105 protein-coding genes and 1 pseudogene (2 of these 106 running past the window's edge) are annotated in these 113322 nt (G+C 72.7%); 66 read left to right on the forward strand and 40 right to left on the reverse strand.

Features of this window, described 5'->3' with window-relative positions; genetic code table 11:
- From ABZ172_RS01605 to ABZ172_RS01620, 4 genes are all read right to left on the reverse strand, one after another.
- Positions 1-379 carry the 5' portion of a GNAT family N-acetyltransferase gene (locus ABZ172_RS01605; protein WP_356879000.1) on the reverse strand. The gene continues 125 nt to the left of window position 1, outside the view, so the window shows 379 of its 504 coding nt (coding positions 1-379); the start codon lies at positions 377-379; its stop codon lies beyond the left edge, outside the window.
- 204 nt (positions 380-583) lie between these two features.
- Complete coding sequence (locus ABZ172_RS01610; protein WP_356879001.1) at positions 584-1237, reverse strand: YceI family protein; 654 nt, start codon at positions 1235-1237, stop codon at positions 584-586.
- Between the two features lie 231 nt (positions 1238-1468).
- A complete protein-coding gene (locus ABZ172_RS01615; RefSeq protein ID WP_356879003.1) occupies positions 1469-1798 on the reverse strand; it encodes a hypothetical protein in 330 nt (109 codons plus the stop codon).
- 343 nt (positions 1799-2141) lie between these two features.
- Complete coding sequence (locus ABZ172_RS01620; protein ID WP_356879005.1) at positions 2142-2609, reverse strand: ATP-binding protein; 468 nt, start codon at positions 2607-2609, stop codon at positions 2142-2144.
- Between the two features lie 330 nt (positions 2610-2939).
- On the opposite strand from ABZ172_RS01620, the gene ABZ172_RS01625 reads away from it, so the two are divergent.
- On the forward strand, positions 2940-3320 hold the full coding sequence (locus tag ABZ172_RS01625) for a hypothetical protein (protein ID WP_356879007.1): 381 nt from the start codon (positions 2940-2942) through the stop codon (positions 3318-3320).
- Positions 3321-3927: 607 nt separating this feature from the next.
- Here the strand turns inward: ABZ172_RS01625 and arsM are convergent.
- Entirely contained in the window at positions 3928-4746 is an 819-nt protein-coding gene (gene arsM, locus ABZ172_RS01630) for an arsenite methyltransferase (RefSeq protein WP_356879009.1), read from the reverse strand.
- Positions 4747-4842: 96 nt separating this feature from the next.
- Here arsM and ABZ172_RS01635 point away from each other — a divergent pair, with 96 nt between their 5' ends.
- From ABZ172_RS01635 to ABZ172_RS01660, 6 genes are all read left to right on the forward strand, one after another.
- Complete coding sequence (locus ABZ172_RS01635) at positions 4843-5229, forward strand: metalloregulator ArsR/SmtB family transcription factor (protein ID WP_356879011.1); 387 nt, start codon at positions 4843-4845, stop codon at positions 5227-5229.
- Positions 5226-6335, forward strand: coding sequence for an ACR3 family arsenite efflux transporter (arsB, locus tag ABZ172_RS01640; RefSeq protein WP_356879013.1), 1110 nt, complete (start codon positions 5226-5228; stop codon positions 6333-6335). Before ABZ172_RS01635 ends, arsB begins: the two co-directional genes overlap by 4 nt.
- Before the next feature lie 55 nt (positions 6336-6390).
- Positions 6391-6744 (forward strand): arsenate reductase ArsC, encoded by a 354-nt coding sequence (locus ABZ172_RS01645; protein ID WP_356879373.1) that lies wholly within the window; start codon positions 6391-6393, stop codon positions 6742-6744.
- 347 nt (positions 6745-7091) lie between these two features.
- Positions 7092-7238 (forward strand): hypothetical protein, encoded by a 147-nt coding sequence (locus tag ABZ172_RS01650; RefSeq protein ID WP_356879015.1) that lies wholly within the window; start codon positions 7092-7094, stop codon positions 7236-7238.
- Between the two features lie 538 nt (positions 7239-7776).
- Positions 7777-8661 (forward strand): helix-turn-helix transcriptional regulator, encoded by an 885-nt coding sequence (locus ABZ172_RS01655; RefSeq protein WP_356879017.1) that lies wholly within the window; start codon positions 7777-7779, stop codon positions 8659-8661.
- Entirely contained in the window at positions 8658-8855 is a 198-nt protein-coding gene (locus ABZ172_RS01660) for a DUF397 domain-containing protein (RefSeq protein ID WP_356879019.1), read from the forward strand. The genes ABZ172_RS01655 and ABZ172_RS01660 overlap by 4 nt, the downstream gene beginning before the upstream one ends.
- Before the next feature lie 288 nt (positions 8856-9143).
- On the opposite strand, the gene ABZ172_RS01665 is transcribed toward ABZ172_RS01660, so the two are convergent.
- The 4 genes from ABZ172_RS01665 to ABZ172_RS01680 form a co-directional block, all read right to left on the reverse strand.
- A complete protein-coding gene (locus tag ABZ172_RS01665) occupies positions 9144-10046 on the reverse strand; it encodes a hypothetical protein (RefSeq protein WP_356879021.1) in 903 nt (300 codons plus the stop codon).
- A 120-nt stretch (positions 10047-10166) separates the two neighbouring features.
- Entirely contained in the window at positions 10167-10433 is a 267-nt protein-coding gene (locus ABZ172_RS01670) for a hypothetical protein (RefSeq protein ID WP_356879023.1), read from the reverse strand.
- 187 nt (positions 10434-10620) lie between these two features.
- Positions 10621-11904 (reverse strand): hypothetical protein, encoded by a 1284-nt coding sequence (locus ABZ172_RS01675; protein ID WP_356879025.1) that lies wholly within the window; start codon positions 11902-11904, stop codon positions 10621-10623.
- A 222-nt stretch (positions 11905-12126) separates the two neighbouring features.
- On the reverse strand, positions 12127-12624 hold the full coding sequence (locus tag ABZ172_RS01680; protein ID WP_356879027.1) for a hypothetical protein: 498 nt from the start codon (positions 12622-12624) through the stop codon (positions 12127-12129).
- Positions 12625-12977: 353 nt separating this feature from the next.
- On the opposite strand from ABZ172_RS01680, the pseudogene ABZ172_RS01685 reads away from it, so the two are divergent.
- From ABZ172_RS01685 to ABZ172_RS01745, 13 genes and pseudogenes are all read left to right on the forward strand, one after another.
- Positions 12978-13940, forward strand: a pseudogene (locus tag ABZ172_RS01685) (pectinesterase family protein); the annotation flags it as partial.
- Positions 13941-14132: 192 nt separating this feature from the next.
- A complete protein-coding gene (locus ABZ172_RS01690) occupies positions 14133-15140 on the forward strand; it encodes a LacI family DNA-binding transcriptional regulator (RefSeq protein WP_356879029.1) in 1008 nt (335 codons plus the stop codon).
- 883 nt (positions 15141-16023) lie between these two features.
- Positions 16024-17571, forward strand: coding sequence for an aldehyde dehydrogenase family protein (locus ABZ172_RS01695; RefSeq protein WP_356879031.1), 1548 nt, complete (start codon positions 16024-16026; stop codon positions 17569-17571).
- A 76-nt stretch (positions 17572-17647) separates the two neighbouring features.
- Positions 17648-19219 (forward strand): GMC oxidoreductase, encoded by a 1572-nt coding sequence (locus tag ABZ172_RS01700; protein ID WP_356879033.1) that lies wholly within the window; start codon positions 17648-17650, stop codon positions 19217-19219.
- A complete protein-coding gene (locus ABZ172_RS01705) occupies positions 19216-20280 on the forward strand; it encodes a glycine betaine/L-proline ABC transporter ATP-binding protein (RefSeq protein WP_356879035.1) in 1065 nt (354 codons plus the stop codon). Before ABZ172_RS01700 ends, ABZ172_RS01705 begins: the two co-directional genes overlap by 4 nt.
- Positions 20280-22262 (forward strand): ABC transporter permease subunit, encoded by a 1983-nt coding sequence (locus ABZ172_RS01710; RefSeq protein ID WP_356879037.1) that lies wholly within the window; start codon positions 20280-20282, stop codon positions 22260-22262. Before ABZ172_RS01705 ends, ABZ172_RS01710 begins: the two co-directional genes overlap by 1 nt.
- A gap of 1 nt (position 22263) precedes the next feature.
- Entirely contained in the window at positions 22264-23247 is a 984-nt protein-coding gene (locus tag ABZ172_RS01715; RefSeq protein WP_356879039.1) for an ABC transporter substrate-binding protein, read from the forward strand.
- A 180-nt stretch (positions 23248-23427) separates the two neighbouring features.
- Positions 23428-23997 (forward strand): PadR family transcriptional regulator, encoded by a 570-nt coding sequence (locus ABZ172_RS01720; RefSeq protein ID WP_356879041.1) that lies wholly within the window; start codon positions 23428-23430, stop codon positions 23995-23997.
- Entirely contained in the window at positions 23994-24728 is a 735-nt protein-coding gene (locus ABZ172_RS01725) for an ABC transporter ATP-binding protein (protein ID WP_356879043.1), read from the forward strand. Before ABZ172_RS01720 ends, ABZ172_RS01725 begins: the two co-directional genes overlap by 4 nt.
- A complete protein-coding gene (locus ABZ172_RS01730) occupies positions 24718-26049 on the forward strand; it encodes an FtsX-like permease family protein (protein ID WP_356879045.1) in 1332 nt (443 codons plus the stop codon). The genes ABZ172_RS01725 and ABZ172_RS01730 overlap by 11 nt, the downstream gene beginning before the upstream one ends.
- 127 nt (positions 26050-26176) lie before the next feature.
- Positions 26177-26677 carry a helix-turn-helix domain-containing protein gene (locus tag ABZ172_RS01735; protein ID WP_356879047.1) on the forward strand — a complete coding sequence of 167 codons (501 nt, stop codon included), beginning with the start codon at positions 26177-26179 and terminating at the stop codon, positions 26675-26677.
- Between the two features lie 13 nt (positions 26678-26690).
- A complete protein-coding gene (locus ABZ172_RS01740) occupies positions 26691-27041 on the forward strand; it encodes a hypothetical protein (RefSeq protein ID WP_356879049.1) in 351 nt (116 codons plus the stop codon).
- Positions 27042-27055: 14 nt separating this feature from the next.
- Positions 27056-28084 carry an alpha/beta hydrolase gene (locus ABZ172_RS01745; RefSeq protein ID WP_356879051.1) on the forward strand — a complete coding sequence of 343 codons (1029 nt, stop codon included), beginning with the start codon at positions 27056-27058 and terminating at the stop codon, positions 28082-28084.
- Positions 28085-28299: 215 nt separating this feature from the next.
- Here the strand turns inward: ABZ172_RS01745 and ABZ172_RS01750 are convergent, their stop codons facing one another.
- From ABZ172_RS01750 to xylB, 4 genes are all read right to left on the reverse strand, one after another.
- A complete protein-coding gene (locus tag ABZ172_RS01750) occupies positions 28300-30189 on the reverse strand; it encodes an ABC transporter ATP-binding protein (RefSeq protein WP_356879053.1) in 1890 nt (629 codons plus the stop codon).
- 210 nt (positions 30190-30399) lie between these two features.
- Positions 30400-31227: a hypothetical protein gene (locus tag ABZ172_RS01755; protein WP_356879055.1), complete on the reverse strand. Its 828-nt coding sequence runs from the start codon at positions 31225-31227 to the stop codon at positions 30400-30402.
- Positions 31227-32513 carry a VWA domain-containing protein gene (locus ABZ172_RS01760; RefSeq protein WP_356879057.1) on the reverse strand — a complete coding sequence of 429 codons (1287 nt, stop codon included), beginning with the start codon at positions 32511-32513 and terminating at the stop codon, positions 31227-31229. The genes ABZ172_RS01755 and ABZ172_RS01760 overlap by 1 nt, the downstream gene beginning before the upstream one ends.
- A 70-nt stretch (positions 32514-32583) precedes the next feature.
- Entirely contained in the window at positions 32584-34065 is a 1482-nt protein-coding gene (gene xylB, locus ABZ172_RS01765; RefSeq protein WP_356879059.1) for a xylulokinase, read from the reverse strand.
- A 229-nt stretch (positions 34066-34294) separates the two neighbouring features.
- Between xylB and xylA the strand changes: the two genes are divergently transcribed.
- Positions 34295-35464: a xylose isomerase gene (gene xylA / locus ABZ172_RS01770; protein ID WP_356879375.1), complete on the forward strand. Its 1170-nt coding sequence runs from the start codon at positions 34295-34297 to the stop codon at positions 35462-35464.
- A gap of 79 nt (positions 35465-35543) precedes the next feature.
- On the opposite strand, the gene ABZ172_RS01775 is transcribed toward xylA, so the two are convergent.
- From ABZ172_RS01775 to ABZ172_RS01790, 4 genes are all read right to left on the reverse strand, one after another.
- Positions 35544-36800 carry an ROK family protein gene (locus ABZ172_RS01775; RefSeq protein ID WP_356879061.1) on the reverse strand — a complete coding sequence of 419 codons (1257 nt, stop codon included), beginning with the start codon at positions 36798-36800 and terminating at the stop codon, positions 35544-35546.
- Between the two features lie 99 nt (positions 36801-36899).
- On the reverse strand, positions 36900-37538 hold the full coding sequence (locus tag ABZ172_RS01780) for a DUF305 domain-containing protein (RefSeq protein WP_356879063.1): 639 nt from the start codon (positions 37536-37538) through the stop codon (positions 36900-36902).
- Positions 37535-38185: a DUF3105 domain-containing protein gene (locus ABZ172_RS01785; protein ID WP_356879065.1), complete on the reverse strand. Its 651-nt coding sequence runs from the start codon at positions 38183-38185 to the stop codon at positions 37535-37537. The genes ABZ172_RS01780 and ABZ172_RS01785 overlap by 4 nt, the downstream gene beginning before the upstream one ends.
- Before the next feature lie 115 nt (positions 38186-38300).
- Positions 38301-38723: a hypothetical protein gene (locus tag ABZ172_RS01790; protein ID WP_356879067.1), complete on the reverse strand. Its 423-nt coding sequence runs from the start codon at positions 38721-38723 to the stop codon at positions 38301-38303.
- A 72-nt stretch (positions 38724-38795) separates the two neighbouring features.
- On the opposite strand from ABZ172_RS01790, the gene ABZ172_RS01795 reads away from it, so the two are divergent.
- Positions 38796-39641: a phospholipid scramblase-related protein gene (locus ABZ172_RS01795; RefSeq protein WP_356879069.1), complete on the forward strand. Its 846-nt coding sequence runs from the start codon at positions 38796-38798 to the stop codon at positions 39639-39641.
- Positions 39642-39672: 31 nt separating this feature from the next.
- Here the strand turns inward: ABZ172_RS01795 and pcaD are convergent, their stop codons facing one another.
- Genes pcaD through pcaH form a run of 4 tightly spaced genes read right to left on the reverse strand, consistent with a single transcriptional unit; the run spans position 39673 to position 43500 of the window.
- Entirely contained in the window at positions 39673-40863 is a 1191-nt protein-coding gene (gene pcaD, locus ABZ172_RS01800) for a 3-oxoadipate enol-lactonase (protein WP_356879071.1), read from the reverse strand.
- Positions 40860-42215: a 3-carboxy-cis,cis-muconate cycloisomerase gene (gene pcaB, locus ABZ172_RS01805; RefSeq protein ID WP_356879073.1), complete on the reverse strand. Its 1356-nt coding sequence runs from the start codon at positions 42213-42215 to the stop codon at positions 40860-40862. The genes pcaD and pcaB overlap by 4 nt, the downstream gene beginning before the upstream one ends.
- A complete protein-coding gene (pcaG, locus tag ABZ172_RS01810; RefSeq protein WP_356879075.1) occupies positions 42215-42784 on the reverse strand; it encodes a protocatechuate 3,4-dioxygenase subunit alpha in 570 nt (189 codons plus the stop codon). Before pcaG ends, pcaB begins: the two co-directional genes overlap by 1 nt.
- Positions 42784-43500 carry a protocatechuate 3,4-dioxygenase subunit beta gene (gene pcaH, locus ABZ172_RS01815; RefSeq protein WP_356879377.1) on the reverse strand — a complete coding sequence of 239 codons (717 nt, stop codon included), beginning with the start codon at positions 43498-43500 and terminating at the stop codon, positions 42784-42786. The genes pcaG and pcaH overlap by 1 nt, the downstream gene beginning before the upstream one ends.
- A gap of 270 nt (positions 43501-43770) precedes the next feature.
- On the opposite strand from pcaH, the gene ABZ172_RS01820 reads away from it, so the two are divergent.
- The 9 genes from ABZ172_RS01820 to ABZ172_RS01860 all read left to right on the forward strand — a co-directional run bounded on the left by ABZ172_RS01820 (position 43771) and on the right by ABZ172_RS01860 (position 53293).
- Entirely contained in the window at positions 43771-44226 is a 456-nt protein-coding gene (locus ABZ172_RS01820) for a MarR family transcriptional regulator (protein WP_356879077.1), read from the forward strand.
- A gap of 71 nt (positions 44227-44297) precedes the next feature.
- Positions 44298-46001, forward strand: coding sequence for an FUSC family protein (locus ABZ172_RS01825; RefSeq protein WP_356879079.1), 1704 nt, complete (start codon positions 44298-44300; stop codon positions 45999-46001).
- The gene (locus ABZ172_RS01830; RefSeq protein ID WP_356879081.1) at positions 45998-46501 is read left to right on the forward strand and encodes a MarR family transcriptional regulator; all 504 of its coding nucleotides are present in this window, start codon (positions 45998-46000) and stop codon (positions 46499-46501) included. Before ABZ172_RS01825 ends, ABZ172_RS01830 begins: the two co-directional genes overlap by 4 nt.
- A gap of 780 nt (positions 46502-47281) precedes the next feature.
- Positions 47282-48916 carry an ATP-binding protein gene (locus tag ABZ172_RS01835; protein WP_356879083.1) on the forward strand — a complete coding sequence of 545 codons (1635 nt, stop codon included), beginning with the start codon at positions 47282-47284 and terminating at the stop codon, positions 48914-48916.
- Positions 48913-49320 carry a roadblock/LC7 domain-containing protein gene (locus ABZ172_RS01840; protein ID WP_356879085.1) on the forward strand — a complete coding sequence of 136 codons (408 nt, stop codon included), beginning with the start codon at positions 48913-48915 and terminating at the stop codon, positions 49318-49320. Before ABZ172_RS01835 ends, ABZ172_RS01840 begins: the two co-directional genes overlap by 4 nt.
- Positions 49317-49685 carry a DUF742 domain-containing protein gene (locus ABZ172_RS01845; protein WP_356879087.1) on the forward strand — a complete coding sequence of 123 codons (369 nt, stop codon included), beginning with the start codon at positions 49317-49319 and terminating at the stop codon, positions 49683-49685. Before ABZ172_RS01840 ends, ABZ172_RS01845 begins: the two co-directional genes overlap by 4 nt.
- Positions 49666-50280, forward strand: coding sequence for an ATP/GTP-binding protein (locus tag ABZ172_RS01850; protein WP_356879089.1), 615 nt, complete (start codon positions 49666-49668; stop codon positions 50278-50280). Before ABZ172_RS01845 ends, ABZ172_RS01850 begins: the two co-directional genes overlap by 20 nt.
- An 83-nt stretch (positions 50281-50363) precedes the next feature.
- Positions 50364-51878 carry a cytochrome P450 gene (locus ABZ172_RS01855; protein ID WP_356879091.1) on the forward strand — a complete coding sequence of 505 codons (1515 nt, stop codon included), beginning with the start codon at positions 50364-50366 and terminating at the stop codon, positions 51876-51878.
- 68 nt (positions 51879-51946) lie between these two features.
- A complete protein-coding gene (locus ABZ172_RS01860; RefSeq protein ID WP_356879093.1) occupies positions 51947-53293 on the forward strand; it encodes a 6-phospho-beta-glucosidase in 1347 nt (448 codons plus the stop codon).
- A gap of 15 nt (positions 53294-53308) precedes the next feature.
- On the opposite strand, the gene ABZ172_RS01865 is transcribed toward ABZ172_RS01860, so the two are convergent.
- Complete coding sequence (locus ABZ172_RS01865; protein WP_356879379.1) at positions 53309-53749, reverse strand: hypothetical protein; 441 nt, start codon at positions 53747-53749, stop codon at positions 53309-53311.
- Positions 53743-54201 carry an ATP-binding protein gene (locus tag ABZ172_RS01870; RefSeq protein ID WP_356879095.1) on the reverse strand — a complete coding sequence of 153 codons (459 nt, stop codon included), beginning with the start codon at positions 54199-54201 and terminating at the stop codon, positions 53743-53745. Before ABZ172_RS01870 ends, ABZ172_RS01865 begins: the two co-directional genes overlap by 7 nt.
- Positions 54202-54405: 204 nt before the next feature.
- On the opposite strand from ABZ172_RS01870, the gene ABZ172_RS01875 reads away from it, so the two are divergent.
- The 3 genes from ABZ172_RS01875 (at position 54406) to ABZ172_RS01885 (ending at position 56099) form a co-directional block, all read left to right on the forward strand.
- Positions 54406-55266 carry a helix-turn-helix transcriptional regulator gene (locus ABZ172_RS01875; protein WP_356879097.1) on the forward strand — a complete coding sequence of 287 codons (861 nt, stop codon included), beginning with the start codon at positions 54406-54408 and terminating at the stop codon, positions 55264-55266.
- Positions 55266-55502, forward strand: a complete 237-nt coding sequence (locus ABZ172_RS01880) for a DUF397 domain-containing protein (protein WP_356879099.1) — start codon at positions 55266-55268, stop codon at positions 55500-55502. Before ABZ172_RS01875 ends, ABZ172_RS01880 begins: the two co-directional genes overlap by 1 nt.
- A gap of 138 nt (positions 55503-55640) precedes the next feature.
- Positions 55641-56099: a YchJ family metal-binding protein gene (locus ABZ172_RS01885; protein WP_356879101.1), complete on the forward strand. Its 459-nt coding sequence runs from the start codon at positions 55641-55643 to the stop codon at positions 56097-56099.
- A 144-nt stretch (positions 56100-56243) separates the two neighbouring features.
- Here the strand turns inward: ABZ172_RS01885 and ABZ172_RS01890 are convergent, their stop codons facing one another.
- The 6 genes from ABZ172_RS01890 to ABZ172_RS01915 form a co-directional block, all read right to left on the reverse strand.
- Positions 56244-58319 (reverse strand): MDR family MFS transporter, encoded by a 2076-nt coding sequence (locus tag ABZ172_RS01890; RefSeq protein WP_356879103.1) that lies wholly within the window; start codon positions 58317-58319, stop codon positions 56244-56246.
- Positions 58320-58377: 58 nt separating this feature from the next.
- A complete protein-coding gene (locus tag ABZ172_RS01895; protein ID WP_356879105.1) occupies positions 58378-59208 on the reverse strand; it encodes a hypothetical protein in 831 nt (276 codons plus the stop codon).
- A gap of 191 nt (positions 59209-59399) precedes the next feature.
- Positions 59400-60614, reverse strand: coding sequence for an acyl-CoA dehydrogenase family protein (locus ABZ172_RS01900; protein WP_356879107.1), 1215 nt, complete (start codon positions 60612-60614; stop codon positions 59400-59402).
- A gap of 5 nt (positions 60615-60619) precedes the next feature.
- Entirely contained in the window at positions 60620-61093 is a 474-nt protein-coding gene (locus tag ABZ172_RS01905) for an SCP2 sterol-binding domain-containing protein (protein ID WP_356879109.1), read from the reverse strand.
- A gap of 72 nt (positions 61094-61165) precedes the next feature.
- Complete coding sequence (locus ABZ172_RS01910; protein WP_356879111.1) at positions 61166-61429, reverse strand: hypothetical protein; 264 nt, start codon at positions 61427-61429, stop codon at positions 61166-61168.
- A gap of 198 nt (positions 61430-61627) precedes the next feature.
- Complete coding sequence (locus ABZ172_RS01915) at positions 61628-62842, reverse strand: helix-turn-helix domain-containing protein (protein WP_356879113.1); 1215 nt, start codon at positions 62840-62842, stop codon at positions 61628-61630.
- Between the two features lie 723 nt (positions 62843-63565).
- Here ABZ172_RS01915 and ABZ172_RS01920 point away from each other — a divergent pair.
- The 17 genes from ABZ172_RS01920 (at position 63566) to ABZ172_RS02000 (ending at position 80888) form a co-directional block, all read left to right on the forward strand.
- Positions 63566-64201 (forward strand): hypothetical protein, encoded by a 636-nt coding sequence (locus ABZ172_RS01920; protein ID WP_356879115.1) that lies wholly within the window; start codon positions 63566-63568, stop codon positions 64199-64201.
- A 221-nt stretch (positions 64202-64422) separates the two neighbouring features.
- Complete coding sequence (locus ABZ172_RS01925) at positions 64423-65943, forward strand: DUF6801 domain-containing protein (RefSeq protein WP_356879117.1); 1521 nt, start codon at positions 64423-64425, stop codon at positions 65941-65943.
- A gap of 74 nt (positions 65944-66017) precedes the next feature.
- On the forward strand, positions 66018-66971 hold the full coding sequence (locus ABZ172_RS01930) for a hypothetical protein (RefSeq protein ID WP_356879119.1): 954 nt from the start codon (positions 66018-66020) through the stop codon (positions 66969-66971).
- A gap of 707 nt (positions 66972-67678) precedes the next feature.
- The gene (locus ABZ172_RS01935) at positions 67679-68665 is read left to right on the forward strand and encodes an ATP-binding cassette domain-containing protein (protein WP_356879121.1); all 987 of its coding nucleotides are present in this window, start codon (positions 67679-67681) and stop codon (positions 68663-68665) included.
- Entirely contained in the window at positions 68662-69510 is an 849-nt protein-coding gene (locus tag ABZ172_RS01940; protein ID WP_356879123.1) for an ABC transporter permease, read from the forward strand. The genes ABZ172_RS01935 and ABZ172_RS01940 overlap by 4 nt, the downstream gene beginning before the upstream one ends.
- Positions 69511-69513: 3 nt before the next feature.
- Complete coding sequence (locus ABZ172_RS01945; protein WP_356879125.1) at positions 69514-70317, forward strand: ABC transporter permease; 804 nt, start codon at positions 69514-69516, stop codon at positions 70315-70317.
- Positions 70317-71618: an MCE family protein gene (locus ABZ172_RS01950; RefSeq protein ID WP_356879127.1), complete on the forward strand. Its 1302-nt coding sequence runs from the start codon at positions 70317-70319 to the stop codon at positions 71616-71618. Before ABZ172_RS01945 ends, ABZ172_RS01950 begins: the two co-directional genes overlap by 1 nt.
- Positions 71615-72646 carry an MCE family protein gene (locus ABZ172_RS01955; RefSeq protein WP_356879129.1) on the forward strand — a complete coding sequence of 344 codons (1032 nt, stop codon included), beginning with the start codon at positions 71615-71617 and terminating at the stop codon, positions 72644-72646. Before ABZ172_RS01950 ends, ABZ172_RS01955 begins: the two co-directional genes overlap by 4 nt.
- Entirely contained in the window at positions 72643-73659 is a 1017-nt protein-coding gene (locus ABZ172_RS01960; protein WP_356879131.1) for an MCE family protein, read from the forward strand. Before ABZ172_RS01955 ends, ABZ172_RS01960 begins: the two co-directional genes overlap by 4 nt.
- Before the next feature lies 1 nt (position 73660).
- Complete coding sequence (locus tag ABZ172_RS01965) at positions 73661-74797, forward strand: MCE family protein (protein ID WP_356879133.1); 1137 nt, start codon at positions 73661-73663, stop codon at positions 74795-74797.
- Positions 74794-75936, forward strand: a complete 1143-nt coding sequence (locus tag ABZ172_RS01970) for an MCE family protein (RefSeq protein ID WP_356879135.1) — start codon at positions 74794-74796, stop codon at positions 75934-75936. Before ABZ172_RS01965 ends, ABZ172_RS01970 begins: the two co-directional genes overlap by 4 nt.
- Positions 75933-77189 carry an MlaD family protein gene (locus ABZ172_RS01975; protein WP_356879137.1) on the forward strand — a complete coding sequence of 419 codons (1257 nt, stop codon included), beginning with the start codon at positions 75933-75935 and terminating at the stop codon, positions 77187-77189. The genes ABZ172_RS01970 and ABZ172_RS01975 overlap by 4 nt, the downstream gene beginning before the upstream one ends.
- A complete protein-coding gene (locus ABZ172_RS01980) occupies positions 77186-77707 on the forward strand; it encodes a hypothetical protein (protein ID WP_356879139.1) in 522 nt (173 codons plus the stop codon). The genes ABZ172_RS01975 and ABZ172_RS01980 overlap by 4 nt, the downstream gene beginning before the upstream one ends.
- Positions 77704-78306, forward strand: coding sequence for a hypothetical protein (locus ABZ172_RS01985; RefSeq protein WP_356879141.1), 603 nt, complete (start codon positions 77704-77706; stop codon positions 78304-78306). The genes ABZ172_RS01980 and ABZ172_RS01985 overlap by 4 nt, the downstream gene beginning before the upstream one ends.
- Positions 78307-78319: 13 nt before the next feature.
- Complete coding sequence (locus ABZ172_RS01990) at positions 78320-78850, forward strand: hypothetical protein (RefSeq protein WP_356879142.1); 531 nt, start codon at positions 78320-78322, stop codon at positions 78848-78850.
- Positions 78851-78890: 40 nt separating this feature from the next.
- Complete coding sequence (locus ABZ172_RS01995; protein WP_356879144.1) at positions 78891-79670, forward strand: hypothetical protein; 780 nt, start codon at positions 78891-78893, stop codon at positions 79668-79670.
- Between the two features lie 18 nt (positions 79671-79688).
- Positions 79689-80888: a lytic transglycosylase domain-containing protein gene (locus ABZ172_RS02000; RefSeq protein ID WP_356879146.1), complete on the forward strand. Its 1200-nt coding sequence runs from the start codon at positions 79689-79691 to the stop codon at positions 80886-80888.
- A 4-nt stretch (positions 80889-80892) separates the two neighbouring features.
- Here ABZ172_RS02000 and ABZ172_RS02005 read toward each other — a convergent pair whose 3' ends face one another.
- Positions 80893-81954 (reverse strand): ATP-dependent DNA ligase, encoded by a 1062-nt coding sequence (locus tag ABZ172_RS02005; protein WP_356879148.1) that lies wholly within the window; start codon positions 81952-81954, stop codon positions 80893-80895.
- Between the two features lie 94 nt (positions 81955-82048).
- Between ABZ172_RS02005 and ligD the strand changes: the two genes are divergently transcribed.
- Positions 82049-83059: a non-homologous end-joining DNA ligase gene (gene ligD / locus ABZ172_RS02010; protein WP_356879381.1), complete on the forward strand. Its 1011-nt coding sequence runs from the start codon at positions 82049-82051 to the stop codon at positions 83057-83059.
- Complete coding sequence (locus tag ABZ172_RS02015) at positions 83056-84126, forward strand: ABC transporter permease (protein WP_356879150.1); 1071 nt, start codon at positions 83056-83058, stop codon at positions 84124-84126. The genes ligD and ABZ172_RS02015 overlap by 4 nt, the downstream gene beginning before the upstream one ends.
- A gap of 16 nt (positions 84127-84142) precedes the next feature.
- Here the strand turns inward: ABZ172_RS02015 and ABZ172_RS02020 are convergent, their stop codons facing one another.
- Together ABZ172_RS02020 and ABZ172_RS02025 are read right to left on the reverse strand one after the other, a co-directional pair.
- Complete coding sequence (locus tag ABZ172_RS02020) at positions 84143-86383, reverse strand: family 16 glycoside hydrolase (RefSeq protein WP_356879152.1); 2241 nt, start codon at positions 86381-86383, stop codon at positions 84143-84145.
- Positions 86380-88878, reverse strand: a complete 2499-nt coding sequence (locus ABZ172_RS02025; protein ID WP_356879154.1) for a ThuA domain-containing protein — start codon at positions 88876-88878, stop codon at positions 86380-86382. Before ABZ172_RS02025 ends, ABZ172_RS02020 begins: the two co-directional genes overlap by 4 nt.
- A gap of 251 nt (positions 88879-89129) precedes the next feature.
- On the opposite strand from ABZ172_RS02025, the gene ABZ172_RS02030 reads away from it, so the two are divergent.
- Positions 89130-90119, forward strand: a complete 990-nt coding sequence (locus ABZ172_RS02030; protein WP_356879156.1) for a multicopper oxidase domain-containing protein — start codon at positions 89130-89132, stop codon at positions 90117-90119.
- 7 nt (positions 90120-90126) lie between these two features.
- Here the strand turns inward: ABZ172_RS02030 and ABZ172_RS02035 are convergent, their stop codons facing one another.
- Positions 90127-92328, reverse strand: a complete 2202-nt coding sequence (locus ABZ172_RS02035) for a DEAD/DEAH box helicase (RefSeq protein WP_356879158.1) — start codon at positions 92326-92328, stop codon at positions 90127-90129.
- 193 nt (positions 92329-92521) lie between these two features.
- Between ABZ172_RS02035 and ABZ172_RS02040 the strand changes: the two genes are divergently transcribed.
- Together ABZ172_RS02040 and ABZ172_RS02045 are read left to right on the forward strand one after the other, a co-directional pair.
- Entirely contained in the window at positions 92522-93313 is a 792-nt protein-coding gene (locus tag ABZ172_RS02040; protein WP_356879160.1) for a VOC family protein, read from the forward strand.
- Positions 93314-93416: 103 nt separating this feature from the next.
- Positions 93417-93668, forward strand: coding sequence for a WhiB family transcriptional regulator (locus ABZ172_RS02045; RefSeq protein ID WP_356879162.1), 252 nt, complete (start codon positions 93417-93419; stop codon positions 93666-93668).
- A 347-nt stretch (positions 93669-94015) separates the two neighbouring features.
- On the opposite strand, the gene ABZ172_RS02050 is transcribed toward ABZ172_RS02045, so the two are convergent.
- Together ABZ172_RS02050 and ABZ172_RS02055 are read right to left on the reverse strand one after the other, a co-directional pair.
- The gene (locus ABZ172_RS02050) at positions 94016-94993 is read right to left on the reverse strand and encodes an acyl-ACP desaturase (protein WP_356879164.1); all 978 of its coding nucleotides are present in this window, start codon (positions 94991-94993) and stop codon (positions 94016-94018) included.
- Positions 94994-95608: 615 nt separating this feature from the next.
- On the reverse strand, positions 95609-96025 hold the full coding sequence (locus ABZ172_RS02055; protein ID WP_356879166.1) for an SsgA family sporulation/cell division regulator: 417 nt from the start codon (positions 96023-96025) through the stop codon (positions 95609-95611).
- A 273-nt stretch (positions 96026-96298) separates the two neighbouring features.
- Between ABZ172_RS02055 and ABZ172_RS02060 the strand changes: the two genes are divergently transcribed.
- Entirely contained in the window at positions 96299-97012 is a 714-nt protein-coding gene (locus ABZ172_RS02060) for an endonuclease V (RefSeq protein WP_356879168.1), read from the forward strand.
- Positions 97013-97061: 49 nt separating this feature from the next.
- Positions 97062-97208, forward strand: coding sequence for a hypothetical protein (locus ABZ172_RS02065; protein WP_356879170.1), 147 nt, complete (start codon positions 97062-97064; stop codon positions 97206-97208).
- Between the two features lie 113 nt (positions 97209-97321).
- On the opposite strand, the gene ABZ172_RS02070 is transcribed toward ABZ172_RS02065, so the two are convergent.
- The gene (locus tag ABZ172_RS02070; protein WP_356879172.1) at positions 97322-98512 is read right to left on the reverse strand and encodes a saccharopine dehydrogenase NADP-binding domain-containing protein; all 1191 of its coding nucleotides are present in this window, start codon (positions 98510-98512) and stop codon (positions 97322-97324) included.
- Between the two features lie 201 nt (positions 98513-98713).
- On the opposite strand from ABZ172_RS02070, the gene ABZ172_RS02075 reads away from it, so the two are divergent.
- The 5 genes from ABZ172_RS02075 (at position 98714) to ABZ172_RS02095 (ending at position 105555) form a co-directional block, all read left to right on the forward strand.
- A complete protein-coding gene (locus ABZ172_RS02075) occupies positions 98714-99865 on the forward strand; it encodes a CaiB/BaiF CoA-transferase family protein (protein WP_356879174.1) in 1152 nt (383 codons plus the stop codon).
- Positions 99865-100899 (forward strand): LLM class F420-dependent oxidoreductase, encoded by a 1035-nt coding sequence (locus ABZ172_RS02080; protein ID WP_356879176.1) that lies wholly within the window; start codon positions 99865-99867, stop codon positions 100897-100899. Before ABZ172_RS02075 ends, ABZ172_RS02080 begins: the two co-directional genes overlap by 1 nt.
- 1 nt (position 100900) lies before the next feature.
- Complete coding sequence (locus ABZ172_RS02085) at positions 100901-102043, forward strand: acyl-CoA dehydrogenase family protein (RefSeq protein ID WP_356879178.1); 1143 nt, start codon at positions 100901-100903, stop codon at positions 102041-102043.
- An 84-nt stretch (positions 102044-102127) separates the two neighbouring features.
- Positions 102128-103342 carry an acetyl-CoA C-acetyltransferase gene (locus tag ABZ172_RS02090; protein WP_356879180.1) on the forward strand — a complete coding sequence of 405 codons (1215 nt, stop codon included), beginning with the start codon at positions 102128-102130 and terminating at the stop codon, positions 103340-103342.
- 41 nt (positions 103343-103383) lie between these two features.
- Positions 103384-105555: a 3-hydroxyacyl-CoA dehydrogenase NAD-binding domain-containing protein gene (locus tag ABZ172_RS02095; protein WP_356879182.1), complete on the forward strand. Its 2172-nt coding sequence runs from the start codon at positions 103384-103386 to the stop codon at positions 105553-105555.
- A 19-nt stretch (positions 105556-105574) separates the two neighbouring features.
- On the opposite strand, the gene ABZ172_RS02100 is transcribed toward ABZ172_RS02095, so the two are convergent.
- On the reverse strand, positions 105575-106315 hold the full coding sequence (locus ABZ172_RS02100) for a MerR family transcriptional regulator (RefSeq protein WP_356879184.1): 741 nt from the start codon (positions 106313-106315) through the stop codon (positions 105575-105577).
- A gap of 220 nt (positions 106316-106535) precedes the next feature.
- Between ABZ172_RS02100 and ABZ172_RS02105 the strand changes: the two genes are divergently transcribed.
- The gene (locus ABZ172_RS02105) at positions 106536-108365 is read left to right on the forward strand and encodes an AMP-dependent synthetase/ligase (protein ID WP_356879186.1); all 1830 of its coding nucleotides are present in this window, start codon (positions 106536-106538) and stop codon (positions 108363-108365) included.
- A gap of 63 nt (positions 108366-108428) precedes the next feature.
- On the opposite strand, the gene ABZ172_RS02110 is transcribed toward ABZ172_RS02105, so the two are convergent.
- Positions 108429-109592, reverse strand: a complete 1164-nt coding sequence (locus tag ABZ172_RS02110; RefSeq protein ID WP_356879188.1) for an acyl-CoA dehydrogenase family protein — start codon at positions 109590-109592, stop codon at positions 108429-108431.
- A 98-nt stretch (positions 109593-109690) separates the two neighbouring features.
- Here ABZ172_RS02110 and ABZ172_RS02115 point away from each other — a divergent pair, with 98 nt between their 5' ends.
- Positions 109691-110323, forward strand: a complete 633-nt coding sequence (locus ABZ172_RS02115; protein WP_356879383.1) for a TetR/AcrR family transcriptional regulator — start codon at positions 109691-109693, stop codon at positions 110321-110323.
- A 51-nt stretch (positions 110324-110374) separates the two neighbouring features.
- On the opposite strand, the gene ABZ172_RS02120 is transcribed toward ABZ172_RS02115, so the two are convergent.
- Positions 110375-111814 (reverse strand): aldehyde dehydrogenase family protein, encoded by a 1440-nt coding sequence (locus ABZ172_RS02120; protein WP_356879190.1) that lies wholly within the window; start codon positions 111812-111814, stop codon positions 110375-110377.
- Positions 111811-112689 carry an oxygenase MpaB family protein gene (locus tag ABZ172_RS02125; RefSeq protein WP_356879192.1) on the reverse strand — a complete coding sequence of 293 codons (879 nt, stop codon included), beginning with the start codon at positions 112687-112689 and terminating at the stop codon, positions 111811-111813. Before ABZ172_RS02125 ends, ABZ172_RS02120 begins: the two co-directional genes overlap by 4 nt.
- A gap of 400 nt (positions 112690-113089) precedes the next feature.
- Between ABZ172_RS02125 and ABZ172_RS02130 the strand changes: the two genes are divergently transcribed.
- Positions 113090-113322, forward strand: the start of a protein-coding gene (locus ABZ172_RS02130; protein WP_356879194.1) for an oxygenase MpaB family protein. 625 nt of this gene lie beyond the right edge of the window; only the first 233 of its 858 coding nucleotides appear in the window; it begins with the start codon at positions 113090-113092; its stop codon lies off the right edge, out of view.

Raw genomic sequence — 113322 nt, forward strand, 5'->3', positions numbered from 1 at the left:
AGAGCCGCTTCCGCCCGGTCGCCGCGGCGGCGTCGAGCACTGCGGCGGCGGCCTCGGTGGCGTAGCCGCGGCCGTGCACGCGCTGGAACAACTCGTAGGCGATCTCGGGCTCCTCCAGCGTGGAGCGCCCGATGATCAACCCGCAGTATCCGATGAAGTCGCCTTCCTCCTGGCGCTGGATGGGCAGCAGGGCGATCCCCGTGGTCTCCGTCGCGGTGAGCAGACCTCCGATGGACGCCCGGATCCGCCGGACCGAGGGAGTGCCGTCCCCGCGTTCGCCCAGCAGAGCGGAGAACTCGGCGGCGTCCGACGCGGCCCAGGGCCGCAGGATGAGCCGCTCGGTCCGGAGGTGGAAGGGCATCGTCTCGTACGTCGACATGCCTCCACTCTGCCCCGTACACACGGCGACGGTGGCCGGGGGATCTCTTTCCGGCCGACGCGCTCCTCGGCATCTGCATTTCCCCGGCCGCCGCGCCACTGCTGCGACGGGCTCGGGCCGCCTCACCGTCCCGGCGGGCTCGGACCGGTCGCCACAGTGGCGCGGCGTACGACGGCAGAGCCCACCACCGAGGCCGGCGGAGTGTCAGGCGGGTACGGGCGTGCGGATCGCGGCGATGTCGAACTGGAGGCGCAGCCGCTCGCTCACCATGGCGCCCCCCTCGGCGAGCCGGGCGTTGTAGGTGAGGCCCCAGTCGGAACGGTTGATGGTGGTGGTCCCGTCGAAGCCGACCCGCTCATAACCGAACGGGTCGGTGACGTGCCCGATGTAGGTGAGGTCCAGGTCCACGGGCCCCGTGATGCCCCGGATGGTGAGGTCACCGGTCATGCGGTAGACGTCCTTGTCGACGATCTGTACGGCGGTGCTCACGAAGCTCAGTCGCGGGTACCTCCCCGCGTCCAGGAAGTCACGGCCGATCAGATGTGCGTCGCGCTGCTCCACGCCCGTGTCGACACTCGCGGTGGCCAGCGATATCTCCGCCCGGGAGCGGGAGGGGTCGCGCCCGTCGAAGTAGAGCCGGCTCTCGTACTCCAGGAACGCGCCGCGTACGGTCGTCACCATGGCGTGCCGGACCGAGAAACCGATCCTGCTGTGCGCGGGGTCGATCATCCACTCTCCGGTGAGAGCCGCAAGACCGGGATCGGGCAGGACCGGGGCACCGGTGGACCCGGTTCCCGCGGGGTCCTCCGCGGCGGACCCCGGGCGGCGGAGCAGGGAGCTGCGGCTGAAGAGGTTCATGGAACAGACAGTTACCCTCAGGCAAGAGATGTCCGCAAGAGATGATCCGGAACCCCAACATTTATGGTCGGAACTTCACAAGGTGATGTCCCGGCGGTGGCGATGGTGTAAAAGCCCCTTTCCTGAGCCCGGTTCGCCCGGAACCTGCGATGCCGGAATCGCTGCGGGCCTCGGTGGACGCACTTGCGTCCACCGAGGCCCGCAGCGACGTGACGAGAGGACCGGGTGGGGTCAGGGGAGCAGCACGCAGTGGTTCTCGATGACGCGGCCACCACGGTCGAGTCCACCGCAGACGGCCGGCTTCGGGTAGGCCCTGAACTCCCGGTTGATGACGAACCGCCACCGCGAGACGTTCGGCTTGCTCCCCCGGTGGTCACCGACGAACGCGCGCAGTGTGCCGGGCAGGCCGTCCCTCGTGGTGACGGTGATGTCCTGGACGTAGTCGCGACCCTGATACGCGGTGGCGACACAGATGTAGGTGCCGCAGGTCGACTTCACCTCGGCACTCGCGGGCGCCGCGGTCACCAGCAGCAGGCCGCTCGCGGCCAAGAGGGCGGTCATGACCGTGGCGAACCGCGAGCGTTTTCCTGACGGGGATCCCGAGGGGACCACGGCGGTGGAGGTGGTGGGACGGAGGACGGCAAGGGCGGCGGCGGTCAGGCCGCGCAGGGCAGCTTTCGGCGTGAACTCTTGATAACAGCCCCTGGAGGGGCGTTCTCCGGCGTTCGGCGAGTGCGCCGCCCGTGTGGGTGAGGCGGAGATGCCGACGCAGGGGCGATCCGTCCCGCAGCCGGTCGGCGCACCGGACCGGAACCGCGTCCCCCGCCGCGCGGCTCGCAACGGGCCGCCGCCGAAGCCCGGCGGTGCCGGCCGCGGTGACGACTTCACGGACGGGCGGTACCGGTCACAGGGAGACGTCCAGCACCGCCCACACCGTCTTGCCCGGACCGTCCGCGCGGGGATGCCAGCCCCAGTGGTCCGCGACCGCGGCGACCAGGAGCAGGCCGCGGCCTCCCTCCTCGTCCGTCGAGCCCGCTTCGGCGGGAATCTGGAGGTCTTCGCCTCGGGTGTCGGTGACCTCGACGCGGACGGCTGTGCCCGCGGCGCTCAGACGCAGGCGGAAGTCCCGCCCCGGCACCTGGCCGTGGCGCACGGCGTTGCTGCTCAGCTCGGCCACGATCAGCGTCAGCGCGTCGTGCCTCTCGCTCCCGTACGGGACGCCCCACGCGTCGATCCGTTCGCCGGTCAGACGCCGGGCGAGACGGGCGCCCCGGGGCGTGGAACTGAACCGCATCGTGAAGTCGTGCCAGAGGAAGCCGGATCGTGCGGCAGGCGCGGAACGCACGGGCAGGGAAGGGCGCTTACTGGTCATGACCCCACCCTGAGGTGCTGTGGCCGAGCGTGACCAGGGGTGACGCACGGTCATGGGGTGGGTGTACGTGACGAGCGCCGTCCTGTACGCGGCAGGAGCCGCCGGAGGCCGACCGTCCGGGCCGGCCGCTCCAGGCCGCAGGGACGACCGCTGCCGGTGCGCGCCCCACTCCCGTCCGGGCGGCCCGCCTCCCGTGCCCGACTCCTCGGCCAGGGCGCGGTTCGCGCCTCGGCCCGCCACCTGCCGGCTCCGGGGATCCCGGCCCGGGGCTGCGATCGACCGGGAACGCCGACCGGGAGCTCTGTCGGACCCGGCCCGTACGCTCGGGCCATGAGCGTCTCCCTCTATCACTCCGCGAGCCGCGCGATGCCACTGACGGACGCCGAGACGGCCGCCGTCGGACGCATCGCCGCCGCCCACCGGTCCTCGTTCCCGTACCAGGACGAGGAAAGCCTCTGCCTGTACGACCACGACGACAGCCGGCCGGACCTGATCGTGGCCGGGTCCACCAAAATGCCGTTCGACCCCGGCCACCTGCTTCCGGTCCTGGATCACGTGCTCGGCTCCGTGACCGAGCTGCGCCGTGCGCTGCCGGGGGCTGAGTGGCACGTACACATGGACGATCTCGACGTCCCCTGGGACGAGACCGAGGGCTACGCCTTCCCCGGCATGCGCGACGCGGACCTCGCGGCCGAACTGGACAGCCTCTGAGAGGGCGGTCCCAGCGCTTCCTGGCCGACGGCGTGGTCACTCGGCGCTGCACGGCCGGGTCGCCTTGTCGGTGTCGCTGGACAGGTTGCACCCGACGATCACCTGCTCATGGGAAGGAACGAGGCGTGCGCGACGGGATTCGGTGGCTGGTCGATCCGGAGCTCTGGATGTCCGGCGTGGTGTCCGCACGCGGGACAGCCGCGCAGGAGCTGGCGACTCCCGGGTAAATCCGTTCAACGGGCGTTGCGTTCGAGGTCGTGCGGTTGTTGTGCGGCTTCCATTCGAGAGCCTTCCTGCGGGGCGCGGAGTGGTGGCCTGCCGTCGTCGCGGAGCGTCGTGCATCGGATGCACGATTCACGCGGCGGACGGAGGCGGTGGGAAACGCCGCGCTCATGGACCTCGCCGCCGAACTTCCCGCGATCATTTTCAGCCGTCTGCTCGGCTTCAGCGAGCAGACGGCCGCGAACTGGATGGCCGAGAGCGGCGGCCGCCTCCTGCGGGGCCCACCGGGCCCGCACCGCAGGCGGCGCGAAACCGGCGAGCCGCGGCGATCCGGTCTCGACGCCGCACGTGCCGAGACCGCATGCGTCACAGGGGGACTGTCGGTTCAGCTGCAGCAGCCGGAGCTGTCCTGCGCCAGCGGCAGTGCCGCACCGGATCCCATGCTCATGGACCCGGTCGCGGGCTTGACCGCTCGGACGATTGCGGAGTGCATGCCGTCAGCGACCGCGTGGGTCGGATTGAGCTCGATGTCCGTGAACCCGGCCGCCGCCAGGCCCTGGCGGTACTCGGCGAAGGACAGCGCGCCGGCGATGCAGCCGACATAGTCCCCGCGCCCAGCACGCTGGGCCGGGGTCAGATCGTCGTCGGCGACAACGTCCGAGATGCCGATCCGGCCGCCCGGCGCCAGGACACGGAACATCTCGGCGAAGACGGCGGGCTTGTCGGTGGACAGGTTGATCACGCAGTTGGAGATCACCACGTCGATCGTGTTCGCCGGGAGCGGGATCGCCTCGATGGCGCCCTTGAGGAATTCGACGTTGGTGGCGCCGGCCTTCTTCTGGTTGGCCAGCGCGAGGGCGAGCATCTCCTCGGTCATGTCCAGGCCGTACGCCTTGCCGGTCGCCCCGACGCGGCGGGCGGAGAGCAGGACGTCGATGCCACCGCCGGAGCCGAGGTCCAGGACGCGCTCGCCTTCGTGGAGGTCGGCGACGGCGGTGGGGTTGCCACAGCCGAGCGAGGCGGCGACCGCCTCGGCGGGCAGGGACTCGCGCTCATCGGCCGCGTACAGGGTGGAGCCGAAGTTGTCGTCGACCTCGATGGCCTGCGGGCCGCAGCACGCGGTGCCGCCCTCGGTGACCTGGACGGCTGCGGCGGCGTAGCGCTCGCGGACGGTTTCGCGCACCTCAGTGGACTGATCACTCATGGCATGCCTCCAGGACGGGCAAGGATGACAACGGGTTGATTCGAAGTTTCTCGATACAAGCTTGCATCTTGCTTCGAAGTTCGTCAACATAGGCGTATGTCGAAACAAGAGCTGGTGGTGCTCGGTCAGAGCGGCGTCGACGGGTGCTGCCCGGGGCTGCTGACCACGCCGTTGGGCGAGGAGCAGGCGGTCGAGCTGGCCAAGGTGTTCAAGGCACTCGGTGACCCGGTCCGCCTGCGGCTGCTGTCGATGATCGCGTCGCGCGAGGGCGGGGAGATCTGCGTCTGCGATCTCACCCCGGCGTTCGACCTGTCCCAGCCGACGATCTCCCACCACCTGAAGTTGCTGCGGCAGGCGGGGTTGATCGAATGCGAGCGGCGCGGGACCTGGGTCTACTACTGGCTGCTGCCGGAGACGACCGACAAGCTCGCCGGCCTCCTCACCCGCCCCGGACAGCCCTCTGACACGGAGGCGTCCTCGTGAGCGACCTCACCACCGTGCCGGTCGCCGGGCGGCTGTCCTTCGTGGACCGCTACCTCGCGGTGTGGATCGTCGTCGCGATGGCCGCCGGGCTCGGCCTGGGCCGTCTCGTGCCCGGCCTCGGCGACGCACTGGCCAAGGTCACCGTCACCGGCGTCTCACTGCCGATCGCGCTCGGTCTGCTGGTGATGATGTATCCGGTGCTGGCCAAGGTGCGATACGACCGGCTCGACACCGTCACCCGCAACCGCCGCCTGCTGCTGCCGTCGCTGCTGCTGAACTGGGTGCTCGGACCGGCGCTGATGTTCGCGCTCGCCTGGGTCTTCCTGCCGGACCTGCCCGAGTACCGCACCGGCCTGATCATCGTCGGCCTCGCCCGCTGCATCGCCATGGTCATCATCTGGAACGACCTCGCCTGCGGCGACCGCGAAGCCGCCGCCGTCCTCGTCGCCCTCAACTCCGTCTTCCAGGTCCTCGCCTTCAGCCTTCTGGGCTGGTTCTACCTGTCGGTGCTGCCCGGCTGGCTCGGCCTGGAGCAGACCGCACTGGACGTCTCGGTGTGGGAGATCGCCCGCAGCGTCCTGATCTTCCTCGGCATCCCGCTCGCCGCCGGGTTCCTGACCCGACGGTTCGGCGAGAAGGCCAAGGGTCGCACCTGGTACGAGACGAAGCTGATCCCGCGCATCGGGCCGTTCGCCCTGTACGGGCTGCTGTTCACCATCGTGGTGCTGTTCGCGCTTCAGGGCGACGCGATCACCTCGAAGCCTCTCGACGTGGCCCGGATCGCACTGCCGCTGCTCGTGTACTTCGCGCTCATGTGGGCCGGGTCGATGGCTCTGGGCAGGGCAGTCGGGCTCGGCTACCCGAAGGCGACGACGCTCGCCTTCACCGCTGCGGGCAACAACTTCGAGCTGGCGATCGCGGTCGCCATCGCGACCTTCGGCGCCACCAGCGGCCAAGCCCTCGCCGGAGTCGTCGGCCCCCTCATCGAGGTCCCCGTCCTGATCGGCCTCGTGTACGTGGCACTCGCCGCCCGCCGCTACTTCCCCAACTCCCCAGCCACGGCTGCCGCATCGGCCGTCGAACCGGAGGGCTCCTCCCGTGTCTGACGCCGCCAAGCCCTCGGTCCTGTTCGTCTGCGTCCACAACGCCGGACGCTCGCAGATGGCCGCCGGCTTTCTCACCCACCTTGCCTGCGGCCACATCGAAGTCCGTTCCGCGGGCTCCCTGCCCGCCGACCAGGTCAACCCGGCCGCCGTCGAGGCCATGGCCGAAGTCGGCATCGACATCACCACCGCGACGCCCAGGGTTCTGACCACCGAAGCCGTCCAGGCATCTGACTACGTCATCACCATGGGCTGCGGCGACGCCTGCCCGATCTTCCCCGGCAAGACCTACCTCGACTGGCAACTCGACGACCCCGCAGGGCAGGGCATCGAAGCCGTGCGCCCGATCCGCGACGAGATCCGGAAACGAGTGCAGAGACTGATCGACGAAATTCGCGCCCCGCGCACCTGAATGACGTCCCGCGGCGCAGCACCGTCCGAGGCGGTGCATTCGTCGCGTTGGAACATCCCGCTGTACCAACAGCGAGGTCGAGTGTGCCGGGCTGGTCGGTGAGACAGGGCCGCCGTCCTTGCATCGTGATGTCGCTGGTGCCGACGGAGTCGTTGAAGAGACCGTTTGGCAGAGATCTCCCACAAGGGCATCGACGCTGTCCACTACACCCCGATGCGCGACCATCCGCCGGCCATGGTTTTCCATGGTCGGGACGGCGTGAAACTATGTGGCTTCGGGCTGTGTGAAGAAGTACTGCGCTGGGGTCGGGGGCCTGACCTGCTGCTTCCCGACCCATCAGCGGGCGCGTGCTGCACCCCGACGGGAAGTCGCTCATCGCCCCCCGAACCCAGGATTACGCGGCTGCCCGCCGGCGCACCCTCGGTGTCATCGAGCAGCGGTTCGGGCCCTCGCTCTCCCCGGCCTACCCGAAGGAAGCCCCCCTGCCGGCGTAGGCGGTTCGCGGCACACCAGACATGCGTGTCTGAACGATCGCGGCGGTTGCCGAATCATCCGCTCACTCGCCGACCGAAGCCAGGGTGCCGGGCGTATTGCCCGGTCGGCCACCCGCTTCGTAGTGAAGCTGCCGGCGCCGGGCTTCGGTGAGGACGTCGAAACCCTGCCTCACGCGTCCACCAGGCCGTCGCGGACGGTGTGGGTGCGGCGTTGTGCGGTCTTGGCCATGAGGGGTGTCCTCGCGCAGGTCGAATCGGTGCGCCACTGCATCGGCTGAGTGATCCACGAGCGGCGGGGTCGGGCGGGCGCCGGCCTGCTTGTACCCACTCTTTGGAGGGACCTGCCGGTGAACGCTGTGCAGGCGTGCGAGCAGCTGATTACGGTGCCCGAGCGGGACGCAGCAAGGCGGGCGCGGTGGTTCGGGCGCCGCAGACGTGGGTGATCTCGTCCTGTTGGTTGAGCTGTGAAGTGCTGTCTGTTGTGTGACGGTTGGGCGCGACGGACGTGGGATGTGCGCACGGGGACGGGTGGTGGCGGATGACGCAGGACGAGACGGACGCGGGCGCGGGTACGGAGGAGGGCGCGGAGCGCTCGTCCAGCGCCTCCGCCCAGTCGGAGGGCAAGGCGGAGAACGGGGTCGCGGTCGCGTTCGGGCGGCAGTTGAAGCTGCTGCGGACGAAGGCGGGCCTTGACCGGGTGGAGTTCGGCAGGCGGGTGGGGTACGCGGCACAGTCCGTCGCGTCGTTCGAGCAGGGGCGGCGGATTCCTCAGCCGGAGTTCATCGACAAGGCGGACCGGGTGCTGGACGCCGGGGGACTGCTGGTGGCGTTGAAGGAGGAACTGGCCCGGTCGCAGTATCCGGCGTTCTTCCGGGACATGGCACGTCTGGAAGTTGAAGCGGTCGAGCTGTGCGCGTACGACACACACATCGTCAATGGCCTGCTACAGACCGAGGAGTACATGCGTGCAGTGCTCGGGATGCGTCGACCGCTCCTCGGTGAGGAGACGATCGAGGAGCGCGTGGCTGCCCGCCTTGCACGACAGGAGGTACTCAACGGGTGGCCCGCGCCACTGCTCAGCTTCGTGGTGGAGGAGGGAGCCCTACGGAAGCGGCTCGGCGGCAAAGCGGTCATGCGTGGCCAACTTCAGCAACTTCTTCTGTTTGGCTCTCTGCGCAACGTTGAGCTACAGCTGATGCCACTGGATCGTGAGGACAACGCGGGAGTCGATGGCCCGTTCACGGTGATCACGCGTAAAGGCGGCGAGCAGTTCGTCTATATGGAGGTTCAGGGGCGCAGTAACCTGCTGACAAAACGAGACGAGACTCAACTTGCCGCAGCACGCTATGGAATCATCCGGAGTCAGGCTCTCACTCCGCGAGAGACCCTGGGTTTTGTCGAGAAGTTGCTGGGAGAACTATGAAGACCGCGATGGCCCCCGAGCCGGCACTCCTCTGGTCGAAGAGCAGCTACAGCGGCGCCGAAGGCGGGCAGTGTGTTGAGGTGGCTGAGTCACCTGGTGCGGTGCATGTACGTGACTCGAAGCAGCTCGACGGCCCCTTGCTGACCGTTGGAACTCGGGCGTGGGCAGGATTCCTGAGGCTTGCCACCAACTGAGTTGGCCATACGAAGGGCCCCGCGCGCCGGCACAGGGTCCGGGGCCCTTCTTCTGTACGGGAACCTACTCGTCCACGTCCTTCTCGCGGCGGATCATCCGCCACGCCGCCCGTCGAGTGCTGCGGTCCGGGTTGGACCGAAAACGCTCGGGGCCAAAACACTGGCGCCCTACGCCGGCGGCCGTCTCGATGTGGTCGGCCATGTTGTCGACGAAGCTCGGTGTGAGACCGCAAGCATCGGCCTGCCGGCACCTTCGTGGACACCGGGGGTGTGAGCCGGCTCCGTGCCTCAGTTCGCGGCGGCCGTCCACAGTTCGGTGTCCGTGACGACCAGCCGGCCCGGACGCTGGGTGGCCGTGTCCGGGACGACGGCCCGGACCACGGGGTGGTCGCCCTTCTCCACGGTGACCTCGGTGCCGTCGAACGTCGGTGCCTCGCCGCTGACCACCGTGCGCAGCTTCTTCTCCAGCTTCGTGGCCGTGGCCTCGTCCTTGACCACGAAGCAGATGACCTCGGTGTTCTTGGCTGCGGTCTCCGCCTGCTGGCCGAGGGCGGACAGACGGACCGGGCCGCCCGATCCCGAGGGGTTGAAGTCCGCGCGGTACACGTCGCCCAAGCAGTCGGCGGCGCGCCGGACATCGTCCTTGTCGGCCAGGGAGGAGCCCTCGTCCGGGGTGACGGCCGACAGCGGGTCGGCGGTCCGGGACGAGTAGGAGATCTCGTCGTCCGTGACCGTGAGGACGATCTTCTGCTCGGGGTGCGTCCAGACCTCCCGGCCGTCCTCCTCGCTCCGGGTGAAGCCGCCGGACTTCAGCGAGGTGGTGATCGCGGAGGCGTCGAACGACCCCTCCCAATGACCGGCCTCGGGGGTGTCGACCGCGGTGTCGATCTGGTCCGGCGTGAACTTCGCTCCCAGCGGGCTCGGTTGCCAGGAACTCAGCAGCTGGGGGGCCGGCTGCGAGATCCAGCTGAACCGCTTCGCGTCGCCCTTGCTCAGCTTCCGGACCTCAGCCGTGTCGAGGAAGACCACCTGCTTCGTGCCGGTGTCGCCGGCCAGCGCTCCGAGCCCGGTGAGCAGCTTCGAACCGCTGTCACCGTCGTCGGACCCGGACGAACAACCGGTCACGGCGGTGAGAAGGACGACGGCGAGTGCGGCGGCGCCGAGGGCCCCTCCGCGTGCTGATGTGCGCATGGTCAGGCAGCGTATACCGGTGCCTGACCTGGTGCACGGCGTTGCGGAGACGTCATTCGGCGGCCGGTGGCGCCCAGCTTTCCCCGGCGCTGCAGGCGGACCGCCACCGGGCGGGTGGTGTCAGACCACCCGCGTGAGCTTCTTCGACGTGCTGCACCGCTTCGTCCGCCCGTGCCGCCACAGCTGCACGGCGGTGAGCGTGAGGAGCCCGGCGAACACCGCGAGGAAGGTACCCGCGATCACCGTCTGCCTCCCGCCCGCCGTGGAGTTGTCGTAGGAGAGGAGACCGAGGACCGACAGGAGCACGCCCGCCACGTACACCGAGCGGACGCGCCGCAGCTGCCGCAGTGCACGGGGGCCGAGAGCAATACGCTTCACGAGAGCCATGCTCACCTCTGTACCCGTTCCGAGGGGGTTGAGTCGTCGGCGCGCCGGGCAACCGTCGCGCGATGCCGTCCGGTGCAGTCCGGGGGCCCGGGCGCGAGCGCACGCGCCCGGGCGGACCCTTACGCACCGGCGGCCGCCGGTGCGGCGGTGACCGCCCCCCCCGCGGGGTACGGACCGCTCCGGGCGGTCAGACGGCGCTCCGCCGAGGGATCCGAACGGCGGGCCGGCCCGGTCGTTGTGCGGCCGACCGGGCCGTCCTGCCGGGGGAGTTGCCGGTGAGCTCCGCCAGCAGGCCGCGGTACTCCGCGGGGCGCCTCCCGAAGTCCGCCCACGCGTCCGGTCCACCCCGCCCGCCGTCCGCCCCGCGCAGCAGGTCCGCGGACACCCGGCCGAAGCGCTCGTACAGCCCGGTGCGCCCGGCCCGGTCCAGCAGCAGATCCAGCTCGGCGAGGGCGGCCCGGGCGCGACGGCGTGCCTCCGGTCCGGCGCCCAGCATGTGCCGGTACCCGGAGGCGGGCACGGCGTCACGCAGCAGGGGTTCCAGCCGTGCGTGCAGCGACCGTCCCGTCTCGGCCGCCTCCCGTGCCTCCGGTCCGGCCTCCACCAGGACATGGACGGCGGCGACGAGCGCCGTGGCGTCGGACCGGGGGCGGTCCGCCTCCAGCCGCACCGTCACCGTCCGGTTCGCGGCCTCGGCGATCCCCTGTGCGGCGGTCACGGCCCACTCGGCCGTGCGCTCGTCCACCCCGTGGCGCAGCACCAGGTCCCACGCCCCGGAGTCCAGCACCTCCTGCACGGTCCTGACCCCGGCCCGCTCCAGCTCCCTGGCCCGCAGACGCCCGCCGCCGATCCGCCCGTGCAGCCGGGCGACCGGCGTGCGGCGCAGCGACTCCTCCACCCGGGCCCTCCGCAGCGGGGCCCACGCCTCGCGTACGGCCTCCACCGCCCGGTCGTGGTCCCGGGCGACCAGCTCGCAGGCCCGGCTCAGCCGCTTCGCCCGCCGGATCGTCCAGGGCCGTACGCCCCCCACCCGGGCGGTGGCGCGGATGTTTCCCCCGAGGAGACCGGCAGCCGTGAGCAGGGTCCCGGCCACCGCCAGTGCGTCACGCAACCCGACGCGTCCGCCCAGGGTCCTGCCGCCCTCGTCCAGGGGGTGGAGCGCGCCCTGCTCCGCGCCCTCGGCGACCACGAACCCGGTGTCCCAGCCGTGACCCGGACCGGGCTCGTCGGCCGGGGCCTTCAGGATCGGGTCACGCCCGGGGTCACACCGGTGACGGCCCTCGCGTACGCGGCCGTCGAAGGGATCCGCCCACCGGACCGTGCAGCCGCCGTCCGGCGCCGCGTCGAGCACGGTCAGGTCGACCTGCCGGAGCTCGGGGGAGTCGGGGACGGACCGGTGCACGCCCGTCGAGCAGGCGATCAGGACGACCCCGGCCGTCAGCATCCGGCGGAAGAACGGCACGTGCCTCATCCGGTGTCCCTTCGCGTCCCGGCCGCACGCCGACCGGGACCCACAGCCTGCCGGGGACCGCGTCAGCCGCTCAAGGCCGGGAACCGGCAGACCGGTCGGCGCGGCGCCTTCCGGGGCCTGGCAGCGCGAGACCTCCGGCGCGGCTCACCCGACCCGGTGCCGTACCGCCGTCGGGCGGCCGCGCGGCGCGGCCGGTGCGCCCGTCGCCACGCCCCCGGCTCATCAGGGGCAGCGCCCCTCGTCCACGGTCACCGAGAGGGACAGTTCGACGGCGTCCAGGGCGGGTTCGGGCTCCGGCGGGGACACCCTCATGCAGTAGACGGTGTCGACGTCCTCCACGCTGACCTCGAAGCGGTCCTCTCCCGCGGGGGCGTCCTCGTCGTACTCGTCGTCCACCGCCGAGACATCGACCACGGTGTGCTCGGGACCCTTGCCGCTGTCCTCGATCGCGTCGCCGATCATCATGTCGTAACCGCCCGTCCAGGAGGCGAACTTCTGATCGCTGCCCTCCAGGGACCGGGCGGCGGAGTGCACGGCGTCGCGGAACTCGCCCTCACTCCACGTCGAACTCGCTCGGAGGTGCCAGAAGAAGCCCCCGACGAGCACCAGGGTGCCGATGATCAGAGCGAGGCCGATCGGATTGCGTGGGTTGTATACGTATCGGCTGGTCCCCCAGTTCGAGCGTATGAAAACGGGCTCGTCTCCGTGATCTGCGCGCACCGGACGAGCCTAAGGGCTGTACCGCGCGGTCCGCCCGAGAGGCCCGTCCCGTGTGCGTGGACCGGACGCCGGCCCGCCCGCTCCGCCGCGCACCTCCGTCGCGGCGGCTCCGCTCCCGCGTCCCGTCCGTCGGGCGCCGGGACCCGGCAACCTCCGGGCCGGGTGCGGCGACTACCGGGCGGAACCCCACCTCCTCCCGACGAACGGATCAGGCGATGGCAGTCGACCGACGACGTACCGCAGAGGGACAGGCGCCCCTTCTCCCCGGCCCGCGCGCAGTGATGACGGCGGTGACGACGGTGCTCCTCGCCGTCGCATCGGTGTGGACCTCCGGGCCGGCGACCGGAGCCGAGGCGGCGGCCACGCTCACCGTCGCCAAGGACGGCAGCGGGCAGTACACGACCGTGCAGGCGGCGGTCGACGCGATTCCCGCGGGCAACACCGCACGGGTCGTCGTCTCCGTGAAGCCCGGCACCTACCGCGAACTGGTGAAGATCCCCTCCACCAAGCAGAACGTCACCCTCCAGGGCAGCGGATCCAGCCGCAAGGACACCGTCATCGTCTACGACAACGCCTCCGGCACCCAGAAGCCCGACGGCTCGGGCACCTACGGGACCAGCGGCAGCGCCACCGTCGCGGCCGAGGCCAACGGGTTCCAGGCCCGTAACCTCACGATCTCCAACGACTTCGACGAAGCAGCCCACCAGAACATGAGCGCACTCCAGGCCGTCGCCCTGCGCACCGCCGCGGACAAGGTCCTCCTCGACTCGGTGATCGTCACCGGAGACCAGGACACGCTGCTCCTGGACACCGCCTCCAAGGCGGCCCTCGGCCGTGTCTACATGACCGACTCCTACGTCGTCGGCAACGTCGACTTCATCTTCGGACGCGCCACCGCGGTGATCGACCGGTCGGTCATCACCCTGAAGAAGCGGTGGGACGGCAGCTCCGCCGGCTACATCGCCGCCCCCAGCACGGCCGCCGACCGCAAGGGGTTCCTGATCACCGGTTCGACCGTGAACGGCGATGTCGCGGCGTCGTCCTTCCACCTCGGCCGGCCGTGGCACGCCGGCGGTGACGCCACCCTCGACCCGATGGCCACCTTCCGCGGCACGACGCTCAGTCCGGCGATCCGGCCGGCCCCCTGGACGGACATGAGCGGCTTCTCCTGGAAGGACGACCGGTTCGCCGAGTACCGGAACACCGGCCCCGGCTCCGGCCCGGCGAGCAGCGAACGGCCGCAGCTCACCGACTCCCAGGCCGCGGACCAGGAGACCGCGGACTGGCTGGCGGGCTGGACACCCTCCGCCTCCTGAGACACGGTGGGTGGGACAGGGGCCGATGCCCCGGTCGAAGCGCTTCGACTCCCCTCTGGACAGCCCCTGTGGGCGCGCCTAGGCTCCACGCAGTCCGTGCACGTCGGCGCGGGCAGGGGAGCGCGGCACCGCGCCGTCGAAGCGCCTCACCGGCTCCCTCCTGCGGTCGCCCACGGGAGGGGAGGGAACCGAATGGTCACGCTGGCCGAGGTCGCCCGGCACGCCGGAGTCTCCGCGAGCACGGTGAGCTACGTCCTCAGCGGCAAGCGGTCGATCTCGGCCCCCACCCGGGAACGCGTCGAGCAGAGCATCCGGCAGCTGGGCTACCACCCCAACGCCGGTGCGCGCGCCCTCGCCAGCAGCAGGTCCCACGTCATCGCGCTGATGGTGCCGCTGCGCACGGACATGTACGTGCCGGTGATGATGGAGATCGCCATGGCCGTCGCCACGACCGCCCGCACCCACGGGTACGACGTCCTGCTGCTGACCGGCGAGGAGGGTCCGGCGGCGGTCCGCCGGATCGCCGGGAGCTCGCTGGCGGACGCGATGATCCTGATGGACGTCGAACTGCACGACCAGCGGATGCCGTTGCTCCGTGAATCCGGCCGGACCGCCGTCCTCATCGGACTGCCCGCCGACACCTCGGGGCTGACCTGTGTGGACCTCGACTTCGAGGCCACCGGTGCGCTCTGCGTGGAGCACCTGGCCGGTCTCGGGCACCGCGAGGTCGCGGTGATCGGCGAGGCGGCCGCCGTCTACGAACGGCACACCGGGTTCGCCGAGCGGACCGTGGACGGCGTCCGGGCCGCGGCACGGAACGCCGGGACGCGCATCCTGCACCGGCCGTGCGAGGGCGGGTACGCGGCGACGGCCGCCACCCTCGCCCGCGTCTTCGACGAACGCCCGGGTACGACCGGCGTCATCGTGCAGAACGAGGCCGCCGTCGAACCGCTCCTCAACCTGCTCCAGCAGCAGGGGCGGGCCGTGCCGGAGGACGTGTCCGTCGTGGCCGTCTGCCCCGACCAGGTCGCCACCCAGGCATCGGTGCGGCTCACCTCCGTGGCCATCCCGGCCCAGGAGATGGGGCGCAGGGCGGTGGAGCAGGTCATGGCGAAGCTGGGCGGCCGGAGCACCGACGAGGTCGACCTGCTGGAGCCCGTCCTGACGGTGCGCGCGAGCTCGGGACCGGCCCCGGTCTGAGCACGGGGCCGGGGCGCCCTGCGCCCGTCCCCGCCGAGGACCAGCTCGACGAGACGTCGAAGCCGTTGGTCGAGGACCGCCACCGCGGCCCCGGGACGAGGACGCGGGTCACGCCGGCCGCCGGCTCCGGCGGAGATCCCGGTGAGGGCGGACCCGTCCGCCGACCTGCTTCCCGGGTGCCCTGGACGGCGGGGTGTCGGACACCGGGCCGCTGGACGACGGGGCCCGGGGCGCGGAGGGTTCCCTCGAGCCCGTGCCCCTCGACGGTCGGCCCGCGTCCGCCGACCGGTGCCGCGGAAGGCACCGAGCCCCGTCCTCGTCGCCCGGGGTGATCGCGATCTCGCGCTGCGTGCGGCCCCGGGCTCCGCCTCCCGTCGCCGGCGGCGAAAAGACCGGCGCCTCCGGGGACGAGCTGAGCAGTCGGACGAGCCGGGCAGGCGGATCGGCCGGGAGACGTTGCGCCTGGAAGCGGTGCAGGGACACGGCGACGGGCACCGCCTTCCGCCCATCGGGGCCGGTGGACACGTCTCTGTCGCCGCCGACGGCGCCAAGGGTGCCGCATCCGGCGCGAGGGGCTCCCGGGACGGGCCGGGACACCCGCGCGGCCCTCACGGGACGGACCGGCACACTCACGCCGCCCGCCCGCCCGGGACGGACCGGGGCGCCCCGCGCCGTTCACCCGGGCCGGAAGCGGTACACCTGCACCGTTCGTGCCCGGCGGAGCAGTGAGACGCATCACGGACGGTGAAATGTTCGGCATACATCGCGCAGGACCGGAGAGGTGTTCACGCTGCTGGTGGCCCCTGATCCCGGTCCACCCGCGCGCGACAGTGCTCGGCCGGACCGGTGCGGAGCAAACCAGGCACGGAAGGCAGACCCCTACATGTCGGCTCCCACCTCGGCGGCTCCCGCCCCGTCGGCCCCCGCCGCGGAGACGCTCGCGACCCTGTACATCGACGGCGTCTGGGGTTCCGCCCGCTCCGGTGCGGTCCGCGAGATCCTCGACCCCGCGGACGCCACCGTCCTCGCGCTCGTCGCCGAGGGCGGCGCCGAGGACACCGACGCGGCCGTGGCCGCCGCGCGCCGCGCCTTCGACGACGGCCCCTGGCCCCACAAGCCCGTCGCGGAGCGCGCCGAGCTGCTCCGCAGGGTCGCCGGGCTCCTCCAGCGCGACCGCGAGGAGATCGCGATCACCGAGAGCCGCGACACCGGCAAGACCCTGGAGGAGGGTCGCGTCGACGTCGACGACGTCACCAACGCCTTCCGCTACTTCGCCGACCTCGTGATGAACGAGAGCGGCGGCCGGGTCGTCGACGCGGGCGACCCCGATGTGCACAGCGTCGTCGTGCACGAGCCGGTCGGCGTCTGCGCCCTGATCGCCCCGTGGAACTACCCGCTGCTCCAGGCCAGCTGGAAGATCGCCCCCGCCCTGGCCGCGGGCAACACCTTCGTCCTCAAGCCCAGCGAGGTCACCCCGCTCTCGACCGTCCACCTCGTCCGGCTGCTCGCCGAGGCCGGACTGCCCGACGGCGCCGCCAACCTCGTCACCGGTGCGGGCGACCCCGTCGGCGCCCGGCTCTCCGAGCACCCCGACGTCGACCTCGTCTCCTTCACCGGCGGGCTCGTCAGCGGGACGAAGGTCGCGCAGGCCGCGGCGCCCACGGTCAAGAAGGTCGCCCTGGAGCTCGGCGGGAAGAACCCCAACGTCGTGTTCGCCGACGCCTGCGCCACCGAGGACGGCTTCGACACCGCCGTCGACCAGGCGCTGAACGCCGCGTTCTTCCACAGCGGCCAGGTCTGCTCCGCCGGGGCCCGGCTCATCGTCGAGGAGTCCGTACGCGAGCGCTTCGTCACCGAGCTCGCCCGTCGCGCCGACGCGATCCGCCTCGGCCGCGGCACCCTCGACGGGGTCGAGTGCGGCCCGCTCGTCTCCGCCCAGCAGCTCGCCAAGGTCGAGGCCTACGTGGCGTCCGCCCGCGAGGAGGGCGCCGTCGTCCGCTCGGGCGGAGCACGCCCGGAACCCTCCGACACCCGGCCCGCCGGCGGCTACTTCTACCGGCCCACCGTCCTGGACGGCTGCCACCGCGGGATGAAGGTGGTCCGCGAGGAGACCTTCGGCCCGATCCTCACCGTCGAGACCTTCCGCACCGAGGAAGAAGCCGTCACTCTGGCGAACGACACCGACTACGGTCTCGCCGGCGCCGTCTGGACCACCGACGCGGGCCGCGCCCGGCGCGTCGCGGGGCGGCTGCGGCACGGCACCGTCTGGATCAACGACTACCACCCCTACCTCCCGCAGGCCGAGTGGGGCGGCTTCGGCAAGTCCGGCACCGGCCGTGAGCTCGGCCCCACCGGGCTCGCCGAGTACCGCGAGTCCAAGCACATCTACCAGAACCTCAACCCGCGCCCCCAGCGCTGGTTCGCCGGCTGAGAGCAACCGCTCCACCCCGCACGGCTGTTCGCCGCAGCACGTACACGCACGAACCTTGCAGAAGGAGCAGTGACCGATGCCCCCGTCGCCCAGCACCGCACGGCCCGAACCTGTCGACTACGTGATCGTCGGAGGCGGTACGGCCGGCTCGGTCATCGCCTCCCGCCTCACCGAGGACCCCGGCGTCACCGTCACCGTCATCGAGGGCGGCCCCACCGACATCGACCGCGAGGACGTCCTCACCCTCCGCCGCTGGCTCGGTCTCCTCGGGGGCGACCTCGACTACGACTACCCCACCACCGAACAGCCCCGCGGCAACTCCCACATCCGGCACAGCCGCGCCCGCGTCCTCGGCGGCTGCTCCTCGCACAACACGCTGATCAGCTTCAAGCCGCTGCCCGGCGACTGGGACGAATGGGCCGAGGCCGGAGCCGAGGGCTGGCACGCCGCGGCGATGGACCCCTACTTCGACCGGCTGCGCAACCACATCACGCCCGTCGACGAGAAGGACCGCAACGCCATCGCCCGCGACTTCGTCGAGGCCGCGGGGACGGCCGCCGGGGTCCCGCGCGTCGACAGCTTCAACGCGGCGCCGTTCCACGAGGGCGTCGGCTTCTTCGACCTCGCCTACCACCCGGAGAACAACAAGCGGTCCTCCGCCTCGGTCGCCTACCTGCACCCGCACATCGAGGCCGGTGACCGCCCCAACCTCTCCATCCTGCTGGAGACATGGGCGTACCGCATCGAGTTCGACGGCACCCGGGCCACCGGGGTGCACGTACGGGACAAGGACGGGGTGGAGACGCTGCTGCGCGCCACCCGCGAGGTGATCGTCTGCGCCGGCGCGGTGGACACCCCGCGCCTGCTGATGCACTCCGGAGTCGGACCGGCGAAGGACCTCTCCGCGCTCGGCATCCCCGTCCTCCACGACGCGCCGGGCGTCGGTGAGAACCTCCTGGACCACCCCGAGTCGGTCATCGTCTGGGAGACCGACGGACCCATCCCCGAGAACTCCGCGATGGACTCCGACGCGGGCCTCTTCGTGCGCCGGGACCCCGGATCCAGGGGCCCCGACCTGATGTTCCACTTCTACCAGATCCCCTTCACCGACAACCCGGAACGCCTCGGCTACGAGAAGCCCGAGCACGGCGTGTCGATGACCCCCAACATCCCCAAGCCGCGCAGCCGCGGCCGGCTCTACCTCACCAGCGCCGACCCCGAGGTCAAGCCCGCCCTGGACTTCCGCTACTTCACCGACGAGGACGACCACGACGGCCGCACCCTGGTCGACGGCATCAAGCTCGCCCGTGAGATAGCGAAGACCGAACCTCTGGCCCACTGGCTCACCCGCGAGGTCTGCCCCGGACCCGGCATCACCTCCGACGAGGACATCAGCGAGTACGCCCGCAAGGTCGCGCACACCGTCTACCACCCGGCCGGGACCTGCCGGATGGGCGCCGAGGGCGACCCCGAGGCCGTCGTGGACCCCCAGTTGCGCATCCAGGGCCTTCAGGGCATCCGGATCGCCGACGCGTCCGTCTTCCCGACCATGCCCGCCGTGAACCCCATGATCGGCGTCCTCATGGTCGGCGAGAAGTGCGCCGAACTGCTCCGCACGACCCCGACCGCCGGAGGCGATGTCCGATGAGTGAAGCCAGCACCCCCGTGTTCAGCGTCAAGAACCTCTGGAAGGTCTTCGGACCCCGGGCGGACCGCGTCCCCGGCAGCGAACTCGCCGGACTCACCCCCGCCGAACTCCGCGAACGCACCGGCTGCACCGCCGCCGTCCGCGACGTCTCCTTCGACGTGCAGAAGGGCGAGGTCTTCGTCGTCATGGGCCTGTCGGGCTCCGGCAAGTCCACCCTCGTGCGCTGCCTCACCCGGCTGATCGAGCCCACCAGCGGCACCCTCGCCATCGACGGCGAGGACGTCCTCGCCATGGACACCGGGCGGCTGCGCGAACTGCGCCGCCACCGCGCCGCGATGGTCTTCCAGCACTTCGGCCTGCTCCCGCACCGCACCGTGCTCGACAACGTCGCCTACGGCCTGGAGATCCAGGGCCTCGGCAAGGCCGAACGGCGCGCCAAGGCCGCCGAACTGGTCGAGAAGGTCGGCCTCGCGGGGCTGGAGGACCGGCGCCCCGCCCAGCTCTCCGGCGGCCAGCAGCAGCGCGTCGGGCTGGCCCGCGCCCTCGCCGTCGACCCCTCCGTCCTCCTCTTCGACGAACCGTTCAGCGCGCTCGACCCGCTGATCCGGCGCGAGATGCAGGACGAGGTCGTCCGGCTGCACCGCGAGGAGGGCCGCACCATGGTCTTCATCACCCACGACCTCAGCGAGGCGCTCCGCCTGGGCACCCGCATCGCGCTGATGCGCGACGGCGGCATCGTCCAGCTCGGCACCCCCGAGGAGATCGTCGGCTCGCCCGCCGACGACTACGTACGCGAGTTCGTCCGGGACGTCCCCCGCGAACAGGTCCTCACCGTCGCCACCGCCATGCGGCCGCCGGCCGCGAGCGAGAGCGACAGCGGACCGGCCGTCCGCCCCGGGGCCACCGTCTCCGAGGCCATCGAGGCCGTCTCCCGCTCCGGCGACCCCGTCGCCCGGGTGATGGAGGACGGCAGGCTGCTCGGCGTCGTCGACCACGCGTGCCTGCTCGACGTGGTCGCCGGCGCGGGCGGGAGCCCGGAAGCCCGCGAGGTGACCGTCTGATGGCCACCGCCCAAGCCACCCCCCGGACCGCCTCGGGACCCCCGGGCAGCGGCCCCCTGGCCGCCCTGCGCGACCGGCCGGCCCTCGCCAAGCTCCTGTCGCTGCTGGTGGTCGCCGCCGTCGCCGTGCCCCTCGCACACGCCCGCTGGGGCGGCGGGGCGTGGCCCGGCGCGCTGACCGTCGACCTGAGCGGACCGCTCGGCGAGGTCAACGACTGGATCATCGGCAACCGCGACAGCCACCCGCTGTTCCTCTACTTCTTCGGCCACATCAGCAACGCCGTCGTCCTGTCGGTGCGCGGCGTCTACCTGGCGCTGCTCGCCCTCGGCTGGGCCGGCGTCACCGCCGTCGCCGCCCTCGTCGCCTGGCGGACCGCGGGCGTGCGCCTGGCGCTGACCGCCGGCCTCTCCTTCCTCGTCTGCGGGCTGCTCGGCATGTGGGTGCCGACCATGCAGACCCTGGCCCTGATGGTCGTCGCGGTCCTCGCCTCCGTGCTGCTCGGCCTGCTCCTCGGCCTCGCCGCGGGCCTCTCGGACCGTACGTTCCGTGTGCTGCGCCCCGTCCTGGACACCATGCAGGTGCTGCCCGCCTTCGCCTACCTGCTGCCCGTCGTCCTGGTGTTCGGTATCGGCGTGCCCGGTGCGGTCCTCGCCACCGTCGTCTACGCGGCCCCTCCGATGGCCCGGCTCACCGCGCTCGGCCTGCGCGGAGCGGACGCCGGGGTCATGGAGGCCGTCGCCTCGCTCGGCGCCACCGGACGCCAGCGCCTGCTGAGCGCACGGCTCCCGCTGGCCCGCAAGGAACTCCTCCTCGGCCTCAACCAGACCATCATGATGGCGCTGTCGATGGCCGTCATCGCCTCCGTGATCGGCGCCGGCGGCCTCGGCGACCGCGTCTACCAGGCGCTCTCCTCCGTCGACGTGGGCGCCGCGCTCGCCGCCGGCATCCCGATCGTGCTGCTGGCCGTCGTCCTGGACCGCACGACCGAGGCGGCCGGCCGCAGGATCGGTACGGAGCCCACCGGCCCCGCCGCCCTGCGCGGCGCGCGCGGCTGGGGACTCGCCGCGCTCATCGCCGCGGCCGTCGCCGTCGTCGGCCGCTTCACCGGCGGACGCATCTGGCCCGAGGGCGCTGTCGTCGCCATCGCCGAACCGGTCAACACCGCCAAGGACTGGATGGTCGACCACCTCTACACCGGCATCCCCGTCGTCGGAGGCACCGCCGACTGGGCCGCCCACTTCACCAACTGGGTCCTCAACCCGCTCCGCGACGGACTGCAGGGCCTGCCCTGGTGGTCCGTCCTGCTGATCGTCGCCGCGCTCGCCTGGACCCTCGGCACCTGGCGCACCGCGCTCACCGCCGTCCTCGCCATGGCCGTCATCGGGGTGCTCGGCGTCTGGGACCTGTCCATGGACACGCTCAGCCAGGTCCTCGCCGCCGTCGCCGTCACCCTGGTCCTCGGCTTCGGCATCGCCGTCGGCGCCGCGCGCAGCACCCGCCTCGAACGGCTGCTGCGCCCCGTCCTGGACGTCTTCCAGACCATGCCGCAGTTCGTCTACCTCATCCCGGTCGTCGCCCTCTTCGGTGTGGGACGCGCCCCCGCCGCCGCGGCGGCGGTCGTCTACGCACTGCCCGCCGTCGTCCGCATCACCACCCAGGGCCTGCGCGGCGTCGACCCCGCCGCGATGGAGTGCGCCCGCTCGCTGGGCGCCACCGGCGGCCAGCGGCTGCGCCAGGTCCAGATCCCGCTGGCCAGGCCCGCACTGCTGCTCGCCGTGAACCAGGGCGTCGTGCTGGTCCTCGCGGTGGTCATCATCGGCGGACTCGTCGGCTCCGGCGCACTCGGGTACGAGGTCGTCTTCGGCCTCGCCCAGGGCGACCTGGCCACCGGTCTCGTCGCGGGCGCCGCCATCGTGTGCCTCGGACTGATGCTGGACCGCGTCACCCAGCCCACCGCCCGCCGCCAGCGGAAGGAGAGCTGACATGGCTCGCACTCCCACCGGAGCCCGTCTCCGCACAGGGGCGATCGTCGCCTCCGCCGCCGCCCTGCTGACCGTCACCGGCTGCGGCGCGGCGGACATGACCAAGCAGGCCTCCCCGTTCGCGGCCCCCGCCGACATCAAGACCGTGACCCTGTCCGTCCAGTCCTGGGTCGGCGCACAGGCCAACGTCGCCGTCGCCCAGAAGATCCTCCAGGACGAACTGGGCTACCGCGTCGACCTCGTGCAGACCGACGAGGTCCCCGCCTGGGACGCCCTCAGCCAGGGCCGGGTGGACGCCATCCTGGAGGACTGGGGACACCCCGACCAGGAGCAGCTGTACGTCAAGGACAAGAAGACCATCGTCCCCGGCGGCGACCTCGGCGTCACCGGCCACATCGGCTGGTACGTCCCCAAGTACTGGGCGGACGAGCACCCGGACGTCACCGACTGGAAGAACCTCGACCGGTACGCCGACGAGCTGCGCACCGCGGAGAGCGGCGACAAGGGCCAGCTGATGGACGGTTCGCCGTCCTACGTCACCAACGACAAGGCGCTGGTGAAGAACCTCGACCTGGACTACAAGGTCGTCTTCGCGGGGTCCGAGGCCGCCCAGATCACCCAGATGCAGCAGTTCGCCAAGGAGAAGAAGCCCTTCCTCAGCTACTGGTACCAGCCGCAGTGGCTGTTCAACGAGGTCCCGATGGTCGAGGTGAAGCTCCCGGAGTACACCGACGCCTGCGCCGCCAAGGACCCGGCCGACATCGACTGCGCCTACCCGACGACCCCGCTCCAGAAGTACCTCAACGCGGACTTCTCGAAGCGCGGCGGGGACGCGGCGGCCTTCCTGAAGAAGTTCCACTGGTCCGAGAAGGACCAGAACGAGGTGTCCGAACTCATCGCCTCCGAGCGGCTGTCGCCCGACGAAGCGGCCGGCCGCTGGGTCGAGGAGCACCCGGATACCTGGAAGAAGTGGCTGGACCGGTGACCCCGCCGTAAGGCTCCCTCCCGGCTCCACGTCAGCCGCCGCGGCACCGCCCGCGGCGGCTGACGCCGTTCGCGGGCGGGGGCCGGGGGGACCCCGGCCCCCGCCCGGACACGCCGCAGTGCGGGGGATGCGTCCGCCTCACTATTCACTCAGTACATGTATCGGGGATATAGTCTCGTCATGAGCACCCGACACGTCCTCCTGGGGCTGCTCGCTGCCGGTCCCCGCCACGGCTACGACCTCAAGCGGCAGTACGACGCACGCTTCCCACAGGCCCGTCCGCTCGCCTTCGGGCAGGTCTACACCACCCTGCAGCGCCTGGTGCGGGACGGCCTGGCGGCGGTCGACGGGACCGGGTCCGACGGCGGTCCGGAACGCACCCTCTACCGCGTGACGGACGAGGGATCACGCGAACTGGCCCTCTGGGCCGACGAGATCACCGCCCCCGCCCCCTTCGTGGCGAACGAGATCTTCGCCAAGGTCGTGGTCGCGATCCTCGTCACCGCGGCCGGTCCGCCGACGGGAAGCGGCGGACGGGGGCCGGACGCAGCCGCCCTGCTGCGGGCCCAGCGCGCCGCCCACATGGAGCGGATGCGTGAACTGACCGCACTCAAGACCGCGCCGGGCACCGCTCTCACCACGGTCCTGTCCGCCGACTACGCCCTTGCCCATCTCGACGCCGACGTGCGGTGGATGACCACCACGGCGGCCCGCATCGACACCCTGACCGCGGAGGTCAACGCAATATGAGCCCACGTGAGGAACGACCCTCGTCGGAGGGGACCGCGCTGATCTCGGCGCGCGGACTGAAGAAGTCGTACGGAAGCACCGAGGCCCTGCGGGGTGTGTCCCTCGACCTCCGGGCGGGCGAGGTCCTGGCCGTCACCGGCACGAGCGGCAGCGGCAAGTCCACGCTGCTGCATTGCCTTTCGGGCATCGTCCGCCCCGACGAGGGGACGATCGCCTACGGAGGCGAGCTGCTCGGCCGACTGCCCGAGAACCGGCTCGGTGAACTGCGGCGCAGCGACTTCGGGGTGGTGTTCCAGTTCGGGCAGCTCATCCCCGAGCTCACCGCGCTCGACAACGTGGCACTGCCGCTGCTGCTCGCCGGTGTGCACCGGGCCCCCGCGCACCAGCGGGCGGGGGAGTGGCTGGAGCGCTTCGGCGTCCGGGGCCAGGCGTCACTGCGTCCCGGGGCGATGAGCGGTGGCCAGGGCCAACGGGTGGCACTGGCACGGGCCCTGGTCACAGGCCCCAAGGTGGTCTTCGCGGACGAACCGACCGGCGCACTCGACACCCTCGCCGGGGAACAGGTGATGACCGCTCTCGTGCACACGGCGCGCGAGTCGGCCACGGCGGTCCTGCTGATCACCCACGACGCGCAGATCGCGGCGTACGCCGACCGCGAGCTGGGGCTGAGCGACGGAATCGTCCACTCCGGCACCGGCGCGGTCCAGGAGGTGGCCCGCGGTGAAGGCTGACATCCGCATCGCCTGGATCCTCGCGCGGGGTTCGGAGCGCCGCGAACGGTGGAGGGCGTCCCTCACCCTGTTCGGCGCCCTGCTCGCCACGGGCTTCGCACTCGCCGCCGTCACCGTCGCCTCGCTCTCCGGCCAGGTGTCGATCCCGTACGCGCACGGACTGCTGGACCGCCCCGGCGAACGCGCCGGAGTGGTGTTCACCCTGGTCCTGCTGCTCGTGCCGGTGCTCGGGTTGCTCGGCCAGTGCGCGCGCATCGGCGCCGTCCACCGCTCCCGGCGGATGGCCGGCCTGCGGCTCGCGGGCGCGTCCCCCGGACAGGTGCGCCGGATCGCCGCAGCCGAGTCCTCCCTCGCCTGCCTCGCCGGCTCGGCGGCCGGATTCACCGCCTTCCTCGTGCTCCTCGCCGTGGTCGGCCACACTCCGCGTCCGGCGGCCTGGGCCGGTTTCGCGGCCGTCGTCCTCGGCGTACCGGTCGCCGCCGCCCTGGTGAGCGCCCTCGCCCTCCGTCGCCTCGTCGCCTCACCGCTCGACCACGTCCGCAGGACCGCTCCGGACCCGGGGCGCCGGGCAGCGGCCGGGCTCCTCGTCGCCGCCCTGCTGCTCGCCCTCTCCGCGCTGCTCCTGCTGTTCCCGGTCGGTCCGCAGGTGACGCCGCCCGTCCTCCTGGTGCTGGCGCTGGTTCTCCTGACCGGGGCGGGCGCCATCTGGGTGGCGGGGGCGTCGGCGGGCTACCTGGGACGCCGGCTGACCCGCCGGGCCGAGCGCCCCGCGGTGCTCATCGCGGCGAGCCGTCTCGCCCACGACCCGTGGGCGGCCGCGCGCACCCATGCCGCGCTGCTGCTGCTCACCGTCGTCGCGGTCGGCTTCGTCGGGGTGCGCGAGATCCTGCTGGACATGCTGACGGGCGCTTGGCGCCCGGCGGACATGGCCTTCTACACCACCGGTATCGACCTCGTCGGGGCCGCCGTGCTGATCGCCCTGGCCATCGCCCTCTGCGCACTCGCGGTGGGCACCGCCGAGTCGCTGGCCACCCGCCGGAGGGGCCTCGCGATCCAGGTCGCGGCCGGCGTGCCGCACAGGGTCCTGGCGGAGGCGACGCTCCTGGAGACGGCCCTCCCGCTCGCCCCCGCACTCCTGCTCGCGTGCCTCGGCGGAACACTCGTCCACGTGGGGTACGCCATGGTCGCCGGCGCCGCTTCCATCCCGCTGCTGCCGTTGCTCGTGCCCGTGACGGTCTACGCGGCCTGCCTGCTGGCCGCGGCGACCTCGCTGCCCCTCCTCCGGCGAGCCGCGCACCCGGCGGAGCTGCGCTTCTCCTGAGGGCTGCCCGGTGAACCGGCGCGCGGAGCCGGACGCGGTGGACCGTGCGGAACGCGCCGTTGCTGACAGGCAGTTGAGGAACGGTCGTTCTTGACCGATCGTTCCTCAATCGTCTACCGTGCTGGGCATGGGCAGGCCAAGAGCATTCGACGAGGACGAAGCGGTGCGCGCCGCCATGGACCTGTTCGGTGGACGTGCGTACGACGGGGTGTCCGTGGACGACCTCGTCCACCACCTGGGCGTGCATCGCAACAGCCTGTACAAGACGTTCGGCAGCAAGCGCGGCCTCTACCTGATCGCGCTGCGGCGCCACCTCGCCGACGACGTCCGCCCCTTGTGCGACGCCCTCGCCGGCGCACCGGACGCCGCGGCCGTGCTGCGACTCGTCACCTCGGCCGAACTCGGCCTGCTCCTGCTCGCGACGGTCGAACGGGCGCCGGTCGACGAGGAGGTCGCGGGCGAGGTGACGGCCGCGTTGACCGCCGTCGACCGGGCGATCGGGGACGCGCTCGGTGTTCCCGCCGATCTGGCCACCGCTCTCACGGCTGCCGCGCTGGGCATCCTCCTGCGCGGCAACCCCGACACGGTCGCCACCGCACTGTCCGACCACCTCGGCCCTCTCACCTGAAACGGAACCTGACATGGCACTGGTACGTATCGTCGGCGACGACCTCGTCGTCGTGATGGAGGGGCTCGACAAGCTCTGGGCCTTCAAGGGCAGACTCACCATCCCGCTGGCCAACGTCCGCGGTGTGACCGCCGACCCCGGCATCACCGCCGAACCCAAGGGAATCCGCGCGCCGGGGTCCCACGTGCCCGGTGTGATCACCGCGGGCACCTTCCACCAGGAGGGCGACAAGGTCTTCTGGGACGTCAGGGACCCGTCGAAGGCCGTCGTGGTCGAACTCGCCGACGAGAGGTACGTGCGCCTGGTCCTCCAGGTCGACGACCCTCGCGCAACCGTCGCCCTGGTCGAGAACGCCCTCGCATGAAAGGAGGCAGGACGATGTTCCGACACCTGGCGGCAGTCGCCGTCGCGCTGACCCTGGGAGCCGCCGGCCCGGTGCCGGCCGCACCCGCTGTGGTGCCCGCCGCCGACCGCGAGGTCGTCTTCACGGCCGACGGTACGACCGTGTACGGCACCCTGCACGTGCCCGAGCACCGAGCCGGCCGGCGGCTGCGGTCGGCGCTGCTGCTGCCCGGCAGCGGACCCACCGACCGTGACGGCAACCAACTGCCCGGGTCCGCACCGGACACCTTGTCGCAGCTGGCCGACGCGTTCGGCACCGAGGGAGTCGCCACGCTTCGGTTCGACAAGTACGGGACCGGCCGTACCGGACTCGGCGCCTACCGGGACCACCCGGAAGAACTCGACTTCCCCGCATTCGTCCGTCAGGCGGAGGCCGCCTACACGTCGTTGCGCCATCAGCCGGAGACGGGCCCGCACGCCCCCCTGGTCGTCGGGCACAGCGAGGGCGCGATGACGGGACTGCTGCTGGCCGGCACGGTCCGTCCGCGCCCGGCGGGCCTGGCGCTCCTGCAACCGCAGGCGATCCGCATGCTGGATCTGGTCGCCCTCCAGCTCAAGGCCCAGCTCGCCGAAGCGGTCGCACAAGGGCAGTTGACGCCGGAACAGCAACGCACCGTCGGCGCGGCCGTCGATGCCGCCGTCACGTCACTGCGTGCTCGGCGGCCGGTCGACACCACCGATCTGCTCCCGGCGATCGCCCGGCTCTTCGAAGCGTTCCAAGGGCCCAGCGCCCGGTTCGTGATGAGCGATGACGCCGTCCACCCGCCGGACACCGCCGCCGCACTCCGGCCGGGGACCGACGTGCTGCTGACCTGCGGCACGAACGACGCTCAAGTCCCCTGCGGCACGACGGACGCCCTGACGGCCGCCCTGCGCCGCGCGCACGCCGGTGGACCGGGCCGAGTGACGCTTCCGGGAGTGGACCACCTGCTGCACGATGCCGGCCACCCCGACACGATCGCGCCGCCCGTGCTCGACGCGCTGCGCCGGTTCGCGCGGCCCTGACGCCGGCCGGGACGGCCGTCGGCCCCCGCGAGAAGCACCGCGGACCGTGCCCGTGCCGTGCCGTGCCGGTGCCCTCGGGCCCGCTCCCCGGCAGGCCGAGCAGCCGTCCCCGGGGCAGGCACCGAACGTTCCCGGGCAGCAGGCAGCAGGCAGCAGGCAGCAGGGCAGCAGGGCAGCAGGGCAGCAGGGCAGCAGGGGCGGGCGGCGCCGTGGGATCAGGCCACCGGATGGTCCTCCGGCGCGCCCGGCCGTTCGAACTGGGTGCGGTGCAGCTCCTCGTACCGGCCTCCGGCGGCCAGCAGCTCCTCGTGCGTGCCCCGTTCGACGATCCGGCCGGCCTCCACCACCAGGATCAGATCGGCGGCCCGGACCGTCGACAGCCGGTGGGCGATCACCACGGCCGTCCGCCCCTCCAGCGCCTCGCCCAGCGCCTCCTGGACCGCCGCCTCCGAGGTGGAGTCCAGGTGGGCGGTCGCCTCGTCCAGGATCACCACCCGCTGACGTGCCAGCAGCAGCCGCGCGATGGTGAGCCGTTGGCGCTCGCCGCCCGAGAGCCGGTAGCCGCGCTCACCGACCACCGTGTCCAGGCCGTCGGGCAGCGACGCCACCAGACCGTCCAGCCGGGAACGGCGCAGCGCGTCCCAGATCTCCTCCTCGGCGGCCTCCGGCCGGGCCAGCAGCAGATTCGCGCGCACCGACTCGTGGAAGAGGTGCCCGTCCTGGGTGACCATGCCGAGCGTCTCCCGGACGGAGTCGGCGGTCAGGTCGCGCACGTCGACCCCGTTGAGCCGGACGGCCCCCGCGTCGGTGTCGTAGAGCCGGGGGAGGAGCTGCGCGATCGTCGACTTGCCCGCCCCGGACGAGCCGACGAGGGCGACCATCCGGCCCGGCTCCGCGGTGAAGGAGACGTCGTGGAGCACCTGAGTGCCGTCCCCCGGGTCGAGGACCGCGACCTCTTCGAGCGAGGCGAGGGAGACCTTGTCGGCGGACGGATAACCGAAGGAGACCCCGTCGAACTCCACGGACACCGGTCCGTCCGGCACCCGGCGGGCGTCCGGCTTCTCGGCGATCAGCGGCTTCAGGTCGAGGATCTCGAAGACCCGCTCGAAGCTCACCAGGGCGCTCATCACCTCGACCCTGGCCCCCGCCAGCGCCGTCAGCGGTGCGTAGAGCCGGGTCAGGAGCAGGGCCAGGGCGACGACGGCCCCGGGCTCCAGGCCGCCGCTCAGCGCGAAGTGCCCGCCCAGGCCGTAGACCAGGGCGAGGGCCAGCGCCGACACCAGGGTGAGCGCCGTGATGAAGGTGGACTGGAGCATCGCCGTACGGACGCCGATGTCGCGCACCCGGCCCGCGCGGGCCGCGAACGCGGCGGACTCCTCGGCGGGGCGTCCGAAGAGCTTGACGAGCGTCGCGCCCGGCGCCGAGAAGCGTTCCGTCATCTGCGTGCCCATGGTGGCGTTGTGGGCCGCGGCCTCCCGCTGGAGGTCGGCCATCCGGGCCCCCATCCGGCGGGCGGGGACCACGAACACCGGCAGCAGGACCAGCGCGAGCAGGGTGATCTGCCAGGAGATCGTCAGCATCACGGCCAGGGTCAGCAGCAGGGTCACGAGGTTGGAGACGAGACCGGAGAGCGTGTTGCTGAACGCCCGCTGGGCGCCGATCACGTCGTTGTTGAGCCGGCTGACCAGGGCGCCCGTCCTGGTACGGGTGAAGAAGGCGACGGGCATCCGCTGCACGTGGTCGAACACCGCGGTGCGCAGATCGAGGATCAGCCCCTCACCGAGGGTCGCCGAGAGCCAGCGGGTGAGGAGCCCGAGACCCGCCTCCGCGACGGCGATCAGGGCGATGAGCAGGGCGAGCCCGGTGACCGTGCCGCCGTCCTCGCCCCGCACGATCGCGTCGACGACCCGGCCCGCCAGGACCGGGGTGGCCACCGCCAGGAGGGCGGTGACCACGCTGAGGAGCAGGAACCGGACGATCCTGCCCCGGTGCGGCCGTGCGAACGCCAGGATGCGGCGCAGGGTGGCCCGGGAGAAGGGCCGCCGGTCCTTCTGTGCGTTCATCGTGCTGTGCAGTGAATGCCACGCGGTGACTTCCATGTCCATGCGGTGCCTCCGGAGTCGGATCGGTACGCAGGGCACGCTAGGACCTCAGGTGATGTTGAGGTCAACCGTTCCCGGCCGGCTTCACCCCTGAGCGCGTACGGCACGGCCCCGCGGTGGCCGCGACCGGACGGCCCGGCCGGGGCGGCGGAGCGAAAGGCCGAGGGCCGCGGACGGTCGTCCGCGGCCCTCGGTGCGGAGCGCGCTCCGCGGTCAGACGCCCGGCGGCACCCGGGAGGGGCGGCCGGTGCCGCGGGTGAGGCCGTAGCCGAACACCCCGGCCAGCGCGGCGAGTACGGCGCCCAGGGCGGTCCACAGCCAGCGGGTGGTCCACCAGCCGGAGGACCAGCCGTCCTCCGGTCCGGTCTCGCTCGGGGCGGTTCCGCCCTTCGCCACGACGGCGGAGGCGCCCGGCACCATCGGTTCGCCGAGCGTGCCGTCCACATCGGCGGCGCCGCCCCGGTCGGCCGGGTCGACCTCCGTCTCCACGTGGACCGGGAGGCCGAGGTCCTCCTCGGCCAGACCGACCACCGTGAGGCGCACGTAGTAGCTGCCGGGCAGCGGGTCGGACGCCCAGGGCTCCGACCAGGCGCGCACGGTGCGCAGGACGCAGGACAGCTCGACGGTGCCCGCGTCCGGCGCCGCCTTCCTGGTCTGGTGGCCGTACATGCAGGCCTGCCGGCGGCGGAGCCCGTCGTACACGTCGATCTGCCAGGTGGAGGCGCCGTGCCGGGTCGCGCTCTCCGGCAGGCTCACCTTCGCCCGGACGGTGGGGCGCTCCCCGGCGTCGGCGGGGAAGGCCCAGTACAGGTAGTCGCCCGTGGACGCCTCCGCGGTGGCCTTCTGCCCCTGCCGGATCGCCGTGGCGGTGCGGAAGGTGGTGCCCGCCTCCGTCGGACCGGCCGCCTCGCCGTCCGCCGGGCTCGCGCTCGGGGACGGGCTGTCGGCGACCGCGGCACCGGCCGGGGCGAGGAGGGCGACGGCCGCGAGCAGGGCGCCGGCCCATCGGCGCCTCGGGGTGTTCCTGCGGGTGGTACGCATCAGTTGGTCCTCCATACGGCGACGCGCCAGCGCGAGATCCAGCCGAAGAGCAGTCCGGCGAGCAGTCCGGCGAGCACCATGACGCCCAGCAGCCACCAGCCGCGTCCCAGGCCGAACGCGGCGACGTCGGACGCCTCGTCGGGAGCGTCCACCAGGTCGACGGTCAGCTCGACGGGCATGCCGGGTGTGGTCTTCACGGACGCGGGCGCCGAGAAGGAGTTGCTCAGCTGGAGGCACACCGCCTCGGCGGCCGGCTTCGGGTCGTCGTCGGAGAGGCCGGAGCCGTCCTGTCCGGGCTTCGGGTAGCGCAGCCCGGTGGAGACGGCGTCCGTACGCCCGGTGCCGGACTCGGCGCCCCGGACGATCTCGCGGCCGTGCGCGGTCACCGCGCGCAGCAGGATCCCGTAGTCCTCGTTCACGGCGCGGTCCGCCGCCACGCTCACGGAGGCGCGCAGTTCCTGGCCGGGCAGGACGTTCACCCGGTACCAGCGGTGCTTGCCGATCTCCTGGCGGTCCGTGTACAGCCCTGCCGCCAGCTCCGGGGCCGAGGCGCAGCTGGCCGCGCCCTCGGTCGCCACGGGGGTGACGACGGGCTCGGCCGCACGGTCCACCAACTGCTTGACGCGGCCGGACAGTTCGTCGGTGTTCTGGACGGCCGTGTAGGTGCCGCCGGTGGCCTCGGCGATGCAGGTCAGCTGCTGCCGGATCTTGGCGTCGGGCACCAGGCCCAGGGTGTCGATGACCAGGTGGATCCCCCGTGCGGCGATGTCGCGCGCGACCTCGCAGGGGTCCAGCGGGCCGCAGGTGTCCTCGCCGTCGGTGATCAGCACGATCCGCCGGGCGGCCTCGCCGCCGTCGAGGTCGTCGGCGGCGCCGAGCAGGGCGGGGCCGATCGGGGTCCACCCGGTCGGTGCCAGGGTGGCGACCGCGGTCTTGGCCTCGGTGCGGTCGAGCGGTCCGACCGGGTAGAGCTGCCTGGTGTCCTTGCACCCGACCTTGCGGTCGTCGCCCGGGTAGTCCGCGCCGAGCGTACGGATCCCGAGCTCCACCTCCTCGGGCACCGCGTCCAGGACGTCGTTGAACGCCTGCTTGGCGGCGGATATGCGGGACTCGCCGCCCATGTCACGGGTGCGCATGGAACCACTGACGTCGAGCACCAGCTCGACCTTGGACGACGCGGTGGTGGAGGGTTCGTCGGCGGCGGCCGGGAGGGCGGTGCCCAGCCCGGCGGCCAGGGTGGCGAGCAGGACGCCCACCCCGGCCGTCAGCCGTTTTCTTATGATCATCGCCGGATCCTATTGAAGATCCGCTGTCATCCCCAAAACACGTGCGGAGGGCGCGATTTCGGGCCGCGCCTCACCCGCCGAGCACCGGCTCCGAGGCCCGGTCCAGCACCGAACCCACGCGCTCCCAGGTCTCGGTGTCCCTCTCGACCGGCGGGAGCCCGGCGTCCTGCGAGGCCGCGTTCCACCCGGTCGCGACGGCCACCGGGTCGCCGCCGCCGGCCGCGGACGCGGCCAGTGCCGCCGCGCCCAGCGCGACCAGCTCGCCGTTCCCCGGCACGATCAGCGGCCGTCCGGACAGCCGGCGCACGGTCTCCACCCACGTACGGCCCTGGGCGCCGCCGCCGATCAGCCGCAGCGGCCGGCCCGCGACCTCGGGGTCGGCCGGGTCGAGGCCGCACGCCAGCAGCAGCTCGTCGAGCGCTCGCAGCACGGTGAAGGCCGCGCCCTCGTACGCCGCGCCCAGCAGCTGCTGCGGTGTGGTGTCGTGGCGCAGCCCGGTGAGCAGACCGGACGCGGTGGGCAGGTCGGGGGTGCGTTCGCCGTCCAGGTAGGGGAGGAGGACGGCCTCGCCGCCGGGTGTCGCGTCGTCGCGGTGCAGCCCGAGCAGGGCCGCCACCTTGTCGACCGCCAGGGTGCAGTTGAGGGTGCAGGCCAGCGGGAGGTACGTGCCGTCGGCGCCGGCGAAGCCCGAGAGGGCCGTGGACGCCGGGCGCGTCCGGGACGCGGCGAAGACCGTGCCGGAGGTGCCCAGGCTCAGCACGGGGTGGTCCAGCAGGCCCGCGCCGCCCAGGCCGAGTCCGATCGCGGCGCTCATGTTGTCGCCGGTGCCCGCAGCGACGGCGATCCCGGCGGGCAGACCCAGCGCGTCCGCCGCGGACTCCGTCAGGGAGCCGATCCGGGTCCCGCCCGTCGCGGCGACCTCGGGCAGCATGGAGGCGTCCAGGCCCAGGCGGTCCAGGAGTTCGGGGTCGTACCCGCCCGTCGCGGTCGAGTACCAGCAGGTGCCGGAGGCGTCCCCCGGGTCCGTCGCCGCGACGCCCGCCAGCCGCTCCGTGAGGAAGTCGTGGGGCAGCCGCACCGCTGCCGTCGCCTCGGCGTTCGCCGGGTCGTTCTCCCGCAGCCACCGCCACTTCGTCGCGGTCATGGACGCGACGGGCACCGTGCCGGTGCGCGCCGTCCACGCGTCCGGGCCGCCCAGCTCGGCGACCAGTGCCGCCGCCTGCGGCGCGGAGCGCGTGTCGTTCCACAGGAGTGCGGGGCGCAGCGGCCGGCCGCTCCGGTCGAGGGTCACCAGCCCGTGCTGCTGTCCCGCCACGGCGATGCCGATGACGGCGGACGAGGAGAGCCCGGACTCCTTCAGACCGGCCGCGACGGCGTCGCACAGGGCCTGCCACCAGACCTCGGGGTCGGTCTCGCGCGCCCCGCCCTCACCGGTGACGACGTGCGGGGCGCGGCCGACGGCGAGCAGTTCCCCGGTCTCGGTGTCGGTCACTGCGGCCTTGGTGGACTGGGTGGAGCTGTCCACGCCGATGACGACGGTACGCGGCGGCATGGGCTACCTCTTCTCGTGCGGTTCCGGTGGTGCCGGTTTTGGCAGTCCGACGAACAAATTACGTGATCGACGGCGTCCGGACCAGGGGCGCCGTCCGGTCCGCCACCCGGCTCTCCGTCCGGGGGGTTACGTCGGCGCGCGGCCCCGTGCATAATTAATCATGTCAGTGAACAAATGGTCCGGGGTCCTGGCGACGACCGCGGACCCCCGGCAGGCGAAGGCGGACACCATGACCGATCGCTTCACTCCCACTTCTGCGGACAGGTTCACCTTCGGTCTGTGGACGGTGGGCTGGCGTGGCAATGACCCGTTCGGTGACGCGACGCGTCCGGTGCTGGATCCGGTGGAGTCGGTGGAGCGGCTCGCGGAGCTGGGGGCGCACGGGGTGACGTTCCATGACGACGACCTGATCCCGTTCGGGGCGGACGAGGCGGAGCGGGCGCGGCTGGTCGGCCGGTTCCGGGAGGCGTTGGAGCGCACCGGGATGAAGGTCCCGATGGCGACGACGAATCTGTTCAGTCATCCGGTGTTCAAGGACGGGGGGTTCACCTCCAACGACCGGGACGTGCGGCGTTTCGCGCTGCGCAAGGTGGTCCGCAACATCGATCTGGCGGCCGAGCTCGGCGCGCAGGTCTATGTGGCCTGGGGCGGTCGTGAGGGTGCGGAGTCCGGTGGGGCCAAGGACGTGCGTCTGGCCCTGGACCGGATGAAGGAGGCCTTCGACCTGCTGGGCGAGTACGTGACCGAGCAGGGCTACGACCTGCGGTTCGCGATCGAGCCCAAGCCCAACGAGCCCCGCGGCGACATCCTGCTGCCGACGATCGGTCATGCCCTGGCCTTCATCGAGCGTCTGGAGCGCCCCGAGCTGGTCGGGGTGAACCCCGAGACCGGCCACGAGCAGATGGCCGGGCTGAACTTCCCCCACGGCATCGCCCAGGCCCTGTGGGCCGGCAAGCTCTTCCACCTCGACCTCAACGGCCAGTCCGGCATCAAGTACGACCAGGACTTCCGCTTCGGTGCCGGGGACCTGCGCCAGGCGTTCTGGCTCGTCGACCTCCTGGAGACCGCCGGCTACGACGGCTCCCTCCACTTCGACTTCAAACCCGTCCGCACCGACGGTATCGACGGGGTCTGGGAGTCCGCGAAGAACTGCATGCGCAACTACCTCATCCTCAAGGAACGCGCCGCCGCCTTCCGCGCCGACCCCGCCGTGCAGCAGGCCCTGACCGCCTCCCGTCTCCACGAACTCGCCCTGCCCACCGCCGAGGACGGCCTCAAGGCCCTCCTCGCCGACCGCACCGCCTACGAGGACTTCGACACCACCGCCGCCGCCGAACGCTCCATGGCCTTCGAAGCCCTCGACCAACTCGCCATGGAACACCTCCTCAACGTCCGCTGACCCACCCCCCCGGAACAGGTGCCCGGACCACCACCACCGGGCACCCGCCGGCCGGGCGCCCCGGTCCGCGCCGGCCGCCTCAGGCGTCCGCCGGCGCGGACCGGGCGTATGCCGCCGGGTCGGCCAGCACGTCCTGCACCACCAGCGCCGCGGCGCCCCGTGCCGCGTCACCGGCGACCGACGACGCGCGCAGCCTGCCCCCGCCCCCGGACCACAGACCGGACACCACACGGCCCGTCAGCTCCGCGTCGGCGGGCGGCGAGAGCCACGGCATCAGGCCGCGGTAGATGCCGCCGAGGACCACCGCGTCCGGGTCGAACAGATTGACCGCACCGGACAGCACCTGCCCCAGCATCCGGCCCGCGTCGGCCACGGCGGCCAGCGTCGCCGGATCACCCGCCCGCGCCCGCCGCTCCAGCTCCATCACGCCCGCGGCACCGCCCGCCCCCTCGTCGACGCCCGCCGCGCGCAGCAGGGCCGACTGGCCCGCGTACTGCTCCAGGCAGCCGCGCGAGCCGCACCGGCACTCCGGGCCCGCCGGGTCCACCACCACGTGCCCGATCTCCCCGGCGAACCCGTGCGCGCCGCGCAGCAGTTCGCCGTCCAGCACCAGGGCCCCGCCGACACCGATCTCGCCCGTCAGATAGAGGAAGCTGCGCACGGTGCCGAGCCCGCCGAACCACAGCTCGGCCAGCGCCGCGAGATTCGCCTCGTTCTCCGAGCGCACGGGCAGCGCCGCCGTACCGGGGCGCAGTCCGGCGAGCGCCGCCGCGAAGAGGTCCTCGGCGGCGACCTGGTTCCAGCCCAGGTTCGGCGCCTGGCGCACCGCACCGCCCGAGACGAGGCCCGGCAGCGCCAGGGTCGTGCCGACCGGGTGCAGATCCTGCTCCCGCGCCGAGTCCAGGGTGCGCGCGGCGATCGCCGCCGCCCGGGCCAGCACCTCCCCGGGCGGGGCGCCCCGGTTGTCCAGGTGCTCGGTCTGCCGCACCCGGCCGGTGCCCGCCAGGTCGACCACGCACACCGACACATAGTCGATGTTGATCTCCACGCCGAGCCCGGCGGGCCCGGTGCGCGCCACCTTCAGGGCCGTGCCGGGGCGTCCGGCCTGGCCGCTGAAGGTCTTGCCCGACTCCGTGACGAAGCCGCTGTCCAACAGCTGCTCGACCAGCGAGGAGACCGCGGCCCTGGTGAGTCCGACCCGGGCCGACACCCCGGCGCGGGTCGCCTCGCCGGCCTCACCCTCGTCCCGCACGGCGCGCAGCACGAGGCTCAGGTTGTGGCGCCGCACGGTGTCCTTGTCGGCCTTGGACCCCAGGGGCGTGAGGTAGCTCTTCATATCGTCGACGAGCCTATGCGATGCCCCGTCGGGCCACCCCGGCCGACGAGCTCCGGCGATCTGTGTCGCCGGGGCCCGCCGGCCGGAGCGGACACGGCCTCAGGGCCGGGCGCCCCGGGCCTCCAGCAGATCCGCCATGAGCGCGGTCTCGGACTCCTGGGCCCGGGCCGCCCCGGCGGCGAGAGACCTGATCTCCTCGGTCCCCGCCTCGTCGGCGGCCGCCCGCGCCATGTCGGCCCCGGCGCGGTGGTGGACGGTCATCAGCCGGAGGAACAGCACCTCGGCGTCCCGCCCGTCGGCCGCGCGCAGCCGGTCCAGCTGGGTGTCCGTGGCCATGCCGGGCATGAGGGAGCCGTCGGACGGGGTCACCGGGTGGCCCATCCACTCCATCGGCGGCCGGTCGGAACTCTTGGGCCGGCCCCAGGACTCCAGCCAGCCCAGCATCATGCCGCGCTGGTTGGCCTGGGTGTTGATGATGTCGTACGCCAGCCGGCGCACGTCCTCGTCATCGGTGCGGTCCCGGACCAGGAACGCCATCTCCACCGCCTGCTGGTGGTGGACCGACATGTCCCGCGCGAACCCCACGTCCGCCGACCCCTCGGCGGGAACCGCCCCCGGGCCGGCCGGGGAGGCCGCCGAGGGGCGTACGACCATCAGCAGGACCAGCCCCACGGCCACCGCGAACACCACGGCCCCCGCCCACACCAGCGAACGGGAGGCACGCCCGGCCGGGCTCACCCGGCGACCCCGCCGGAGCAGGCGGCGCCCGGCTCCGGGGTCTGCGCGCCCTGGACGTACTTGGTGAAGAACTGCGCCACGCGGGCGTCGGTGGCGCTCTTCACCGTGAGCTGCTTGCCCCAGGCGCTGAGCATCAGCGGGTCCTTCTGGTCGGCCACCGGGCTCATCAGGGAGTAGGGCGTCTTCGCGACGCGCTCGGCGAGCGCCTCGACGTCGGCCTTGTCCGCGTCGTCGTTGTACGTGACCCAGACGGCGCCGTGCTCCAGGGAGTGGACGGCGTTCTCCTTCCGTATCGCCTCCGTGTAGACGTCGGCGTCGCAGTTCATCCAGACCGGGTCGTGGTCGCCGCCGACGGGCGGGTTCATCGGGTAGTCGACGGGCGTCCGGACGTGGTCCTGGGTCAGGTCGTCCCAGGACTTCTCACCCGTGACGGGCGAGGTCCTGGCCTGATCGTCCGCCTTGTCCTTCTCGTCGGCGGCGGACATCAGGTACCCGCCGCCGACGACGAGGCCGGCGAGCACGGCGACGGCCGCGGTGATGGTGACGATGCGGCTGCGGCGCTCACGGGCCCGTTCCTTGCGCCGGGCCTCCTCCAGCTTGGCGCGGCGGGCGGCGGCAGGGCTGTTCTGGTTCTTGGCGGATGCCATGTCAGGTCCTCGGGTTCGGCGGACCGCGTGCGCGGACGGCGCGCCACGCGGGAGAAGGGCATACGGAAGATCCGCCTCCGACGCCTCGGCGGCGCGGAGGACGGACCCGGTACGCCTACGTCCGCCGGACCTGGAGACGCAGTTGGTCGACCGCGTCCACGCTGTCGTTCGACGGGCCGCGGACGGCAGCCGCTCCGGTGAGCGGGGCGGTCCGCGACGGTGCCGAGGAGCAGGGCGGTGCGGGAGGGGAGGGATGGCCGGGCAGGACGACGGCCGCCGAGTGGCCCACGGGCCCGTGGCAGGAGCTGCCGACCCCGCGCTCGGCCGGTGCGTCGGCCGTCACGACGGACACCTCCGGCGTGTGCACGGGGGTGAGGGCCCGGGGAGCGGAGGCCGACGGCGCCTCGGTGTGGGAGGCGGGTGTGGCGGCCGGCGAGCAGCAGAGGAAGACCGCCAGGAGCATGAGTGCCCAGACCGGCGCGGCGAGCAGGGCACTGCCGCTCCGCCGCCGGTCCGCCCGCGCACTCGCTCTGCTCATCGCCGCCATCGTAGATGGTGTGTGAATGTTCAAACAGTCCGGCCCCGCGATCCGGCGGGGTACGGTGCCCCGATGACGACGCAATCGAACATACCTGCGGGCTGGCATCCCGACCCCTACGGAGCACCGCAGCTGCTGCGCTACTGGGACGGCTCCCGCTGGACGGAGCACACACATCCCGCCCAGGGGCAGGCACCCGCCCAGGGACAGGCGCCGGCCCAGGCGCCGACCCAGCCGCAGGCGGGCGGGCCGTACGCGGGGCAGCCGCAGGGCGGGCAGCCGTACGCCGGGCAGCCGTACGCCGGACAGCCGCACGGCGGATCGCTGTTCGACCAGCAGATCCTGGTGGTCAACCAGAAGGCCAAGCTGATCGAGCTGACGAACGAGTACAGCGTCTTCGACCAGCACGGCAACACCGTCGGATCGGTCGTCCAGGTCGGCCAGAGCGGTCTGCGCAAGGTGCTCAGGTTCGTCTCCAGCCTCGACCAGTACCTCACCCACCGCCTGGAGATCCGGGACGCCCACGGACAGCCGCAGCTGCTGCTCACCCGTCCGGCGAAGTTCATCAAGTCCCGGGTCGTGGTGCAGCGTCCGGACGGGCGGCCGGTCGGCGAGATCGTCCAGCAGAACGCCATCGGGAAGATCAACTTCGCGATGACGGCCGACGGCCGTGAGGTCGGGGCGATCAGGGCCGAGAACTGGCGCGCGTGGAACTTCGCCGTCGTCGACCACACCGGCGCGGAGATCGCCAGGATCACCAAGACCTGGGAGGGCCTGGCGAAGACCATGTTCACCACGGCGGACAACTACGTCCTGCAGATCCACCAGCGGCTTCCCGAACCGCTGCTGAGCCTGGTCGTGGCGACCGCGCTGACCGTGGACACCGCACTCAAGCAGGACGCCCGCGGCCTCGGCTGACCCCCGCGCACCCGGCGCACGGCGCAGGCCACTACCCCGGCACGCCCCGGTCCTGCGCCGGGCCGTCCCGCCCCGGCGCGCCCTCGTCCCGCTCCCGCGCCACCTCCGCCAGCACCCGGTCGGCCACCGCGAACGCCGCGTTCGCCGCCGGCACCCCGCAGTAGACGCCCGTCTGCAACAGGGCCGCGCCGATCTCGCGCGGGCTCAGGCCGTTGCGCACCGCCGCGCGGACGTGCAGCGCCAGTTCGCCGTGGTGGCCGTGGGCCGCCAGGGCGGTGAGTGTGACGAGGCTGCGCTCCCGGCGGGACAGCGTCGGGTCGGTCCAGACCTCGCCCCAGGCGTAGCGGGTGATGAAGTCCTGGAAGGGCGCGGTGAATTCCGAGGCCGCGGCCCGGGCCCGGTCCACGTGCGCATCGCCGAGCACCTCCCGGCGCACCGCCGCCCCGCTCCCGCGCTCCCAGGGGGCGAAGTGGGCGCGCAGCGCCTCCCGCACGGCCGCCGGGCGTTCGGCCGGGGCGAGATGGGAGGCGTGCGGCAGCTCGGTCAGCGCGGCCCCGGGGATCCCGTCGGCGATCTCCCGGGCGTGCGCGGGCGGGGTCGCCGGGTCGTCGCGGCCGGCGACCACCAGGGTCGGCGCCCGGATCCCGCGCAGTCCGGGCCGCAGGTCGAACTCGGCGAGCGCGTCGCAGCACGCGGCGTAGGCCTCGGGGTCCGTGCCCAGCAGGTCGTCGAGCAGCCGGGGTGCGGTGAACCCGGGGGTGAACCAGCGGGCCGCCGCGCTCTCCGCGACCTTGCCCAGGCCCTCCGCCCGGACGAGAGCGGCCCGTTCGCGCCACGGACCCGGGTCGCCGAAGCGGGCGGACGCGCACACGACGGCCAGCCGGTCGACGCGCTCCGGGTGGTGGGCGGCGAGCCAGAGGCCCACGGCGCCGCCCAGCGACACCCCGGCGTAGGAGAACCGCTCCAGGGACAGCGCGTCGGCGAGGGCCAGCACCAGCGCACCCAGATCGGCGACGCCGGCCCCCGGTCCGATCAGCCCGGCGGGTGAGCCCCCGTGCCCGGGCAGGTCCCACCGCACGATCCGGTGGGCGGTGGAGAGATCGGGCGCGATCCCGTCCCAGAGGGCGGTGGAGGTGCCCAGCGAGGGGCCCAGCAGCAGCGGGGGAGCGCTCGCCGGTCCTTCCGTCCGGTGGTGCGGCAGACGGGCGGGGGTCGTGGTCATCGGCGCTCCAGTGCGCGGTCGGTGAGTGTTCCGGCGCAGCCCGTGTACCGGGCGGGATCGGTCAGTTCCGCCAGGTCCAGGCCCTCGAAGGCGGGCTCCTGCGCCAGGAACTCGGCGAGGGGCCTCCCCGCCTCGCGGGCCCGGCCGCCGGCTGCCGCGAGGATGTCCCTCGCACGGGACCGGCCGACCCGGCCGGCGGCGGCCGAGGCCAGCCGTTCGGAGACGACCAGCCCGCCGGTGAGCCGCAGGTTGCTCCGCATCGCGGCCGGGAACACCCGCAGCCCCCCGGTGAGTTCCGCCGCGTCCCGGGCCGCCCCGCCGGTCAGCCGCAGCAGGTCGCGCAGCGGTTCCCACTCGGCGTGCCAGGCCCCGGCGGGCCGTTCGTCCCCGGCGGCGAGCGAGCCGAACAGGGTGGCAGCCGCCCCGGGCGCTCGGTGTGCCGCGGCGGCGATCAGGGTGGCCCGGACCGGATTCGCCTTGTGCGGCATCGCCGAGGAGCCGCCGCCGGACCCCTCCGCCACCTCGGCGATCTCGGTGCGGGACAGGATGAGGACGTCGGCGGCGGTCCTCCCCAGCGCGCCCGCCGTGAACGCCAGGGCGCCGGCCAGGTCGGCGATCGGGGTGCGCAGGGCGTGCCAGGGCAGCGGCGGTGCGGCCAGGCCGGTCTCCCGCGCGTAGGCGGCCACGAGCTCCTGCCCCGCCCCGTCCCCGTCCACCGCGGGGAAGGCCGCCAGCGTGCCCGCGGCTCCGCCGAGCTGGACGGGGAGCGTGCCGTGCACCGCCCGCAGCCGGTCCCGTGCGTCCAGAACCAGCGACCGCCAGCCCGCCGCCTTGAGTCCGAACGTCGTCGGCACCGCGTGCTGCGTCAGTGTGCGGCCGGCCATCGGCGTGCCGCGATGCTCCGCCGCGAGCCGCTCCAGTGCCTCGGCGGTACGCCCCAGGTCGTCCAGGACGAGCGCCAGGGTCCGCGAGGCCACCAGCATCGTCGCGGTGTCGAGGATGTCCTGGCTGGTCGCGCCCCGGTGGACGAAGGGCCGCACCGCGTCGTCGACCTCCGCCGACAGGGCGGCCACCAGCGGAATCACCGGGTTGCCCCCGGACCTCGCCCGCAGCGCCAGCTCCCGTACGTCGAACCGGCCGGCGTCCGCGGCCCCGGTGACCGCCCGCCCAGCCCCGGCCGGAGCGGTGCCGGAGGCGGCCTGGGCCCGCGTGAGGGCCGCCTCGGCGTCCAGCAGCGCCTGCAGGAAGGCGTGGTCACCGGTGGCGGCCTCGGCCGCGGAGCCGGCCCGGCCGGGGGCGAGGAGGCCCACGTCGCACTCCCGCTGCGGCTGATCGCCGGGAGCCCCGGGCATCAGCCGAACTCCAGGAAGACCGTCTCGTCGTCGCCCTGCAGGCGGATGTCGAAACGGTAGGTCCGCGGGCCGGTGCGGGTCGCGATCAGGGTCGCGCGCCGGTCCGCGGCCAGCGACCGCAGCAGCGGATCGCCGGGATCCCCCTCCCCGAGCAGGTCGGGGAGGTACACCCGGGTGAAGAGGTGCCGGCCCAGGCCGCGGGCGAACACCGCCGCGCAGAGGTAGGGCACACCGCCGGGCGGGAGCGTCCGCACGGCCCAGCGGCCGTCCGCGTCCGTCGGCACCCGGCCGAACCCGGTGAAGCCCACCCCGTCGCGCCCTCGCAGCGTCCCGGTCGCGGGGTCGTGGCGCAGCGAACCCGGCAGGCCCGTCCGCGAGCCGTCGGGTGCGGGCTGCCAGGTCTCGACGATCGCGTCGGGCACGGGACCGCCCCGGCCGTCGAGCACCCGGCCGTGCACCGTGACCGTGCCGGGATGCCGGGCCGGGGCGACATCGCCGCCGCCGGGGAAGGGCAGGGCGTGACCGTGGAACGGGCCCACGGTCTGGGACGGGGTCGGGGCGCGGGACATCAGCGGTCGCCCCCGTCCTCGGTCCAGGTGGCGCACGGTCCGTCGAGGACGATGTCCCAGCGGTAGCCGAGGGACCGCTCGGGGACGGACCGTGCGGGGTCGTACGCCGCCACGAGCCGTTCGCGCGCGGCCCGGTCGGTGACCGAGCGGATCACCGGGTCGTGGGGGAGGAGCGGGTCGCCGGGGAAGTACATCTGGGTCACGAGCCGCTGGCCGAACGCCGTGCCGAACAGCGAGAAGTGGATGTGCGCGGGACGCCAGGCGTTGGTGTGGTTGCGCCACGGGTACGCCCCCGGCCTGACCGTCGTGAAGGCGTAGCCGCCGTCGTCGTCGGTCAGACAACGGCCGCACCCGGTGAAGTTCGGGTCGAGCGGGGCGGGGTGCCGGTCGAGCCGGTGCGCGTACCGGCCGGATGCGTTGGCCTGCCACACCTCCACGAGCTGGCCCCGCACCGGCCGGCCGGCCCGGTCCAGCACCCGCCCGGTGACGGTGATCCGCTCGCCGAGGGGTTCGCCGGTGTGCCCCGCCGTGAGGTCGCGGTCCGACGGGCCGACGTCCGTGACGCCGAAGGCCGGCCCGGACAGCTCGACGGCCTCCGGATCGCGCACGGGCACGAGCGGGCGCAGCGGGTGACGGAAGTGGCTGCTGCGGTACGGGGGGTAGTCGTGCGGCGGATGGTGGCGGCCCGGCACGGACGCGGCCCCGGCCCGGGCCATCTCGGAGTCGATCTCCTGCTGGCTCATTCCGTCCGGCAGCGGCGGTGCGGGCAGATCACGTGCGCTCATGTCACGCCTCCACGAGGTGCGGACAAATGCTCCGTGTACTGAGCGAATTCCGGTGGCCACGAAGCTAGCGGCGACCGGTCGGACGGGTCAAGACCCTCAGTACGCTGTGGGTCTTCGCGCTTCCGGCCGGCGGACCCGACGGCCGACGGAGCCGCGGGCCGGCGAGGACCGGGGCCGGCGGCGTACAGAGAGGACGGCGCCGTGCGGGCGGTCGATCTGAGCACCCATCCCGGCCACCTGGCCCGGCGTCTCCAGCAGGCCCACCACCTGCTGTGGAACACGACGGTCTCCGAGGAGATCACCTCGCCCCAGTTCGCCGTCCTCAACGCCCTGACCGCCGAACCCGGCCTCGACCAGCGGACGGTGGGGGAGCGGGTCGGCCTCGACCGGTCCACCGTCGCCGAGGTGGTCGCCCGGCTCGTACGCCGGGGGCTGCTGGACAAGATCCGCGCCCCGCAGGACGGGCGCCGCTCCCTGCTCCGCCTCACCGACGAGGGTGTCCGCACCCATACACGCCTCGCCAGGCGCACGGCGGGGATGAACCAGCTCTTCCTCGGGCCGCTCTCCGCGGACGAGCGGACGGTCCTCCTCGACCTGATGCGCAGGGTCGCGGAGTCCGCCGAGAACCTGCGGGTGCCCGACGGGTCCGGCCGGTGAGGGCGGGCGGCCTTCGCCGGGAAGGCCGCCCGAAAACGTTTTACAGGTGTAACACCTGTTAAGGTATGTGGGTGAGTGAGACAGCCCTGCGATCCCGGAAGCCCTCCGTCCACCGACTGCCGGTCACCGGCGTCCTGCGGCTCAACAGCCCCGCGGAGATCTGGTACAAACCCGCGCTGAGCGTGGTGGTCGCCTCGGCCGTCCCCGACCTGCTGCTGTACTCCCTGGGCCGCCTCGACCTGGTCATGTACACCATGGCGGGCTCGCTCTGCGCGCTCTACGGACACCACCTGCCGTACGCGCGCCGGGCGCACGCGGTGCTCCGTGTGGTCCTGGGGATGGCCGCGGGCCTCGCCGTCGCCCTGCTCACGGCCTCGCTCACCGACTCGGCCGCCGTACTGATCGCCGTCGGCGCCCTGCTCGCCGCCGTGCAGAAGGTCTTCTGCGACGCGACCCGCATCGGTCCGCCCGGCAACGTCATCTTCGCCTTCGTCACCTCGGCCGCGCTGTTCGCCCCGCAGGAGCCCGGGCAGGTGCCGGGCCACGTGGCGCTGATGCTCGCCGCGGGCGCCTTCGCCTGGCTGGTCACCGCGGGCCCCGCCCTCTGGCACAGGGAAGGGCCGGAACGCCTCGCCACCGCCCGCGCCCTGGACGCCGCCGCCGCGTACGCGGAGCATCCCGGCGCCCGGAGCCGGCACGCCGCGGCGGCGGCGGTGCAGGGTGCGTGGCAGTCACTGCTGGCCTCGGGCCGCCCCACTCCCGTGCGCCGGGGGCTCGAACGGCTCGTGGTCCATGCCGAGCGCGCCCTCGCCGTTCCCGCGGCCGACGGCCCCGTCCCCGGAGCCCGCCCCGACGCACTGCGCCGCTGGGCGCGGGAGACCCGCGCCCGAGGTCCCGTGCCCGGCCCTCCGCCCGCGCCGGGCACGGTCGAGCAGCTCTTCGGGATCGACGCCGAGCGGACCGGGCGGCGGATGCGCCACGGCCGGCGCGCGGCCCGGCGCCGGCTGCTGCGCGCCCTCGGCCCCGGCTCGCCGGTGCTGCCGGTCGCCGTCCGCACGCTGGTCGGCTGCGCCCTGGCCGGTTACGCGTCCGCGGCGCTCGGGGTCGGGCATCCGTACTGGGCGATCGTCACCGCGGCCTCCGTCCACCAGGCGAACCTCACCCTCTCCTGGAGCCGGGGCCTCCAGCGGACCGTCGGCAACCTGCTCGGCGTGCTGGTCTTCGCGGCCGTGCTCCCGCTGGCCCGGACCGGCGCGCCCGCCCTCGTGCTGTGCGTCCTCCTCTGCGGCTTCGCCGCCGAGGCCCTGATCACCCGCAACTACTGGCTCGGCTCCGTCGCCGTCACCCCGATGGCCCTGCTGATCCTGGAGTTCGGCGGAGTGCAGCCGGCCGCCCGGCTGATCGAGGACCGCGCCCTGGACACCCTCGTCGGTGTCGCGGTCGGCCTCGTCGCCGCGGTCGTCGTCACCAACCGGCGGGCGTCCGGACGGGTCGAGCGGGCGCTCGACGCGGCGGGGGAGGCCCGGGACCGCGCCGAGCGGACGGCCGCCGACCCCGCGGCCGGCGCCCCGGCGCTCGAAGCGGCGCGCCGGGCGCTGACCGCCGCCCTCGTCGAGCTGCGCGACGCCGGTGACGTCGCGTCGGGTGAATGGTGGCAGCGCGCGCTTCCCGAGGAGGAGTTGCTCGCCGCTGAGCAGGCAGGACACCGTACGCTCGCGGCGACAGCACAACGGCAGGGCCTGATCACCCTGCCCCCGGCGAACGGAGCGGTGTGACCGACGACATCGTGGCCTCGGTGGTACGGCAGTGGCAGGCCGTCAAGCCGGGACTCGACACCGGACCGATGGAGCTCATCGGCCGCATCAACCGCTGTGCGGCCCTCCTCCAACAGGCCGAGGACGCACCCCTGCGGGCCGCCGGGCTGACCCGCGCCGAATTCGACCTGCTCGGCGCGATGCGGCGCACCGACCGCGAGCTGACCCCCGGCGAACTCGCCCGCGAGACCTTCTCGTCCGGAGCCGCCGTCACGAAACGACTGCGCGCCCTCCAGGACTCCGGGCTGATCGCACGCCGCAGTGACGCCCGGGACCGCAGGGTGGCGCACGTCGGACTGACCGACACCGGACGAGGCCTGGTCGACCGGCTGCTGCCCGAACAGCTCGCCTACGAGCGCTCGGTGCTCTCCGGGCTCGACGAGGAGACCCGTACCGGCCTCAGCGGGCAGCTCGGTGAGCTGCTGGTGCAGCTGGAAGGCCGGCTCGGAGGCCGTCGCTGACGTCCGGGGGCCGCCGGACCCGCCCGGGTCCGCACCGACGGCTCCCCGGACGCCGGCCGAACGGACCCCCCCGGCCCCGTACCCCCGGCCCCCGTACCCCCGGCCCCCGTACCACCGGCCCCCGGATCCCCCCCACCGTCGGGTCCCTCCTGAGCGCTTGGTCTCTCCGGCCCGGCGGCCTCTCCGGCCCCGGCGGTCTCCCCCGAGGTGCGGGGTGTACCTCACGGAGCGTGAGGGCGTGCGGGAGCGGTGCGGCCCGTCCCGGAGGCCGTGCGCCGCCCCCGGATCCGGCGCCGCGCGCCCCGTGGACGCGGCACCCGAAGGTCAGCACATCCGTTCGTCGAGCAGGAGTCTGCTCCGATCTGTCCGATTCGATCACCCGTGCGTGTGTCCTGCTCTGCGGTCACGGGTGATTCGTACGACGCGCATGCACTCGCTCGCCCGTGCGCACGTTTTCTCGTTCTTCCTGGGAATCGGCGCCCTGACGCGCCGGTCGCCCCGGGCTTCATGTCCCGTAGAGAGGGACGCGGGGAGGCGCTTTCTCCCGATTCCCGATCGATGTCACTCCTCGCGCACGTTCGGCAGCGGTGAGTGCGAAAACTGGTGAGTGTATAACCGCGAGCGTCCTCGCGCAGGGGGTTGGGCGAATATGCCGAGGCACTGTTCTGATCTGGCTAGGCTCACGCACAGTGAAGTCGAGTTGATATGAATTCGAGCGCTTGTGCACAACTATCCGTGCATCTGCGTATACCACCCCAAATCAACCGCCAGAGGGTTTAGATGGTCCGTGTCGAATCACCGCCGACCAAAAGAGACATCCCCGTGGTCCGCGCCGCGCTCCTGCCCGTCGTGCTCATGGCGGGCGCCACCGCGGCCGCCGCGGTCCCGGTCACCGGAGCCGCGCGGGCGGCAGTCGTCTGGTGCGGCGCGGTCGCCACCGTCGTGGTCGCCACGCTCGCCGTCGTGATGAACCGCCGGCGCCGGGCGATGCGCGTCCAGCGCGCCGAGTACGAACGGCGGATCGCCGCCCTGGAACACCGGATCGCGTCGCACGACCGGGAGACCGAACGGCTCAGCAAGGAGCTCCTGCCCGCCGCCATCCGCCGGCTGCGCGCCAGCAACTCCCCCCAGGAGGTCATGCGCGACATCGTCGACGCCGACCCCTCCTACAGCGACCTCCCCAAGGCGCAGCGTGCCCTGGTGCTCCAGGTCCTCGACATCATCGACAACGAGGAGGCGATGCGCGACTCCGCGCAGCGCGCCTTCGTCAGCGTCGCCCGCCGGGTCCAGGCCATCGTCCACCGCCAGGCCAGTGAGCTGCGGGAGATGGAGGACCACCACGGGCGCAACCCCGACGTCTTCGACGACCTCCTCCGCATCGACCACGGCACCGCGCTGATCGGCCGCCTCGCCGACTCCATCGCCGTGCTCGGCGGCGCACGCCCCAGCAGGCAGTGGCCCAAGGCGGTACCGCTGTTCAGCGTGCTGCGCGGTGCCATGTCCCGGATCCTGGAGTACCAGCGCGTCGAGCTGCACTCGATCGCCAAGGTCGCCATCGTCGGCACCGCGGTCGAACCGCTCATCCACGCCTGCGCCGAACTCCTCGACAACGCGACCCGCTACTCGCCGCCGCAGACCCGGGTGCACGTCACCGCGGTCGAGGTCCAGACGGGCATCGCCATCGAGATCGAGGACGGCGGGGTCAGCCTCAGCGAGGAGGCCCGCACCCGGGCCGAGAACATGCTCGCCCAGGCGCAGGCCGGCATCAACATGAACGACCTCGGGGAGTCCCCCCGCCTCGGCATGGCCGTGGTCGGACGGCTCGCCCGCATGTACCAACTCCAGGTCTCCCTGCGGCAGTCCGCCTACGGAGGGGTCCGCGCCGTCCTCATCGTGCCGCGCGACATGATCACCACCGGCCCCGCCCCCGGCATCGCCCACGGCATCGGCGCCACCTCGCGGCCGCAGAGCTCGCTCGACATGTCGCAGATGCAGCACGTGGTCCCGCCGCGCGGCAAGCACAAGGCGCGCCCCGCCACGACCGGCCCCGTGCCGTCCCTCTCGCCGCCCCTCCCGGCACCGGCCCCGGCGGGCTCCGCCGCGGTGCCCGCGCCCGCCGCGGCGGCCATGGGGGACGACGAGATCGTCGTGACCGAGTGGACCGACGGCGGACTCCCGCAGCGCCGCAGCAGGGGGCGCGCCCCCCTCGGATCGCACAACCTGCCGCCGCAGCAGACCGCGCCCGCCGCCGAGCCGGCCGCGCGCAACGGACACGGACACGGGGGCGGAGGCGGCGGCACGGCGCCGCCCGGCCTCTGGCTGGAGGCCTTCACCCAGGCCGTCAACGGCGTGCCCAGGGACCCGGGTGGCGACACAGACTCTGACGACGCGTGGGACAAGGGAGACCAGAAGTGATCCAGCAGCGGGCCAACATGGACTGGATGCTCAAGGAACTGGCCGACGACGTACCGAGCATCCACCAGATCGTGGTGCTCTCCGCCGACGGTCTCCGCATCGCCCGGCACGGCGGCGACCCGGACGTCGCCGACCGCCTCGCCGCGGCCTGCGCCGGACTCCAGAGCCTGGCCGCCGCCGTCGCCACCGAGATCCCCTACAGCGACGGGCTGATGAAGCTCGTCGTCATCGAGGTCACCGGAGGGTTCTTCTACCTGATGGCCGCGGGCGCCGGAGCCTATCTCGCGGTCCTGGCCGGCGAGACGGTCGACGCCGGACTGGTGGGGGCCCGCATGCGCGACATGGTCGTCCGTATCGGCGCCCACCTGACGAGTCCTCCGCGCCACGACGGGCAGGCCGGATGAGTCCTCCCCGACGCGAACGCCGTAAGGCCGACCCCGCGGTGAGCGACCCGGAACGGCTGTACGTGATCACCGGTGCCCCCGACGGCGAGAGGGCGGCACTCGACCTCGTGACGATGGTGGTGGCGCAGGCGGAACCGGCGCCGACGGTCCAGCCCGAACAGGCCGCGATCCTGCGGCTCTGCAAGGCGCCGCTGTCCGTCGCCGAGATCTCGGCCTACCTGAGCCTCCCCTTCAGCGTGGTCACCTCGCTCCTGACCGAACTCCTGGCGACCGAACTGATCGAGTCGCGCGCGCCCATCGTCCGCGCCGCGCTCCCGGACCGGTCCCTCCTCGAAGCGGTGATGCATGGACTCCAGAAGCTCTGACACGATCTCGGGCCCCCGCAGCGAGGACGTCCTCCCCGACACGGCCACGGCCGCGGTGAAGGTCGTCGTCGTCGGCGGGTTCGGGGTCGGCAAGACGACCATGGTCGGCTCGGTCAGCGAGATCCGGCCCCTGACGACCGAAGAGACCATGACCCAGGCCGGTGTCGGCGTGGACGACAACGTGGGGGTGGAGACCAAGACGGCCACCACCGTCGCCATGGACTTCGGCCGGATCAGCCTCAGCGACGAACTGATCCTCTACCTGTTCGGCACCCCCGGCCAGGAACGCTTCTGGTTCCTCTGGAACGGCCTCTTCGAAGGAGCGCTCGGAGCCGTCGTCCTCATCGACACCCGGCGGCTCCAGGTCAGCTTCGACGTCATCGGCCGGCTGGAGGAGCGCGGCGTGCCGTTCGTCGTGGCCGTCAACACCTTCCCCGGCGCGCCGCGCCACCCCGTCGAGGCCCTGCGCAGCGCCCTGGACCTGCCGGACGAGGTCCCGATGATCGACTGCGACGCACGGCTGCGCGCCTCCAGCCGCGACGTCCTGATGACCCTGATGCAGTACCTGCACAGCCTCGCCGTGCCGCTCTCCTGACGACGGCACCGCACCTCTCCCCGTTTCCGGACGGGCCCGTCCCCGCGCGCCCGGTCCCGGAACGTCCTCATCCTGGAGCCACTGTGACAACCCCCTTCCAGTACGAACCCGGAACGTCCGCGGGCCCGGTCCCGCCCCCGCAGTGCCCCGCGCACTCCCTGGGCATCGGCCCCGGCGGACTGCGCCGGCTGTACGGCCCCGAGGCCGAGGCGGACCCCGCGGGTCTGTACGAGAAGCTGCGTGCCGAACACGGCACGGTGGCACCCGTCCTGCTGCACGAGGACGTCCCCGCCTGGCTGGTGCTCGGCCACAGCGAGAACCTCCACATGACGCGCACACCCTCACAGTTCTCCCGCGACTCGCGGCGCTGGCGCGGCCTCCAGGACGGCAGCGTGGCCCCCGACCACCCGCTCGCCCCGCTCTTCACCTGGCAGCCCGTCTGCTCCTTCGCCGAGGGCGCCGAACACGAACGGCTGCGCGGCGCGGTCACCGACAGCATGGCCCGCATCGACACCCGGGGCGTGCGCCGCCACATCAACCGGTACTCCAACCGGCTCGTCAACGACTTCTGCGGGAAGGGCGGCGCCGAACTGGTCGCCGACTTCGCCGAGCGGCTCCCGATGATGGTGATGTGCGCGATCATCGGCATGCCGGAGGAGTACGGCGACCGGCTGGTCCAGGCCGCCCGCGACATGACCCGGGGCTCGGAGACCGCGGTCGCCAGCAACGCCTACGTGATCGGTGCGCTGGACCGGCTGGTCCAGCGCCGCCGGGCCGCGCCCGCGGAGGACTTCGCGACCTGGCTGGTCGAGCACCCCGCGGGCCTCACCGACAAGGAGGTCAGCGAACACCTGCGGGTGGTCCTGATCGTCGCCTACGAGACGACCACCAACCTCATCGCCAACGTGCTGCGCATGGTGCTCACCGACCCCCGGTTCCGGGCCAGGCTGAGCGGGGGGCACATGACCGTGCCCGAGGCGGTCGAGCAGACCCTGTGGGACGAACCGCCGTTCACCGCGGTCCTCGGACGCTGGGCGGTGGGCGACACCGAGCTCGGCGGGCAGCAGATCAAGGCGGGCGACGCGCTGATCGTCGGTATCGCGCCCGCCAACACCGATCCCGCCGTGCGGCCCGACCTCTCCGTCAGCATGGACGGCAACCGTGCCCACCTGGCCTTCAGCAGCGGCCCGCACGAGTGCCCCGGCCAGGACATCGGCCGCGCCATCGCCGACGTCGGCGTCGACGCCCTGCTGATGCGCCTGCCCGACCTGGAACTCGGCGTCGACGAGGCCGAACTGAGCCGCGCGGGGAACTTCATGTCACGGCACCTCGTGGACCTCCCGGCCACGTTCGCCCCCGCACCGCAGCAGGAGATCGACGAGGAACCGCTGCCCGCGGTGGCCCGGCCCCGTACGCACGCCGACTGGGTCGTCAGCTCGCCCCACGCGCCCGGTGCGGCCTCGGCGGGCCCCCTCCCGGCCGGGGCGCCCGCCGCCCCCGCCGCCACCGGCGCCCCGGAGGGCGCCGTCGTCCCGGCGCAGCGGAGCGGGCCGACCAAGGTGTGGCACGCCGTCGTCCGGTGGTGGAACGGCAACTGACGGCCGGTGCCGTGCCGGGTGCCCCGGGTCCGGGGCACCCGGCGTCCCGCCCCGTACCATCGAGCAGCGTGAAGCTGACAATTCTTGGTGGCGGCGGATTCCGGGTCCCTCTGGTGTACGGGGCGCTGCTCGGTGATCACGCCGAGGGGCGCGTCACACGGGTGACCCTGTACGACACGGACGGGGACCGGCTGGCCGCCGTCGCGCGGGTCCTGGCCGAACAGGCGGCCGGCGTCGACGACGCACCCGCCGTCCTCGCCACCGGAGACCTCGACGAGGCGCTGCGCGGGGCGGACTTCGTCTTCTCCGCGATCCGGGTCGGCGGCCTCGCGGGACGGGCCGCCGACGAGCGCGTCGCCCTCGACGAGGGCGTCCTGGGCCAGGAGACCGTCGGGGCCGGCGGCATCGCCTACGGGCTGCGCACGGTGCCCGTCGTGACCGACCTCGCGCGGCGCATCGCCCGGCTCGCCCCGGACGCCTGGGTCATCAACTTCACGAACCCCGCGGGCCTGGTCACCGAGGCGATGGCCCGGCACCTCGGTGACCGGGTCATCGGCATCTGCGACTCACCCGTGGGGCTCGGCCGGCGCATCGCCCGCGTCCTGGGCGCCGATCCCGACCGGGCGTGGATCGACTACGTCGGGCTCAACCACCTGGGCTGGGTGCGCGGGCTCCACGTCGACGGGCGCGACGAACTCCCGCGCCTGCTCGCCGACCCCGCCCTGCTCGGCTCGTTCGAGGAGGGCCGGCTGTTCGGCCCGGAGTGGGTGCGCTCGCTCGGCGCCGTGCCCAACGAGTACCTGCACTACTACTACTTCAACCGGGAGGCGGTCCGCGCCTACCAGGACGCCGACCGGACCCGCGGCGCCTTCCTCCGCGACCAGCAGGAGGGCTTCTACGCCCGGATGAAGGACCCCGCCGCCCCTCCGCTGGCCACCTGGGACCGTACGCGGGCCGAGCGCGAGGCGACGTACATGTCGGAGAACCGGGACGTGGCCGGAGCCGGGGAGCGCGAGGAGAGCGACCTGGAGTCCGGGGGCTACGAACAGGTCGCCCTGGCGCTCATGCGGGCCGTCGCCCGCGACGAACGCACCTCGCTGATCCTGGACGTGCGCAATCGGGGGACCCTCGCGGTGCTCGACGAGGACGCCGTGATCGAGGTGCCGTGCCTGGTCGACGCCAACGGGGCGCACCCGGTCGCCGTCGAGCCGCTCCCGTACCACGCGGTCGGGCTGGTCACCGCGGTCAAGGCGGTGGAGCGGGCGGTGCTCGAAGCGGCCGAGAGCGGCTCGCGGGAGGCGGCCGTGCGGGCCTTCGCGCTGCACCCGCTGGTCGACTCCGTCAGCGTCGCCCGCAGGCTCGTCGACGGGTACACCGCGGTGCACCCCGGGCTCGCCTACCTCGGCCGGCCGTGAACGGCGGGCCCGCGGTCAGGGAGCGGGTACCGCCCGCGGCCGGCCGGAAGGACCCCAGGACGGGGCGACACCGGTGACCTGGCACACCATGAGGTAGAGCGGGATGGGCGGCGTGTAGGGCGTGCAGCTCTCCGGGGTGTGGATCAGCCGGGGCCGGCCGGCCGGCACGTAGGCCCCGGCGGCGTACGAGGCCTGCTCCGGCCAGTCCAGATCCAGGTCCGAACCCGACGGGACGATCCACCACCACCGGTCGGCGTCGGCGAACACGCACCCGGCGCGCGGCAGGTGCGACATCAGCCGGAAGCCGTACTGCGCGGGGACGCCCACCGCGTCGTAGCCCAGCGTCGCCGACAGTGCGGGCGGCAGCGGAAGCCGGACCCGTTCCGCCGCACCGTCCTGCTCCTCGGGGCGGGCGCGCCGCTTCCCGAACAGCCGGGACAGCGCGCCCTTCAGCACGTCCGCTCCGGACCGCACGACAGCTCCGCCCACACGATGCGCCCGGAGCGGTTGCCCGCGCCGTGGGAACCCCAGGCCGCGCTCAGGGACTCGACGAGCAGCAGCCCGCGCCCGTGCTCGCCCTCGGCGGCGAGGGACAGCCGGGGACCGCCCGGCCGGCCGCCCTGGTCCTGCACGGAGATGCGCAGCCGGCCGGCGGTCCGCCGGAGCTCGCAGACCACCCGGGCGCTCGTGGTGTGCACCACCGCGTTGGTGATCAGCTCGGAGACGATCAGCACCGCCGCGTCGTGAGTGTCCCCGGCCAGCCGCCACCGGTTCAGCCAGGTGCTGGTGAAGCGCCGGGCACCGGCCACCGACTCACGGTGCGCGGGCAGGGCGAAGCAGTGACGGAGCGCCTCCGTCCCGGGGCTGAGGTCCATGAGCCGGGGGATGAGCGCACTGCCAGGTGCCACGACCGATTCCTCACAGTGGGGGGCTGTGTCACGCCGCGCACCGTCCCGGGAGGGGACGTGAACGAAGCGAACTTGGTTCGGTCACCAACTCTCCCCCTGACATGAACACTTGGCAAGGGGCACTCTGAAATATTCAGAGTGCCAGTGTCCCTGGGGACACGCGCATGGCACACTTCTCGCACACAGCGCATCGGGAGGTCTGAAGTGAGCGAACCGCGGTCCGCCCCGACCGTGGGTCAGGTCGTTCTGGGCAAGCGCCTGCAGGATCTGCGGGAGCGCGTCGGTCTGAGCCGCGACCAGGCGGCGAAGGTGCTCCGTGTGGCCCCGGGGACCATACGCAGGATGGAGACCGCCGAGGTCGGGCTCAAGATCCCGTACGTCCAGCTCCTGCTCAAGGCCTACGGGATCGGCGACGCGGAGACGGACGCCTTCGTCGAGCTCGCCGAGGAGGCCAACAAGCCCGGCTGGTGGCAGCGCTTCCACGACGTACTGCCCGACTGGTTCAGCATGTACGTCAGCCTGGAGGGTGCCGCGAGCCTGCTGCGCACCTACGAACCGCACTTCGTCCCCGGCCTGCTGCAGACCGAGGACTACGCCCGCTCCGTCCTGCGCACCGGCGCCGTCGGGCAGACCAGACCCGCCGACATCGAGCGCCATGTGGCCCTGCGCATGGAGCGGCAGTCCCTGCTCACCCGGCCGGACGCGCCCAAGCTGTGGGTGGTGATGGACGAGACCGTGCTGCGCCGTCCGGTCGGCAGCCCCGACGCGATGCGGGCACAGATCGACCGCCTCCTGGAGGCGACCGACCTGCCCCACGTGACCCTCCAGATAGCGGAGTTCGCGACGGGCCACCACCCGGGCACCTACGGCCCGTTCGTCCTCTTCCGCTTCGCCGTCCCGGAGCTCCCGGACATGGTCTACAGCGAGTACCTGACCGGCGCCGTCTACTTCGACGCGCGCCCCGAGGTGGCCTCCTACCTCGAGGTCATGGACCGCATGGCGGCTCAGGCCGCGACTGCACCACGCACGAAGGAAATCCTCAGGGACTTCCGCAAGGAGTTGTGATGAACCACATATACAACGGCATGCCGGCCGCCGACCTCGGCACCGAAGGCTGGTACAAGCCGTGGAGCGGGGGGAACGGGGGCAACTGCGTGGAGGCCATGAAGCTGGCCGACGGCCGGGTGGCGGTCCGCCAGTCCGCGGACCCGGACGGCCCCGCACTCATCTACTCCAACGGCGAGATCGCCGCCTTCATCCTGGGCGCCAAGTCGGGACAGGCGGACTTCCTGCTCACCTGAGCCACCGCCCCGCGCTCCCCGGCCGCGTCCCGCCGGGCCCCGGCCGGCGGAGCGCGGCCCGCCCCGGGCGGAATCCCGGTCCCCGGCCGGGCGGGACCCGGCCCACCGGACACCGGTCCGACCGGCGACAATGGGCGCATGTCACGACGCGCCTCCCGCCCGACCGGACCCACCGCAGCCTCCGCCGGGGCGGCCCCCGGACGGGCCACCGCCCCCGGGGCACCGTGCCCGTGCGGCCTGCCCGCCCGCTACGCCGACTGCTGCGGCAGGTACCACGCGGGGGCTGCGGCCGCCCCCACCTGCGAGGCTCTGATGCGCTCGCGGTACACCGCCTTCGTGGTCCAGGACGCCGCCCATCTGCTGCGCACCTGGCACCCCGACACCCGGCCGCCGGCCGTCGACTTCGACCCGGCCATGCACTGGACCGGCCTGGAGATCCTCGGGACGACCGAGGGCAGTGCCTTCCACACCACCGGCACGGTCACCTTCCGGGCCCGCTACACCGACGACGGGCGCCCCGACGCGCTCCACGAGAAGAGCCGCTTCGTCCGCCACGAGGGCGCCTGGGTCTACGCCTCGGCGGTCTTCATCGACTGAGACTCCGCCGGCGGGCCGGGCTGACCGCCCCGGAGCGGCGCCCGGGCGGGACGGGACCGCACCGCCGTCCGGCGGGCAGGGGCCCGGGCCTTCTGACGGGCGGGACCGGACGGACGGCGGGCCGGTCGGCGCTGACCGGCCCCGTCAGACCGGGGCGGAGTGCCGCTCGGCCGCCGGGGCCAGCTGCTGTTCCAGGTCCTCCGCGAGCAGCCGCTTGGCGATCACGTCGACCGCCGCCCGCAGCTGCCGGTCGTCCGGACGGGCCCCGTCCTCGGCCAGCCGGTCGTTGAGCCAGTGGGCCCAGGCCGCCGAGATCGTCGCCGCCTCGCGGCTGCCGGCCCGGGTGTGGGTGAAGATCCGGCCGTCCCCGGTGAGATAGCCCTCCTCCACCATCCGGTCGAAGACGGGCACCAGGACCTCCGGGGGGACGCGGTGCCGTGCCGCGATCAGCCGGAGTCCGGCGTGGCCGACCATCCGCGTGAAGAGGTCGACCTGCATCACGGCCCAGGCGCCCGCCGTGTCGAGGCGGGTGTCGGACTCCGCGACGATCCGCCGGGCCGTGTCGGGGCCCGCCCGGTGCAGGATCCTCGCGACGGCGGACTCGAGGACGTTCGCCGGGTCCCCGGTGCCCGGCCGGGCGAAGCCCTCACCCATGTCGGTGGAGCCCGCCCGGGCGCTGTCGCGCAGCTCGACCTGCTTCAGCAGGAGCGAGACGGCGAACCCCAGCAGGGCCACCGGCACCGTCCACAGGAAGACCGTGTGGAGGGTGTCCGCGTAGGCCTGGGCGAGCGGCGCGGTCTGTTCGGGAGGCAGGGCGTGCACGGCCTGCGGGCTCTCCGCGACCCGCGCCAGCGACGCCGGATCGCCGCCCGCCCGCACCGCCTGCTCGACGCCCTGGGTGAGGTTCGGCCGGAGCGCGTTGGCGTAGATCGTGCCGAACACCGCGGTGCCGAACGAGCTGCCGAGCGTACGGAAGAACGTCACGCCGGAGGTCGCGGTACCGAGGTCCGCGTAGTCGACCGTGTTCTGCACGGCGATCGTGAGCACCTGCATCGACAGGCCGATGCCGATGCCGAGCACCAGCATGGAGAGGGACTCCCGCCAGATCCCGCTGCCCGGTCCCATCCGGGACAGCAGATAGAGGCCGGCCGCCATCACGAGCGAACCGACCACCGGGAAGAGGCGGTAGTGGCCGGTCTTGCTGACCACGTTGCCGCTGAAGACGGAGGCGGCCAGCAGACCCACGACCAGTGGCAGGGTGCGCACCCCGGAGAGCGTGGCGGAGTCCCCGTCCACGTACTGGAGATACGTCGGCAGGTAGATCATCGCGCCGAGCATGGCGAAGCCCACGATGAAGCTCAGGACGGAGCACACCGCGAACACCGGGTTGCGGAACAGCCGCATCGGCAGCATCGGTTCCTTCGCCCGCGTCTCCACGAGGCAGAAGAGCGCCAGGGCGATCAGGCCCCCGGCGAACAGGCCGATGACGACCGGGGAGCCCCAGGCGTACTCGTTGCCGCCCCAGCTGGTGGCGAGGATCAGCGCACTCGCGCCGGCGGCGACCAGACCGATGCCCAGGTAGTCGATGACCGGGCGGCCCGCCGCCCGCACCGAGGGGATGGTGCGCGCGGCGGCGACCACCACCACGATCGCGATCGGGACGTTGACGTAGAACGCCCAGCGCCAGGTCAGATGGTCGGTGAACAGCCCGCCCAGCAGCGGACCGACGACCGTGGCCACACCGAACACCGCGCCGATGGCCCCCTGGTACTTGCCCCGGTCGCGCAGCGGGATGACGTCGGCGATCAACGCCATGGAGGTCACCATGAGCCCGCCCGCGCCGATGCCCTGGACGCCCCGCCAGACGATCAGCAGCAGCATGTCCGACGCGAGACCGCACAGGAACGACCCGGTGATGAAGACGACGGCCGAGACCTGGAAGATCAGCTTGCGGCCGAAGAGGTCACCGAACTTGCCGACCAGCACGGTCGCCACGGTCTCGGCCAGCAGATAGGCCGTCACCACCCAGGACATGTGCTCCGCGCCGCCCAGATCGGAGACGATCGTGGGGAGCGCCGTCCCCACGATCGTCTGGTCCAGCGCGGCGAGCAGGATACCCAGCACGATCGTGGCGAAGACGATGTTCCGGCGCCCGGGGTCCAGGACGGGCGGCGCTGCGGCACGCTGCGCGGCGGGTGGGGTCTCGCTGGCCGTGGTCACCCCCGCACCCTCACACCCGGCCCCGCGTCACGCATGCGGGGGCGGGCCGGACGGGTGGTCAGACCCGCAGGTCCCGCACACAGGCCGTCATCCGCTCCACGAACGCCTCGCGGACCTCCTCGGCGACACGGTCCAGGGAGAGGTACGGGTTGAGGTCCTCCAGCTCGACGAGCAGCAGGCCGCCCTCCCGGGTCCGGCAGGCGTCGACCCGCTGGATGCCGTGGGTGAGGGTGTTCCACTCGACGAAGCGGCGCGCGAAGGCCAGGTCGTCGGCGTTCGCCGCGTACGGTTCGAGCACCCAGCGCCGCTCCGGGTCCGGGGCGTGCAGGGCGTACTGGAAGTCGTGGTCGACGAAGTAGAAGGACACCTCGTGGCGGAAGTCGATCCGGGGCTGGACCAGCAGGGTGCCGTCGGACCCCTCGGGCAGCTCCGGCCGTTCCGTGAACCGCAGCCCCACCGAGTCCGCCCCGCGCTTGGGCTTGGTCACGTACCCCTCGGACGCGGGGAGCAGCCCGAGATCGGCCGCGCGGTCCACGGTCGGGATCACCGGGAAGCCGGCCCGGCTCAGATCGACCAGGTACTGCTTGCCCGCCATGTCCCCGCGCCCGTCCAGCGTGTTGCAGACCCGCGCCCCGGTGGCCCGGGCCCGGGCCACGAAGGCGTCGTACGCCTCCCGGTGGTGCAGGACCGGGCCGCTGTTGCGGACCACGACCGTGTCGAAGCCGTCCAGCAGCGCCGCCGCGTCCCGTGGGTGGCAGAGCGCGACGTCGAACGTCTCGCGCAGCCGGGAGGACAGGAAGATGTCCTCGTCGCAGTAGCGCCGCCCGCGCGCCTCGTAGGCGAGATCGGTGACGTACAGGACCGAGGGGCGTGCGTCGTGCGGGGCCATCAGGAGTGCTCCCAGGGGTCGGGTACCGGGCCGGCCGTCCCCGGCCGTGCGGTGCCGGGTCCCTCCCCGCCGTGCTTCCCGTGGTCCTCCCCGCGGGCGGCACAGCTGTTCCGGGTCCCGTCACCGCCCGGCATTCTCCCGCCCGGCCCCGACGCCGGATCCCGCGGGGTCCACCGGGCGGTGCGGCGGCGTCAGCGGATGTGGCGCCCCGAGATGGCCCGGGAGATGACCAGGCGCTGGATCTCGCTGGTGCCCTCGAAGATCGTGTAGATCTTTGCGTCCCGGTACATCCGCTCCACCGGGTGCTCCCTGCTGTAGCCCGCGCCGCCGAGGATCTGGACGGCCTTCTCCGTCGCCGCGACGGCCAGTTCGCCCGCGCGGAGCTTCGCCATGGAGCCCTGGCCCGCGTCGAAGGTCCGGTCGTTGCGGGCCATCCAGGCGGCCTGCCAGATCAGCAGGCGGACGGCCTCGATCTCCGTGCGGAGGTCGGCGAGGGCGAACGCGATCGACTGGTTCTCGATGATCGGTCGGCCGAACGCCTCGCGCTCCCCGGCGTACTCCAGCGCGTACTCGTAGGCGGCCCGTGCGATGCCCAGCGCCTGCGCGCCCACCGTGGGACGGCTGACCTCGAAGGTCGCCATGGCCGCCTGCCCCTTCGCGGTGCCGCCCTCCCGCGCCCGCGCCAGCCGGGCGTCCAGCTTCTCCTTCCCGCCCAGCAGGCAGTGGCCCGGGACGCGTACACCGTCCAGGAAGACGTCGGCGGTGTGCGAGGCGCGCAGGCCCAGCTTCTTGACGGTGCGGCCCGCCTCCAGCCCCTCGGTCCCGGGCGGCACGATGAACGCGGCCTGCCCGCGGGCGCCGAGCGCGGGGTCGACCGAGGCCACCACCACATGGACCTCCGCGATCCCGCCGTTGGTGATCCACGCCTTCTGGCCGGAGAGGACCCACTCGTCCCGGGCCTCGTCGTACCGCGCCCGCGTGGCCATCGCCGAGACGTCGGAACCGGCCTGCGGCTCGGAGACGCAGAAGGCGGCGACCTTCGGATCGTCCTCGTCGCCGTAGCACTGCGGGACCCACTCGGCGAGCTGGTCGGGGGTGCCGGAGGCGAAGATCCCGGCCACCGCGAGGGAGGTGCCGAACAGGGCCATGCCGATCCCGGCGTCCCCCCAGAACAGCTCCTCGTTGGCGATCTGGAGGGACAGCCCGGTCGGGTCCCCGAACATGTCGGCCAGCGACTCGAATCCGTACAGACCGATCTTCGCGGCCTCCTGGATGACCGGCCACGGGGTCTCCTCCCGGGCGTCCCACTCGGCCGCCGCCGGGCGGACCACCTGGGCGGCGAAGCCGTGCACCCAGTTCCGCAGGTCCTGCTGTTCCTCGGTCAGGGCGAGGGAGAAGAAGCTCACGGGCCTCAGGCCTTCGGGATGTCGAAGTAGCGGGTGAGGCCCGAGGCCAGGGCGACGTCCCCGGCCACCTTCAGCTTGCGCATCATGAACATCGTGACGGGATTGGCGTTGCCGGAGACCAGCCTGAGGAACTCGGCGTCGGCCATCACGAGCGTCGTACGCGGCTCCGCGTCGGAGCGGCCCGCGCTCACCGTGCAGGCCCCGTCGGCTATGGAGGTCTCGTAGACCTCCTCGCTCTCCCCGGTGATCTTCCAGCGGATCAGGGCCTCCAGCCCGCCGGCCGCCTCCGGGCGGAACTGCTGCCGCATCCGCCCGAACACCTCGCTCAGCACCCGGGTGCGCAGGTCACCGCGCATGACCTCGCCGAGCTGTCCGGCGGACAGCCCCTTCACGATGCGCGCGAAGTCCTCCGGCGAGACCGCGGCGAGATCGAGCCCGGCCAGTTCGTCGGTGAGGTCGCCGCTGCTGTTGTCGGCCACGCCAAATCCTTACTCCAGAGTAAACTTACTTCTGGGTAAGGTAAGCCGGTCGCCGCCGCGGCGCAAGGAGTGTCACCAGGCGTCGTTCGGGCGCACCGCGAGATGGGGGTGGCGGGCGGACAGCACCTTGTTGGCCCATGCCAGCTCGGACAGGGCCTGCTCCCGGTCGGCCCGGTCCTCGATGCCGAGCCTCGGACCCCGGAACCTGCGCACCTCGCGGGCGGCGCAGTCGGCTTCGAACTCGGCCTGCAGGATGTGCTGCGGTGTGCAGGAGCCGATCAGCGCCGCGACCCGGTCGGGGATCGGCACGGGGACGAGGAGGTGCGAGGCGGTCATGGGGTGTTCCCTCTCGGTTGGCCGGCCAGGAGGCGGTGTCGCGCGAGGGCCGGCGGGCCCCCGCTCCTCCTCATGTAACGGGACGCAGTTCCTGGTTTCTCGTTGAGAACGTCTCCGTGTCGCAACCGTCGGGGACTGACCGTCTATTTCGCGTTACCTGGCGGTAAGTTGATTCTGTGGGCGGGATGTGATGAGCCCTCAGTTGAGGGAATGGCCGCTGCGGGCCCGTAACTGCATGGCGCGCAGCACGGCTTCGGTGGAGAAGCGGCTCTCGGGGTCGGTCAACTGCTCGCCGAAGATGGCCTCCAGGCTGCGCATCCGGTAGCGGACGGTCTGGGGGTGCACATCCAGCAGTTCGCCCATCTGCGCGGCGGTGCCCCGGGTGTCGAGCCAGATCCGCAGGGTCTCGATCAGCCGCTCCCGGCGTGTGCTGCTGATACCGGAGACGGGTGCGAGCTCACGGGTGGCGAGCTGATCGAGCAGGGCGGTGTCGGAGAGCAGCCACAGGGTGATGAGGTGGTCCTCGCAGCGGAGGAAGGGCGCGTTCTCGATCACCCCGGTGTCGGCCAGTTCGAGGACGCGGCGGGCCCAGCGGATGGAGTCCGAGGCGCGGGCGGTCGGCACGGTCAGTCCGATGGCCGCGCCGCCCCCGGGGACCGTCCGGTCGAGCATCTCCCTGCGTGCCTCGTCCACCGGCCCGGGGACCAGCAGGTGCGGCTGCGGGTCGCCGGGGTCGATCAGCACGTCGTGGTCCGCGCTGATCCGATCGAGGCCGGCCGGTGCGCGCACGGCGACGAGGGTGACCTGCTCGGGCAGCGTCCACCCGGTCTGCTCGCAGAGTTCGGCGATGGCGCTGCGCGGGACCGGGCGGCCGGCCAGGACCAGGTGGAGCAACTGCCGGCGCATGGTCTCGCTCTGCTCGCCGGACCGGGACTGCACCTCCAGGAAGCCCTCGCGCGAGAGGGCTTCGAGCTCGTCCACGTAGGCGAAGAGCGCGTCGGCGAAGCTCAGCATCAGGGACGGCGAGAAGTTGTACCGCCGGCCGACCTTCTTCGCCCGGCGCAGGGCGACCCGGGCGCCCAGCCGGTAGGCGCCCTGGAGCGTCTCCATCGTCCGGCCCTCATAGGCCTCGAAGCGCCCGAACCGCCGGCAGATGTCGTCGCGCAGGGGAGTGGCGGATGCGGGCTCCGCGACCAGGTCGACGAACGCCGCCAGGCTCTGCTCCACGCCCACCTGGATCGCCTGGCCGTCGGGTCCGCCGAGCAGACGCGCGTACTCCGGATACGCCCGGGTGACCTCGACGCCTATCTCCTTGATCAGGGAAGGAAGTTCGGGTCGCATGATCGCGGCGAACTCCTGGGGGAGGGGCCCCAGCGGATCGCCGGTGTCCAGCGGCTGGATGAGTCTCGGCATGACCGTCCCCTCGCTCAACGGTGCCCGGTGCGGGTGGGGCGATCGGAGAAAGCGCTCCCACGGACCGACAGGTGTATACCAACATCGGCGCCGAAGATAGACCAAGTCGGGCAGGGTGCACACCGCTTGGGCGAGATCGAGGCGCAGGAGGCACACATCGTGGGTGCGTCATGGGGTTCCGGTGCAGGTGGCACGGTAACTGCTCACTTCCGGACAATGTTTTCGGCCGTCTCGGCGCACTCCGGCGCATAAACGCTGCCGAGCGGCGCCGGCTCGCGCGTTTTTCCCCGGGTCCGCCCGCCGCGGTGCGAGGCGCTCCGGGCCCGCGGCCGGAGACTCCGGCGGGAGACGCGTTCCGGGAGGACTCCCGAGGCCCCTTCGAAGGCCCTCGTCGAAATGCCGTCGAGCCCCTCCCGGGGGCGTGAAGATCCAGGTGGGACCCCGGTCGAGCCTCGAATTCTGCGCACCAAGTGACAAGTGCGGCAGGGGAATTAGTGACGTGCGGACGAGTAATCGAACTCGCGTCACCAATCTTGACCGCCGCCATTGTGCTCAAAGTTTCCCGCAAGTAACGTCACGCCCTGTCACAGAACGTGTGTGGCTGAAAGAGCAGCACGGCCCCCACGCAACACGATTCTTCGCGGCACTCCCTGCGTCTTTGCAGGAATGCGAGTGCCTTCCCCGCATCAGTGCATCCGCACTGCCGAATCGGAGGAACTCACTGTGCGCAACTCTCTCAGGAAGATCGCCCTGGCGGCCGGTGCCGCCGCGGCCGCTGTCACCTTCGGGGCCACCACCGCCTCCGCAGGGGTCGCCGCCCCGACGTGGACGGTCGGCCCCAGCTCCCCGGAGACGTTCTCGGCGAGCTCCGGCACCGTCACCCTGGTCCTCAACGGCGTTCCGATGACGTGTACGTCCTCGGCGGCGTCGGGCAACCTGGCCACCGCCTCCGGCACGACCAACGTGCAGGTCGGCACCATCGCTCCACTGACCTGGAGCGGCTGCACCAGCCCGTTCGGCCCGGTGACCCCGACCGCCGACACCTCCACCTCGTGGAAGCTGAACGCGAACACCTACAGCTCCGGCGTCACCAGCGGGTACATCTCCGGGGTCAAGGCCACCCTGAAGGTCCTCACCTGCACCTTCACCGTGACGGGGAACGTCGCCGCCACCTACACCAACTCCACCGGGGTGCTCGCGGTCAGCAACAACGCCACCTACAAGCTGACCGTCGCCACCGTCACCTCGGGCTGCGCGGGCATCGCCGCGGTGGGCAACAACCCGACCTACACCGCCAACTACAACGCGGTCACCCCGAGCGGCGGCAGCACCAAGCCGACCATCGTCTACACCCCCTGATCCGGCCGCACGCCGGCAGGGGGTGACGCGGGACCGTACGGCGGCGCCGCCGTACGGTCCCGCGTCCCGGGGCGGCGCCGGGCGTCCCCCGGGGACGGGTCCGCGCCGGGCCGCCCGCCGGGCGCGTTCCCCGGTCCGTCGCAGCCCGGTCCCCGCGCACAGGGGCCCGGCGCTCCAGGCACGTCCGTCCGAAGGGGACCACCGACCGGGAGGTCAGTCGTATGACAGGAGTGCGCAGGCGCACGGTGCGCGGGGCCGCGGCGGCCGCCGCCGTGCTGCTGGGAGGCATGGTCCCCGGTGCGCAGGCCGTGTCCGGTGTGCAGGAGATCGACCTGGAGCTGGCCTACACCTGCGAACTGCCCGAGGGCGAGCAGCCGGTGACGGTCAGGATCACCGGGGAGCTGCCCGAGTCGGCCCGGCCCGGAGAGGCGGTCCAGCCCGAGGGCGTCGCCCTGGAGACGACCCTGCCCGAGGGCGCGATCCCCGTGCCGGACGGTTCCACGGCGGCGAGCGTGAGCGCGGAGGCGACCCTGGCCGTCGAGGTGTCCCAGCGGGACCAGCACGCCCCGGTGGAGTGGATCGGCACGACCGCCGGGTCCGTGCCGGTCCCGGAGGAGGGGGACCTGCCGCTGACCACCTCGGGCACCGTCCCGTACGTCAAGCCCGGGGGATCCGGGGACCTGGGCTTCGACGCCGGAGCGCTGTCGCTGGAACTCACCCTGCGGACCGCCGGGGGGACCCCCGCGGAACCACCGGCCGTCTCCCTGGAGTGCTCCGTCGACCCCGGCCAGGAGACCCGCCTGGCCGGCATCGCCGTCAGCGGCGAGGGCGGTGAGGGCGGTGAGGGCGGAGAAGACGGTGACGGCGCGTCCGCCTCCGCCCCGTCCGCGACCGCTCCCGCCGGCCGGGGGAAGGCGGACGGCGGGACGGCGCCCGAGGTGGGCGCCAGGGCGGAGCAGCCCGCCGCCGACGCCCCTCCGTGCGTCGGCGACGTGAACGACGATCTCAACCTGAACGCCTATGTGGCCGGCTACGCCAACGTGACGAAGCTCGACGGGGCGACGAAGTTCCCCCCGGCCTGCACCCAGATCGCGCAGGGGCCGACCCGCGTCGACCTCTCCGAGCCGGGGTTCACGCACATCTACCAGGACTCCACCGTCCTGCTGGACTACCGGGGCGAGCCCCGGCTGCCGCCCGCCTCGGGCACCTTCCTGACCTTCGGGTTCATGCCGACCACGGCGACCCTGGAGATGACACAGGTCCCCCCGGGCACCGACGCCGAGGGGACCCCGGACTACAACGTGAAGTCGCATCTGGTGGTCGACTGGTCCGACTTCAGCAACACGGGCGTGACGACCATCGACCTCGACCTCATGCTCCGCCTCCGCGACGTCGAGGTGAACGGCGTGCCCCTGGACGTGGGGGACGACTGCCGGACCAGCAAGCCCTTCACGCTCTCCCTGGAAGGACGGATGACGGCGAAGGACGGAGTCACGACCGGCTACACCCTGGCGACGGGCGGCGTCCTGACGGGATCGGTGACCCTCCCTCCGTTCAACGGGTGCGGGACGGGCGGCGAGGACCTCGACAGCCTCTTCACCGCGTCGCTGTCCGGCGTGCCCGGACACGTCAAACAGGTGCAGGGAGCCCCGTGCGCGGCCCAGCAGCACGTGCCGGGCTCCGAAGGGTCCGTCTGCACGGACGCCTACGAGCCGGTCGACGTGCCCGTCGCGGTCCGCTGACCCGGAACGCCCTGCCCGAACCGATCGCACCGACCACCGCACCTCCCGCGAGCCGCTGACGAAGTGAGGGAACCATGAGAACCGTTCCGAAGACCTGGACCAAGGCCGCCGGCGCCGTCGCCGCGTCCGCCGCACTGGTCGTACCCCTGACCGCCACCCCGGCGGGCGCGGCCACGGCCGCCGCCCAGCTGAACGGGGCCTGGGCCCCGTTCGACCGCTGCCCGGTGGACGCCCCGGCCATGCTGGCGACGGACGGCGACGTCGACGTCCCGCTGTGCGTCACCTCCACCTCGCCCAACGGGACCATCAAGCTGGGCAACACCACGGCGACGACCGGGTCCACCAACCTGCAGTTCGGTGTCGTCCAGCACCCCGCGGAGGGGACCTACACGGTCGTCCCGCCGGCGGCCGGATCCCTGGTCAGCGGGAAGACCACCATCCCCGGCGGTCTGCTGGGCCTCATGTGCCCGAGCAACGTGCCCGTGGTCTCCGCCGTGTGCGGGCAGATCACCGACGCCACCCTGAACAAGGTGACCGCCACGGTCGAGTCGGCGGGCACGCCCACCGAGTTCAGCCTGGTCGCCGGCATCTCCTCCGGGCCGATCGTCAAGCTGCCCGTCAGGATCCGCCTGGAGAACCCGCTGCTCGGCTCCAACTGCTACCTCGGCAGCACCAGCACCCCGGTGGTCCTGCGCCCCGGCAACCTCAGCGCCCCCGGCTTCTCCGCCGCCCGGTTCAACGGTGACGGCTCGGCGAACCCGGACGAGGGCTCGCTGATCCAGATCGCCCTGTCCGGAGCGGCCCAGGGCGACAGCGCGTTCTCCGTGCCGAAGGCGAGCGGCTGCGGTCTGGCCGGCGCCCTCAGCTGGGCGATCGACCTCAAGGTCGGACTGCCCGCCGCGGCCGGGACGAACAACCTCGTCCTGAACGACACCAAGACCTACACGGCCGGTCTCACGGCCCCCGGTCTCGCGGTGCCCCACGCCGGCAAGCAGCTCGCCGACAGCTGGCACTCCGCGGTGAAGTAGCCGCGGCGCCGGGGCCCGGGACCGCAGCCGGTTCTTGTCATCCGGTGCGCGACGCCCCCTCGGCCGCCCATGAGCCCGCCCCGACCGGATGAACCCTGGTCGGGGCGGGCTTCGGCGTGCCCGGAGGCCGTCGCGAAGGCCGGCGTTCCGGTCCGCGAGCCCTCACTTTTCGACAGGTTTGAGATCACGAACACTCACCGGATCACAAGAAAAAGGCGCCCGGCAATCGCCTCGGAGAAAGTTCGTGAAGCGCTATTGCGGACTGAGGTTACCGGCCCGTAGCGTCCCGCTTGAGCCGCTCGGAAACACGTCCGTACCTGCTCGTTCGACGAATGCGGAGTCCCGGTCGCGCCCTCTCGGGCCGGGATTCCCGTGGAAGTCGCTCCGCACCCCCGGACCTCCCTCCGGGGCGGAGCACTTCCGTCCGCCGGAGTCTCGCGGCACCGTCCTTCCGGACCGCGTGAATCCGGTGCACCAGGCGTACGTGCGCAGATGTACACAAAGCCGCCGAGTGGGTTTGTCATTCGGTGACAAGTGATCCGGAAGGAGACCGATCTCCGGCGATTCCCGCTGTTCGACGGCTTGTCCCGGCGGATTCGACGGACCTACCGTGCGCCTCCCGGTGCACGGACGACGAGCCGTCCTTGCAGGTACCGGAGCCGGAGCGCACAGATGACGTCGTTCACCACCACTCCGAGGGAGGTCCGATGGGAATCGAAGTAGTCGTCGAAGGCCTGACGAAATCCTTCGGCAAGCAGAACATCTGGCAGGACGTCAGCCTCACCCTGCCGGCCGGTGAGGTGAGCGTCATGCTCGGTCCTTCCGGCACCGGGAAGACCGTGTTCCTGAAATCCATCATCGGACTCCTGAAACCGGAAGAGGGCCGCGTCCTCATCAACGGCGTCGACATGGTGAACAGCCCCGAGCGGGACATCATGGAGACCCGGAAACTCTTCGGCCTCATGTTCCAGGACGGCGCCCTCTTCGGCTCCATGTCGCTCTTCGACAACATCGCGTTCCCGCTGCGCGAGCACACCCGCAAGAAGGAGTCCGAGATCCGGCGCATCGTCATGGAGCGCATCGACATCGTCGGTCTCCTCGGCGCCGAGGGAAAACTGCCGGGCGAGATATCCGGCGGGATGCGCAAACGCGCGGGCCTGGCCCGCGCCCTCGTCCTGGACCCGCAGATCATCCTCTGCGACGAGCCCGACTCCGGGCTCGACCCGGTACGCACCGCCTACCTGTCGCAGCTCCTCATCGACCTCAACGCGCAGATCGACGCGACGATGCTCATCGTCACCCACAACCTCGACATCGCGGCCACCGTCCCCGACAACATGGGCATGCTCTTCTGCCGCAACCTCGTCACCTTCGGCCCCCGGGAAGTCCTGCTCACCAGCGACATGCCCGTGGTCTCGCAGTTCCTCGCCGGACGCCGCGAGGGCCCCATCGGGATGTCGGAGGAGAAGGACGCGGCCACCCTCGCCGCGGAACGGACCAACGGCGACGGCCAGGACCGGACCGGCCCGCGCACCGTCGTCCCGCAGCTGGAGCCCTCGCCGGGCATGCCCGTGCGGCAGGCGGCCCTGCGCCGCCGGGAGCGGGTCGTGTCCATGATGGGCGGGCTGCCGGAGGCCGCCCGCACCGCCATCATGGACAGCTACACGCCGACCCTGGGCGGTGGGCGCCGATGACGGCACCACTGCCCGTGCGGCCACCGGCGGAATCCGCCGGCAAGGCGGCCCCCCGCACACCGGGGCGGAAGCCGCCCTCGCGGCTCCTCGCACCCCTCCGGCAGACCGGCCGGCTGTTCGCACTCGCCCTGGCGGTGGCCCGCGCCGTCTTCCGCCGGCCCTTCCAGGTACGGGAGTTCGTCGAGCAGTTCTGGTTCGTCGCCAGCGTGACCATCCTGCCCGCGGCGCTCGTCTCCATCCCGTTCGGCGCGGTCATCGCCCTCCAGGTCGGCTCGCTCACCGAGCAGCTCGGCGCGCAGTCCTTCACCGGCGGCGCCAGCGTCCTCGCCGTCATCCAGCAGGCCAGCCCGCTCATCGTGGCGCTGCTCATCGCCGGGGCCGCCGGGTCCGCGATCTGCGCCGACCTGGGCTCCCGCACCATCCGCGAGGAACTCGACGCCATGGAGGTCATGGGCGTCTCACCCGTCCAGCGCCTCGTCGTTCCACGGGTGCTGGCCACCATGCTCGTCGCCGTCCTGCTCAACGGACTGGTCTCGGTCGTCGGCACGCTCGGCGGCTACTTCTTCAACGTGATCATGCAGGGCGGGACGCCCGGCGCCTACCTCGCCAGCTTCTCCGCCCTCGCCCAGCTCCCCGACCTCTACGTCGGCGAACTCAAGGCGCTGATCTTCGGCTTCATCGCGGGGATCGTCGCTGCCTACCGGGGACTCAACCCCCGGGGCGGCCCCAAGGGCGTCGGCGACGCGGTCAACCAGTCCGTCGTCATCACCTTCATGCTCCTGTTCGCGGTGAACATGGTCCTCACGGCGATCTACCTCCAGATCGTCCCCCCGAAGGGGGGCTGAGCGATGTCCCTGCTCGACCGGCTCGACCGCTCGGGAGAACAACTCACCTTCTACGTACGGGCCCTCGTCTGGATCCCCCGGACCCTGCACCGCTACCTGAAGGAGGTCCAGAGGCTGCTCGCCGAGGTCGCCTTCGGCAGCGGCGGCCTCGGGGTCGTCGGCGGGACCATCGGCGTGATGATCGCGATGACCCTCGCCACCGGTTCGGTCGTCGGCCTCCAGGGCTACGCCGCCCTCGACCAGATCGGGACCTCCGCCTTCACCGGCTTCATCTCCGCCTACTTCAACACCCGGGAGATCGCCCCGCTCGTCGCCGGGCTCGCCCTCTCCGCGACCGTGGGCGCGGGCTTCACCGCCCAGCTCGGCGCGATGCGGATCAACGAGGAGGTCGACGCCCTCGAAGCGATGGGCGTGCGCTCCCTGCCCTACCTCGTCACCACGCGGATCATCGCCGGCGTGGTCGCCATCGTCCCGCTGTACGCGATCGGGCTGCTCTCCTCCTACCTGGCGTCCCGCTCCATCACCGTGCTGTTCAACGGACAGTCGGCGGGCACCTACGACCACTACTTCAACCTCTTCCTCTCCCCGGACGACGTGCTGCTGTCGGTGCTCAAGGTGCTGATCTTCAGCGTGCTGGTGATCCTCGCCCACTGCTACTACGGCTTCCACGCGTCCGGCGGACCCGCCGGGGTGGGGGTGGCCGTGGGCCGGTCGGTGCGCAACGCCATCGTGCTCATCAGCGTCACCGACTTCTTCCTCTCGCTCGCCATCTGGGGCGCGACCACGACGGTGAAGGTGGCCGGCTGATGTCCTCCACCACGGCGCGGACGGTGCGCCGCAGACTCGCCGGCACGGCCTTCCTGCTCGTGCCCGTGGTCCTCGTGCGGCTCTCGGTCGCGGTGTACGAGAAGGACTTCACCGACGACGCCACCGTGACCGTGCGCACCGGGAGCGTCGGCAACGAGATGCACGACAACGCCGAGGTCAAGCTGCGCGGCGTCGTGATCGGCGAGGTCCGCCGCATCGAGGCCGACGGCGACGGGGCGAGGCTCACCCTCGCCATCCGGCCGGACCGGATGGACCGGATCCCGGCCGACGTCACCGCGCAGATGCTGCCCACCACCCTCTTCGGCGAACGCTTCGTCGCCCTCGTGCCGCCCGCCGTCCCCTCCGCCGAGACGCTCCGGGCCGGCGCGGTGATCCCGCAGGACCGCTCCAGCAACGCCATCGAGCTGGAGGAGGTCCTCGACAACGTCCTGCCGATGCTGACCGCGGTCAAGCCGGAGAAGCTCGCCGCCACCCTCGGCGCGGTGTCCCAAGCACTCGAGGGACGCGGCGACAAGCTCGGCGACACCCTGGTCACCCTCGACGCCCACCTCAAGGAGTTCAACCCGCAACTCCCCACGCTCAACGCGGACATCAAGGAACTCGTGAAGGTCAGCCACCTCTACGCCGACGCCGCGCCGGACGTCCTGGACGCGCTCACCGACTTCACCACCACCAGCGGCACGATCGCCGAACAGCAGGCGGAGCTCGCCGACCTGTACGGGTCCACCACCGCCTCCGCCAACGACGTCACCGCCTTCCTGCGGAAGAACAAGGACAACCTCATCCGTCTCTCCGCCTCCGGCCGCCCCACCCTGGAACTCCTCGCGGAGTACTCCGACGCCTTCCCCTGCACCCTGCGCACCCTGGCCGGATTCGTGCCCGCCATGGACAAGGCGCTCGGCAAGGGCACCGACACCCCGGGGCTGCACGTCTCCGTCAAGGCGGTGGAGTCCAGGGGCCGATACGTCGCCGGCCGGGACACCCCGGTCTACGACGCGACCGGCGGCCCGCGCTGCTACGCGGTGCCCTACACCGGCAGGACCGCCCCGACCGCCGACGCGCGCCGGGCCGCCGCACCGGCACCCGGCGCGGACGGCCCCGGCACGTCCGGGGCCCCCGCCGCCGACGGCGCGCTCGGCATGCCGAACTCCCCCCAGGAGAGCCGGCTCGTCAACGAACTCGTCGCCCCCTCACTCAAGGTCCAGCCGCGGTCCCTGCCCGACTGGAGCAGCGTGCTCATCGGTCCGGCGTTCCGCGGTGCGGAGGTGAAGCTCAGGTGAAGCGCCGCTCCCTCACGGGACCGCTCGTCAAGTCCCTCGTCTTCGTCGTGGTGACCGCGCTGGCCACCACCGTCCTGGCCCTGTCGATCGCCGACACCGGCGTCGGCGACACCACCCCGTACAAGGCGCGGTTCACCGACGCCACCGGACTGGTCGTCGGCGACAGCGTCCGGATCGCGGGTGTCAAGGTCGGCCAGGTCGAGTCCATCGCGGTCGCCGACCGGCGGGAGGCGGAGGTCGGCTTCGCCGTGCGCAAGGGCCGCACGCTGCCCGCCTCGGTGACCGCCTCGATCAAATACCTCAACATGGTCGGCCAGCGCTACATCGATCTCGGCCAGGGGGCCGGGCCCGTGGGGGCGACGTTCCGGTCCGGGGGCACGATCCCGCTGTCGCGGACCACCCCCGCACTCGACCTCACCCAGCTCTTCAACGGCTTCCGCCCGCTCTTCGAAGGGCTCTCCCCGCCGGACGTCAACCAGCTCGCCGGCTCCCTCGTGCAGGTCCTCCAGGGAGAGGGCGGCACCGTCGACAGCATCCTCTCCCACGTCGGATCGCTGACCGGCACCGTCGCGGCCAAGGACAAGGTGATCGGCGAGGTGATCAAGAACCTCAACACGGTCCTCAAGACCGTCAACGACCGCGAGGCGGGCTTCGACGAACTCGTCGTGACCCTGGAGAAGCTCGTCAGCGGCTTCTCCGGCGACCGCAAGCCGCTCGGCGACGCGATCACGGCGATGGGCGCCCTCACCACCGTCACCGCGGACCTCCTCCAGGACGGCCGCGCGCCCCTGAAGGAGGACATCGCCCAGCTCGGACGGCTCAGCGGAGAACTCGACCGGGGAGCACCGCAGATCGAGAACTTCCTGCGGAGGACGCCCGCCAAGATGGAGGCCGTCACCCGCCTCACCTCGTACGGCTCCTGGCTCAACCTCTACCTGTGCGAGGCGAAGGTCACCGGGGTGACGACCGAGGACGGCAGCGCCCCGCCCACCGGCATCACGATCGGCGGATCGAGGTGCACGGGATGAGGATCAAGCCCGCACGGGAACGCGACCCCGTCGCCCTCGGCGTCGTCGGACTCGTCGTCCTGGCCCTCGTCGGCCTGGCCGCCTACCGGGCCGACGCCCTGCCCTTCATCGGCGGCGGCACCGTCTACAGCGCCGACTTCACCGAGTCCGCCGGACTGGACACCGGCGACGAGGTCCGGATCGCCGGGGTGAAGGTCGGCGAGGTCACCGGCGTCTCGCTCGACGGCGGCGAGGTGAAGGTCGACTTCCGGGTCGAGGACGCCTGGATCGGCGACTCCTCCACCGTCGGCATCGCCGTCAAGACCCTCCTCGGCGACAAGTACCTCGCCGTCGACCCGCTCGGCGACGCGCCGCAGGACCCGGACTCCCGCATCACCTCGCGCCGGACCACCTCCCCGTACGACGTCACCCAGGCGTTCGACGGGCTGGGCGAAACCATCGAGGAGATCGACACGGCGCAGCTCGCCGAGAGCTTCGAGGCCATCTCCGACACCTTCAAGGACTCGCCGCCCGACGTGCGCAGCGCCGCGGAAGGTCTCTCCGCCCTGTCCAGGACGGTCTCCGCGCGCGACGCGCAGCTCGCCACCCTCCTGCGGGGCAGCAAGCAGCTGACCCGGACCCTCGCCACGAAGAAGAGCAGCTTCGAGACCCTGCTGGAGGACGGCAACCTGCTCCTCGGCGAGATCCAGGCCCGCCGCGACTCCATCCACCTGCTGCTCACCGGGACCCGCGACCTCGGCACCCAGCTCACCGGTCTGGTCGCCGACAACGACAAGCAGCTGGGACCCAGCCTCGACGCGCTGGGACGGGTCACCACCGTCCTGGTGAAGAACCGCAAGAGCCTCGACAAGGTGCTCTCCATGGCCGGCACCTACAACCGGCTGGTCGGCAACACCCTCGGCAACGGGCGGTGGTTCGACAACTACGTCTGCGGAGTCGTCCCGAAGAGCTACCTGCCCCGGGACACACCGCCGGCGAACGACTGCATGCCGCCGAAGCAGGGGGGCCGCTGACATGAGACGCACCCGCATCATCGGCATCGGTGCCGGACTCGCGGTCGTGGCCGTGGCCGTCGGCTCCGGTGTGAGCGCCATGGACCGGGACGGCACCACCGTCACCGCCTGCTTCGACCGGGCCACCGGGGTGTACGCCGGATCCGACCTGCGGATCCTCGGGGTGAAGGTGGGCACCGTCGAGTCGGTGGAGCCGCACGGCGAGGAGGTCCGGATCACCCTGCGGCTCGACGAGGGCGTCGAGGTCCCCGCGGACGCGCACGCCGTCGTCGTCGCGCCCAGCCTCGTCGCGGACCGGTACGTCCAGCTGGCCCCCGCCTACACCGGGGGAGCGCGGCTGGCGGGCGGCGCCGTGCTCCCCGCCGAGAGGAACGCCACCCCGGTCGAGGTGGACCAGCTCTACGCGTCGATCACGGAGCTCTCCACCGCCCTCGGCCCGGACGGCGCCAACGCCGACGGGGCACTCTCCGGACTCCTGAGGACCGGGTCCGAGAACATCCAGGGCAACGGAGCGGCCATCGGAGACTCCATCGAGCAGTTCGGCAAGGCCACGAAGACCCTCGACAGGTCCAGCGGCAACCTCTTCGACACGTTGTCCTACCTGCAGACCTTCACCACCGTGCTCAAGGAGAAGGACGGTGAGGTGCGCGCCGCCGAGCAACAGCTCAACACCGTCGCCGGCTTCCTCGCCGACGACAAGGAGAACCTCGGGGCGGCGCTGAAGGAACTGGGCACCGCGCTCGGGCAGATCAAGGGCTTCATCCGGAAGAACCGGGGCGCCCTCAAGGAGAACGTGGACCTCCTGGTCCCGCTCACCCAGACCCTGGTCGACCAGCGCGCCTCGCTCGCCGAGTCGCTCGACACCCTGCCGCTCGCGGCGGGCAACGTACTCGAGTCCTACGACCCGGCGAACCGCACCCTCAACGGGCGCACCGACCTCAACGAGCTGTCCATGGGCGGCCCGCTCACCGAACCCGGGGCCGGCACCGCCGGACTCCAGGGCCTCGCCCCGGTGGACACCGCCCGGCGGAAGGCCCTGCCCGTCCTGCCGCTGCCCGCCGTCGGCACCGTCTACGGCACCCCGGACGACACCGCGGCCGCCCGGACGGGCGGAAAGAAGAAGGAGGACGGCCGATGAGCCCCGCCCGGCGCGGCCCCGGCAACCGCGTGGTCGCGGGCCTCGGCGCCCTGGTGGCCGCCGGCGTCTGCTGCGTGCTCGTCGTCACGACCACCGGCCTGCCCTCGTTCGAGGGCATCGACCAGCTGCCGCTGCCCGGCGGGGCCGACCTCGGCGACCACCCCTACGAGATCACCGCCGAGTTCAAGGACGTGCTCAGCCTCGCCCCGCAGTCCTCCGTCAAGGTCAACGACGTGGCCGTGGGCCGGGTCACCGGGATCAACCTCGTCCCGGGCGCCTGGACCGCCCGGGTGACCATGCGCGTCAACGGGAGCATCAGGATGCCCGCCAACGCCTACGCCCACCTCGAACAGTCCAGCCTCCTCGGCGAGAAGTACGTCCAGCTCTCCCCGCCCGCCGACGGAACGGCGAAGGGGTCGCTGGCCGACGGCGACCGCATCCCGCTCGCCCGCACCAACCGCAACCCCGAGGTCGAAGAGGTGCTCGGCGCCCTGTCCCTGCTCCTCAACGGCGGCGGCGTCGCCCAGCTGAAGACCATCACCACCGAACTCGACAAGGCCCTGGCCGGACGGGAACCCCAGATCCGCTCGATGCTGAAGCGCGTCGACACCCTGGTCACCGACCTCGACACGCACAAGGCGGACATCACCGACGCGCTCGACGGCGTCAACCGGCTCGCCGCCACCCTCGCCACCCGCAAACAGGACGTGGGAACCGTGCTCACCGGTCTCAGCCCGGGCCTGAAGGTGCTGGAGCAGCAGCGCGGATCGCTCCTCACCATGCTGCGCTCGCTGGACACGCTCTCCACCGTCGCCGTCGACACGGTCGACAGGAGCAAGGCCGACATGATCGCCGACCTCAAGGCGCTCGCACCCACCCTCACGGCACTCGCGGACTCGGGGAAGGACCTCCCCGACTCCCTCCAGGTGCTGCTCACCTACCCGTTCACCGACGAGGTGCTGCGCGGGGTGAAGGGCGACTACCTCAACGTCTACCTGGACGTCACCGCCGTGCCCGGCACACAGATCATCCCCGCGCTCACCCCGCCGGCGACCGGCACCGCGCGGACGTCCGGCGGCGCGCTGCCCCTGCCGCTCCCGTCGGTCACCGCACCCGGTACGGAGGGAACCCGCCGATGATCACCCTCGCCGTCCGCCTGAAGAACATCGCCTTCCTGGTCATCGCGGTACTCGTGCTCGGCCACCTCGGCGCCCGGTACGCCGACCTCGGCCACTACGTCGGACTGCGCGACTACTACACCGTCACCGTCCAGCTGCCGCGGACCGGAGGCCTGTTCACCCACTCCGACGTCACCTACCGCGGTGTCTCCGTCGGCCGGGTCGGCCCGATCGGGCTCACCGACGAGGGCGTCGAGGCGGAGCTGCGCATCGAGGACGACGCACCGCCCATCCCGGACCGCCTGGAAGCCGTCGTCGCCGGCCTCTCCGCCGTCGGTGAGCAGTACGTCGACCTGCGGCCCTCCCGTGCGGACGGTCCGTTCCTGGAGAACGGCTCGGTCATCGACCAGGCGGACACCACCGTTCCCGCGCCCGTCACCGATGTCCTCACCAGCGTCAACGACCTCGCCGCCTCCGTCGACACGGAGGACCTGCGCACCGTCGTCGAGGAGTTCGGCGCGGCGTTCGAGGGGCGCGGGGACGACCTCCAGGTACTCCTGGACACCGGCGGTGATTTCGTCGAAGCGGCCGACCGGGCGCTGCCGACCACCACCCGGCTGATGGCGGACGGCGAGATTGTCCTGCGCACCCAGGCCGAACAGGGCGAGGCGCTCAAGGGGTTCGCCTCCGGAGCCGAGGAGCTCGCCGCCGAGCTGAAGGGCTCCGACACCGACCTGCGACGGCTGATCGCCGCCGCGCCGGGCGCCACCGCCCAGATCAGCGGACTCCTGCGGGACGTCGAACCCGGCTTCGGAGTCGTCGTCGCCAATCTCCTGACCACCTCCGAGGTCGCCGTCACCCGGCAGCGGGGACTGGAGGAACTGCTCGTGAAGGTGCCCGCGGTGGCCGCGGCCGGGGCGAGCATCATCGACGGGGACGGACGCGCCCGGTTCGGGATGTCCGTCACCTTCTTCGAGCCGCTGCCCTGTACCTCCGGATACGGCGCCACCACCTACCGCCCCGGCAAGGACCTCTCGCCCGCCCCACCGGTCAACACGAAGGCGCGCTGCGCGTCCTCGCCCGGCAGCGGCGTGAACGTCCGCGGCAGTGCCAACGCCCCCGACGGCGGCGGGGTGCCGGAACCCGCGAAGCCCGGCTCGCTGATCGCCGGCACCGACGGGTCCGGACCGCCGGGCGCCCTCGGCGTCAGGGGGGACACCGGAAGCGCGGCCCCCGGCATGGCGGGGCTGCTCGGCCTGGGAGGGGGCGCGTGAACGCCCGTACGAAAAACCTGGGCGGCTGGGCGGCCGTGCTCGCGGCCGTGCTGGTCTGCGCGCTCGGCGGCTGGTCCTACGCGCAGGCCCGCGGCGACGACACCCTGGCCCGTGCCACGGCGCGTGACGAGGCGACCGCCGACGGCCGGAGCGCCCTCGCACGGCTCACCAGCATGGACGGCACCAGCGCCGCCCGGGTGGGGGCCGGGCTCGCGGCCTGGCTGGACGCCTCCACAGGCCCGCTGCACGAGCGGCTGGCGGGCTCCCGGAAGAAGGACGCCGCCGAACTCACCGAAGCCGGGACGACCGCGCGCGGCAAGGTCACCGACGCGGCCCTCACCGCACTCGACACCGGGGCCGGAACCGCGGTGCTGATCGCCACCGTCGACGTCGTCGTCACCCCGCGCACCGGCGCCGCCGGCACCGAGCGCAAACGCTTCGAGGCGACCCTGGCCCGCACCGGCGGCGGCTGGAAGATCAAGGCACTGGACGCGATACCGGTCGGGAGCGGCGGATGACCCGGCCCGGAGGGACCACGGTCCAGGACACCTCCCCGAAGCCGGACCCGGCGGCGGGCGACGACGGCGCCGGCACCGCTGAGCCGGACACCGCCCGCCGGGCGCCCTGGCGCCGGGTCCTCGCGGCGGGCCTGGCGGTCGTCCTGCTGGCCGCCGGGGCCGTCCTCCTCGTCAAGGGGCAGCAGCTGCGGGACACCCCGGCGACCTCGAACCGCGCGCTGACCGACACCGCCGGGACCCACCGGGTGGTGGGCGACGTCAGCAGCGCCCTGGGCGCGGTCTTCTCGTACAACCCCCGCAGCACCGCCGCCACCAGGGAGGCGGCGGAGCGGCTGCTGGCCGGCAGGGCGCTCCAGCAGTACGCGGCGCTGTTCGGCCAGGTCGAGAAGCAGGCCGCCGACCAGAAGCTCACGCTGACCTCGCAGGCCGTACGCGCCGGAGTCACCCGGCTCGGCACCCGCAGCGCCCACCTGCTCGTCTTCCTCGACCAGGTCTACGAGCGCGAGGGCAAGGACGCCACCACGGCCGCCGCCCAGCTCTCGGTCACGGCGGAACTGCGCGGCGACCGCTGGATCATCGTCGACATCACCTCCAGGTAGGGGAGACACATCCATGGCACGGCTACGGACGACGAGGAACCCGCTGGTGGTGGCGGCGAGCGTGCTGGCGGTCGCGGCGGCCGGCGCGGCCGGCTGGGGCGGCTGGGAGCGCTACGCCGCGGCGCACGACGACGCGGCGGCCTACGCCGCGGCCCGCGACGCCGCGCTGGCCGCGGGGGAGCAGGCCGTGCAGAACATGAACACGCTCGACCACGCGAAGGTGGAGCGGGGACTCGACCGGTGGGAGGACTCGACCACCGGCGACCTGCACAGCCAACTCGTCGACGGCAGAGCAGCGTTCGTCAAGCAGATCGAGGCGGCGCGGACCGTCAGCACCGCCGAGATCCTGTCGGGCGCGGTGACGGAGCTCGACGAACGGGCGGGCAGGGCGGGGGTGATGGTCGCGCTGCGGGTCACCGTGACGGCCCCGGAGGGCAAGCCCGCGGTCAAGGAGAGCCGGATGCTCGGGCAGCTCACCCGCACCCCCGAGGGATGGAAGCTCAGCGCCCTCGGCCAGGCCCCGGTCGGCAACACCGCCGGCTGAACCCCGCCCGACCGCACCGCCCTTCGAGAGGACTACCGACATGTCCACGACCCGGCACCTCGTCAACCGCCGCCGCAGGCTCGCCACCGTCACCGCGGCGGCCGCCGCGCCCCGCGCGACCACGGCCCCGGCCGAGCCGGCCGGTTCCGTCGAGACCCCTGAGGCCACTGAGGCCCACAAGTCCGCTGAGGACCGTGAGCCCCACGAGCCTCCTGAGGACACCGACACCGACACCGCCCCCGACGCCGGACCTGACGCGTCCGACGAGGCGGCCGGGAAGGGACACGCTCCCCGCAGAGCACCGCGCCTGCGCATCCGCCTCCCCGCCGCCCTCTGCACCGCCACCGTCGTCCTCGGGGCCTTCGCCGCCTGGGCGTTCGGCTCCGCCGCGACCCTCCGCGAGGACCCCACGCGGCAGAACACCGCCCTCACCGACATCAGCCGGACGAGCGAGGTCAAGGGGCAGATCTCCGAGGCCGTGGGCGCCGTCTTCTCCTACACGTACGCGTCCGCGGGCACGTCGGACCTGGCCGCGCAGAAGTACCTGACCGGCAAGGCGGTCCAGCAGCACAAGGACATGCTCGCCGAGGTACGCGCACAGGCCCCGGAACAGAAGCTGGTGCTCACCACGACCGTCACCGAGAGCGGGGTCGAACTCCTCGACGGCGACCGGGCCCGGCTGCTGGTCTTCGCCGACCAGAGCAACACCCGCACCGGCAAGGACGAGGAGACGACCTACGCGGCCGCCATGTTCGCCGTGGACGCCGTACGCCGCGGTGACACCTGGCGGATCGCCGCCATCGACACGTTCACCCGCTGACCCGGAGAGGGAGCACCGATGAGGTTCGACGGAACGATGCGCCGCGGGCTGACCGGCACGGCCACCGCCGTGGCCGCCATGGCGGCACTCACCGCGTCCCAGGCCCCCGGTCTCGTGGGCGGTGCCGACGACGCCGTGAGGAGCACGGCGGACGAGGTGGTCTGGACCGAGGTGCCGAACGACGACAGCTACCACACCGAACTCCCGCCCCTGCGGTCACCGGAGCCGCCCGAGCCCCTGAGGAGCGGGAAGCGGCCGGGTCCCGCGGTCGTCCGCGCCTGGACCGAGGCGGGCATCCCCGCGACCGTCCTCGCCGCCTACCGCGCCGCGGAGAGCGCCCTCGGCCGCAGCGACCCCGGGTGCGGGCTCCCCTGGCAGCTGCTCGCCGCGATCGGCAAGGTGGAGTCCGGCCACGCGGGCGGGGGCCGGGTGGACGCCGCCGGCACCACGCTCACCCCGATCCTCGGCCCCGTCCTCGACGGAGCCGGCTTCGCGCACATCCCGGACACCGACGGCGGGGTGTACGACGGCGACACCCGGTACGACCGGGCCGTCGGGCCGATGCAGTTCATCCCCTCCACCTGGGCGCACTGGGGCCGGGACGGCAACGGCGACGGACGCAAGGACCCCGGCAACGTCAGGGACGCCGCCCTGGCCGCGGGCCACTACCTCTGCGCGGGCGACCGCGACCTGTCCGTACCGGCCGACCTGGACCGGGCGGTCCTCAGCTACAACCACTCCGCCGCCTACCTGCACACGGTGCTGTCCTGGCTGGAGTTCTACCGCAAGGGCACCCACCCGGTCGCCGACGGCGAGGGCGTCGTCCCGAGGAGTCCCGGAGCGGGCGGCCCCCACGCACCGCAGGCCCCGGTCGGCACCCCCGGCGGCCCCGGCGGTCCCGGCAAGGGGGACGGCATCGTCGTCGGCCCGCAGCCCGGCGGAAGCCCGCGCCCGTCCACCTCACCCACCGTCACCCCCACCCCCGGGCCGACGGACTCCGGCAGCCCCGGCCCCGGTCCGACCACCACCCCGGATCCGACCACGACGCCCGACCCGACCACGACACCCGACCCGACCACCACCCCGGACCCGACCACGACGCCCGGCCCGACGGAGTCCCCCGACCCCGGCTGCCCCACCGACCCCGCACCGACCCCCGCACCGCCCCCCGATCCGGCCGCCCCCACCGGTGAGCCCTGCCCCACCCCCACCGCGTGACCGCTCAGCCGCGGTCGAACACCTCCGACAGGTCGTACCGCACCACTTCCTCCAGCTGCGCGTAGGTGCAGCCGGAGGGAGTGCGGTCCGGCCGCCACCGGCGGAACTGCGTGGTGTGCCGGAAGCGGTCCCCCTCCATGTGGTCGTACGCCACCTCGCAGACCCGCTCCGGCGCGAGAGGCACCCAGGACAGGTCCTTCCCGCCCGACCACCGGCTCGGAGCGCCCGGCAGCCGTGCGCCCTCGTGCGCCGACGCGTCCGCCCAGGCGGCCCACGGATGGTCCGCCGGACCGATGCGCGACGGCTCCAGCTCCTCGACGAGTGCGGCGCGCCGCTTCATCGGGAAGGCGGCGCACACCCCCACGTGCTGGAGGGCGCCCTCCGCGTCGTACAGGCCGAGCAGCAGCGAGCCCACCACGGGACCGCTCTTGTGGAAGCGGTAGCCCGCCACCACGCAGTCGGCGGTCCGCTCGTGCTTGATCTTGTACATGGCGCGGGCGCCCGGCCGGTACGGCAGGTCCAGCGGCTTGGCCACCACCCCGTCGAGCCCGGCACCCTCGTACCGCTCGAACCACTCCCGTGCGAGGGCCGGGTCCGTGGTGGCCGGGGCGAGGTGCACGGGGGCCGAGGCGTCCGCCAGCACCTCCTCCAGGATCCGCCGCCGCTCGGCCTGCGGGGCGGTGAGCAGGGACCGGTCGTCCAGCGCGAGGACGTCGAAGGCGACGAGGCTCGCCGGGGTCCGCTCGGCGAGCGTCCGCACCCGCGAGTCGGCCGGATGGATGCGCTCGCTCAGCCGGTCGAAGTCCAGCCGCCCGTCGTGGGGCAGGACGATCTCACCGTCGATCACACAGCGCCGGGGGAGACGCTCCAGCACGGCGGCGACCACCTCGGGGAAGTAGCGGGTGAGGGGCTTGCCCGTCCGGCTGCCGATCACCACCTCGTCGCCGTCCCGGTGCACGACCGCCCGGAAGCCGTCCCACTTCGCCTCGTACTGCATCCCCGGGGGAATCGCGGACACGGACTTGGCGAGCATCGGCTTCACGGGAGGCATCACCGGCAGATCCATGGCCCGATTCTCACCCGGCGCACCCGGTACGTCCTCCGATGTGCGGCGTATGTGGGCCCGGCCTACGGTGGCCGACATGGGAGCTGGAGCAGCGGTGGAGCTGGACGTGGACGGCCGGGCCGTACGGCTGTCCAGCCCGGACAAGGTGTACTTCCCGGAGAAGGGCTACACCAAGAGGGACGTGGCCGACTACTTCCGGGCCGTCGGACCGGGAATCCTCCGAGCCCTGCGCGAGCGCCCCACCACGCTCCAGCGCTTCGTCGACGGGGTCGAGGGCGACTTCTTCTACCAGAAGCGGGCGCCGAAGAACCTCCCCGACTGGACCCCCACCGCCAGGATCGAGTTCCCCAGCGGCCGGCACGCCGACGAGCTGTGCCCCACCGAGCTCGGGGCCGTCCTCTGGGCGGCCAACCTCGGCACCCTGACCTTCCACCCCTGGCCGGTGCGCCGGGCGGACACCGACCACCCGGACGAACTGCGCATCGACCTCGACCCGCAGCCCGGCACCGACTACGCCGATGCGGTGAAGGCGGCCCACGAGCTCCGCTCGGTCCTCGACGACCACGGACTGCGCGGCTGGCCCAAGACCTCCGGCGGGCGCGGCCTCCACGTCTTCGTCCCGCTCGTCCCCGAGTGGACGTTCACCCAGGTCAGACGCTGTGCCATTGCGGTGGGCCGAGAGCTGGAGCGCCGGATGCCCGACCTGGTGACCACCGCCTGGTGGAAGGAGGAACGGGGCGAGCGGATCTTCGTCGACTACAACCAGACGGCCCGCGACCGCACCATCGCCTCCGCCTACTCCGTGCGCCCCTTCCCGCACGCCCCCGTCTCCGCACCCCTGCGCTGGGAGGAGATCGACGACGCCGAGCCCCGCGACTTCGACCTGCGGACCATGCAGGTGCGGTACGCGGAGGTCGGCGACCTGCACGCGGACATGGACGACCACGCCTTCCGGCTCGACCGGCTGCTGGAGCTGGCCCGGCGGGACGAGCACGAGCACGCGCTCGGCGACCTGCCCTACCCGCCGGAGTACCCGAAGATGCCGGGCGAGCCGAAGCGGGTGCAGCCCAGCCGCGCCCGCCACGACGGCGGCGGTGCCGCGTGACGGGCGGGGCCACCGGTGGCCACGGGGCGCACGGCAGGCCGCCGACCCGGCGGGAGAGGTGGGAGGCGTACAAGAAGTCGCCGTACCTGCCCGCGGTGGTCCTGCTCTTCATCCTCGCGGCGGCGGCCGGGCTCTTCGCCGGGTCGTACACCTATGCGATGGCCAATCCGACCCCGCACCACATCCCGGTCGCGGTCGTGGAGCAGCCCCGGACGCCCCGCGTCGGGGAGTTCGTCCAGGGCATGGAGAAGGCGCTCGACGCCTCGCTCGAACTGCACGGTTACCCGGACGCCGCGCAGGCCGACGGGGCCCTGGACGGCCAGCGGGTCTTCGCGGTCCTGCGGAGCGCCGGGCCGGGCGTGGTGATGGAGGTCGCCGGGGCCTCCGGCGCCACCGTCGCCCAGCTGCTCGGCGAGACCGGACTGAAGGTCTCCGACTCCCTGGGCGTCCCGCTCACCGTCAAGGACGTCAAACCGCTCCAGCCGGGGGACCCGCGCGGCCTCGCCCTGTTCTACATCTCCCTCGCCGCCGTCATCATCGGCTTCGTCGGGGCGATCCAGCTCAGCGTCCACGCCCGGGCGCTGAACCCGCTGGAGCGGATCCTGTTCACCGTCGCCTACGCCCTGCTCGGCGGGTTCGCCATCGCCGCGGTGGTGGACTGGGGGCTCGGTGCGCTCGACCTGCCGTTCGCGCAGTCGTGGCTGATCCTGGCGTTCACGATGTTCACGTCGGGGATGGTCTTCACGATGTTCAACACCCTCCTGGGCCGGTGGGCGATGATCCCGACCTGGGGTGTCATGGTGCTGCTCGGCAATCCGTCGTCCGGCGGGGCGGTGTCCTGGCCGCTGCTGCCCTCGCTGCTCGGGCACGTCGGGCGCTGGCTCCCGCCCGGAGCCTCGGTCAACGCCCAGCACACCGCGGTCTACTACCAGGGCCACCAGTACCTCTTCCCGTACCTGGTGCTGGCGGCCTGGGCGCTGGTGTCCTGCACGGTCTTCTGGGTCTGGCGGCACCGGCACCCCGGAGGCCGCGACCGCGTGCCGGAGCACGCGGCCGCGGCCGCCTGAGTGTGCCGTCCCGCTCCTACAGCTCCTTGACGCGGACGTCGCGGTACGAGACCACGTCCGTGGTGCTGTGGACCTGGAGGCCGATGTAACCGGAGGCGTACCGCCGGCCGTCGGTGCCCGGGTCGTCGCCCCGCGGCGGCTCGAAGAGCTGGCCGCCGTTGTTGTCGAACTCGTTCAGCAGGACACCGTTGCGGTAGATCGAGTAGTGCTGGTCCACCACCCGGACCTCGTAGTCGTTCCAGGTGCCCTTGGGCGTGACGCCCGCGCCGCCGAGGCCGACCCGGTCGAAGCCGTAGACGGACCCGGTCTTGTACATGTCGCCGTCGGGCCGGTCGTTCACCTGGATCTCATGGCCGTACTTGATGGCGACCCACTCCGGACGGGACTCCTCCGGGTGGTCGTGGACGTTCGGGAAGCGGACGAAGACCCCGCCGTTGGCGTTGCCCGCGCCGGGTGCGTCGTCGCGCCACTGGAGCTTCAGCGAGAAGTCCCCGTACTGCCGGGCCGGGAACCACAGCATCCCCATGCCGTCCACGGTGGTGGAGCTGGTGATCGAGCCCTCCTCCTCGTTCAGCGTGAACTTCCCGCCGCCGACCTGCTCCCACTTGGCGAGGGAACCGGCGGTGCCGTCGAACAGCTTGCGGTAGCCCTCGTCCTGGCCCGGCCGGCCGATGCCGGACTGCTTCGCCGCCTTGTAGATCTTCTTGTGCTCACGGGCGTCGACGACGCCGTCGGTGAGGAGCTTGTCCAGGACCTTGTCGACGTGCTTGAGGAACAGCGCGTGCGACGACCAGTCCTTCTCGTCCTCGATGAGCTCGTTGATCGTGCAGCGGTTGCCGGTCAGCCGGTTGGGGACACCCGTGTCGACCGTGCCGACGATGACGGTGAGCCGCTCGTCGAACTCCGGGCAGTTGGGGGCCGGAACGCCGCCGCTCTGTGCGACGGTGAACGAGGACTGCTTGGCCTCCGAGGTGTTGCCCGCCTTGTCCGTCGCCCGGTGGGCGAACGTGTGGTAGCCCACCCGGTCGACGATGACCGGGGAGGAGTAGGCCAGGTACGGGCCGCCGTCCAGGGAGTACTCGATCCGGTCCACGCCCGAGTCCGCGTCGGTCGCGGTGACCGTGGCCTTGGCGCTGGTGATGAACGCGCCGTCCGAGTTCTTGTCGCCCGACACCACCACGGTGGTCTCCGGCGGCGTCTTGTCCTGCGACGGGGGCTCGACGACGGTGAACTCGACGGACTTCTCCGCCGCGACGTTGCCGGACCGGTCGGTGGCGCGGTAGCGGACGGTGTGCGTCCCCACCTCGTGCACCATCACGGGCGCGGTGTAGGGCTGCCAGTCGCCGTCCGCCCCGAGGGCGTACTCGACGGTGTTGACGCCCGAGCCGGTGTCGGACGCGGTCACGGTGACCGTGGCCATGCCGAGGTAGGCTCCCGCGTCGTCCTTCTCGCCGGAGACGGTCGCCGAGGTCTCCGGCGGCGTCTCGTCGTCCGTCGGCGGCGCGGCGACCTCGAAGTCGACGGACTTCTCCGCCGCCGCGTTGCCCGCCTTGTCGGTGGCGCGGTAGCGGACGGTGTGCGTCCCCACCTCGTTCACCACGACGGGGGCCGTGTAGGGCTGCCAGTCGCCGTCCGCCCCGAGGGCGTACTCGACGGTGTCCACGCCCGAGTCCGCGTCGGTCGCCGCCAGGGTGACCGTCGCCTGGCCGATGTACGCGCCGTCGGCGTTCTTGTCGCCGTCCACCGTCGCCGAGGTCTCGGGGGCCGTGGTGTCGTCGCCACCGCCGCCGCCCTCGGTCACCTCCAGGATGCCCTGCATCGAGCCGTGGCCGGGGATCGTGCAGTGGTAGAAGTACCGGCCCGGCGTGAGGGTGACCTCGACACTGTGCTTGCCGCCCTCGCTGTCACTGGGGTTGGCGAGGATGTTGACCGGGACGTCGCTGTTGTACTCCGGGTCCGACACGCTGAACGTCAGCGTGTGCGGCATGCCCGTGGTGTTGCCGGTGGCCGTGCTGTTCTCGAAGACGATGGTCGCGGCACCGGCCACGGCGGTCTTGGGCGCCGTGAGGTAGTGGTCGATGGGGTCGCCGGCCGTCCAGTTGAGGACCTGGTCGGCGGCCTGCGCCGCCCGGTCGTCGTCGCGGCCGTACGCGGCGGTCGACGCGAGCCCGAGGACCATCAGGAACGAACCGAGCAGGGCGAGCCACCACCGGGCGGGCCCGTACCGCTTCCGTGTGCGGAGGGAAGGATGTCTCACCGGTCTGCCGCCTTCCTGGCCAGGTCGGCGGCGGCCGGGGTCGGACCGCCGCCCTTGTACGTCACGCGCCACAGCGCGGACTTGGGGTCGGAGGTGAAGAAGCCGCGTCCGTAGTCCAGGACGTACAGCGACCCGTCCGGGGCGAACTTCCAGTCCATGAGGTTGCGGATGCCGTCCGCACCGACGGGAATGATCTTCTTCAGGGACTCGGCGTGCGTGGGCAGACCGCCCTTGCCGACCGTCTTCGGATCGGTCAGCACGGCGTGGCGCGGCTGGGTGTCGTCGTAGAAGTCACCCACGAACCACTTCCCGTCCCAGTAGGACGGCCACTTGGCCTCGCTCGTGCTCGCCGCGTCGTAGCGGTACACCGGGCCGTTCATCGTGGCCTGGCCACCGCCCTTGAGCCAGGGCAGGAGCTCCTTCTGCTCCTCGGGCTTGTAGCTCGGGACACCGTCGGCGTCGCGCGGGTAGTCGACGCCGCCGCCCTGGGGGGAGTACCAGATGGTGTTGCCGGTCACCGGCGGAAGCTTGACCAGGCCGTCGTTGTTCGGCGACTCGTTCCGCGGGGCGTCGCAGTCGTACCAGCCGAGCGGCTTGGACGGGTCGGGCAGGTTGCGGTCCCGGTAGGGCTGCTTGTTGCCCATGCAGTACGGCCAGCCGTGGTTGCCCGCCTTGGTGATCGCGGAGAACGTGTCGTACTTCGCCGGGCCCCAGGTGGTGCTGGGAGCGCCCGCGTCGGGTCCGACCCAGCCCGCGTAGAGGGTGTCCGTCGCCGTGTCGACCGAGATGCGCGCCGGGTTGCGCACGCCCATCACGTAGATCTCGCCGCGGGTCTTGCCGCCGCCCTCGTCCGGCTCCTTGCCGGTGAAGAGGTTGCCCTCGGGCAGGGTGTAGGTGCCGTCGTCCTCGGGGTGGATCCGCAGGATCTTGCCGTTGAGGTTGTTGGTGTTGCCCGCGGTGCGGCGGGCGTCCGCGAAGGACACGCCCTTGTAGTTCGGCTCCGGGTTGTTGCCCGAGTAGCCGTCGGTGAAGCCGGAGGAGTTGTTGTCACCCGTGGCGACGTAGAGGTTGCCCTTGGAGTCCCAGGCCATGCCGCCGCCGGCGTGGCAGCAGCTGTGGATCTGGACCGGCCAGTTCAGCAGCACCTTCTCGGACGCCAGGTCCAGCTTGCTCGTGGCGTGGTCGAAGGTGAAGCGGGAGACCTGGCGCACCGCCATCTGCTTGTCGCGGTCGATCTTCGCGTGCGGGGTGTAGTGCAGGTAGACCCAGCCGTTGGTGGCGAAGTCCGGGTCCAGCTCGATGCCGAGCAGGCCCTCCTCCACCTTGACCAGCTCGTCGCCGCCGCCCTTGTTGCCGAAGACGCTCAGCTTGCCGGCGAGGGTGACCTTCTTGGTCGCGGGGTCGTACACGTGGATCTCGCCCGCGCCCTTGCCGACGTTCGGGTCCTTCCAGTCCGTGACGACCGGCACGCTGCTGTCCGCGCCGCCGCGGCCGATGTAGAAGACCCGCCCGTCCTTCGCGGTCACCAGGCCGTGCGGCTCACCGATCTGGTCGTTCTGCCCCGGCTGGTTGGGCTGGGTGAGCCGCTCCGCCGTGTAGTTGGAGTCGATGGTGGCCTTGCAGTCGGCCTGCGAGGTGCGGTTCGTCCAGGCCAGCGCGCCGCGCAGGTGGTCCCGGAAGTCGGTCTCGGCGAAGCCGGCGGCCGTACCGCCCATGGCGGTGTAGAACGAGCGTCCGCCGTCGTAGTCGCGGCACCAGGAGACCGGGTGGTCCCAGCCGTTGGCGCTCTTGCCCGGCGCGTAGGTGATCTCGCGGACGCGCGCCACCGTGTGCACGTCGCCCGACGGGTTGTCCTTCCAGTTCAGCCACTTGTCCGGGCGCTTCCACTCCAGCGGGAGGTTCTTCGTCGCCGGGTGCTGCCGGTCGCCGATCTCCACGGTGGCGCGCTGCACCGCCGTCGGGCTGTCCGCCGCCGGGCGGGCGCCGATCAGACCGGTGAACCAGTCCGAGTACGGCTCGGTGCGGGCCGCGTCGTGGATGCCGAGGAAGCCGCCGCCGGCCTCCATGTAGGCCTCGAGACCGGCCTCCTGCTCCGGGTCGAGCACATCGCCGCCGCCGGTCAGGAAGACGACCGCGTTGAACGAGCCGAGCCGCTTGCCGTTGGTGAAGACTCCGGCGTCGTCGGTGGCGACGGTCTTGAAGCGCCCCGCCTCGGGTCCGCTGAGACCGATCTTCTCGATGGCCTCGATCCCGGCGTCCACGTTCGCGGGCTCCTCGCCCGCCGAGGCGTGGAAGACCAGGACCTTGACGTTGGCCCCGCCCGGCGGCGAGGGAAGGGACAACGTTGTCGCCACCCTTTCCTTCAGCCCCGGGCCGGGAGACGGGCTGGCGGTGGCCGCGTTGCCGCCGAGCAGGGACGCGGTCAGGCCGCCGATCGCCACCGCCGCCGCGATACCGCGGCGCGATCTGGACCTGTGATGTGGTGTGCGCTGCATGTGGTCACCCACCCCTCTGGGTCACTTCTCCGGTCACTTCTTGTCACTTCCTGCCACTTCCTGGGCGTCGCGACTCTGAAGTCACGGTGACAGCGCACGAAGCTAGACCTCTTTTCGTGACTCGCCAATAGCTATGGCAGCAATCGAACGAACTTTGTCCTGAGTGTGGATAAACCAACGGGCCCCGGCTACCGTGTGGGCCGTCCAGAGGAGCAGTACGCCAGTTTCCGTCTGTCAGTGGGGAGTTCGACATGGACCGAAGGACCTTCAACCGCCGGATGCTGGTGGGCGGCGGTGTGGCGGCGGCCACCGGCGTGACATCGATGTCGCTCGGCGCGGTGCAGGCCACCTCCGCGGAGAACCCCGCGAAGACGGCCCCCGCGGGCGGCGCCGTACGCCATCTCAAGCTGTACGCCGAGAAGCTGCCGGACGGTCAGCTCGGCTACGGCCTGGAGAAGGGCAAGGCGTCGGTGCCCGGTCCGCTCATCGAGATCACCGAGGGCGACACGCTGCACATCGAGTTCGAGAACACCACGGACGTCGACGCCAGCCTCCACGTGCACGGTGTCGACTACGACATCGCGAGCGACGGCACCCGGATGAACCGCAGCCACGTCGAACCGGGCGGCACCCGTACGTACACCTGGCGCACCCATGTCCCGGGCCGGCGCAAGGACGGCACCTGGCAGGCCGGCAGCGCGGGTTACTGGCACTACCACGACCACGTCGTCGGCACCGACCACGGCACGGGCGGTATCCGCAAGGGCCTCTACGGACCCCTCGTGGTGCGCCGCAAGGGCGACGTCCTGCCGGACAAGACGATCACGATCGTCTTCAACGACATGACGATCAACAACAAGTCGGCGTCCGAGAGCCCGAACTTCGAGGCCACCGTGGGCGACCGGGTCGAGGTCGTGATGATCACGCACGGCGAGTACTACCACACGTTCCACATCCACGGGCACCGCTGGGCGGACAACCGGACGGGACTGCTCACCGGGCCCGACGACCCCAGCCGAGTGATCGACACCAAGATCTGCGGCCCCGCCGACTCCTTCGGCTTCCAGATCATCGCGGGCGAACACGTGGGAGCGGGCGCCTGGATGTACCACTGCCACGTCCAGAGCCACTCCGACATGGGGATGGCCGGACTGCTGCTCGTCGCCAAGGCCGACGGCACGGTCCCCGGGTACGACCCGCCGCACCACGCCGCGGGCGCGGCCGGGGACCACGCGCACTGACCCCCGGTCAGGCCCCGGACGGCTCCGGCCGGGCCCCGGAGGCGAGCCGCTCCTGCTCCTCCTCGACGATGCGCCGGGCGATGCCCCCGTCCGACACGTCGACGGCGTCGGGCGTCGACTCGGCGACGTCGCTGCGCCGCGCGTAGGCGTCGAAGAGCCGGTCCTTGCGCTCCAGGATGTCCAGCATCCGCTGGTCCACGCTGTCCGCCGCGAGGAGCCGGTGGACGTGCACCGTGCGGACCTGGCCCATCCGGTGCGCCCTGGCCACCGCCTGGTGCTCCAGGGCCGGTTTGATCTGCGGCTCGCACAGGATGACGACCGAGGCCGCCTGGATGTTGAGCCCGACACCGCCGGCCTGTATCTGGCTCAGCAGGACCGCGTGCCCGTCCACCGCGCCGAAGGCGTCGACCAGCTCCTGCCGGCGCGCGGCCGGGAGGCTGCCGGAGACGGGCCCGAACACCCCGTCGCCCAGCGAGTCCCCGACGGCCCGGAGCACCTCGCGGAAGTAGGAGAACACCACGACCTTGAGGCCGTTCTCCTCCGCCTCGCCGACCAGCTCGCGCAGCCGGTTCAGCTTCGCCGACGTCCCGGGCCGGGCGTACGCGGCGCGGCGCATCCGCATGAAGTGCCCGGAGCGGACCGCCTCGCGGTACTCCTCGTGGTCGGCGGGGGAGAGTTCCTCCCACTCGTCGGCCCGCACCAGCGTGGGGAGTTCGCCCAGCACGTCCTGCTGGTTGCGGCGCAGGTAGGCGGGGGCGACCGCCCGGCGGAAGGCGCCCGATCCCGCGGCCCCGTGGGTGGAGGCCACCGGCGGCTCCGTCCCGGGGCGCACCTGGCGGACCAGGCTCCGGAACTCCTCGACCCGGTTCTCCATCGGGGTACCGGTCAGGAACAGCACCCGGTCGGTGTGCCGGGTCCAGCCGTGCACGGCCCGGGACCGCCGCGTCTCGGGGTTCTTCACGAAATGGGCCTCGTCCACCACCACCATCCCGGGCCTGACCCCGGACCCGGCGCCCTCGGGCAGCGTGTGCAGGGCGTCGAAGGTGGTCAGGGCGACCCCGCCCCGCTCGCACCACTCGTCGAACGCCCCCCGGCGGTCCGGGCCGTGCACCTGCACGGCCCGCAGGGTGGAGCGCGAGACGACCTCCCGCCGCCAGTTGATCAGCACGCTCGCCGGGCACACCACCAGGAAGTGGGTCTCGCCGCCGGCCGCGAGGTGGGCCAGGGCGGCGATCGCCTGCACGGTCTTGCCCAGTCCCATCTCGTCGCCGAGGATCACCCGCTTCTGGGCCAGCGCGAACCGTGCCCCGAAGGACTGGTAGCCGCGCAACGACACGCGCAGGAACCGGTCGTCGAGCCGCAGGCCGCGCACCCGGTCCGCGAGGTCCGCGGGCAGGAACCCCTCGGCGGCGTCGCGGTCAGGTCCGCTGCCCGACAGCTCGGCGAGCAGGCTGTAGTACTCGGCCGACCGCAGCTCGAAGTCGACCCAGGCGGCCGACTCCGACGCCGGGCCGCGGAGCAGGTCGACGGACGCCTGCCCGAACAGGGTCCGCAGCCCGCGTGAGTCCGCGTCCTGGACCGCCGTCCGGACGGAGGCGACGGCGGTCAGCGCCCCGGTGCGGGCCGGCCGGCCCGAGAACAGCATCCGCAGCCGGCTCCCGGCCGGTCCGGCCGCCGTGAGGAGGGGGTCCAGCTCCGTGGCCAGGCGCCGCGCGGCGTCGACCGCCCGGCGTGCGTCGGGACCCGCCTCCACCAGCCGGTGCAGCGCGACCAGCAGCGCGGTCGTGGCCGCGTCCGGCGCGTCCATGTCGATACGTACGGCGACGGTGTCGACGACCGCGTGCGCGATCTGCCGCGCGGCGGCCAGTGCCTGGTCGGCCGTCCGGGCCCCGACACCGGGGATCTGCCGGAGCTCGTGGCGCCCGGCCCGGTGGACCAGTCCGACCGTGCCGTAGCCGGCCCTCTCCAGCGCTCCGGTCCGCAGCCTGCCCTCGGTGACGTCCGCGAGCCGGGCGACCGGGACGGCGGCCAGTTCGAGCCCGACGAGGCCGTCCAGCACGGGGGTGAGCGCGGCCCGCGCGGACTCCACGGCCGCGCGGTGGTCGTCCAGCACCGCGCGGGCCGCGCCGACGAGCTCCCGCGCCTCCTCGATCAGCCGGCGTGCGGCCCTGCCTCCGGAGACCTCGTCCCCGGGTACCGCCTGAGCCATCCCGCCCCCTGTCCCCGCCCCTGAGCCGGCTGTCACCGCGGGCCCACCACCACCGGGTTCATCGTCCCACGGGGCCCGTGCCGCCCCGTACGGCACGAACTGCGACGGCCGCCGCCCGGTGCCAGACTCGGAGGGACGGAACCTCTCCGCCCGTGCGGACGAACGCCACCACGCGACCGCTGAAGGAGTCACCATGCTCGATCCGTCCTTCGAGACCGGCGCCCCCGACTGGGTCGACCTCGGCACGCCCGACATCGACGCGGCCACGACCTTCTACAGCGGCCTCTTCGGCTGGGAGCTGGTGCCCGGCGGCCCCGAGACCGGCGGCTACGGGACGTACCGGCTGCGGGACAGGACCGTCGCGGGGGTGATGACCGTGCCCGAGGGCCAGGGCAGGCCCTCCTGGTCGGTCTACTTCCAGAGCCCCGACGCCGACGCCACCGCGCGGACGGTGGAGCTGGCCGGGGGCAGGGCCGCGTTCCCGCCGATGGACGTGCTGGACTACGGGCGCATGGGCGGCTTCACCGACAACAACGGCGCGTACTTCGGTGTCTGGCAGCCCGGGACGAACCCCGGTCTCGGCATGATCATGGAACCCGGCTCGTTGATCTGGTCGGAGCTGTACACCCCGGACGTGCCCTCGGCAGCCGCGTTCTTCCACACGGTCTTCGGCTGGCAGACCCGCCAGATGGACTTCCCCGGCGGCACCTACACGGTCGTACGGCCCGCGGGCACGGACAACGACGAGTCCGCCTTCGGAGGGCTCGTGCCCCTGGACCAGGTGCCCAGCGAGACGGCGGCCGGACCGCACTGGCTGCCCTACTTCGCCGTGGACGACACCGACGCCGCGGTGTCCGCCGCCGAGCGGCTCGGCGGCCGGGTGACCATGGCCGCCACGGACCTGCCGGAGGTCGGCCGGATCGCCACCTTCGCCGACCCCGCGGGGGCCGCCTTCGCGGTCATCAGGCCCGCACCCATGGGGTAGGCCGCTGCCGCGCCCCGACGGCCCGGCGGACCGCACACCCGGCCGGGCCCCCGTTGACGCATCGTTGATCACCTGTTTATCGCGGCCGGGCACTGTGTCGGTCATGCCGATCAACACCGTGACCGACGCTCTCACCTGGCAGGAGACCGCGCTGTGCGCGCAGGCCGGGCCGGAGTTCTTCTTCCCCGCGCCGGGAAGTTCCACCCGCGAGGCCAAGCAGCTGTGCAACGCCTGCGAGGGCCGGCTGGCCTGCCTGGAGTACGCACTCACCCACGACGAGCGCTTCGGCGTGTGGGGCGGCCTCTCCGAGAAGGAGCGGGACCTGCTCCGCAGAGGGCGGCCCGGGCGGAGCTGACCACCGGGCACTGCCCCCTGTCGTGCGGCACGCCGCCGGGCCGGGCCGCGCACCGTGCGACACGTCGCCGGCCCGCGCCCCTGGCCCCGTACCGTGCGGCGACCCGCCGCGCCCCGCACCGTGCGGTACCGGCCTCCCCGAGCGGGGGCCGGCCGGGACCCGTCAGCCGGTCCGGAGGGTCTGCCCGTGCCCCGGCGCACCGGTGGCCCGTCCGGTGACGGGACCGGCCGCGCCCGGACGCGGAGCAGCGGCGCACGCGTGAGGCGTGCTCCGCTGCGGTCCGGCGGACGGGTCGGGGAGCGGATCCCGATCCGTGCCGGGTGGTGGTCCGGGCGGGGACCGGGGGATCAGCTCTGGGCGGCCCTGGCCGCCAGGCGGGCCTTGCGCGCCGCCAGCTTCTCGTCGAACTTCGACGCCTCGCTGTCCAGGCCGCTCATGTACAGTCCGAGCTCCTCCTGCGCCTTGAGACCCTCGGGGCCGAGGCCGTCGATGTCGAGGACCTTGAGGTACCGCAGGACGGGCTGGATCACGTCGTCGTGGTGGATGCGCATGTTGTAGATCTCGCCGATCGCCATCTGCGCGGCGGCCCGCTCGAAGCCCGGCATGCCGTGCCCGGGCATCCGGAAGTTGACGACGACGTCGCGCACCGACTGCATCGTGAGGTCCGGGGCGAGGTCGAAGGCGGCGCCCAGCAGATTGCGGTAGAAGACCATGTGCAGGTTCTCGTCCGTCGCGATCCGGGCCAGCATCCGGTCGCAGACGGGGTCGCCCGACTGGTGGCCGGTGTTGCGGTGCGAGACGCGGGTCGCGAGCTCCTGGAAGGCGACGTAGGCCACGGAGTGCAGCATGGAGTGGCGGTTGTCGGACTCGAAGCCCTCCGCCATGTGCGCCATGCGGAACTCTTCGAGCTTGTCCGGGTCCACGGCGCGCGAGGTCAGCAGGTAGTCGCGCATCACGATGCCGTGCCGGCCCTCCTCCGCGGTCCAGCGGTGCACCCAGGTGCCCCAGGCTCCGTCGCGGCCGAAGAGGGAGGCGATCTCGTGGTGGTAGCTGGGGAGGTTGTCCTCGGTCAGCAGGTTCACGACGAGGGCGATGCGCCCGATGTCGGTGACCTTGGACTGGCCGGTCTCCCAGGCCTCCCCGTCCTCGAAGATCCCGGGGAAGTTCCGGCCGTCGGAGAACGGCACGTACTCGTGCGGCATCCAGTCCTTGGCGACCTTGAGATGGCGGTTGAGTTCCTTCTCCACCACCTCCTCCAGTGCGTACAGCAGCTGGGCGTCGGTCCACGCCTTCGAACTGCCGAGGTGGGGAGAGGCGATCGTCACGGGGGCTCCTGGGGACGGGAGGTTTACCTACGGCTTCGTAGGTTACGTGACCGTAGGTTAAGGCGGTGGTAAGCCCGGAGCCAAGCCCGGTCCCCGCAACGTGCGCTCACTCACGGTCGTCCGGGCAGGCGGCAGCCGTCCAGGACGGGGCAAGTCGGACAGCCCGGTCGCGCATGTCCGGGAGTTGACCGGGGCCGGTGTCCCGGTGTCCGTACGCGTCCGGCAGAAGCTATCGGGTGACGCCCGGTGATCCCGGGAGCGGCGGGTCGTGGCTCGCCGCCACCGGCGCCCCCTCGTACGTCTCCGGCGCCGACGACGGGCGCTGCGCACCGGGCAGGCCGAGGCCGTCCGTCGGCCGGTCCGGGATCAGCAGCCGCGGGCCGGACCCGCGAACAGCAGCGCCGCCGGGGTGGCTCGCAGGCGCTCGCGGGCCGGGCGGGACGCCCCGGCCCGGACGGACCCGGGGGTGCGGCAGCCCGGTCCGGACCGCCTCGGCGGGAGCCGCCCAGCGGGGCCGACGGTCCCGCGAACGTCAGCGCTGCCGGGGTGGCTCGCAGGCGCTCGCGGGCCGGGCGGGACACCCCGGCCCGGACGGCCGTCGGACGGGCGCGGAGGTCAGGCGGAGCCGCCCAGCAGCTCGGTCAGGTCGCCGTCCAGGTCCAGGAACAGGGACTCGTCCCCGGCCGGGACGAGCTCCTGGGCCCGCTTCAGGAAGCGGCGCACCTCGGAGGTCCGCACATGCACCATCGCGATGCCCTCGACCGCGTGGAACTCCAGCACCGTGCGGTCGTACCCGAACGGCCGGACCCGCACGTCGCCGACACCGGCCGGTTCGTCCATGCCCGCGGTGAGCAGCTCGCGGGAGAACTCCCAGGAGACCTCGGTGCCTTCGAGGGTCGCGGGCGCCGGGAACGCCATGCGGACGGCGAAGGGATCCGTGCGGTCGTAGTGCAGGGTGGCCGGCAGGGTCTCCATGCGCGGTGCGGACGCGACCATGCGTGCCTGCACGGACTGCTCGATTACGGTCGACAAGACCTGCTCCCTCTCGCCTCGGACGAACGGTTCCCGGCATGGGAGTAGACGACGGAACGCCTTCATCCGTGACTGCCGTGCGGAGTGAGCTGTGTCACCGCTCATGCTCTTCCCCCACCGGTCGACTGCCCCGTTTCGCGGGGCGCACCCCGGCGCCCGCCCATCGGTGACCGGCCGCCGCCCCGGCCGGGGGAGGAGAGGGCCGTGCGGGGTCGGCCCGCCGCGTGCGACCGCCGGGTCCGCCCTGCGCGGCTCGTCCTAGACTGACCGCTCATGACGACCTTCCGGATGCCCGCCGACGAGGCCGAAGCCCGCGCGGTCCAGGACGCGTTGCGCGCCCGCGTCGTGCTGGACGAGCCGGGGCCTCCGCCCGGGACCGGCCGGGTCACCGGGGTCGACGTGGCCTACGACGACGGTCGGGACCTCGTCGTCGCGGCGGCCGTCGTCCTGGACGCGGCGACCCTGGAGGTGGTCGCCGAATCCACCGCCGAGGGCACGGTGACGTTCCCGTACGTCCCCGGACTCCTGGCCTTCCGCGAGCTCCCGGCGGTCCTGTCGGCGCTGGAGGGCCTGCCGGTGGACCCGGGCCTCGTGGTCTGCGACGGCTACGGGCGGGCCCACCCGCGCAGGTTCGGACTGGCCAGCCACCTCGGGGTGCTCACCGGGCTGCCGGTCATCGGTGTCGCGAAGAACCCGTTCACCTTCCGCCACGAGGAGCCCGGGCCCCGGCGCGGCGACACCGCCCCGCTCCTCGACGGCGACGAGGAGGTGGGCCGGGCGCTGCGCACCCGGGAGGCCGTGAAGCCGGTCTTCGTCTCCGTCGGCCACCGCACCACCCTGGACAACGCCTGCGCCCACACGCTCGCCCTGGCCCGGGACTTCCGCCAGCCGGAGACCACCCGCAGGGCCGACGCCCTCTGCCGGTCCGCCCTCCGGGAGGCGGTCGGCGGCCGGCCGGGGGCCGGTCCCGGTTCTGTTGCCGACTGAGTACATGAACGGATGTTCCTCGTCGAACATCAGGGGCAGGCTGGTACGCATGATCGACCACCACGCACCGCAGATGAGCACCGGAACCGTACGTCTCTCCCAGCGCGGCGTCGCCGTGGGCATGACTCTGGGTGTCCTCGCCGGAGTCGCCTGGACCGTCTCCATGGTCGTCACGCTGGCGTCCTGGATGCTCTGAACGGCCGCCCGCCGGGGCACCGCCCCCACCACGGCTCAGCGTGACGCCGCCACCCGGAAGCGCAGTCCCGCCGCACGCAGCCGTGCCAGCAGCGCGTCCCCCATCGCCACGGCTCAGCGTGACGCCGCCACCCGGAAGCGCAGTCCCGCCGCACGCAGCCGTGCCAGCAGCGCGTCCCCCATCGCCACGGCCGTCGTGACCTGACCCGACGTCGCCGGGAGGTCGTCGAGGGCGAGCGCCAGACTCGCCTCGCCCAGCATCTTCGCCGTCTCGCCGTAGCCGGGGTCGCCGCCCGCGACCTCCGTACGGACCTGACGGCCGCCGCCCTCCCCGACGAAGCGGACCGTGAACCAGCTGCGCTCCCTGCGTCGTTCGTCGGGACCCGTGCCCGGCGCGACCCGGGCCGACAGCCAGTTCCGCGCGGCGGGTATCTGGGCCGCTCCCGCCAGCAGGCCCACCGCGGCCGTGCCGCCGAGCGCCATGGGCAGGTGCTTCACCGAGGCGAAGTGCCGGTAGCGGAAGTCCGGACCGTAGCGCTCCAGCGCCCGCGCGGACCGCTCCACCACCCGCGGGTCCAGGGTCGGCAGCGGCAGCGCCCAGGTGCCGGTCCGGCCGCTGAAGTGCGGCGCCCCCTGCGGGGCGCGGACCCTGCGACCGACCAGGCGCGGCTCGTGCAGCCGGCGTTCGCGCGCGGCCCGCACCGTCTGCGGGCCCCGCCCCATCGCGGTGAGCGCCGAGGCGAACGTACCGCCGGAGAACACCGCATCGGTGCGGACGTAGCCGTCCACCGCCAGCGGAACCCCCTCGGGGAGCTGCCGCACGGTGAAGTAGACGCCGAGGTCGTGCGGGACGGAGTCGAATCCGCAGGCGTGCACGAGCCGGGCGCCGGTCTCGCGGGCCCGGGCGTCGTGCTCCAGGTACATCCGGTCGACGAACTCCGCCTCCCCGGTGAGGTCGGTGTAGTCGGTGCCCGCCTCGGCGCAGGCCGCCACCAGCTTCGCGCCGTGGTGGACGTACGGTCCGACGGTCGAGGCCACCACATGCGCGGAACCGGCCAGTTCGCGCAGCGAGCCGGCGTCGTCCGAGTCGGCCCGCAGCAGGGGCAGGTCCGCGCAGTGCGGGTGCCGCGCGGCGAGCCGGTCGCGCAGCCGCTCCAGCTTCTCCGGACTGCGGCCCGCGAGGGCCCAGCGGCAGCCCTCCGGCGCGTGCTCGGCCAGGTACGCGGCGGTGAGCGCCCCCACGAAGCCGGTGGCCCCGAAGAGAATGACGTCGTAGGGGCGTTCTGCCCCGTTCTGCCTGTTCATGAGTGCCTCCGCAGGGGCCGCGCCGGTGTGGCAGGCAGAGGTTAGCGGAGCGTCCGTGGTGCCGCGCGGCCGGGCGGGCCCCGATGCGAGAGGATCCGGCGAAGAACCAAGCGCTTGCTCGGCCAAAAGGGTTGTGCGGAATACGGTCCGTTCTTAGCATCATCGATGTTACATCAGTTGTGTCATACCGCTGGGGGCTTGATGGCAACGACAGGACAGGGGCCGCACGGCCCGCTGGCCGGAGTGCGCGTCGTCGAACTGGCGGGCATCGGGCCGGGGCCGTTCGCCGCGATGCTCCTGGCCGACCTCGGCGCCGACGTGGTGCGCGTCGACCGGCCCGGCGGCTCGGTGCTCGGCATCGACCCCGCCTTCGACCTCACCAACCGCAACAAGCGTTCGGTCCTGGTCGATCTGAAGGCCGAGGGCGGAGCCGGCCACGTCCTCGACCTCGCCGAACGCGCCGACGTCCTGATCGAGGGCTACCGCCCGGGGGTCGCCGAGCGGCTCGGCGTCGGGCCCGACGCGTGCCTGGCGCGCAACCCGCGGCTCGTCTACGGGCGGATGACCGGCTGGGGCCAGGACGGCCCGCTGGCCGAGCGTGCGGGGCACGACATCGGCTACATCGCCCTGTCCGGCACCCTGTCCATGATCGGCGGACCCGGCGGACCGCCCACGGTGCCCGCCAACCTGGTCGGCGACTACGCGGGCGGGTCGCTCTACCTGGCCGTCGGCGTGCTGGCGGCCCTCCAGCACGCCCGGACGCCGCAGGGCACCGGACAGGTCGTCGACGCGGCCGTCGTCGACGGTGCCGCCCACCTCGCCACGATGATCCACGGCATGCTGGCGGCCGGCAGCTGGCAGGACCGGCGCGGCACCAACCTCCTGGACGGCGGCTGCCCCTTCTACGGCTGCTACGCGACCTCGGACGGCCACTACATGGCGGTGGGCGCCCTGGAGCCGCGTTTCTACGCGGAGTTCGCCGAACGCCTCGGGCTCGGGGACGAGGCCCCGGACCGCGACGACCCCGGACGCTGGGAGGACCTGCGCGCCCGCGTCGCCGAGCGCTTCAGCGCCCGCACCCGCGCCGAGTGGACCGAGGTCTTCGAGGGGACGGACGCCTGCGTGGCCCCCGTCCTCTCGCTCCGCGAGGCGCCCCACCACCCCCATCTCGCCGCCCGCTCCACCTACGTGGACCACGGCGGACTCATCCAGCCGGCCCCCGCGCCCCGGTTCTCCGCGACGCCCTCCTCCGTACGGACCGGACCCGCGCTGCCCGGTGCGGACACCGAGGCCGTCGCCGCGGAATGGGACCTGCCGGGCCTGCCGACCACCGGGAAGGACACGACCGGCTGATGGAACTCTCCCTGCCGCTGGACTACGCGGGCGATCCGCGCGCCGCCTGCGACCAGGCCGCCGCACTCGAATCCGCCGGACTCGACGCCGTGTGGGTCGCCGAGGCGTACGGATTCGACTCACCCACCCTCATGGGCTACCTCGCCGCCCGCACGGACCGCATGAGGATCGGTGCGGCGATCCTCAACGTCTACTCCCGCACCCCCGCCCTCATCGCCCAGACGGGCGCGGGCCTCGACGCGGTGTCCGGCGGACGGGCCCTGATCGGGCTCGGCGCCTCGGGCCCGCAGGTCGTGGAGGGCTGGCACGGCAAGCCCTACGACAGGCCGCTCGGCCGGACCCGCGAGACCGTCGAGCTCTGCCGGCGGATCTGGCGCCGTGAGGTCATCGACCACCACGGCATCACCGACATGCCCCTGCCGGAGGAGAAGGGCGGCCGGTTCGGCAGACCGCTGAAGATCCTCACCCGTCCGGTCCGCGACACCGTCCCGCTCTACGTCGCCTCCCTCGGCCCCGCCAACGTCCGGATGACCGCCGAGATCGCCGACGGCTGGCTGCCCGCCCTCTACATCCCCGAGAAGGCGCAGGCGGTCTGGGGCGAGGCGCTGGCCGAGGGCGCCGCGAAGCGTGACCCGGACCTCGGCCCCCTGCAGACCGTCGCGGGCGGCCTGCTGGCCATCGGCGACGACGCGGCCGCCGCCCGGGACCTCGTCCGTCCGCAGATCGCGCTCTACGTCGGCGGCATGGGCGCGCGCGGCAAGAACTTCTACAACGACCTCGCCGTCGCCTACGGCTACGGGAAGGAGGCCGCCGCCATCCAGGACCTCTACCTCGCGGGGCGGAAGAAGGAGGCCGAGGCCGCGGTCCCGGACGAGTTCTGCGAGCTGATGACGCTCTGCGGACCCGAGGGCTACGTACGCGACCGCGTCGAGGCCTTCCGCGAGGCCGGGGTCACCATGCTCAACGTCACGCCCGTCGGCCCCGAGCCGGCCCGGCTGATCTCCACCGTCAAGAACTGGCTCCAGGGGGCTTGAAGTGCAGCGGCAGATCTTCACCCGAGAGCACGACGCGTTCCGTGCGAGCGTCCGCACCTTCCTGGCCAAGGAGGTCCTCCCGTACTACGCGCAGTGGGAGGAGGACGGCATCGTCTCGCGCGAGGCCTGGCGCGCGGCCGGACGGCAGGGGCTGCTCGGCCTCGCCGTCCCCGAGGAGTACGGCGGCGGCGGCACCGCCGACTTCCGCTACAGCGCCGTGATCGCCGAGGAGTTCACCCGGGCCGGGGTCTCCGGACTGGCGCTCGGGCTGCACAACGACATCATCGGCCCCTACCTCACCGGCCTCGGCACCGAGGAGCAGAAGCGGCGCTGGCTGCCCGGCTTCTGCAGCGGCGAGACCGTCACCGCCATCGCCATGACCGAACCCGGCGCGGGCTCCGACCTCCAGGGCATCCGCACCTCCGCGGAGGACCGGGGGGACCACTGGCTCCTCAACGGCTCGAAGACCTTCATCTCCAACGGGATCCTCGCCGACCTCGTGATCGTCGTCGCCAAGACCTCGCCGGCGGGCGGGGCGAAGGGGCTGTCGCTGCTCGTCGTCGAGCGCGGCGCCGAAGGGTTCGAACGGGGCCGCAACCTCGACAAGATCGGCCAGAAGTCCCAGGACACCGCCGAGCTGTTCTTCGACGACGTGCGCGTCCCCAAGGAGAACCTCCTCGGCGAGCGCGACGGCGCGTTCGTCCACCTCATGACCCACCTGGCCCAGGAGCGGATGGGGATAGCGGTCGCCGGGATCGCCGCCGCCGAACACCTCCTGGAGATCACCACCGGCTACGTGAAGGAGCGCGAGGCCTTCGGGCGCCCGCTCTCCGCGCTCCAGCACATCCGCTTCGAGATCGCCGAGATGGCCACCGAGTGCGCCGTCACCCGGGCCTTCCTCGACCGGTGCATCGTCGACCACTCCGAGGGGACCCTCGACGCCGTCCACGCCTCGATGGCCAAGTGGTGGGCCACCGAACTGCAGAAGCGGGTCGCCGACCGCTGCCTGCAACTCCACGGCGGATACGGCTACATGGCGGAGCACCGGGTCGCCAAGGCCTTCACCGACGGCCGGATCCAGACCATCTACGGCGGGACGACCGAGATCATGAAGGAGATCATCGGCCGTTCCCTGCTCGCCTGATCCGGACCGGCACCCCCCGCACCCTCTTCCGCGCACCGCCCCCGCACCGCCCCCGCCCCGCACCGACCCCGAAAGGCAGTCGCCTTGAGCACCGAAGCATTCGTCTACGACGCGATCCGCACCCCGCGCGGACGCGGCAAGGCCAACGGCGCCCTGCACGGCACCAAGCCCATCGACCTCGTCGTCGGCCTCATCCACGAGATGCGCGACCGCTTCCCCGGCCTCGACCCGGCGGCCGTCGACGACATCGTCCTCGGCGTCGTCAGCCCGCTCGGCGACCAGGGCTCCGACATCGCCCGCATCGCCGCGATCGCCGCCGGACTGCCGGACTCCGTGGCGGGCGTCCAGGAGAACCGCTTCTGTGCCTCCGGCCTCGAAGCGGTCAACCTCGCCGCCGCGAAGGTCCGTTCGGGCTGGGAGGACCTGGTCCTCGCGGGCGGTGTCGAGTCGATGTCCCGGGTGCCGATGGGCTCGGACGGCGGCGCCTGGGCGATGGACCCGATGACCAGCTTCGAGACCGGCTTCGCCCCGCAGGGCATCGGCGCCGACCTCATCGCCACCATCGAGGGCTTCTCCCGGCGGGACGTCGACGAGTACGCCGCCCTGTCCCAGGAACGCGCCGCGACCGCCTGGAAGGAGCAGCGCTTCGCCCGGTCCGTCGTGCCCGTCAGGGACCGCAACGGCCTGCTCGTCCTCGACCACGACGAGCACATGCGCCCCGGCACGACCGCCGACTCCCTCGCCTCCCTCAAGCCCTCGTTCGCCACCATCGGCGAGATGGGCGGCTTCGACGCCGTGGCGCTCCAGAAGTACCACTGGGTCGAGAAGATCGACCATGTCCACCACGCGGGCAACAGCTCCGGGATCGTCGACGGCGCGGCCCTCGTCGCGATCGGCTCCGGGAGGACCGGCGAGCGCTACGGACTCACCCCGCGCGCCCGGATCGTCTCCGCGGCCGTCTCCGGATCCGAGCCGACCATCATGCTCACCGGGCCCGCCCCCGCCACCCGCAAGGCACTGGCCAAGGCCGGACTGACCATCGACGACATCGACCTCGTCGAGATCAACGAGGCCTTCGCCGGGGTCGTCCTGCGCTTCGCCCGGGACATGGACCTGAGCCTCGACAAGGTGAACGTCAACGGCGGCGCCATCGCCCTCGGCCACCCGCTCGGCGCGACCGGCGCGATGATCCTCGGCACGCTCGTCGACGAACTGGAGCGGCAGGACAAGCGCTACGGCCTCGCCACCCTCTGCGTCGGCGGCGGTATGGGCATCGCCACCGTCGTCGAGCGCCTCTGACCGTCCCCCGGCCGCCCCTCTGCCTACGGAGAAGACAAGCAATGACCGAGAGCACGACCATCCGCTGGGAGCAGGACGGGACCGGCGTCGTCACCCTCGTACTCGACGACCCCGGCCAGTCCGCCAACACGATGAACCAGGGCTTCAAGGACTCCATCGCCGCCGTCGCCGCGCGCGCCGAGGCCGAGAAGGACTCCATCCGGGGCATCGTCTACACCTCCGCCAAGAAGACCTTCTTCGCCGGCGGTGACCTCAAGGACATGATCCGGATCGGCCCGGACGACGCGCAGGCCGCGTTCGACGCCGGAACCGCGATCAAGAAGTCGCTGCGCACCATCGAGACCCTCGGCAAGCCGGTCGTCGCCGCGATCAACGGCGCCGCGCTCGGCGGCGGGTACGAGATCGCCCTCGCCGCCCACCACCGGATCGCGCTGGACGCCCCCGGCTCCCGCATCGGCCTGCCCGAGGTCACCCTCGGCCTGCTGCCGGCGGGCGGCGGGGTCACCCGCACCGTACGGCTGATGGGCATCACCGACGCGCTGCTCAAGGTGCTCCTCCAGGGCACCCAGTACACCCCGCGGCGGGCCCTGGAGAACGGCCTGGTGCACGAGGTCGCCGCCACCCGGGAGGAGATGCTCGACAGGGCCCGCGCCTTCATCGACGCCCACCCCGAGTCCCGTCAGCCCTGGGACGTCAAGGGCTACCGGATCCCCGGCGGCACCCCGTCGAACCCGAAGTTCGCGGCCAACCTGCCCGCCTTCCCCGCCAACCTGAAGAAGCAGATCGCCGGCGCGCCGATGCCCGCGCCGCGCAACATCATGGCCGCGGCGGTCGAGGGGTCGCAGGTCGACTTCGAGACCGCGCAGACCATCGAGGCGCGCTACTTCACCGAACTGGTCACCGGCCAGGTCGCCAAGAACATGATCCAGGCGTTCTTCTTCGACCTCCAGGCGGTCAACTCCGGGGCCAGCCGCCCGGAGGGCGTCGAGGAGCGCCAGGTCCGCAGGGTGGCCGTCCTCGGCGCCGGGATGATGGGCGCCGGTATCGCCTACTCCTGCGCGCGGGCCGGCATCGACGTCGTCCTCAAGGACGTCTCCGCCGAGGCCGCCGCCCGGGGGAAGGCCTACAGCGAGCGGCTCCTCGCCAAGGCGCTCTCCCGGGGCCGCACGACCGAGGCCAAGCGGGACGCGCTGCTGGCCCGGATCACCCCGACCGGGGACCCGGCCGACCTCGCCGGCTGCGACGCCGTGATCGAGGCGGTCTTCGAGGACACCGCGCTCAAGCACACGGTGTTCCAGGAGATCCAGGACGTCGTCGCCCCCGACGCGCTGCTCTGCTCCAACACCTCGACACTGCCCATCACCGCGCTCGCCGAGGGCGTGGACCGGCCGGCCGACTTCATCGGGCTGCACTTCTTCTCGCCGGTCGACAAGATGCCGCTCGTCGAGATCATCAAGGGGGAGAAGACCGGGGACGAGGCGCTGGCCCGCGCCTTCGACCTGGTGCGCCGGATCAGGAAGACCCCGATCGTCGTCAACGACTCGCGCGGCTTCTTCACCTCGCGCGTCATCGGCCACTTCCTCGACGAGGGCGTCGCGATGGTCGGCGAGGGCGTCGAGCCGGCGTCGGTCGAACAGGCGGCGGCGCAGGCCGGCTACCCGGCGAAGGTGCTCTCCCTCATGGACGAGCTGACGCTCACCCTGCCCCGCAGGATCCGCGACGAGACCCGGCGCGCCGTCGAGGAGGCGGGCGGCACCTGGGCCGCGCACCCCGCGGACGCGGTCGTCGACCGGATGGTCGACACGTTCGGACGGCCCGGGCGCAGCGGGGGAGCGGGCTTCTACGAGTACGGCGAGGACGGCGTCCGGGGTGCGCTCTGGCCGGGCCTGCGCGAGCACTTCACGAAGCCCGGCACCGAGATCCCCTTCGAGGACATGAAGGAGCGGATGCTCTTCGCCGAGGCGCTCGACAGCGTCCGCTGCCTGGAGGAGAACGTCCTCATGACCGTCGCCGACGCCAACATCGGCTCGATCATGGGCATCGGATTCCCCGCCTGGACCGGCGGCGTGCTCCAGTACGTCAACGGGTACGAGGGCGGCCTGCCCGGCTTCGTGGCGCGGGCGCGGCAGCTCGCCGAGCGCTACGGCGACCGCTTCCTGCCGTCCGCCGGCCTGGTGGAGAAGGCGGACCGGGGCGAGACCTTCCACGACTGACCGCCTTCGCGGGCCGTGTTCACCGCTCCTCCTGTGCGGTGAACGCGGCCCGCAGCTCCTCCTTCAGCGACCGCTGGAAGGCCGTCAGCAGCGCCTGGAGCACCATCGGCTGCATGTGGGCCGAGAGCGACTTCATCGCCTTCACGTGCTCCGGGTCCGACTCCCGCTCCCGGTAGGGGGTCCACACCTCGTCACGGAACAGCCGGCTCAGCTCGTGGGCGGCCGAGCGGGTGTGCTCCAGCAGGACGGTGCGCGCCGCCAGGATCGTCTCGTGCGCGATGGGCACCTCCAGCAGTTCCACCCCCAGCCGCAGCAGACCCGGATCCACCAGGAAGGGGCCCCCGGGCCGCGCGGGCCGCTCCAGCACCCCCATGGCCGCCAGCCGGTCCAGGTCCTCGGCGCTGAGCTCCCGGCCCGCCCGTCGCTCCAGTTCGGCGCGCTCCATGTCCTCGGCCGAGTCCGGTGCCCAGGACGCCACCAGGGCGCGGTGGATCGCCAGGTCCTGCGCACTCAGGTCGGGCGGCAGCTGCTGGAGGTAGCGCTCGATGGCCGCCAGCGTCATGCCCTGGTGCTGGAGTTCCTCGATGAGGGCCAGCCGGGAGAGGTGCTCATGGCCGTAGTGGCCGACCCGCCGGGGGCCGATCACCGGGGGCGGCAGCAGGCCTCTGGTGCTGTAGAAGCGCACGGTGCGCACGGTGACCCCCGCACGCGCCGCCAGTTCGTCCACGGTCAGCGTCTGCGCTTCCGTCCCGGTCGTCATGTCCACTCCTCGTCGCCGTGGCACCACCGCTCCGGTGCCGCCGTACCCGTGCCGCCGCGCGAGGTCCGGGACGGCGGGGTCCCGGACCGGTTCCCGTGCACCGATTCGGTGCAACAGTATTGCTGTCTCACCACTGTTGTGAAAGTGTCCGGCAGCATCGAAGCGCAGTCCCACCACCGGTACGGACCGCGTCGGTCCGGCCGCTCGCACAGGAGGCGCCGTGACCACGATCCTGCGACTTCCCGCCGGACCCGACCGACTGACCCTTCCCGCACTGCTGCTGCGCAACGCCGAGGACCACGGCGACCGGCCCGCCCTCTCCTGGCGCACCCCGTCCCACGAGGGCGGCGACGGCCGGACCACCCTCACCTGGCGGGAGGTGCGCCGGGAGACCGCGGTACTCGCCGCCGGGTACCGCGCCCTCGGCGTACGACGCGGCGAACAGGTCCTCATGATGATGGGGAACCGGCCCGAGCACTGGCTCAGCGACCTCGCCCTCACCCACCTCGGGGCGGTCCCCGTCACCGTGTACGGCACCGCGGCGCCCGGCCAGATCGCGCACATCGCCCGGCACAGCCGCGCCCGCTTCGCCGTCGTGGAGGGGGCGGGGGAGCGGGAACGCTGGGAGCCCCTGGTCGAGGACCCGGCCCTGCCGCTGGAGAGGCTCGTGGTCGTGGAGCCGGCCGCCGCCGGCCCGCACCGGCCGTACGCCGTGCTGCACGCGACGGGCGCACGCCTGCGCAGCCGGGAGGCCTTCGAGGAGACCTGGCGGGAGATCAGCGCCCGCGACCTGCTGACGGTCGTCTACACCTCGGGCACCACGGGCGATCCGAAGGCCGTCCCGATCACCCACCGCAGCGTCGTCGTCAACGCCCTCGCCCTGGACCGGGTGGTGGAACTGCCCGACCACGTCGAGCACCTCTGCTACCTCCCCCTCGCGCACATCGCCGAACGGATGCTGGGCATCTACCTGCCGGTCTTCCGCGCCTCGCACGTGCACCTCTGCGCGGACACCGCGGCCGTCGCGTCCACCGCCCGTGCCCTGCACCCGGCGCAGTTCTTCGGTGTGCCCCGGGTGTGGGAGAAGCTGGCCGCCTCCGTGCGGGCCGCGCTGGCGACGCTGCCCGGGGAACGCGCGGCCGCCGTCAGGGCGGCCAACGCGACGGCCCGCGCCCACGTGTCCTGCCGTGAGCGCGGCGAACGGCCCCCGGCCGCGCTGGAGGCCGCCTACCGGACGGCCAAGGAGACCGTGCTGGACCCGCTGCTCGCGTCGGCGGGCTTCGAGCGGCTGGTGTGGACCGCCAGCGCCTCCGCGCCGATGCCCAGGGACGTGGTCGACTTCTGGGCGGGCTTCGGCATCGTCGTCATGGACGCCTGGGGACTCACCGAGACCGTGGGGGTCTTCACCACCAACAGCCCGTCGGCCTTCCGCCTCGGATCCGTGGGCCGCCCGCTGGACGGGCTGGAACTGCGCGTCGCCGAGGACGGCGAGATCCTGGTCCGCGGTGAGACGGTGTCCGCCGGGTACCTGCGCGCCGACGGCACCCTGGACGAGGTGCTCGACGCGGACGGCTGGTTCCCCACCGGGGACGTCGGCCGGGTCGATGCCGACGGCTACCTCTGGCTCACCGACCGCAAGAAGGAGATGATCATCACCTCGACGGGGAAGAACGTGTCCCCGGCGCTCGTCGAGAACACGCTCAAGGAACACCCGCTGATCGGCCAGGCGCTCGTCCACGGCGACGGGCACTCCTACCTCGTCGCCCTGCTCGTCCTCGACACGGAGATGGCCCCCGCCTGGGCGGCCGCCCGCGGCCTCGCGGGAGACCCCGCCACCCACCCCGAGGTGCGGGACGAGGTCGCCCGCGCCGTCGACGCCGCCAACGCCCGCCTCAACCGCACCGAGCAGATCAGGCGCTACCGGCTGCTGGAGCGGGAGTGGGGCCCGGAGACCGGCGAGCTCACCCCCTCGCTGAAACTGCGCCGCCGGGTGATCCAGGACCGGTACGCCGACGTCCTCGACGCGCTGTACGCGCAGGACGGGACCTGAGCGCCGGGCCGCCGACGGCGCCCCGCACGCCGGGTGCCCGGCCGGAACCGGGCACCCGGCCTCTCAGAGCCCGTAGCTCCTTCCGATGATGTCGCGCTGGATCTCGCTGGTGCCGCCGTAGACCGTCGACACGACCGCGGTCCGCAGATGCCGCTCCATGCCGTACTCCGTCGCGTAGCCGTAGCCGCCCATCATCTGCATGCCCTCCAGCGCCGCGTGCCGGGCGGTCTCGGTCGCCTTGAGCTTCGCCATGGACGCCTCCCGGGAGAACCGCCTCCCGGGCTCCGCGTCGCAGGCCGCCGCCACGTCGAAGACCAGGAGCCGCGCGCACTCGATCTCGGTCGCCAGGTCGGCCAGCCGGTGCCGCAGCGCCTGGAAGGAACCCACCGGACGCCCGAACTGCTCACGCCCGCGCACGTACGCGAGGGTGTCCTCCAGGATCCGCTCGGCCAGCCCCAGCACGTTCGCGGCGAGGAAGAGGCGCTCCGCGTCCAGACCGGCCATCAGCTGCGGCCACGCGTGGTCGGCCGTACCGACCACGGCGTCGGCGGGCAGCCGGACGTCGGTGAGGTAGACGTCGTTCACCTCGCGGCCGCCCATCGTCTCGATGGGACGGATCCGGATCCCGGGTGTCCCCGCCGGCACGTGGAACATCGTCAGCCCCTCGTGCTTCGTACCGCCCGTGCCGGTCCTGGCCACCAGCAGGATGTGCGAGGCCAGATGCGCGTGGGAGATCCACGTCTTGTGACCGTTGACCAGCCAGCCGCCGTCCGGCGTACGGACCGCCCGGCAGCGCAGGGCCGCCACGTCCGATCCCGCCTCCGGCTCCGACATCGCGATCGACAGGACCCGGCCGGCCACCGCACCGCCGACGGCCTCCTCGCACTGGGCCGCGCTCCCGAAACGTTCGTACGCCTTGGCCGTGATCACCGAGGGGATGAACCCGCCGGCGGGCACCAGACCGCGCGAGGTCTCCCGCAGGAAGAGACAGGCGTCCGTCGTCCCGCCGCCCGCGCCCCCGTACGCCTCCGGGAGGCACACCCCGAGCCAGCCCAGCTCCGCGAGCCGAGCGTAGAGGGACGGGGCGTGCGGACCGTCCGCCTCGGCGGCCAGCGCGTCGCGCTGCTCGCGCGTGCCGCACTCGCGCCGGGCGAAGTCCCGCAGCGCCGTGACGAACGCCCGCTGCTCGGCGGTGAGCGACCGCGGGAGGGCGTGGACCGTGGACATGGGAGACCTCCGGAGGGGGGAGTGACAGAGCGACGCACCGGGTAACGCTGTTGCGCGGTCGCTAGGGTGGAGTGGTGGCGAAAGACGGCGAGACACCCATGGCGGCACCGGGCACCGACGAGGCACTCCTGGCCGGGGCGCTCGGCGGGACACCGCCGTCCGACGCGCTGAGCGAGCAGATCCTCGACGCGGCGCGCGAGCAGTTCACGACCTTCGGGCTGCGCCGCTCGACCGTGGACGACGTCGCCAAACGCGCCGGGGTCTCGCGCGTCACCGTGTACCGCCGGTTCGGCAACAAGGACAGCCTGGTCTCCGCCTGCCTGCTGCGGGAGTACAGCAGATTCGTGCGGGACGTCGACGCGGCGGTGGCCCCGCTCCCCACCATGGAGGACCGGCTCGTCGCCGGCTTCGTCACCGTCCTGCGGCACATCCGGGAACACCCGCTGGTGGGCGGCCTGCTGAAGCTGGAACCGGAGATCATGCTGCCCTTCCTCACGCTGGAGAGCGGCCCCGCCTTCCTGGCGATGCGCCGATACCTGGCCGAGCGGCTCCGCCACGCCCAGCGTGCCGAGGGGCGCCGGGAGACCGACCCGACGCCGGTCGCCGAACTCATGGTGCGGATCACCGTCTCCTTCCTGCTCAACCCGGTGAGCAGCTTCGAGCTGGACGACGACGCGCAGGTGGAGGCCTTCGCCCGCCGCTGCCTGGTGCCGCTGCTCAGCTCCGGATGACCGTGGCCCCGGCCCCGGACGGTCGTCGCGCCCGGGGCCGGGCCGGTGCCGTCAGAAGCGGGCGTGCAGTCTCCTGCCCAGCTCGACGGCGCGTGCGGCCCGCTCCCGGGGCGTCGCGAAGGACGTCAGGTCCACCGGCGGCGCGAACCGCCGCACCGTGACCGAGTGCGGCGCGGCGAAGGCCCGCAGCCCCTCCGCGCCGTGGATCCGCCCGTATCCCGACTCGCCCGCACCGCCGAACGGCAGGGAGGGGACCGTGGCGAAGCCCAGCACCGAGTTGACCGAGACGGCGCCGGAGGCGAGGCGTCCGGCGAGTGCGAGCCCCGCCGCCCGGGAGCGGGTGAACACGGCGGCGCCCAGCGAGTACACCGACGCGTCGGCCCGTTCCACCGCCTCGTCCATGTCGCGCACCGGGTTCACCACGACGACCGGACCGAAGGTCTCCTCGGTCACGGCCGGCGAATCCTCCGGCACGCCGGACAGCACCACCGGCCCGGGCACCCGGGCCCGCACGCTGTCCGGCCCGCCGAGCCTGGCCGTGCCGCCGTCCACGAGCGCCTGCTCCACATGGCGCTCCACCACCCCGAGCTGGGACGGCAGGGTGAGCGGACCGTAGGTCTCGCCGGGCGTGAGGGCCCGCGCCCGGCTCACGATGCGCGCGCACAGCTCCTCGTGCACCGACTCCGCCGCGTACACCCGCTCCACCCCGGCGCAGGTCTGGCCCGCGTTGCCCATCGCCCCCCACACGATCGCGTCGGCCGCCGCGTCCAGGTCGGCGTCCGCCGCGACCAGCACCGCGTCCTTGCCCCCGCACTCGGCGAGCAGCGGGGTCAGCGTCGCGGCGCACGCCGCGGCGACCTTGCGGGCGGTGCCCGGAGAGCCCGTGAAGGCGACCTTGTCCACCCCGGCCGGCCCCTGCGCCCCGGCGAGCGCGGCCCCGGTGGAACCCGGGCCGGTGACCGTCCGCAGCACACCGGCGTGCGCGGGGACCGCCTCCCCGAAGCTCCGGGCCAGCAGGACCCCCACCCCCGGTGCGAGCTCGGACGGCTTGAACACCACACCGTTGCCCGCGGCGAGTGCGTAGCCGATGGAGCCCATCGGTGTGTACAGCGGATAGTTCCAGGGGCCGATCACCCCGATCACCCCGAGCGGGCGGTAGGAGAGTGAGGCCCGCTGGTGGACCGACAGCAAGCCGGACGCCACCCGCCGCCGACCGAGCACCCGGTGCGCGTGGCGCGCGGCCCAGTCCAGGTGGACCAGTGCCATCAGCACCTCGGCGCGCGCGTCGTGCACCGGTTTGCCGGTCTCGGACGCGATCACCCTCGCGAACTCGTCCGCACGGGCCGCCAGCGCACGCTTCCAGCGCAGCAGCGCGGTGCGCCGCTCCCGCGCCCCGAGGGCGGCCCACCGCCGCCCGGCGCTCCTGGCCGCCGCGGTGGCGGCGCGCACGTCGTCGAGGGTGTGCACGGGGTGGCCGGTTCCGCCGGTCATGACGCCTCCCCGGGCAGCGGCTCCAGCGGGCGGCTCCGCGCCCAGTGCGGGCCCAGGTCGTCGAGCCGGTACCCGAAGGGATAACTGCGCGGGCGGGGGCGTGAGGGCAGCCAGCCCGGCCGGGCCGGCAGCAGGCGCACCGCGTACGACCGGGCGCGGACCGTCCGTACGGCCGCCTCCCGCATCCAGCCCGGCCGCGGCGGGAAGCCCAGCGCCCGCAGCAGCGGTTCGTCCAGGAGGGCGAGCGAGAAGCCGGCCACCAGGGGGCGCAGCGGGGACGGGTACCAGGCGGTGACGACCCGTAAGGTGGCGCCGGCGACCCGGCGGTTCGCCGGGTCGTAGGCGAACATCCGCTCCTCGTAGGAGTCGAGCAGCCGCTCGAAGCCCTCGTAGCTGCCGGGAGCGCCCTGGATGCCCATCATGGCGGCCATGCGCCGCCCCACCTCGGCCAGGGCCTCCGCCTCCTGCGTGCACAGCGGGCGCCAGCCGAAGCGGTCGATCCAGCGTTTCGGGCCGACGACCGTGGTGGCCAGCACGTAGAGGTAGTCCTCGTTCGGGATGCGGTACTTCCCGTGGATCCGGTTGAGGTGGCGGGCAGCGGCCCGGGCGCGTTCCGAATCCAGACCCTCGGCCGCCATCTCGTACCCGAACAGGACGGTGTCGTCGTAGCGCTTCTGGCCGTTGCGCTCGAACTCCTGGGTGCGGTCGAGCAGGACCGAGATCCGCGGGACGCCGTAGTCGCGGAGGAACGCGACGCCGATGCCCTGCCGGTAGTCCCACGGGAACTCGTACTGCGACATCAGGCGGAGTATCTCGGCGCAGTCGCGGGCGGGATCCATCCGGCGGATCTCGCGCAGTCTGCTGTAGCGGCCCATGGTGCAACCTCCCTGGTCGGTACGGCCGTATCAGGTGCGTGGCCCGCGGTGAGGCCGGTGCGGCGGACGTCCGCGGCGGCGGAGGGGAAACGGGCGCCCCCACCGCGCGAACGGGCAGGGCGGCCGCCCCGGCGGGCACCGCGCCGGGGCCCGGCCCGTCGGGAGCGACCGGCGGACGACGGCACCTCCCGCCCCGAGAGTCAAAGTTACAAATACTATCGACTTGTTTCACAGGGTGCGTCAACACCGCGGGCACGGATTCGGCCGGGGAGCCCCGCCGGGGTGCGTCCGCGACGGCGGGGCCGCCCCCGTGAGCCGCCCGCGGGCCCGCGCTCGCATACTGGAAGTCCCGGGGACCGGGAACCGGCCCGGGCAGCCGCCGACGCAGGGGAGCACCCGCATGACCCGCACGGGAGAGCCCGCACCGCCCCCGCCGGGCGGCGTCCTGTGGAGCCTCGCAGGCGACCTGCGCGGACTGCTGATGCTGCCCGCCGCCCTCACCCTCCAGGTCGCCCACCCGGCCGTCGGGGCGGGCGTCGACGCGCACTCGGTCTTCCGGACGGACCCCTGGGGCCGCGGCGAGCGGTCCCTGAGCTCGCTCCAGCTCTGGGTGTACGGCGGAGCGGACGCCGC

Source organism: Streptomyces sp. NPDC006296 (genome assembly GCF_040613235.1).
GTDB lineage: Bacteria > Actinomycetota > Actinomycetes > Streptomycetales > Streptomycetaceae > Streptomyces.

What these genes read in the sequence shown, in the direction of transcription:
- ABZ172_RS01755 (WP_356879055.1), bottom strand. Translation starts at nt 31,227, where the DNA reads ATGCGTACCACCCGCAGGAACACCCCGAGGCGCCGATGGGCCGGCGCC.
- ABZ172_RS02125 (WP_356879192.1), bottom strand. Translation starts at nt 112,689, where the DNA reads ATGGGCCGCTACAGCAGACTGCGCGAGATCCGCCGGATGGATCCCGCC.
- ABZ172_RS01740 (WP_356879049.1), top strand. Translation starts at nt 26,691, where the DNA reads ATGGCACTGGTACGTATCGTCGGCGACGACCTCGTCGTCGTGATGGAG.
- ABZ172_RS01695 (WP_356879031.1), top strand. Translation starts at nt 16,024, where the DNA reads ATGTCGGCTCCCACCTCGGCGGCTCCCGCCCCGTCGGCCCCCGCCGCG.
- ABZ172_RS01745 (WP_356879051.1), top strand. Translation starts at nt 27,056, where the DNA reads ATGTTCCGACACCTGGCGGCAGTCGCCGTCGCGCTGACCCTGGGAGCC.
- ABZ172_RS02000 (WP_356879146.1), top strand. Translation starts at nt 79,689, where the DNA reads ATGAGGTTCGACGGAACGATGCGCCGCGGGCTGACCGGCACGGCCACC.
- ABZ172_RS02005 (WP_356879148.1), bottom strand. Translation starts at nt 81,954, where the DNA reads ATGGATCTGCCGGTGATGCCTCCCGTGAAGCCGATGCTCGCCAAGTCC.
- ABZ172_RS02095 (WP_356879182.1), top strand. Translation starts at nt 103,384, where the DNA reads ATGACCGAGAGCACGACCATCCGCTGGGAGCAGGACGGGACCGGCGTC.
- ABZ172_RS01675 (WP_356879025.1), bottom strand. Translation starts at nt 11,904, where the DNA reads ATGAGGCACGTGCCGTTCTTCCGCCGGATGCTGACGGCCGGGGTCGTC.
- ABZ172_RS02035 (WP_356879158.1), bottom strand. Translation starts at nt 92,328, where the DNA reads ATGGCTCAGGCGGTACCCGGGGACGAGGTCTCCGGAGGCAGGGCCGCA.
- ABZ172_RS01835 (WP_356879083.1), top strand. Translation starts at nt 47,282, where the DNA reads ATGGTCCGTGTCGAATCACCGCCGACCAAAAGAGACATCCCCGTGGTC.
- xylB (WP_356879059.1), bottom strand. Translation starts at nt 34,065, where the DNA reads ATGCCGCCGCGTACCGTCGTCATCGGCGTGGACAGCTCCACCCAGTCC.
- ABZ172_RS02110 (WP_356879188.1), bottom strand. Translation starts at nt 109,592, where the DNA reads ATGTCCACGGTCCACGCCCTCCCGCGGTCGCTCACCGCCGAGCAGCGG.
- ABZ172_RS01925 (WP_356879117.1), top strand. Translation starts at nt 64,423, where the DNA reads ATGACAGGAGTGCGCAGGCGCACGGTGCGCGGGGCCGCGGCGGCCGCC.
- ABZ172_RS01935 (WP_356879121.1), top strand. Translation starts at nt 67,679, where the DNA reads ATGGGAATCGAAGTAGTCGTCGAAGGCCTGACGAAATCCTTCGGCAAG.
- ABZ172_RS01620 (WP_356879005.1), bottom strand. Translation starts at nt 2,609, where the DNA reads ATGACCAGTAAGCGCCCTTCCCTGCCCGTGCGTTCCGCGCCTGCCGCA.
- ABZ172_RS01625 (WP_356879007.1), top strand. Translation starts at nt 2,940, where the DNA reads ATGAGCGTCTCCCTCTATCACTCCGCGAGCCGCGCGATGCCACTGACG.
- ABZ172_RS02065 (WP_356879170.1), top strand. Translation starts at nt 97,062, where the DNA reads ATGATCGACCACCACGCACCGCAGATGAGCACCGGAACCGTACGTCTC.
- ABZ172_RS01945 (WP_356879125.1), top strand. Translation starts at nt 69,514, where the DNA reads ATGTCCCTGCTCGACCGGCTCGACCGCTCGGGAGAACAACTCACCTTC.
- pcaH (WP_356879377.1), bottom strand. Translation starts at nt 43,500, where the DNA reads ATGGCCCGGGCCGGGGCCGCGTCCGTGCCGGGCCGCCACCATCCGCCG.
- ABZ172_RS01750 (WP_356879053.1), bottom strand. Translation starts at nt 30,189, where the DNA reads ATGGACATGGAAGTCACCGCGTGGCATTCACTGCACAGCACGATGAAC.
- ABZ172_RS01965 (WP_356879133.1), top strand. Translation starts at nt 73,661, where the DNA reads ATGAGACGCACCCGCATCATCGGCATCGGTGCCGGACTCGCGGTCGTG.
- arsM (WP_356879009.1), bottom strand. Translation starts at nt 4,746, where the DNA reads ATGAGTGATCAGTCCACTGAGGTGCGCGAAACCGTCCGCGAGCGCTAC.
- ABZ172_RS01880 (WP_356879099.1), top strand. Translation starts at nt 55,266, where the DNA reads ATGAACCACATATACAACGGCATGCCGGCCGCCGACCTCGGCACCGAA.
- ABZ172_RS02080 (WP_356879176.1), top strand. Translation starts at nt 99,865, where the DNA reads ATGGAACTCTCCCTGCCGCTGGACTACGCGGGCGATCCGCGCGCCGCC.
- pcaD (WP_356879071.1), bottom strand. Translation starts at nt 40,863, where the DNA reads ATGACCACGACCCCCGCCCGTCTGCCGCACCACCGGACGGAAGGACCG.
- ABZ172_RS02115 (WP_356879383.1), top strand. Translation starts at nt 109,691, where the DNA reads ATGGCGGCACCGGGCACCGACGAGGCACTCCTGGCCGGGGCGCTCGGC.
- ABZ172_RS01720 (WP_356879041.1), top strand. Translation starts at nt 23,428, where the DNA reads ATGAGCACCCGACACGTCCTCCTGGGGCTGCTCGCTGCCGGTCCCCGC.
- pcaG (WP_356879075.1), bottom strand. Translation starts at nt 42,784, where the DNA reads ATGTCCCGCGCCCCGACCCCGTCCCAGACCGTGGGCCCGTTCCACGGT.
- ABZ172_RS01845 (WP_356879087.1), top strand. Translation starts at nt 49,317, where the DNA reads ATGAGTCCTCCCCGACGCGAACGCCGTAAGGCCGACCCCGCGGTGAGC.
- ABZ172_RS01785 (WP_356879065.1), bottom strand. Translation starts at nt 38,185, where the DNA reads ATGGCATCCGCCAAGAACCAGAACAGCCCTGCCGCCGCCCGCCGCGCC.
- ABZ172_RS02030 (WP_356879156.1), top strand. Translation starts at nt 89,130, where the DNA reads ATGGACCGAAGGACCTTCAACCGCCGGATGCTGGTGGGCGGCGGTGTG.
- ABZ172_RS01670 (WP_356879023.1), bottom strand. Translation starts at nt 10,433, where the DNA reads ATGGCTCTCGTGAAGCGTATTGCTCTCGGCCCCCGTGCACTGCGGCAG.
- ABZ172_RS01725 (WP_356879043.1), top strand. Translation starts at nt 23,994, where the DNA reads ATGAGCCCACGTGAGGAACGACCCTCGTCGGAGGGGACCGCGCTGATC.
- ABZ172_RS01665 (WP_356879021.1), bottom strand. Translation starts at nt 10,046, where the DNA reads ATGCGCACATCAGCACGCGGAGGGGCCCTCGGCGCCGCCGCACTCGCC.
- ABZ172_RS02025 (WP_356879154.1), bottom strand. Translation starts at nt 88,878, where the DNA reads ATGCAGCGCACACCACATCACAGGTCCAGATCGCGCCGCGGTATCGCG.
- ABZ172_RS01660 (WP_356879019.1), top strand. Translation starts at nt 8,658, where the DNA reads ATGAAGACCGCGATGGCCCCCGAGCCGGCACTCCTCTGGTCGAAGAGC.
- ABZ172_RS01985 (WP_356879141.1), top strand. Translation starts at nt 77,704, where the DNA reads ATGACCCGGCCCGGAGGGACCACGGTCCAGGACACCTCCCCGAAGCCG.
- ABZ172_RS01960 (WP_356879131.1), top strand. Translation starts at nt 72,643, where the DNA reads ATGAGGATCAAGCCCGCACGGGAACGCGACCCCGTCGCCCTCGGCGTC.
- ABZ172_RS02075 (WP_356879174.1), top strand. Translation starts at nt 98,714, where the DNA reads ATGGCAACGACAGGACAGGGGCCGCACGGCCCGCTGGCCGGAGTGCGC.
- pcaB (WP_356879073.1), bottom strand. Translation starts at nt 42,215, where the DNA reads ATGCCCGGGGCTCCCGGCGATCAGCCGCAGCGGGAGTGCGACGTGGGC.
- ABZ172_RS01850 (WP_356879089.1), top strand. Translation starts at nt 49,666, where the DNA reads ATGGACTCCAGAAGCTCTGACACGATCTCGGGCCCCCGCAGCGAGGAC.
- ABZ172_RS01760 (WP_356879057.1), bottom strand. Translation starts at nt 32,513, where the DNA reads ATGATCATAAGAAAACGGCTGACGGCCGGGGTGGGCGTCCTGCTCGCC.
- ABZ172_RS01995 (WP_356879144.1), top strand. Translation starts at nt 78,891, where the DNA reads ATGTCCACGACCCGGCACCTCGTCAACCGCCGCCGCAGGCTCGCCACC.
- ABZ172_RS01795 (WP_356879069.1), top strand. Translation starts at nt 38,796, where the DNA reads ATGACGACGCAATCGAACATACCTGCGGGCTGGCATCCCGACCCCTAC.
- ABZ172_RS01735 (WP_356879047.1), top strand. Translation starts at nt 26,177, where the DNA reads ATGGGCAGGCCAAGAGCATTCGACGAGGACGAAGCGGTGCGCGCCGCC.
- ABZ172_RS01710 (WP_356879037.1), top strand. Translation starts at nt 20,280, where the DNA reads ATGGCCACCGCCCAAGCCACCCCCCGGACCGCCTCGGGACCCCCGGGC.
- ABZ172_RS02045 (WP_356879162.1), top strand. Translation starts at nt 93,417, where the DNA reads ATGCCGATCAACACCGTGACCGACGCTCTCACCTGGCAGGAGACCGCG.
- ABZ172_RS01615 (WP_356879003.1), bottom strand. Translation starts at nt 1,798, where the DNA reads ATGACCGCCCTCTTGGCCGCGAGCGGCCTGCTGCTGGTGACCGCGGCG.
- ABZ172_RS01910 (WP_356879111.1), bottom strand. Translation starts at nt 61,429, where the DNA reads ATGACCGCCTCGCACCTCCTCGTCCCCGTGCCGATCCCCGACCGGGTC.
- ABZ172_RS01690 (WP_356879029.1), top strand. Translation starts at nt 14,133, where the DNA reads ATGGTCACGCTGGCCGAGGTCGCCCGGCACGCCGGAGTCTCCGCGAGC.
- ABZ172_RS01635 (WP_356879011.1), top strand. Translation starts at nt 4,843, where the DNA reads ATGTCGAAACAAGAGCTGGTGGTGCTCGGTCAGAGCGGCGTCGACGGG.
- ABZ172_RS02120 (WP_356879190.1), bottom strand. Translation starts at nt 111,814, where the DNA reads ATGACCGGCGGAACCGGCCACCCCGTGCACACCCTCGACGACGTGCGC.
- ABZ172_RS01775 (WP_356879061.1), bottom strand. Translation starts at nt 36,800, where the DNA reads ATGAAGAGCTACCTCACGCCCCTGGGGTCCAAGGCCGACAAGGACACC.
- ABZ172_RS01885 (WP_356879101.1), top strand. Translation starts at nt 55,641, where the DNA reads ATGTCACGACGCGCCTCCCGCCCGACCGGACCCACCGCAGCCTCCGCC.
- ABZ172_RS02060 (WP_356879168.1), top strand. Translation starts at nt 96,299, where the DNA reads ATGACGACCTTCCGGATGCCCGCCGACGAGGCCGAAGCCCGCGCGGTC.
- ABZ172_RS01990 (WP_356879142.1), top strand. Translation starts at nt 78,320, where the DNA reads ATGGCACGGCTACGGACGACGAGGAACCCGCTGGTGGTGGCGGCGAGC.
- ABZ172_RS01930 (WP_356879119.1), top strand. Translation starts at nt 66,018, where the DNA reads ATGAGAACCGTTCCGAAGACCTGGACCAAGGCCGCCGGCGCCGTCGCC.
- ABZ172_RS01610 (WP_356879001.1), bottom strand. Translation starts at nt 1,237, where the DNA reads ATGAACCTCTTCAGCCGCAGCTCCCTGCTCCGCCGCCCGGGGTCCGCC.
- ABZ172_RS02100 (WP_356879184.1), bottom strand. Translation starts at nt 106,315, where the DNA reads ATGACGACCGGGACGGAAGCGCAGACGCTGACCGTGGACGAACTGGCG.
- ABZ172_RS01950 (WP_356879127.1), top strand. Translation starts at nt 70,317, where the DNA reads ATGTCCTCCACCACGGCGCGGACGGTGCGCCGCAGACTCGCCGGCACG.
- ABZ172_RS01970 (WP_356879135.1), top strand. Translation starts at nt 74,794, where the DNA reads ATGAGCCCCGCCCGGCGCGGCCCCGGCAACCGCGTGGTCGCGGGCCTC.
- ABZ172_RS01915 (WP_356879113.1), bottom strand. Translation starts at nt 62,842, where the DNA reads ATGCCGAGACTCATCCAGCCGCTGGACACCGGCGATCCGCTGGGGCCC.
- ABZ172_RS01790 (WP_356879067.1), bottom strand. Translation starts at nt 38,723, where the DNA reads ATGAGCAGAGCGAGTGCGCGGGCGGACCGGCGGCGGAGCGGCAGTGCC.
- ABZ172_RS01700 (WP_356879033.1), top strand. Translation starts at nt 17,648, where the DNA reads ATGCCCCCGTCGCCCAGCACCGCACGGCCCGAACCTGTCGACTACGTG.
- ABZ172_RS01645 (WP_356879373.1), top strand. Translation starts at nt 6,391, where the DNA reads ATGGCCGCCGGCTTTCTCACCCACCTTGCCTGCGGCCACATCGAAGTC.
- ABZ172_RS01895 (WP_356879105.1), bottom strand. Translation starts at nt 59,208, where the DNA reads ATGGCCCCGCACGACGCACGCCCCTCGGTCCTGTACGTCACCGATCTC.
- ABZ172_RS02070 (WP_356879172.1), bottom strand. Translation starts at nt 98,512, where the DNA reads ATGAACAGGCAGAACGGGGCAGAACGCCCCTACGACGTCATTCTCTTC.
- ABZ172_RS01655 (WP_356879017.1), top strand. Translation starts at nt 7,777, where the DNA reads ATGACGCAGGACGAGACGGACGCGGGCGCGGGTACGGAGGAGGGCGCG.
- ABZ172_RS01715 (WP_356879039.1), top strand. Translation starts at nt 22,264, where the DNA reads ATGGCTCGCACTCCCACCGGAGCCCGTCTCCGCACAGGGGCGATCGTC.
- xylA (WP_356879375.1), top strand. Translation starts at nt 34,295, where the DNA reads ATGACCGATCGCTTCACTCCCACTTCTGCGGACAGGTTCACCTTCGGT.
- ABZ172_RS02040 (WP_356879160.1), top strand. Translation starts at nt 92,522, where the DNA reads ATGCTCGATCCGTCCTTCGAGACCGGCGCCCCCGACTGGGTCGACCTC.
- ABZ172_RS01705 (WP_356879035.1), top strand. Translation starts at nt 19,216, where the DNA reads ATGAGTGAAGCCAGCACCCCCGTGTTCAGCGTCAAGAACCTCTGGAAG.
- ABZ172_RS01940 (WP_356879123.1), top strand. Translation starts at nt 68,662, where the DNA reads ATGACGGCACCACTGCCCGTGCGGCCACCGGCGGAATCCGCCGGCAAG.
- ABZ172_RS01975 (WP_356879137.1), top strand. Translation starts at nt 75,933, where the DNA reads ATGATCACCCTCGCCGTCCGCCTGAAGAACATCGCCTTCCTGGTCATC.